At 34.2% G+C, this 115,343-nt stretch carries 100 protein-coding genes and 3 tRNA genes (2 of these 103 only partly in view); 42 read left to right on the forward strand and 61 right to left on the reverse strand.

Annotated features, from left to right (window positions below):
- Positions 1 to 764: the beginning of an ATP-dependent endonuclease gene (locus tag LC457_RS10675; RefSeq protein ID WP_223599826.1), read on the reverse strand. It extends 985 nt beyond the left edge of the window; 764 of the gene's 1,749 nt are visible here — the first part of the coding sequence; it begins with the start codon at positions 762 to 764; its stop codon lies off the left edge, out of view.
- A gap of 401 nt (positions 765 to 1,165) precedes the next feature.
- On the opposite strand from LC457_RS10675, the gene LC457_RS10680 reads away from it, so the two are divergent.
- Together LC457_RS10680 and LC457_RS10685 are read left to right on the forward strand one after the other, a co-directional pair.
- Complete coding sequence (locus LC457_RS10680) at positions 1,166 to 1,525, forward strand: hypothetical protein (RefSeq protein WP_223599827.1); 360 nt, start codon at positions 1,166 to 1,168, stop codon at positions 1,523 to 1,525.
- A gap of 18 nt (positions 1,526 to 1,543) precedes the next feature.
- Positions 1,544 to 2,362, forward strand: coding sequence for a hypothetical protein (locus tag LC457_RS10685; protein WP_223599828.1), 819 nt, complete (start codon positions 1,544 to 1,546; stop codon positions 2,360 to 2,362).
- Between the two features lie 60 nt (positions 2,363 to 2,422).
- Here the strand turns inward: LC457_RS10685 and LC457_RS10690 are convergent, their stop codons facing one another.
- The 4 genes from LC457_RS10690 to LC457_RS10705 all read right to left on the reverse strand — a co-directional run bounded on the left by LC457_RS10690 (position 2,423) and on the right by LC457_RS10705 (position 9,967).
- Entirely contained in the window at positions 2,423 to 6,259 is a 3,837-nt protein-coding gene (locus LC457_RS10690) for a hypothetical protein (RefSeq protein ID WP_223599829.1), read from the reverse strand.
- A 78-nt stretch (positions 6,260 to 6,337) separates the two neighbouring features.
- Positions 6,338 to 9,019, reverse strand: a complete 2,682-nt coding sequence (locus LC457_RS10695) for a COR domain-containing protein (RefSeq protein ID WP_223599830.1) — start codon at positions 9,017 to 9,019, stop codon at positions 6,338 to 6,340.
- A gap of 575 nt (positions 9,020 to 9,594) precedes the next feature.
- Positions 9,595 to 9,665 (reverse strand) — tRNA-Gln (locus LC457_RS10700).
- Positions 9,666 to 9,896: 231 nt separating this feature from the next.
- Positions 9,897 to 9,967 (reverse strand) — tRNA-Gln (locus tag LC457_RS10705).
- 99 nt (positions 9,968 to 10,066) lie between these two features.
- Here LC457_RS10705 and LC457_RS10710 point away from each other — a divergent pair.
- The 5 genes from LC457_RS10710 to LC457_RS10730 all read left to right on the forward strand — a co-directional run bounded on the left by LC457_RS10710 (position 10,067) and on the right by LC457_RS10730 (position 14,219).
- Positions 10,067 to 11,080 carry an AMP-binding protein gene (locus LC457_RS10710; protein ID WP_223599831.1) on the forward strand — a complete coding sequence of 338 codons (1,014 nt, stop codon included), beginning with the start codon at positions 10,067 to 10,069 and terminating at the stop codon, positions 11,078 to 11,080.
- A 15-nt stretch (positions 11,081 to 11,095) separates the two neighbouring features.
- Positions 11,096 to 11,488 (forward strand): alternative ribosome rescue aminoacyl-tRNA hydrolase ArfB, encoded by a 393-nt coding sequence (gene arfB / locus LC457_RS10715; RefSeq protein ID WP_223599832.1) that lies wholly within the window; start codon positions 11,096 to 11,098, stop codon positions 11,486 to 11,488.
- Between the two features lie 48 nt (positions 11,489 to 11,536).
- The gene (locus tag LC457_RS10720) at positions 11,537 to 12,181 is read left to right on the forward strand and encodes a hypothetical protein (protein WP_223599833.1); all 645 of its coding nucleotides are present in this window, start codon (positions 11,537 to 11,539) and stop codon (positions 12,179 to 12,181) included.
- 300 nt (positions 12,182 to 12,481) lie between these two features.
- Complete coding sequence (locus LC457_RS10725; protein WP_223599834.1) at positions 12,482 to 12,862, forward strand: GreA/GreB family elongation factor; 381 nt, start codon at positions 12,482 to 12,484, stop codon at positions 12,860 to 12,862.
- A 382-nt stretch (positions 12,863 to 13,244) separates the two neighbouring features.
- Positions 13,245 to 14,219, forward strand: a complete 975-nt coding sequence (locus tag LC457_RS10730; RefSeq protein WP_045500886.1) for a deoxyhypusine synthase family protein — start codon at positions 13,245 to 13,247, stop codon at positions 14,217 to 14,219.
- Positions 14,220 to 14,545: 326 nt separating this feature from the next.
- Here LC457_RS10730 and LC457_RS10735 read toward each other — a convergent pair whose 3' ends face one another.
- On the reverse strand, positions 14,546 to 14,692 hold the full coding sequence (locus LC457_RS10735) for a hypothetical protein (RefSeq protein WP_223599835.1): 147 nt from the start codon (positions 14,690 to 14,692) through the stop codon (positions 14,546 to 14,548).
- 88 nt (positions 14,693 to 14,780) lie between these two features.
- On the opposite strand from LC457_RS10735, the gene LC457_RS10740 reads away from it, so the two are divergent.
- A complete protein-coding gene (locus LC457_RS10740; protein ID WP_213277048.1) occupies positions 14,781 to 15,077 on the forward strand; it encodes an MGMT family protein in 297 nt (98 codons plus the stop codon).
- 293 nt (positions 15,078 to 15,370) lie between these two features.
- On the opposite strand, the gene LC457_RS10745 is transcribed toward LC457_RS10740, so the two are convergent.
- Together LC457_RS10745 and htpG are read right to left on the reverse strand one after the other, a co-directional pair.
- A complete protein-coding gene (locus LC457_RS10745; protein WP_223599836.1) occupies positions 15,371 to 15,763 on the reverse strand; it encodes a helix-turn-helix transcriptional regulator in 393 nt (130 codons plus the stop codon).
- A 392-nt stretch (positions 15,764 to 16,155) separates the two neighbouring features.
- Positions 16,156 to 18,048: a molecular chaperone HtpG gene (gene htpG, locus LC457_RS10750; RefSeq protein WP_223600107.1), complete on the reverse strand. Its 1,893-nt coding sequence runs from the start codon at positions 18,046 to 18,048 to the stop codon at positions 16,156 to 16,158.
- Between the two features lie 152 nt (positions 18,049 to 18,200).
- Here htpG and LC457_RS10755 point away from each other — a divergent pair, with 152 nt between their 5' ends.
- Both LC457_RS10755 and LC457_RS10760 read left to right on the forward strand, forming a co-directional pair.
- The gene (locus LC457_RS10755) at positions 18,201 to 21,101 is read left to right on the forward strand and encodes a S9 family peptidase (RefSeq protein WP_223599837.1); all 2,901 of its coding nucleotides are present in this window, start codon (positions 18,201 to 18,203) and stop codon (positions 21,099 to 21,101) included.
- A gap of 150 nt (positions 21,102 to 21,251) precedes the next feature.
- Positions 21,252 to 22,691, forward strand: coding sequence for a hypothetical protein (locus tag LC457_RS10760; protein ID WP_223599838.1), 1,440 nt, complete (start codon positions 21,252 to 21,254; stop codon positions 22,689 to 22,691).
- A 318-nt stretch (positions 22,692 to 23,009) separates the two neighbouring features.
- Here LC457_RS10760 and recA read toward each other — a convergent pair whose 3' ends face one another.
- The 3 genes from recA to LC457_RS10775 form a co-directional block, all read right to left on the reverse strand.
- Positions 23,010 to 24,011: a recombinase RecA gene (recA, locus tag LC457_RS10765; protein ID WP_223599839.1), complete on the reverse strand. Its 1,002-nt coding sequence runs from the start codon at positions 24,009 to 24,011 to the stop codon at positions 23,010 to 23,012.
- A gap of 493 nt (positions 24,012 to 24,504) precedes the next feature.
- Positions 24,505 to 25,695: an oxygenase MpaB family protein gene (locus LC457_RS10770; RefSeq protein WP_223599840.1), complete on the reverse strand. Its 1,191-nt coding sequence runs from the start codon at positions 25,693 to 25,695 to the stop codon at positions 24,505 to 24,507.
- Positions 25,696 to 25,768: 73 nt separating this feature from the next.
- Positions 25,769 to 26,566, reverse strand: a complete 798-nt coding sequence (locus tag LC457_RS10775; protein ID WP_223599841.1) for a response regulator transcription factor — start codon at positions 26,564 to 26,566, stop codon at positions 25,769 to 25,771.
- Between the two features lie 142 nt (positions 26,567 to 26,708).
- Here LC457_RS10775 and LC457_RS10780 point away from each other — a divergent pair, with 142 nt between their 5' ends.
- Complete coding sequence (locus LC457_RS10780) at positions 26,709 to 28,451, forward strand: hypothetical protein (RefSeq protein ID WP_223599842.1); 1,743 nt, start codon at positions 26,709 to 26,711, stop codon at positions 28,449 to 28,451.
- 69 nt (positions 28,452 to 28,520) lie between these two features.
- On the opposite strand, the gene gap is transcribed toward LC457_RS10780, so the two are convergent.
- The 4 genes from gap to LC457_RS10800 all read right to left on the reverse strand — a co-directional run bounded on the left by gap (position 28,521) and on the right by LC457_RS10800 (position 31,931).
- Positions 28,521 to 29,525: a type I glyceraldehyde-3-phosphate dehydrogenase gene (gene gap, locus LC457_RS10785; protein WP_047379077.1), complete on the reverse strand. Its 1,005-nt coding sequence runs from the start codon at positions 29,523 to 29,525 to the stop codon at positions 28,521 to 28,523.
- Positions 29,526 to 29,557: 32 nt separating this feature from the next.
- Complete coding sequence (pfkA, locus tag LC457_RS10790; RefSeq protein ID WP_047419982.1) at positions 29,558 to 30,544, reverse strand: 6-phosphofructokinase; 987 nt, start codon at positions 30,542 to 30,544, stop codon at positions 29,558 to 29,560.
- A gap of 83 nt (positions 30,545 to 30,627) precedes the next feature.
- Complete coding sequence (locus tag LC457_RS10795) at positions 30,628 to 31,506, reverse strand: DUF4846 domain-containing protein (protein ID WP_223599843.1); 879 nt, start codon at positions 31,504 to 31,506, stop codon at positions 30,628 to 30,630.
- An 83-nt stretch (positions 31,507 to 31,589) separates the two neighbouring features.
- On the reverse strand, positions 31,590 to 31,931 hold the full coding sequence (locus tag LC457_RS10800; RefSeq protein WP_223599844.1) for a helix-turn-helix domain-containing protein: 342 nt from the start codon (positions 31,929 to 31,931) through the stop codon (positions 31,590 to 31,592).
- 95 nt (positions 31,932 to 32,026) lie between these two features.
- On the opposite strand from LC457_RS10800, the gene LC457_RS10805 reads away from it, so the two are divergent.
- Entirely contained in the window at positions 32,027 to 32,827 is an 801-nt protein-coding gene (locus LC457_RS10805; protein WP_223599845.1) for a DNA alkylation repair protein, read from the forward strand.
- Positions 32,828 to 33,150: 323 nt separating this feature from the next.
- Here the strand turns inward: LC457_RS10805 and LC457_RS10810 are convergent, their stop codons facing one another.
- Both LC457_RS10810 and LC457_RS10815 read right to left on the reverse strand, forming a co-directional pair.
- Positions 33,151 to 33,909, reverse strand: coding sequence for a TIGR03915 family putative DNA repair protein (locus tag LC457_RS10810; protein WP_223599846.1), 759 nt, complete (start codon positions 33,907 to 33,909; stop codon positions 33,151 to 33,153).
- A gap of 128 nt (positions 33,910 to 34,037) precedes the next feature.
- Positions 34,038 to 35,297, reverse strand: a complete 1,260-nt coding sequence (locus LC457_RS10815) for a putative DNA modification/repair radical SAM protein (protein WP_223599847.1) — start codon at positions 35,295 to 35,297, stop codon at positions 34,038 to 34,040.
- Between the two features lie 156 nt (positions 35,298 to 35,453).
- On the opposite strand from LC457_RS10815, the gene LC457_RS10820 reads away from it, so the two are divergent.
- The 5 genes from LC457_RS10820 to sucC all read left to right on the forward strand — a co-directional run bounded on the left by LC457_RS10820 (position 35,454) and on the right by sucC (position 41,009).
- Entirely contained in the window at positions 35,454 to 36,782 is a 1,329-nt protein-coding gene (locus LC457_RS10820; protein ID WP_223599848.1) for a hydroxymethylglutaryl-CoA reductase, degradative, read from the forward strand.
- Positions 36,783 to 36,948: 166 nt separating this feature from the next.
- Positions 36,949 to 38,019 carry a hypothetical protein gene (locus tag LC457_RS10825; protein WP_223599849.1) on the forward strand — a complete coding sequence of 357 codons (1,071 nt, stop codon included), beginning with the start codon at positions 36,949 to 36,951 and terminating at the stop codon, positions 38,017 to 38,019.
- Between the two features lies 1 nt (position 38,020).
- Positions 38,021 to 38,407 (forward strand): DUF423 domain-containing protein, encoded by a 387-nt coding sequence (locus LC457_RS10830; protein WP_034694871.1) that lies wholly within the window; start codon positions 38,021 to 38,023, stop codon positions 38,405 to 38,407.
- A 2-nt stretch (positions 38,408 to 38,409) separates the two neighbouring features.
- Positions 38,410 to 39,687 (forward strand): chloride channel protein, encoded by a 1,278-nt coding sequence (locus tag LC457_RS10835; RefSeq protein WP_223599850.1) that lies wholly within the window; start codon positions 38,410 to 38,412, stop codon positions 39,685 to 39,687.
- A 131-nt stretch (positions 39,688 to 39,818) separates the two neighbouring features.
- On the forward strand, positions 39,819 to 41,009 hold the full coding sequence (gene sucC, locus LC457_RS10840; protein ID WP_034694875.1) for an ADP-forming succinate--CoA ligase subunit beta: 1,191 nt from the start codon (positions 39,819 to 39,821) through the stop codon (positions 41,007 to 41,009).
- 93 nt (positions 41,010 to 41,102) lie between these two features.
- Here the strand turns inward: sucC and LC457_RS10845 are convergent, their stop codons facing one another.
- Positions 41,103 to 41,693 carry a hypothetical protein gene (locus tag LC457_RS10845; RefSeq protein ID WP_223599851.1) on the reverse strand — a complete coding sequence of 197 codons (591 nt, stop codon included), beginning with the start codon at positions 41,691 to 41,693 and terminating at the stop codon, positions 41,103 to 41,105.
- Positions 41,694 to 41,887: 194 nt separating this feature from the next.
- The gene (locus LC457_RS10850) at positions 41,888 to 42,775 is read right to left on the reverse strand and encodes a mechanosensitive ion channel family protein (RefSeq protein WP_223599852.1); all 888 of its coding nucleotides are present in this window, start codon (positions 42,773 to 42,775) and stop codon (positions 41,888 to 41,890) included.
- A gap of 95 nt (positions 42,776 to 42,870) precedes the next feature.
- Between LC457_RS10850 and LC457_RS10855 the strand changes: the two genes are divergently transcribed.
- On the forward strand, positions 42,871 to 43,506 hold the full coding sequence (locus LC457_RS10855) for a peroxiredoxin (RefSeq protein WP_223599853.1): 636 nt from the start codon (positions 42,871 to 42,873) through the stop codon (positions 43,504 to 43,506).
- 96 nt (positions 43,507 to 43,602) lie between these two features.
- On the opposite strand, the gene LC457_RS10860 is transcribed toward LC457_RS10855, so the two are convergent.
- The 3 genes from LC457_RS10860 to LC457_RS10870 all read right to left on the reverse strand — a co-directional run bounded on the left by LC457_RS10860 (position 43,603) and on the right by LC457_RS10870 (position 47,345).
- Positions 43,603 to 44,193: a porin family protein gene (locus LC457_RS10860; protein ID WP_223599854.1), complete on the reverse strand. Its 591-nt coding sequence runs from the start codon at positions 44,191 to 44,193 to the stop codon at positions 43,603 to 43,605.
- Positions 44,194 to 44,448: 255 nt separating this feature from the next.
- A complete protein-coding gene (locus tag LC457_RS10865; protein ID WP_223599855.1) occupies positions 44,449 to 44,964 on the reverse strand; it encodes a hypothetical protein in 516 nt (171 codons plus the stop codon).
- A 95-nt stretch (positions 44,965 to 45,059) separates the two neighbouring features.
- On the reverse strand, positions 45,060 to 47,345 hold the full coding sequence (locus LC457_RS10870; RefSeq protein ID WP_223599856.1) for a TonB-dependent siderophore receptor: 2,286 nt from the start codon (positions 47,343 to 47,345) through the stop codon (positions 45,060 to 45,062).
- Positions 47,346 to 47,527: 182 nt separating this feature from the next.
- Here LC457_RS10870 and LC457_RS10875 point away from each other — a divergent pair, with 182 nt between their 5' ends.
- Positions 47,528 to 48,583 (forward strand): Gfo/Idh/MocA family oxidoreductase, encoded by a 1,056-nt coding sequence (locus tag LC457_RS10875; protein WP_223599857.1) that lies wholly within the window; start codon positions 47,528 to 47,530, stop codon positions 48,581 to 48,583.
- A 179-nt stretch (positions 48,584 to 48,762) separates the two neighbouring features.
- Here the strand turns inward: LC457_RS10875 and LC457_RS10880 are convergent, their stop codons facing one another.
- On the reverse strand, positions 48,763 to 50,658 hold the full coding sequence (locus LC457_RS10880) for an ABC-F family ATP-binding cassette domain-containing protein (RefSeq protein WP_223599858.1): 1,896 nt from the start codon (positions 50,656 to 50,658) through the stop codon (positions 48,763 to 48,765).
- 214 nt (positions 50,659 to 50,872) lie between these two features.
- Between LC457_RS10880 and LC457_RS10885 the strand changes: the two genes are divergently transcribed.
- Positions 50,873 to 51,385: a 5'(3')-deoxyribonucleotidase gene (locus LC457_RS10885; RefSeq protein ID WP_223599859.1), complete on the forward strand. Its 513-nt coding sequence runs from the start codon at positions 50,873 to 50,875 to the stop codon at positions 51,383 to 51,385.
- Positions 51,386 to 51,528: 143 nt separating this feature from the next.
- Positions 51,529 to 52,386, forward strand: coding sequence for a carboxypeptidase-like regulatory domain-containing protein (locus LC457_RS10890; protein WP_223599860.1), 858 nt, complete (start codon positions 51,529 to 51,531; stop codon positions 52,384 to 52,386).
- A gap of 58 nt (positions 52,387 to 52,444) precedes the next feature.
- Here the strand turns inward: LC457_RS10890 and LC457_RS10895 are convergent, their stop codons facing one another.
- Positions 52,445 to 53,308: a glycoside hydrolase family 25 protein gene (locus LC457_RS10895; RefSeq protein WP_223599861.1), complete on the reverse strand. Its 864-nt coding sequence runs from the start codon at positions 53,306 to 53,308 to the stop codon at positions 52,445 to 52,447.
- A 66-nt stretch (positions 53,309 to 53,374) separates the two neighbouring features.
- On the opposite strand from LC457_RS10895, the gene LC457_RS10900 reads away from it, so the two are divergent.
- The 5 genes from LC457_RS10900 to deoC all read left to right on the forward strand — a co-directional run bounded on the left by LC457_RS10900 (position 53,375) and on the right by deoC (position 57,877).
- Positions 53,375 to 54,637, forward strand: a complete 1,263-nt coding sequence (locus LC457_RS10900; protein WP_223599862.1) for an NAD(P)/FAD-dependent oxidoreductase — start codon at positions 53,375 to 53,377, stop codon at positions 54,635 to 54,637.
- Entirely contained in the window at positions 54,634 to 55,305 is a 672-nt protein-coding gene (gene trmD, locus LC457_RS10905) for a tRNA (guanosine(37)-N1)-methyltransferase TrmD (protein WP_223599863.1), read from the forward strand. The genes LC457_RS10900 and trmD overlap by 4 nt, the downstream gene beginning before the upstream one ends.
- 389 nt (positions 55,306 to 55,694) lie before the next feature.
- A complete protein-coding gene (locus LC457_RS10910; RefSeq protein ID WP_223599864.1) occupies positions 55,695 to 56,630 on the forward strand; it encodes an endonuclease/exonuclease/phosphatase family protein in 936 nt (311 codons plus the stop codon).
- A gap of 28 nt (positions 56,631 to 56,658) precedes the next feature.
- Positions 56,659 to 57,129 (forward strand): Lrp/AsnC ligand binding domain-containing protein, encoded by a 471-nt coding sequence (locus LC457_RS10915; protein WP_047379047.1) that lies wholly within the window; start codon positions 56,659 to 56,661, stop codon positions 57,127 to 57,129.
- Positions 57,130 to 57,133: 4 nt separating this feature from the next.
- Complete coding sequence (gene deoC / locus LC457_RS10920; RefSeq protein WP_223599865.1) at positions 57,134 to 57,877, forward strand: deoxyribose-phosphate aldolase; 744 nt, start codon at positions 57,134 to 57,136, stop codon at positions 57,875 to 57,877.
- A 52-nt stretch (positions 57,878 to 57,929) separates the two neighbouring features.
- Here the strand turns inward: deoC and dusB are convergent, their stop codons facing one another.
- A complete protein-coding gene (dusB, locus tag LC457_RS10925) occupies positions 57,930 to 58,925 on the reverse strand; it encodes a tRNA dihydrouridine synthase DusB (RefSeq protein ID WP_223599866.1) in 996 nt (331 codons plus the stop codon).
- Positions 58,926 to 59,122: 197 nt separating this feature from the next.
- Between dusB and LC457_RS10930 the strand changes: the two genes are divergently transcribed.
- A complete protein-coding gene (locus LC457_RS10930; RefSeq protein ID WP_223599867.1) occupies positions 59,123 to 61,093 on the forward strand; it encodes a T9SS type A sorting domain-containing protein in 1,971 nt (656 codons plus the stop codon).
- Positions 61,094 to 61,169: 76 nt separating this feature from the next.
- On the opposite strand, the gene LC457_RS10935 is transcribed toward LC457_RS10930, so the two are convergent.
- Entirely contained in the window at positions 61,170 to 64,397 is a 3,228-nt protein-coding gene (locus tag LC457_RS10935) for a hypothetical protein (RefSeq protein ID WP_223599868.1), read from the reverse strand.
- A 156-nt stretch (positions 64,398 to 64,553) separates the two neighbouring features.
- Here LC457_RS10935 and LC457_RS10940 point away from each other — a divergent pair, with 156 nt between their 5' ends.
- Both LC457_RS10940 and LC457_RS10945 read left to right on the forward strand, forming a co-directional pair.
- Positions 64,554 to 65,423, forward strand: coding sequence for a T9SS type A sorting domain-containing protein (locus tag LC457_RS10940; RefSeq protein WP_223599869.1), 870 nt, complete (start codon positions 64,554 to 64,556; stop codon positions 65,421 to 65,423).
- 159 nt (positions 65,424 to 65,582) lie between these two features.
- The gene (locus tag LC457_RS10945) at positions 65,583 to 66,392 is read left to right on the forward strand and encodes a T9SS type A sorting domain-containing protein (protein WP_223599870.1); all 810 of its coding nucleotides are present in this window, start codon (positions 65,583 to 65,585) and stop codon (positions 66,390 to 66,392) included.
- Between the two features lie 165 nt (positions 66,393 to 66,557).
- On the opposite strand, the gene LC457_RS10950 is transcribed toward LC457_RS10945, so the two are convergent.
- The 8 genes from LC457_RS10950 to LC457_RS10985 all read right to left on the reverse strand — a co-directional run bounded on the left by LC457_RS10950 (position 66,558) and on the right by LC457_RS10985 (position 75,853).
- Positions 66,558 to 69,380 (reverse strand): aminopeptidase, encoded by a 2,823-nt coding sequence (locus LC457_RS10950; protein ID WP_223599871.1) that lies wholly within the window; start codon positions 69,378 to 69,380, stop codon positions 66,558 to 66,560.
- 53 nt (positions 69,381 to 69,433) lie between these two features.
- Entirely contained in the window at positions 69,434 to 70,813 is a 1,380-nt protein-coding gene (gene pyrF, locus LC457_RS10955) for an orotidine-5'-phosphate decarboxylase (RefSeq protein WP_223599872.1), read from the reverse strand.
- Positions 70,814 to 70,934: 121 nt separating this feature from the next.
- A complete protein-coding gene (locus tag LC457_RS10960; protein WP_223599873.1) occupies positions 70,935 to 71,276 on the reverse strand; it encodes a YkvA family protein in 342 nt (113 codons plus the stop codon).
- An 84-nt stretch (positions 71,277 to 71,360) separates the two neighbouring features.
- The gene (locus LC457_RS10965; protein WP_223599874.1) at positions 71,361 to 71,900 is read right to left on the reverse strand and encodes a TlpA disulfide reductase family protein; all 540 of its coding nucleotides are present in this window, start codon (positions 71,898 to 71,900) and stop codon (positions 71,361 to 71,363) included.
- Between the two features lie 9 nt (positions 71,901 to 71,909).
- Positions 71,910 to 72,473 carry a thioredoxin family protein gene (locus tag LC457_RS10970; protein ID WP_223599875.1) on the reverse strand — a complete coding sequence of 188 codons (564 nt, stop codon included), beginning with the start codon at positions 72,471 to 72,473 and terminating at the stop codon, positions 71,910 to 71,912.
- Between the two features lie 18 nt (positions 72,474 to 72,491).
- The gene (aroC, locus tag LC457_RS10975) at positions 72,492 to 73,562 is read right to left on the reverse strand and encodes a chorismate synthase (protein ID WP_142717824.1); all 1,071 of its coding nucleotides are present in this window, start codon (positions 73,560 to 73,562) and stop codon (positions 72,492 to 72,494) included.
- Between the two features lie 50 nt (positions 73,563 to 73,612).
- Positions 73,613 to 75,247 carry a hypothetical protein gene (locus LC457_RS10980; protein ID WP_223599876.1) on the reverse strand — a complete coding sequence of 545 codons (1,635 nt, stop codon included), beginning with the start codon at positions 75,245 to 75,247 and terminating at the stop codon, positions 73,613 to 73,615.
- A gap of 54 nt (positions 75,248 to 75,301) precedes the next feature.
- A complete protein-coding gene (locus tag LC457_RS10985) occupies positions 75,302 to 75,853 on the reverse strand; it encodes a YMGG-like glycine zipper-containing protein (RefSeq protein WP_223599877.1) in 552 nt (183 codons plus the stop codon).
- A 242-nt stretch (positions 75,854 to 76,095) separates the two neighbouring features.
- Between LC457_RS10985 and LC457_RS10990 the strand changes: the two genes are divergently transcribed.
- Positions 76,096 to 76,536 (forward strand): hypothetical protein, encoded by a 441-nt coding sequence (locus LC457_RS10990; protein WP_223599878.1) that lies wholly within the window; start codon positions 76,096 to 76,098, stop codon positions 76,534 to 76,536.
- A 468-nt stretch (positions 76,537 to 77,004) separates the two neighbouring features.
- Here the strand turns inward: LC457_RS10990 and LC457_RS10995 are convergent, their stop codons facing one another.
- The 11 genes from LC457_RS10995 to LC457_RS11045 form a co-directional block, all read right to left on the reverse strand.
- Positions 77,005 to 77,838, reverse strand: a complete 834-nt coding sequence (locus LC457_RS10995) for a glycosyltransferase (RefSeq protein WP_223599879.1) — start codon at positions 77,836 to 77,838, stop codon at positions 77,005 to 77,007.
- Positions 77,839 to 78,265: 427 nt separating this feature from the next.
- Entirely contained in the window at positions 78,266 to 78,493 is a 228-nt protein-coding gene (locus LC457_RS11000) for a glutathione synthase (RefSeq protein ID WP_223599880.1), read from the reverse strand.
- A gap of 550 nt (positions 78,494 to 79,043) precedes the next feature.
- Positions 79,044 to 79,487 (reverse strand): CPBP family intramembrane glutamic endopeptidase, encoded by a 444-nt coding sequence (locus LC457_RS23500; protein WP_223599881.1) that lies wholly within the window; start codon positions 79,485 to 79,487, stop codon positions 79,044 to 79,046.
- A gap of 103 nt (positions 79,488 to 79,590) precedes the next feature.
- Entirely contained in the window at positions 79,591 to 79,953 is a 363-nt protein-coding gene (locus LC457_RS11010; protein WP_223599882.1) for a DCC1-like thiol-disulfide oxidoreductase family protein, read from the reverse strand.
- Positions 79,950 to 81,308 carry a hypothetical protein gene (locus LC457_RS11015; protein WP_223599883.1) on the reverse strand — a complete coding sequence of 453 codons (1,359 nt, stop codon included), beginning with the start codon at positions 81,306 to 81,308 and terminating at the stop codon, positions 79,950 to 79,952. Before LC457_RS11015 ends, LC457_RS11010 begins: the two co-directional genes overlap by 4 nt.
- A gap of 4 nt (positions 81,309 to 81,312) precedes the next feature.
- Positions 81,313 to 81,975, reverse strand: coding sequence for an ATP-binding cassette domain-containing protein (locus LC457_RS11020; RefSeq protein WP_223599884.1), 663 nt, complete (start codon positions 81,973 to 81,975; stop codon positions 81,313 to 81,315).
- A complete protein-coding gene (locus LC457_RS11025; RefSeq protein ID WP_223599885.1) occupies positions 81,959 to 82,891 on the reverse strand; it encodes an HTTM domain-containing protein in 933 nt (310 codons plus the stop codon). Before LC457_RS11025 ends, LC457_RS11020 begins: the two co-directional genes overlap by 17 nt.
- On the reverse strand, positions 82,884 to 83,444 hold the full coding sequence (locus LC457_RS11030) for a hypothetical protein (protein ID WP_223599886.1): 561 nt from the start codon (positions 83,442 to 83,444) through the stop codon (positions 82,884 to 82,886). Before LC457_RS11030 ends, LC457_RS11025 begins: the two co-directional genes overlap by 8 nt.
- A gap of 74 nt (positions 83,445 to 83,518) precedes the next feature.
- Positions 83,519 to 83,737 carry a hypothetical protein gene (locus LC457_RS11035; RefSeq protein WP_213276998.1) on the reverse strand — a complete coding sequence of 73 codons (219 nt, stop codon included), beginning with the start codon at positions 83,735 to 83,737 and terminating at the stop codon, positions 83,519 to 83,521.
- 79 nt (positions 83,738 to 83,816) lie between these two features.
- Positions 83,817 to 84,671 carry a GLPGLI family protein gene (locus LC457_RS11040; protein WP_223599887.1) on the reverse strand — a complete coding sequence of 285 codons (855 nt, stop codon included), beginning with the start codon at positions 84,669 to 84,671 and terminating at the stop codon, positions 83,817 to 83,819.
- Positions 84,672 to 84,865: 194 nt separating this feature from the next.
- Positions 84,866 to 86,623, reverse strand: a complete 1,758-nt coding sequence (locus LC457_RS11045) for a helix-turn-helix domain-containing protein (protein WP_223599888.1) — start codon at positions 86,621 to 86,623, stop codon at positions 84,866 to 84,868.
- 198 nt (positions 86,624 to 86,821) lie between these two features.
- Between LC457_RS11045 and LC457_RS11050 the strand changes: the two genes are divergently transcribed.
- Genes LC457_RS11050 through LC457_RS11065 form a run of 4 tightly spaced genes read left to right on the forward strand, consistent with a single transcriptional unit; the run spans position 86,822 to position 92,215 of the window.
- Positions 86,822 to 86,989, forward strand: coding sequence for a hypothetical protein (locus LC457_RS11050; RefSeq protein ID WP_223599889.1), 168 nt, complete (start codon positions 86,822 to 86,824; stop codon positions 86,987 to 86,989).
- Between the two features lie 2 nt (positions 86,990 to 86,991).
- Positions 86,992 to 89,163, forward strand: coding sequence for a prolyl oligopeptidase family serine peptidase (locus LC457_RS11055; protein WP_223599890.1), 2,172 nt, complete (start codon positions 86,992 to 86,994; stop codon positions 89,161 to 89,163).
- Positions 89,164 to 91,377, forward strand: coding sequence for a lantibiotic dehydratase family protein (locus tag LC457_RS11060; RefSeq protein ID WP_223599891.1), 2,214 nt, complete (start codon positions 89,164 to 89,166; stop codon positions 91,375 to 91,377).
- Complete coding sequence (locus LC457_RS11065) at positions 91,370 to 92,215, forward strand: thiopeptide-type bacteriocin biosynthesis protein (RefSeq protein ID WP_223599892.1); 846 nt, start codon at positions 91,370 to 91,372, stop codon at positions 92,213 to 92,215. The genes LC457_RS11060 and LC457_RS11065 overlap by 8 nt, the downstream gene beginning before the upstream one ends.
- Positions 92,216 to 92,342: 127 nt before the next feature.
- On the opposite strand, the gene LC457_RS11070 is transcribed toward LC457_RS11065, so the two are convergent.
- The 7 genes from LC457_RS11070 to thrA all read right to left on the reverse strand — a co-directional run bounded on the left by LC457_RS11070 (position 92,343) and on the right by thrA (position 99,503).
- Positions 92,343 to 92,413 (reverse strand) — tRNA-Cys (locus LC457_RS11070).
- Between the two features lie 58 nt (positions 92,414 to 92,471).
- Entirely contained in the window at positions 92,472 to 92,981 is a 510-nt protein-coding gene (locus LC457_RS11075) for an RDD family protein (protein ID WP_223599893.1), read from the reverse strand.
- Between the two features lie 43 nt (positions 92,982 to 93,024).
- On the reverse strand, positions 93,025 to 94,389 hold the full coding sequence (locus tag LC457_RS11080; protein WP_223599894.1) for a DUF4403 family protein: 1,365 nt from the start codon (positions 94,387 to 94,389) through the stop codon (positions 93,025 to 93,027).
- A 36-nt stretch (positions 94,390 to 94,425) separates the two neighbouring features.
- The gene (folB, locus tag LC457_RS11085) at positions 94,426 to 94,794 is read right to left on the reverse strand and encodes a dihydroneopterin aldolase (RefSeq protein ID WP_047379018.1); all 369 of its coding nucleotides are present in this window, start codon (positions 94,792 to 94,794) and stop codon (positions 94,426 to 94,428) included.
- A gap of 4 nt (positions 94,795 to 94,798) precedes the next feature.
- Positions 94,799 to 96,103, reverse strand: a complete 1,305-nt coding sequence (thrC, locus tag LC457_RS11090) for a threonine synthase (RefSeq protein ID WP_223599895.1) — start codon at positions 96,101 to 96,103, stop codon at positions 94,799 to 94,801.
- Between the two features lie 15 nt (positions 96,104 to 96,118).
- Positions 96,119 to 97,045, reverse strand: a complete 927-nt coding sequence (locus LC457_RS11095) for a homoserine kinase (protein WP_223599896.1) — start codon at positions 97,043 to 97,045, stop codon at positions 96,119 to 96,121.
- 10 nt (positions 97,046 to 97,055) lie between these two features.
- A complete protein-coding gene (thrA, locus tag LC457_RS11100; RefSeq protein WP_223599897.1) occupies positions 97,056 to 99,503 on the reverse strand; it encodes a bifunctional aspartate kinase/homoserine dehydrogenase I in 2,448 nt (815 codons plus the stop codon).
- Positions 99,504 to 99,837: 334 nt separating this feature from the next.
- Here thrA and LC457_RS11105 point away from each other — a divergent pair, with 334 nt between their 5' ends.
- From LC457_RS11105 to LC457_RS11125, 5 genes are all read left to right on the forward strand, one after another.
- Complete coding sequence (locus LC457_RS11105) at positions 99,838 to 100,029, forward strand: hypothetical protein (protein ID WP_223599898.1); 192 nt, start codon at positions 99,838 to 99,840, stop codon at positions 100,027 to 100,029.
- Positions 100,030 to 100,085: 56 nt separating this feature from the next.
- Positions 100,086 to 100,256: a hypothetical protein gene (locus LC457_RS11110; RefSeq protein WP_167498842.1), complete on the forward strand. Its 171-nt coding sequence runs from the start codon at positions 100,086 to 100,088 to the stop codon at positions 100,254 to 100,256.
- Positions 100,257 to 100,317: 61 nt separating this feature from the next.
- A complete protein-coding gene (locus LC457_RS11115) occupies positions 100,318 to 100,515 on the forward strand; it encodes a hypothetical protein (RefSeq protein ID WP_223599899.1) in 198 nt (65 codons plus the stop codon).
- 66 nt (positions 100,516 to 100,581) lie between these two features.
- On the forward strand, positions 100,582 to 100,791 hold the full coding sequence (locus LC457_RS11120; RefSeq protein WP_105701922.1) for a hypothetical protein: 210 nt from the start codon (positions 100,582 to 100,584) through the stop codon (positions 100,789 to 100,791).
- 16 nt (positions 100,792 to 100,807) lie between these two features.
- Positions 100,808 to 101,017, forward strand: coding sequence for a hypothetical protein (locus tag LC457_RS11125; protein WP_223599900.1), 210 nt, complete (start codon positions 100,808 to 100,810; stop codon positions 101,015 to 101,017).
- A 36-nt stretch (positions 101,018 to 101,053) separates the two neighbouring features.
- Here the strand turns inward: LC457_RS11125 and nadA are convergent, their stop codons facing one another.
- The 4 genes from nadA to LC457_RS23385 form a co-directional block, all read right to left on the reverse strand.
- On the reverse strand, positions 101,054 to 102,073 hold the full coding sequence (nadA, locus tag LC457_RS11130; RefSeq protein ID WP_089689786.1) for a quinolinate synthase NadA: 1,020 nt from the start codon (positions 102,071 to 102,073) through the stop codon (positions 101,054 to 101,056).
- Between the two features lie 104 nt (positions 102,074 to 102,177).
- Positions 102,178 to 102,741: a guanylate kinase gene (gmk, locus tag LC457_RS11135; protein ID WP_223599901.1), complete on the reverse strand. Its 564-nt coding sequence runs from the start codon at positions 102,739 to 102,741 to the stop codon at positions 102,178 to 102,180.
- Positions 102,742 to 102,827: 86 nt separating this feature from the next.
- The gene (locus tag LC457_RS11140; protein WP_081983652.1) at positions 102,828 to 103,685 is read right to left on the reverse strand and encodes a YicC family protein; all 858 of its coding nucleotides are present in this window, start codon (positions 103,683 to 103,685) and stop codon (positions 102,828 to 102,830) included.
- Between the two features lie 30 nt (positions 103,686 to 103,715).
- Positions 103,716 to 103,850: a hypothetical protein gene (locus tag LC457_RS23385; protein WP_262904064.1), complete on the reverse strand. Its 135-nt coding sequence runs from the start codon at positions 103,848 to 103,850 to the stop codon at positions 103,716 to 103,718.
- Positions 103,851 to 103,867: 17 nt separating this feature from the next.
- Between LC457_RS23385 and miaA the strand changes: the two genes are divergently transcribed.
- Entirely contained in the window at positions 103,868 to 104,788 is a 921-nt protein-coding gene (miaA, locus tag LC457_RS11145; protein ID WP_223599902.1) for a tRNA (adenosine(37)-N6)-dimethylallyltransferase MiaA, read from the forward strand.
- Positions 104,789 to 105,047: 259 nt separating this feature from the next.
- Here the strand turns inward: miaA and LC457_RS11150 are convergent, their stop codons facing one another.
- From LC457_RS11150 to LC457_RS11165, 4 genes are all read right to left on the reverse strand, one after another.
- Positions 105,048 to 106,460 (reverse strand): efflux transporter outer membrane subunit, encoded by a 1,413-nt coding sequence (locus tag LC457_RS11150; protein ID WP_223599903.1) that lies wholly within the window; start codon positions 106,458 to 106,460, stop codon positions 105,048 to 105,050.
- Positions 106,461 to 106,626: 166 nt separating this feature from the next.
- Complete coding sequence (locus tag LC457_RS11155; protein WP_223599904.1) at positions 106,627 to 109,809, reverse strand: efflux RND transporter permease subunit; 3,183 nt, start codon at positions 109,807 to 109,809, stop codon at positions 106,627 to 106,629.
- Between the two features lie 40 nt (positions 109,810 to 109,849).
- Positions 109,850 to 111,010 (reverse strand): efflux RND transporter periplasmic adaptor subunit, encoded by a 1,161-nt coding sequence (locus tag LC457_RS11160; RefSeq protein ID WP_223599905.1) that lies wholly within the window; start codon positions 111,008 to 111,010, stop codon positions 109,850 to 109,852.
- A 365-nt stretch (positions 111,011 to 111,375) separates the two neighbouring features.
- A complete protein-coding gene (locus LC457_RS11165) occupies positions 111,376 to 111,972 on the reverse strand; it encodes a TetR/AcrR family transcriptional regulator (RefSeq protein WP_034694942.1) in 597 nt (198 codons plus the stop codon).
- Positions 111,973 to 112,271: 299 nt separating this feature from the next.
- Between LC457_RS11165 and LC457_RS11170 the strand changes: the two genes are divergently transcribed.
- Positions 112,272 to 112,826, forward strand: coding sequence for a thioredoxin family protein (locus LC457_RS11170; RefSeq protein WP_149833491.1), 555 nt, complete (start codon positions 112,272 to 112,274; stop codon positions 112,824 to 112,826).
- A gap of 526 nt (positions 112,827 to 113,352) precedes the next feature.
- Here LC457_RS11170 and LC457_RS11175 read toward each other — a convergent pair.
- Positions 113,353 to 114,258, reverse strand: coding sequence for an AraC family transcriptional regulator (locus LC457_RS11175; protein ID WP_223599906.1), 906 nt, complete (start codon positions 114,256 to 114,258; stop codon positions 113,353 to 113,355).
- A 123-nt stretch (positions 114,259 to 114,381) separates the two neighbouring features.
- Between LC457_RS11175 and LC457_RS11180 the strand changes: the two genes are divergently transcribed.
- On the forward strand, positions 114,382 to 115,343 hold the 5' portion of the coding sequence (locus LC457_RS11180) for a sugar MFS transporter (protein ID WP_223599907.1). Its footprint extends 268 nt past the window's final position; the window shows 962 of its 1,230 coding nt (coding positions 1-962); it begins with the start codon at positions 114,382 to 114,384; its stop codon lies off the right edge, out of view.

A 115,343-nucleotide genomic window follows, 5' to 3' on the forward strand; every position in this document is an offset into this window, starting at 1 on the left:
TTATTTAAATCTCTTAGTTTTTTTGTGAAGGGAGTTATGTCAACAGAATTGTTGGGATTATCCATTGCTGTATCTAATTCACCAAGTGTTTGTGATAGATTTACTAAAACATCACTTTTTTCAATAGTAATTTTATTTAGTTCCTCTATTAGACCTTCTATTTCGGCTTTATCAGTAGGATCATATTCTATTGTAGAAAGTAGTTTACCCAAATATGATGTCTTAGATTTTAAATCATCTAAAATATCTCTATTGGCATCAATATAATAAAATGGTAATTCATCAAAATAAAAACTAAAGTCAGTATCATATTGTCTTTCATACCAAAAACCTGAAGAATCTTCAAATTCTCCCCATTCATTTATCAAATATTGTTTCTTTCTAAATATTTTTTTATTTTGATCTTCTTCAATTAATGTTCTAAAAGATAGAGTTTGTCCACCTTCTTCGTCAATAACAATTCTATTTTCTGTCAATACTGAAAACCAATCATCGTTAAATTCAGTAATTGCTTCTAATTTTTCATTTGTAGGTATAAATAATAAATCAATTATAATTTTATCACATTCTCTATCAGCACAGTAAAAAAAATCATCTGCTGAAACGGTAATAGTATTACTTAAAGCTAATTGTAAAGCTTTAAGAAATGTGGTTTTTCCTGAATTGTTTGCTCCAACTAATATCGTTGTGGGTTCTAAATTCATTTCAATATTTTCTAACCCTCTAAAACCATGGATTCTAATTTGTTTTAATAATATACTCATTTTCTGGTTATTTCTAGTCTGTGAATGTAAAAGTAAATTATTTATTATTTTAAATTCTTTCAAATATATTGAAATCTATTTTGGGGCTTGCTAAAAAGGTATGCTTTTTGTTTGCTACACACAAATTACAAAAAATCATATATTTGTAGTTCAAATTTTATCGGAAAATAAAAGTGTAAAAACTTTTGCTTTTGTCTTGTGAATCGGCAAAATTCAATATTATCACAAAATGCAGAAAGTTTAGCACACTTGTCATACGGCAAGTGGCTATCCCTGCTATATGTGATAAGGCTTTGCCGAGCCAACAAGACTAGAGCAAGTGATATAACCACTTGCTTTTCTAATTTTTCAGAAAAGCTGTTTACCGTAAAAGCTAATCATAAATTCAAAAATTTAATTATATGAAAAAGTTTTTAACAGCATTAGTAATTATTGTTTCAACAATGGCTTTTGCGCAACAAACAGAAAATCAAAAACAAACTGTCAAAGAATGTGATTTGCCTTCTAATTATCAGGAACCAAAACCAGACAAAAAAATCCAGTCTTGGTTAAAACGTGCTGATGCTACTATTGAAGATTTAAGAAAACACATTGCAGTAGAAAATGAGTGTAATGAGAAAGATGTAATCTTTTTAAGAATTTCTGAACAGAAAGGAAATGGAATGTATTCCGTTTGCGTTGTAGGAAAGCCAATGAAATATAAACGCATGGGAACAGTTTTTATGGGAGCAAATGAAAATCCTTTTGATACAGCAAAATAACATACTAATCTTAACTGTATGAAAAAGGTTTTATCATTATTCTTGTTTGGAAGTTTTACTATTGTTTATTCACAATCGGGTACAGTTACCTTAGATGAACAGTTTAAGTCAGAGGCTTACAATCCCAATGCTTATCAATATACGCCACCACCCGAAGCCTCTAAACAAAAAGATCAAAGTTTGTATCCTGATTGGACAAACAAGATTAAAGAACCTGCCATATCAGAGGATATTAGACCTGAAATAAAAGAAACTGTCAAACAGATAAAAAAAATCCCAAAAGAAAAAGAGTCCGACAAAGTTCAGGAAGTTATTGACGAAATGTTTCCTAATAAAATTCCTATTGCTTATGAAGCTCCTGCTTCCCAAACTGTAAAGCCAATAAAACAAAAGCCTACCGTTTCAGTATATCAAAACTCAAAAAATCAGCACAGTTTTGATATTGACAAATTAATAAATGTTTTGACAATGCTGTTTCTAATACTCGTTGTAATACTATTTTTCATATGGCTTACTTCAAAAAACAAGGCTAATATTAAAGTCATGCCAATAACAAATGAAAATCCGCTTTCATACATTCAAAGGGAAGAAATGCTGAAAGAAACTCTTATCGAAACAGCAAAACAAACACTTGTTTCAGATTTAAGAGAAATGGAAATTAAAGGAATTTTGGACGATCGAGAGATAGCCATACAAACTCTTTTGAGAACTTATCAAGAACTCTCGTTGAATCGAGCTAATGAATATTCCAAATCTTCTGATATTCCAAAGATTGAAATTGAAAAAATTATTAAAAGTGTTTATCAAAGTTTAAAAATTCAATATTATAAATTATAAGTCGATGATAATTAGAAAGATAAATTGTATATAAAATAAGCCACATTTAGTGGCTTTATTTTACAAATACATTTCTTCATTTCTTTTTCTTTCAATATCAATTTCTTTATCAATAAGCTCTAATCTACTCATTGCCCATTCTCTTACTTTTGATATTTTGTGATCCGAAAGCGTCATGAATATTTGTTTTTTCCCTTCCAGAAGAGGAACTGTTGATCCAACCCATGAGTACGTTCCCATGTTTGCACTAAAGCTGCTAATCACATTTTTATTTGCTCCAAACGTGTCTAATAATCTAATTGCAATAGGATTTAATTCATTGTATTTAGTGTTTTCTTCTGCATAAATAGGAACTAATTGAGCCAGTCTTTCAGGGGCTGTATCAGGTAGTTCTTCTGCCCATTTAAATATTTTTTCTATATCTCCTTTAAACAATAGTCCTTCACCTCTTCTGTAACTACTGCCAATATGAGACCCAAGAACATTTTTTAGTCCAAAAAACCTTATATATTCTTCATCATTACTTACAAGATAAGTACTTAGATCATTCCATATTTGGTCAAAATATTTTAAAATTAGTATCTCATATATTTTTTCGATTTCATTATCTATTCGGTGAGAATTTTGCCAAGTAATATTTTTAACAATTGTATTATTTATAAATTTTGCAAATTCATCTTCTTTCTCATCATTTAATATACTTATGATTAAGTGTGATATTTTATATTCACTAAAATCCAACATGTTGGGAAATCTACTAAATAATGTTTTAGCATATGTTTTTATTTCATAAATAATCAAATTGTTATAAGTTAAATTAAAGATGTTTTCAAATATGAAAACTAAACCTTTTTCTTGATCTCTTTTTAAAATCTCCTCAAAAAAATCTTCAATTTGTTTATAATTAGCTTTTGAAAGGGACTGGAAAAAATTATTATTATAAAGTTTTTGAATACTTTCTCCGTTATCAATTAAGTTGAATAAATAGCTAAAATATTCTATTCCACTATTATCAACACTTAATAGATAAAATAAAGAGTCTTGAAGTTTTACATTCTCAAAAAGTTTCTTATATGTAATTTTTTTATTTTCATTATCTATTTGATCAAGAAAACCTGCTAGAAGGACATAATTACGATTCTCAGATGATATCTTTTCTAGATTTAAAATGGCTAAATTTAAAAATAACTCAATACAATTATCTTCACCTTTTAAAACTTCAAATAACTTTTTACCAAAAGCAAATGTGAAATTAGGTCTCGAGCTAAATAGTATTGGAAAATATTCATCCCATGGATATTTATTTTCAATAAATTCTTCAGCTAAATTATTAAAATATTCGATTTCTTTATCATATGAAAAATCTTCTAAATCTAAGTGTAGATACTCTATTCCTTTAGTGAATCTAAATTTAAAATCATCCTTAGATAGGTTGGTAATATATTTATTTATTAATTCAAGCTCTGTTTCTGATAGAAAATCTTTGTCATATTTTTTAACTTGCTTTAAGGCTTTTAAACCAATATCATAATCCCAATTTTTTAATTCAAAAATTATTTTGAGATAATCTTTAATAAGTTCAAATTTTCCATATCTAGCAAATGATCTCGCTGCTCCTAAAATTATTTCAATTGATTTCTCTGAAAATTCAGTATCAGTTATTTGTGTTGTTAATAATTCTAATATATTTTTCCAATACTTATCTATTTCTTCATAGGTAGGATGATAATCTTGTAATTTTTTAAATCCTTGAGATTCTGCCCCCATAAATCTTGAAAAATGAGAAGTGTCAAGAGCGGCCTTGATGGATTTAAATGTTAAATCTTTTGAGTATTGATCTTTTCTATCAAGACACCACTTCAGAATTGAAAATCTTTGATCTAAATCAGCTTCTGTACCAGGCAATAATATTTTAAATAAGTGAATGAATTCTCCAGTTGCATTATTTGACCAACTTTCATTTTCAGCTAAAGCAAATAAGAATAAGGTTTTTGCGCTTTTGTCAAAAGTTCTTTTATCAAAACAAAGTTTTTCTAATGACCAAATTATATTCCGTCTTCCTTCTTCTATATTCTGAAGCTCAACTATACTCATTTGTCCAAAAATAGCCCATAAAGTATTTGATGTAGTTATAGGATTCACTTCAACAAATGAGCGAAAGAGGCGTGAACCCAATTCTGAATTTAAAACTTTCGCATCATGAAAAGGGCCACCTACAGATGTTAGTCCGCTAACTATTTCGGCTGCCTTAGGGTTAAAGTTTAAATATTTCATTTGCTTAGCAAATGACTCCACTATATTTGTTTTATGTTCAGGTTCTTGAATGTTCGTTAAATAGTCGATTATATTAGTCATTTTTGGTGTTGTACAGGTTTCTAACCATTCGCCAGCCAAATACATTGCTAATGGTAGAGGTCTCATGCTTATATAATGTCCTGTTTTTTGAAAAATCTGTCTGTTCAAATAATGATTACAAGTTTCTGTAAATCGATTTATTAGAACATCGTCATTTTGAATATCAACACTTGTTATATTTTTATTCACTGCAATATACTCAAGTTGCTTTCTATGATCATCTTCAAATCCAATATAATTAAACAATGAACAAGATCTTAATATATTTCTATCAATATCATTATTTCCTTTTTCACCAAGTAATTTGTCTATTAACTCTTTGTTTTCAATTTTACCAAACTTTGAATTATCTGCTTTTACTCCTTCTGATAATAAGGTTGCCATTAGGGGTATTCCCTGTGAAAATTCACTAATTCTTTTTTTTACATCTTCATTAAAATGAGAAAAGTCCTCTTCAATAATTTCATTAACTATATCATTTAATTTTTTTTGATCCATTAATAACACTGGGATATCAGGACGTTTATACAATTCTAACTCTTCGGGATTTGAATTAATGGAAATTAAAAATATCTTGTTATTTTCTTTGTTTAAATAATTTAATAGATTAATATGCTTGTCTATTCGACAGTTGTCTAAGATTAGAATCTTATCCTCATTATTGTCTTGTAGTTCTAAAATATACTTCGTTAAATCTAGTTCAGGTTTTTCTTGGAAATCGTAATATAATATTCTACTTGTTAGCTTAATACTATCATTATCCCCATCGATAGGCCTAAAGGTCTCTAATAGAATTCTACTTTTGCCCATTCCAGATAGACCTATTAATCTAAGATTATTTTCAATAGTAATTGAGTTTTGAATTGTAGATATTAAATTGCTTATTAATTCATTTTTGTGGTATTTGTTAAATGGTCTCCAAACTTCCGCCCATTCATACCATGATATAAATGGGCGATATTTGTTTTTTCTAGTTTTAAGAGTGAAAATTGTCGTTGTTGTTATTGCTTCAATTAATGATTTTACAAGCTTTTCTAGGATTATATTTTTATTAGTATCCAAAGCATTGTATGAGTATGAAATAGGAAATCTTAGATGTTTAATATCAAAAGGAAGTTCTATGCCAACCTCTTTTAGTGAGCCATACTCTTCATTAATAACCGCAATAATATTTTCAACACCAATTTCATTATAAGCGATTCCATACTCTAATAACACATTTGGATTTGGTGAAAGCTTTAAATATTTTAAAAATTCGGCAAAATTGGGTTCTTTTCTGACATCCGATGGGGGAGTATTAGTCAATGTTAAATCAGAAATAAAAATATCGCAGTTTGGTATTCTTTTATCTAAGATCTCATGAGCTGGTGAAACAGAGCCAGAACTTCCTGACGTGCCTTCAAGTAACTCATACTCAATATCCATAAAGTCAGGTAGTTTATAGATTGATTTTATAGCCTCTTCAATTGCCTTTTTGATAAAAAACCTATTATACTTTCCTTCTGTGGTGGCTTGCCATGAATAAAAAATCTTTATTTTCATATAATATCTGAATGTTTAATATTATTTGGTTTTTAAATTATTAGTTTAACAAATATATAAAGATTGTTTGTCCTAAAGCTATATCATATTTATTAGAATGTGGGTCAGTGAAATTTCTGAATCTGTTTTTGAATAATATGATTTAAAAACTTTTATTTCAGTATATGGAGTTAATTGTTTAGTTTCATCATAAACATTATTAAACTTAATGTTTTCCTTATCAAATTCTTGTATATATTTTAGATATTTTACACTAAAATTTTTAAAATTCTTTCCTGTATAATATATTCCTAAATATTTTTCGGGCAATCCATTTACATCATATTTATTAATAATTTTGATTATATGAGAATCTATATCGCTTGTTTTTAGAGATGATAGGTTCATACCTTCAAAAATAGACATTACTCCATCTTGTTCAATTTTTATGTCTAATTCTCCTTGCTTTATGCCCCTTGCTGATTTACCCCATCTTGCTTGGTCTTTGCTTATAATACCTTGATATGATAATTGATTTGAAATAAAGACATTTCTTGAATCTTCATCATTATTTATTGCAGCAGAAAGTCCTTGTAATTGAGAAATTGAAGTAAGTAGTTTGTATATAAGTTTTTCTTCTGGTTTTGTACTTCTATATAGATTAAGAATCTTACTTATCTCCACCGAAATTGCTGATTTATGACAATCAATAAAAAATTTATCCTTTTCTATGAATTTTCTTAATACATTATATCTAAAAAAATACGGTTCAGATTTTTGGCAATGTTCACAATTACAAGGTATTTCTTCATAAATATCTTGATTTTCAACCAAATTGAAGTCGGAATAAATTTTTGATAATTCTGTACGTATCAATGTAAGTAAATCTCTTTTTTGGACACCTATTACCGTAATATCTAAAACTTTTAAAATATTGTTAGTTATAACAAGTGCTTTTGACATTTCATAGTTTAATACAGCACCGTTTTTCCAATAATTATTTGATCCTCCTAGTAAATAAAATAATTTGCAGATTAATCTACTCATTAAACCTTTAGGCATAAAATTAAATTTAACCCTATAGTTTAAAGCTCCATCAATCTTAAATTCTCTTATTTCTAACTCATTTGTAATATTGCTTTTTAAAAGTTCTGGAACAATATATAGATTTTGTGCTCCTACTGCTTTAAAACAAATCGCAAACTTTTCCATTAGCTGTAATAATTGATGATGCGTTTCAGTTGGATAAATATCAGTATTAAGATAGCTTTCCAAATCAGAATAATTAAAGACACCATTGTTTTTTTGAATGGGAATGCAATCAATTAATGAATAAACAGCCTTTGTTGCCCATTGGGGATTAATTATTATAATGTTTTTTAAGATCGTATCTGCCTTAAAGTGAATAATATCTCCTATATCATGTAAATATTCACTAACTAAATCTAATTGATTTTTATTGATTTGTAAATTACTCTTCTTACAAATATTTTTAAATTCTGTATAGTTTACATAATCCTTTTTAATTTTGTTTAGTCTTTTTCTTATTTCAATCCATTGTAAAGGTAAGGTGTCCCCTAAATGATTCATATTTTTAATGCAATCTTCAATTGCATTATTTAATTTTTTTATACCGATTTTCTTTAGACATGAAACTTGATGGAAGCTATGAATGTTGGAGTATAATTGTCTATATGTTTTTTCGTTAATATCTCCATGACGTATATCACATTTATTCATAACCACAAGTATAGGACTGCTCTGTCCTAATAGTTTTATTGTATTTAACCAGTATTCAAAGTCTGTTTCTGAATCGTCTTTTCGAGGTTCCCATACAAAAACATAAATTGATCTTTTAGTTAAAAAGAATTGATGTGTAGAGTAATAGATTTCTTGACCTCCAAAATCCCACAGGTTTATTTTTACATCCTTATGTATAAATAGATCCTGAACAAATGTTTGTTGTGATAAATAATAAACTCTTTCAGATTCATCAAAATCGTATAAAAGATCATCAATGCCTACATAGTCATCAAAATAATTAATGGTTTCTTTAACTTTTCCATGTTTATCTTCATCCTCTATTATTTCTATGGCAAGTTTTTTTTGATAGAGATTATCAGCTTCTGAATGATGTGTATAATGAGGTTTATTTGCAGGAAAATAAACGTCAATATTCATTTTATCAATGTTAATTCCATGAGTTGTATCTTCTTTACCTTTTATAACTCTTGTTTTATTGTTTTTTAAAACTTTCATAAGAGTTGTTTTCCCAACTTCACCTTTTCCTACAAAAATAAGTTTTGTTTCATATAGCTTTTCCCTATTGTCATAATTTTTGATAAGATCAAAATAGTCTTTAATTCTTTGAATACTGCTATCAACCAATGCTTCTGGTAACTTGCTAATAAAAGGATTGGATTGAAAATCTATCTCGGTTTTATAGTTTAAATAAGTTAAACTCTCTGGAACATCGTATAACAAGTTATTTGAAATATTTATATACGTATGAGCATAATATACCCCATATATAAAATCAATATTGGTTAAATAATTATTTTTAAGGTTTAATATTTTTAAATATCTCATTTTTGCTACCATTTCGGGTAATGTTGGTAGAAAATTATAGCTTAGATCAAGCTCAATAAGATAATCCATATTAGAGATATCTTCAGGAATATCTAATAGTCTAAGACCACTTAAATTTAAATAATTATTTTTCTTTTGCTTTGCAAGTCTAATACGTTCAATAGCGATCTCAATATTCTTTGTGTTGTTCATGGTGAAAAAAAAATGACTATAAATATAGTTAAACTGATTCAGGTAAAATATTTTTTATTTGGAAGGACAGTAGGGTGAATGTATGGATAGAATTTTTGTTGAGGAATAATTTAAATAAAAATGAAGCAAGCGTATATAGTAGAATTTACTACAATTTAACACCAAAAATATTTTGAGTGTACAGATGAAACATACTATCTCTCACTGATACCCTCTCAAAGTCTTCTTTTTTGGTAGCCCCCTCCAAATTGTCAATTTTTTTTCAAAAGTAAATTTTGTTTTATTTGATTTTGTGGATCTGTTTTTATTTTCCACTTGCTGTTTTGTATGATTATTGGCCCTCAGTTTGTAGATTGATAGTAGGCTTTTTACAGTTGTTTTTGTTTGTGTGATTTCTACTTAAAATATTTTAAACTTTAATTTTATAATTAAATATTTTTGTAATGATGAATAGAAATAATACGAATTATAAGTATTTAGAATTGACCTTGACCTTAGCCTTAACCTTTTGTATGAAAATAGCTAAAATAAAAAAGCAACCAACTGATTTACAATTGATTGCTCTTTTTATTATGTAGACCCACAGGGATTCGAACCCCGACTGACGGTACCAAAAACCGGAGTGCTACCGTTACACTATAGGTCTGCTTTATTTTGGTGTTGCAAATTTATATATTTTTTTCTTATTTACAAATATCTTCTTTCAATTTTCTGCTGTTTATAAGAAAAAATAGGATTTGATTTTTTGAAATCCCAGGCTCATTGGAATACAAGAAGAATCTTTTTGCTAAAAAATCAAACCAGGATGATGAAATTTTTAATGAAAAATATTTGAATAATAATAAAAACAAAAACCATCCTCAAAAAGGATGGTTTGTAGACCCACAGGGATTCGAACCCCGAATGACGGTACCAAAAACCGGAGTGTTACCGTTACACTATAGGTCTGTTTTATTTTGGTGGTGCAAATTTACAGCTTTTTTCTTTACATACAAGAACTTTTTGATTTTTTTTTTAAATTTACTGTAGATTTTATTTACGGAAAATATGCTGATAGACTTCAATAATCTCAATATTAATCAATTATCGTTCAATACGGAATTTGAAAAGAAAGTGAAAATTTTTCTGGGAGAATGGTTTTCAGAAAAAACAGGCGTAAATGTGCAAACATCGGGCTCTACAGGAGTTCCAAAAATTTTTGAAATTGAGAAAAAGAAAATGGTCAATTCTGCAGTGATGACCTGCAAGTTTTTGGGATTAAAAAAAGGAGATACTGCATTACTATGCCTGCCTGTAGAATATATCTCCGGAAAAATGATGATTGTACGTTCTATAGAAAGAGTATTAAAGTTAAAAGTTGCTGAGCCTTCTCTGAAACCTGTAGAAAACCTGGAAGAAGAAATAGATTTTTGCGCTATGACTCCGCTTCAGGTAGAAAATTCACTGGAGAAACTTCATCTGATCAAAAATCTGATTATTGGGGGTGCAGCAGTTTCAGAAAGTCTGAAAAATAAAATTCTGCAGATGAACCTTAATTCTTCAAACCGTATTTTTGAAACTTATGGAATGTCAGAAACGCTTTCTCATATTGGCTTAAAACAATTGATGCCGGAACAGGAAGATTATTTCACCGTTTTTGAAAATGTATCCATTTCACTGGATGAAAGAGGATGTCTGAAAATTTATGCACCTAATGTAAATGCTGAAGAATTACAAACTAATGATTTAGTTGACATTAGAAACGAAAAAAACTTTAAATTCCTGGGGAGAATTGATAATGTTATCAACTCTGGAGGAGCGAAAATTTTCCCTGAAGCTCTTGAAGCCTTGGTGAAAAAGGAAATACCAAATGAAGCCGTATTTATAGGTTTGCCGGATGAAAGTTTGGGTCAGAAATTGATACTGATTATAGAAGGAAATCAATCAGATGAGATCATAAAGAAAATTTCAGAAATACCATTTGAGAAAAATTTCCATAAACCCAAAGAAATTATTTTCATCAGTGAAATTCCGCGCACACCCAATGGAAAAGTAAATAGAATGGAATTGTATAAAATATAAATATTTAGTAAAAAAATGAAAGACTTTTCAAAAGAACTCAGTTTCAAAACTTCCCGCAGTAGTGGTGCAGGAGGACAGAACGTTAACAAAGTAGAAACTGCTGTTACTGTACTTTGGAAAGTAGATGCATCAGAGTTTTTCAATGAGGATCAAAAAGTATTGATTCAGGATAAACTGAAAAACAGAATCAATGCAGAAGGTTTTTTATTCCTTACAGTTTCAGAAAGCAGAACCCAGCTGATGAATAAAAATAAAGCCACTGAAAAAATAATAGACATTGTAAACAAAGCCCTTATTGTTCCGAAGAAAAGAACCGCAACAAAACCTTCAAGAGCTCAGAAACAGAAGAGGCTTGATGGCAAGAAAAAACTATCTGATAAAAAAGAGAACAGGCGTTTCAAATTTTAGCTTGTTTCTCCCGGAGAAAATTTTAATTTTGCCGGAAACTTTAAAACCATGATAAAAAAACTAATTCTATTGGGAACTATTTCGAGTTCTTTATTTTCTTTTGCACAGGAAAAAATAACCATCATACCTGCTGTAGGATATGCATGGAGAGTAGCTAAAACAGCACCAGGTCTTTCCATGGCAGAAAAAAATTACGTTAAAGGATTGAAAAACGGAATTCATTTTGAAATTGCTGCTTATTATAATTTGAAAAACATTGGGATTGGTGCTAAATTTTCCAACTATAATGCTTCCAGCAGCGGAGTATTGAGCGGATACAATATGAATGGACAGGCGGTCACAGCTTCTATAAGCACTAAAGATAATATTACATTCTTTGGACCTTCCGTTATGTTCTCCAATTATACCAAACCAACAAACCATAAACTTGTTGCTGATGTATCTCTTGGAGTAATTACCTATACTACAAAAACAGCAGCTGTAAAAGGTACAGGTTCCAACCTTGGTCTGGAACTGGGGGCAGCCTATCAATATGCAGTTTCGAAAAACTTTATGATAGGTCCTAAGTTGGGAATTACGGCAGGAACATTGAGCAAAATAAAAGTGAATGGACAGACCGCTGATCTTGATGATGACCAGAAAGAAGGTCTGACAAGAGTTTCTTTGAGCGCAGCAGCTACATTTCGTTTTTAAATGCTATCTTTGTAAGGATTACATATAATCTCATAATAATGGCAGCAACAATCTCTTTCTCGGCAGAACGCAGGCAATCAGGATTGTTGCTGTCATTACTTTATTTACACACAGATTCTTTTCTGAAAAGTTCTAAGGACTTTATCAATTAAGCCCTGTCAGGATCCAAGACAGGGAATTATTCCGGATTTTATTTATTGCTTTTTTTGCAGTTTTCTATAGAGGAAGGCTGTTGTATGCCTGGATTCTACATTGGGTCGTCAGCGAATAACTGCATTTTAATTTAAAAAAAATTGAAAAATGTCCAATCATATTATTGTAACCACCGGAATTTATGATGCTATAAAAGATACAATCAGAAGAAAAAAAGTGAGCATCGGAGAAGAAAAAAGACTTACGGAAGAACTTAGAAATGCAAAACAGGTATTGAGAAGAGATTTGCCTGCTGATATCGTAACAGTTGAAAGGAAAGTAACTTTAAAAGACCATACCTTAGATTTTGAACACGAATATATTTTTGTACCGTCTACCAAAGCAAAACTTAAAAAGAATAAACATTCCATACTATCCGATATTGCTCTTGCAGTAGTAGGATATAAAGTGGGGGATGTTATCAACTGGCCGTTCAGAGACGGAGAAAGAAAAATTGAGATTCTGAAAGTGGAAGCCTGGGAGGGATAACCCTTTTTGAATAACATTAAGTTGAATTACAATGAAAGCGTGGCTATTTGAGCTGCGCTTTTTATTTCATTGGCTCAACTGTTTTGGAAAACGGAAAGGCACAAGCTTTTTATATACTATGTGCTTTAAGGCGCAAGGATTTTATCTCCGATAAAATTTTGTCCTGTTGAATCTAGCTGAAAATCTTACATCGAGCGAAGTCGAAATGTTCTTGCGCCTTAAAAATATACCTAACTCATGAAAAACTTTTGCGCCTTTGCGTTTTCCAATAAAACAACTTTGTTATTTAACAAATGATAAAAAAAGACTCCTCTGTTATACTTTCTTCAAGTGCTTTGGCTGCATTCCGTTTTTAAGTTTTATCTTTGCAAAAATTAAAAAAATGAGCAAACCGATAACTGAATTCATAGAAAAGTATTACCTGCACTTCAACGCAGCTGCATTGGTGGATGCTTCTAAAGGATATGTTGCACATCTTAAAGATGGCGGAAAAATGATGATTACTTTGGCTGGAGCAATGTCTACTGCTGAATTAGGGAAGATTCTTGCTGAAATGATTCGTCAGGGGAAAGTAGATTTTATCTCTTGTACAGGGGCTAACCTTGAAGAAGATTTAATGAACCTTGTAGCACACTCTCACTATGAAAGAGTTCCTCATTATAGAGATTTGACTGCTCAGGACGAGTGGGATCTTTTAGAAAGAGGTCTGAACAGAGTTACAGATACTTGTATCCCTGAAGAAGAAGCTTTCAGAAGATTACAAAAACATATCGTTGAGATCTGGAAAGATGCTGAAGCTAAAGGAGAAAGATATTTCCCTCACGAATTCATGTACAAAATGATCCTTTCAGGAGTATTGGAGCAATATTATGAGATTCCTAGAGAAAACTCTTGGATGATTGCTGCTGCAGAAGCTAATTTGCCAATCGTAGTACCAGGATGGGAAGATTCTACAATGGGTAACATTTTTGCTTCTTACTGTATCAAAGGAGAGCTTAAAGCTACTACAATGAAATCAGGAATTGAATATATGACTTACCTTGCTGACTGGTATACTAAAAATTCAGCAGGAAAAGGAGTTGGATTCTTCCAGATTGGTGGAGGTATCGCAGGAGATTTCCCTATTTGTGTAGTACCAATGTTATATCAGGATATGGAAATGCATGACATTCCTTTCTGGTCTTATTTCTGTCAGATTTCTGATTCTACAACATCTTACGGATCTTATTCAGGTGCTGTTCCAAATGAAAAAATCACTTGGGGTAAACTGGATATCACTACACCGAAATTTATCGTTGAAAGTGATGCAACTATCTGTGCACCATTGATGTTCTCTTACATTTTAGAAAACGCTTAAGCACAAAATTCTCATCAGAGATTATCATACAGCGCTCCAATTTATTTGGAGCGCTTTTTATTTTAGCATTTGGAAATAGATTTGTTTTAAAAACTCAAACTATTTAAACCATTAAGAAAAATGAAGAGAGAGCTAAAAAAATAGCTTTAGCTATTAATACTCTAAAAACTTAAATGGTCTTAGGTTCAAATAAAATATGATAACAATTTTATCGGAGATAAAATCCTTGCGCCTTAAAGCGCATAGTATATAAAAAGCTTGCACCTTTGCGTTTTCCAAAATTCTCCACAGACATCTGTGGCAAAAGACATTCATATTCAGAAAAATCAATCCAAAGAATTTACCAGCACAAAATAACGATATGCCAGAATTCCCTTTTCAATCTTAGTCAGATGATTAGGATCCTTCTTGCTCAACTTTGGAAGTACCTTTTTATTAATGGCATTCAACAGCCTGAAAAATGATTTTTTCATATCTTTATCTTTTAATCAAACATCATTGAGGCTGAAAGAGTTCAAAAATGATGCAAAAAAGAAAGTACGCTTAAAATAATCATTTGATATGGACGAAATTTTTAAACAGCAGGTATACGAAGTTGCAAGACTTATCCCTAAAGGACGTGTTTCTACGTATGGAGCCATCGCAAAAGCAGTTGGTTATCCCAACCATTCCAGACACGTAGGAAAAGCGATGGGAGGATGTCCGAAAGATGTTCCTGCTCACCGCGTCATATCAAGCTCAGGAATTTTATCTGTTCCGGAATTTCAACCTAAGCTTGAAGCAGAGGGAATCACTGTAGAAAATCTTAGAATAAAAAATTTCAAAAAACTGTTCTGGGATCCGTTGGCTGAATTGTAAATTTTAAGTTTCGGAAACGATGATTTTTTTAACGCAAAGCTTTTATCTATAGGCTGTACTATTTTTAAGGGAGCAAAGAAGGGAATCAATTTCATTGATTTTTTTAAGCGAACGTATTGCCCCAAAGCTTCATCAGCGAAAGAGTCGCAACTCTTTGCCACCTGAAGTAAAACATTCGAATCATTAAGTACTTTGCGTCAAAAAACTCATACATCAATATTACATATCACAAAAAAATGTCACTTCATAGTTGAATATGAGTGACACCAATATTTTTAAAGTTTCAAACCGTATTATTTTTTTCCGCTTGGGAGACCTTTCAGTTCTTCTTTAAGTCTTTCATTTTCTTCTTTTAATAAAGCAATATAGTTTTGTAGGTTTTCAATAATATCTCCCGGAATATTATCATAGTTATTCAGACTATTAATAACTCCTGCAGAAGAAGATCTGTCATTAAATACAGGATGGTTATTATTAATTACTACTGTAGCTTCCTCTTCTTCATAAATGTCCTCAATGGGTACATCCAGAAAACGGGCAAGTTTGTCCCATTCATCTTTTACGATCCTCACATCACCGCTTTCTTTTCTGCTGTAATTAGATACATCTGTTGCGATAAAGTCAGCTACCTGCTGTTGAGTGTAGCCTTTTTGCTTTCTGATGACGCGTAATTTTTCTTTTTGCATGACCTACATTTTATACAAAAATGGCAAAAAAGCATAAGCTATACAATAGAAAACGAATAAAATGTAGAGTAAAGCAATGAAGATTAAGAGAAAAGAAGGAACAGGTTTATAATATTCAGATTATTTATATTAGCTGTTGATGATTTTTAGATTGTTAGAAAACGCAAAGACGCAAAGATTTTTTCATGCGTTAGGTATATTTTTAAGGCGCAAGAACATTTCGACTTCGCTCAATGTAAGATTTTCAGCTAGATTCAACAGGACAAAATTTTATCGGAGATAAAATCCTTGCGCCCTAAAGCGCATAGTATATAAAAATCTTGCGCCTTTGCGTTTTCCCAACCTCTGTAGACAAAAAAAGACTGCTTCAAAATGAAACAGTCTCTTGTAAATTATTTTTCAAGTTGCTTATAGCTTCTCTGTATAAAATCTGTCAGGTCTTTTCCTTTCAGTAAGTTTTGTGAAAGCTTGGCAAGATCCAAAGCATATTTGATTAAGCTTTCCTTCTCTTCAGCATTTTCAGTTTTTAAAATCTGATTGGAAAGCTCACTATTGGAGTTTACCACAAGATTGTACATCTCCGGGAAACCTCCCATTCCAAACATACCACCACCGCCTGTAGCCTGCATTTCTTTCATTCTTCTCATGAATTCAGGTTGGGTAATAGTGAATGGAGCATCATTGCTGTCAAGATCTTCAAGCTGAACTGTAAACTTAGAATCCTGTATAGCTTCTTCAACATTCTTTTTCAAAGATTCTTTTTCAGTTTCATTCAGTTTTGAAATTACCGGCTCATCTTTTTTAATCAGGTTGTTCACGTGATCTGCATCTACTCTTGCAAAAGAGATATTTTCTTTTGAAGTTTCCAGCTTTTGGATAACGTGTGGAGTGATAGGAGAGTCTAATAACAGAACCTCATATCCTTTATCCTTTGCAGACTGGATATAGCTGTGCTGTTCATCAGCATTGGTAGCATAAAGTACAACCAGTTTATTATCTTTATCCGTTTGGATAGGTTTGATTTTCTCAACCAGTTCATCCCAAAGGAAATATTTTCCGTCTGTAGTAGGATATAACGTGAATTTGTCTGCTTTTTCAGCAAATTTTTCTTCCGTAATAATTCCGTACTCGATTACGATTTTAATATCATTCCACTTTTTCTCGTAGTCTTCACGGTTTTCGTTGATTAAAGAGGCCATTTTGTCGGCTACTTTTTTCGTGATGTAAGATGAAATCTTCTTTACAGCGCCATCAGCCTGAAGATAAGAACGGGAAACGTTCAATGGAATATCCGGAGAATCAATAACTCCTCTCAGTAGCATCAGAAAGTCCGGAACAATTCCTTTTACTTCGTCCGTTACGAATACCTGGTTTTGATATAATTGAATTTTATCCTTGTCGATATTTAAATTATTGCTCAGTTTCGGGAAGAAAAGAACTCCCGTAAGGTTGAAAGGATAATCAACGTTCAGGTGAATATTGAATAAAGGCTCCTCAAACTGCATTGGATACAGCTCGTGGTAGAATTTCATATAATCTTCGTTGGTCAGTTCGCTTGGAGCGATCGTCCATGCCGGTACCGGATTATTGATGATATTGTCTACCTCTTCCGTTTCTGCTACTGAATCTTCAGGAGCGTCATCCGGTAAAGGAAGTGTATGGGTCTTAGTCCCGAATTTGATCGGAACAGGCATGAATTTATTATACTTTAATAACAGTTCACGGATTTTTCCTTCTTCTAAAAATTCTACAGAATCTTCAGCAATATGAAGGATGATTTCAGTTCCTCTATCAGTTTTGTCAGTAGTTTCTTCAAGAGTGAATTCCGGGCTTCCATCGCAGATCCAACGTACAGCTGGTTCATCTTTATAAGACTTTGTAAGAATTTCTACCTTTTCAGCCACCATAAATGCAGAGTAGAATCCAAGACCGAAATGTCCGATAATCCCTGAATCTTTCGCAGAATCTTTATATTTTTCCAAAAACTCCTCAGCTCCTGAGAAAGCAACCTGGTTGATGTATTTTTCAACTTCTTCACCTGTCATCCCAATACCCTGGTCGATAATACGTAAAGTTTTCTGGTCTTTATCAATTTTAACTTCAAGTTTCGGATTTCCGTATTCCACTTTTGCTTCTCCGATGCTTGTTAAATGTTTTAATTTTAAAGTAGCATCCGTTGCATTGGAGATCAATTCTCTTAAGAATATTTCGTGGTCACTGTAAAGAAATTTTTTAATAAGCGGGAAAATATTTTCCACAGATACATTAATATTTCCTTTAGTCATCATATTTTATATTTTAATTGTTCAACATACTTCTCAAAAAAAATACCATGAAGATGAAAGTGACAGAATGTCATTTTTTCAAACTGAAACGGCCTTGTTATATAGATTTGTCAAAGAAATACCTTACTTTTAATTCTTAAAATATTTTAAAAATGAAGTTGAAATGTACAGTTTTTATGCTGCTCATCATGACCTTCTGGGTATATGGGCAGAAGAAGCCTTTAGACCATTCTGTCTATGACAGTTGGCAGAATATTGGCTCGAGAAAAATCTCCAATGATGGAAAATGGGTTGCCTATTCTGTAGATGCTCAGGAAGGAAATTCTAACCTTTCTTTATATTCCATTAAAAATAAAACGTCAAAGAAGTTTGCAAGAGGAACAAAAGTAGATTTTACGAATGATTCCAGGTTTGCTGTCTTTCAAATCCGTCCGCAGTATAAAGATATAAAAGCAGTAAAAGATAAAAAACTTAAGAAGAATAAATTAACAAAAGACAGCCTTGCGATTGTTGATTTTTTACATGATAAAACAGAGAAAATCCCGAATGTGAAATCATTTAAAATTCCTGAAAAAGCAGGTTCTAATGTTGCTTATCTTCTGGAGAATACAAAAGATAAATCTTCGGATGATGCCTCCGATAAAGAAGATGGAGACGAAAATAAAGATGAAGATAAAAATGTAAAGCCTTTGCAGCTGATTGTTCGAAATCTTTTGGATGGAAAAACTACGGAATATTATAATGTAATCCGTTATGAGTTTAGTAAAAATGGAAAGCAACTTGTTTTCGTGACTAAAAAACCGGAAGAAAAACCTAAAAAGGATAAAAAAGAAGTAAAGGATTCCGCAGATGAGAAATCTGAGGACAAAAAAGATACAGATAAATCAAAACCTAAGAAATATGCACTTCAGACCGTACAGGTTGTAGATCTGCAAAAAGGAACTGTAAATAAGATTTCAGAAATGGAAGGCGATTTTTCACAATTGTCTTTTGATGAAGAAGGAAATCAACTGGCATATGTGGGAACTTCTTCCGCACAAAATGATTTGGTGAAATTGTATCAGTTGTATTATTTTAATTTTAAAGGAAATAAAAAAGAAACTGTTACCAATAAAAATGCGCAGATGAAGAAGAACTGGGTAATTTCTGAAAACCGTTTACCGTTATTCAGTAAAAATGGGAAACAGTTGTATTTCGGTGTTGCTCCAAAGCCTATCGCGAAAGATACTGCAATGATTGCGAATGACCATGCCATTGTAGACATCTGGAATTATAAAGATGATTATCTGCAAACAGTGCAGCTAAAGGAATTGAAAAATGATCTGAAAAAATCTTATGCCGCGGTAATGCAGACGGAAAAACCGGATGTCTTCAGAAAAATAGATGGTGAAGATTTGGATACTTTAAGACTGGTAAATGAGGGGAATGCTGAATTTGCGCTTGGTATTACAAGTTTAAACAACCGTATTTCTTCACAATGGGAAGGGGCAACAAAGAAAACGTATTTCCTGATTGATAATAAAACAGGGGAAAGAACGGAAATTATTCAGAATCTGAACGGTTCGGCGGCTGTATCTCCACTAGGAAAATTTGTTGTGATTTTTGACAGAGAAAAAGGGAAATGGCTGAGTTATAATGTGAAAACCAAACAAACTCTTCCATTGAGTAGCGGATTACCTGTTTCATTTGTGGACGAGGAATTTGATATGCCGGATTTTCCAAATTCTTATGGTATTGCATCCTGGACAGATAATGATGAATCTGTGATTATCAGAGACCGCTATGATCTTTGGGAGTTTTTCCTGAATGGTTCAAAAAAACCTAGGAATATCACTAACGGATTTGGACGTAAAAATAAAATAACATTTGATACCTACGATTTAGATAAAGATATTAAAAGCTTAAACCGAAAATCCGCCATTTATTTATCAGCATTTGATAATACATCCAAAGCGAATGGAATTTTTAAGATCTCTATTCAGTCGAATTCTGATCCGGTAAAAATCCAGATGGAAAATGTATGGGGATACAGAAGTCTTCAAAAAGCAAAAAATGCAGAAAAATATATTATGGTAAAGGAATCATACACTGATTCTCCCAATATTTTTGCAACATCTGATTTCTCAAAACAACAAAAGCTGAGTGATACGAATCCGCAACAAAACCAGTATAACTGGGGTACAGATGAACTGGTAAACTGGACAACACCAAAAGGGAATACTTCTACAGGAGTTTTATACAAACCGGAAAATTTCGATCCGAATAAAAAATATCCTATGATTGTCTATTTCTATGAAAAACTTTCTGATAATCTGAACCGCTATGTTGCGCCCGCTCCTACACCTTCAAGATTGAATATTTCTTATTTTGTGAGCAACGGATATCTGGTTTTCACACCTGATATTTCTTATACAGATGGTTTCCCTGGAGAATCTGCAATGGAATACATTAATTCCGGAGTTGAAAAGCTAAAGCAAAATTCCTGGGTAGATGGTACTAAAATCGGAATTCAGGGACAAAGCTGGGGTGGTTATCAGGTAGCCTATCTTATTGCTCATACCAATATGTATGCAGCCGCGTGGAGTGGAGCTCCTGTTGTTAACATGACTTCTGCATATGGTGGAATCCGATGGACATCGGGGATGAACAGACAGTTTCAGTATGAGAAATCACAAAGCAGATTAGGAAAAAATCTATGGGAAGCACCGGATCTTTATATTAAAAATTCACCGCTTTTTACTATTGATAAAGTACAGACTCCGGTAGTAATTATGAGTAATGATAAAGATGGTGCAGTGCCATGGTATCAGGGAATTGAAATGTTTACTGCATTACGCCGTCTCGGAAAGCCGGTATGGCTTCTGAACTATAACGGTGATGATCATAATCTGGTAAAACGCCAGAACAGAAAGGATATTCAAATCCGTGAACAGCAGTTTTTTGATTACTATCTTAAAGGTGCTAAAGCTCCGGTCTGGATGACGAAAGGTATTCCAGCTACCCAAAAAGGAAAAGATTGGGGATTTGAGCTGACAGATGATAAGCCTAATTAATATGAACCCGGCGGAGCCAAAGGCTCCGCCGGGTTTTTTTATACTTCTCAGAAAATATATCACAAAACATAAACTGACACAATGGCATTTTTTTTATGATGGGTCTGTTGGGCACTTTTATTATATTTACCGCCAATTATAAATAACAGTATGGGAATCTTTGATTTTTTTAAGAAGAAAAATAACAATCAGGAAAATGTAAGTACTTTGGTTCAGGAAATGGAAATGCCGGAGGAAAAATTAGTAGTACAGGAAGTAGCGGAAGAAGTGGTGGAAACAATACCGGAAATCCCTTCATCACAATTGGAAGAGCCGAAGACAGTAAATAAGGAATATGAAAAAATCAAAATTTACAACGATTATATAGTCTATTCTATAGCGCTTCAGCTAAGAGGGGAGTATACACCTATTTCTGCTTTTGAAAAAGAAAATGGTGAGGTAGAAGGCTTTGCTTATATGGTAACAGAAGATGCTTATGCACTTGCTCCACAACAGGCGATCGCACAAATGGAAGAAAAATTTGAAAACGAACTTCAGGAGGGTAAGATCAAATCTTATATGATTTTGTATCACTCTCAGTTTGATAATAATGCTAATCATAATCCGGCAACAAAAGAAGAAGAATTTAAAGCAATTTCACTTTCTTATCATTTTGAAGGATCTGATAAGGCAAAAACAGGGCTTCCTTATATTTTTGAAAATCAAAATGTCACTTATAAAGGTTTTGCAGAGTTTTCTCACGAAGAAAATAATGAGATCATGAATCATCAGTTAGTGGATGGTAAGGATTATTTCCCGAATACAGAAGGAATTGCTGCTCCTGAAACAACTAATGAAGCAGGAATTATCATAAGAAAATCAAATGTTCATAATCTTGTGAATACCTGGAGCGGTATTTTTGGTCATGAAAATTTCCAGACTAAAGATTACGGTCAATATCTTACCACTGTTTTAATGCAGTCTACGGTTACAGATTCATCCGGTGAAGATAAAAACAAAACAGAATTTGAAGATGTAAGATTTAAAACTATTGTTACAGATGAATTGAGTACCATAATTCCGGAGGTAAAGACTAATTACACTTTAGATTTTGAAACAAGATCAATCAGGGAATGGGAAAATGCGCTGAATTTGCAGGCGATTGTAGCAGGGCCGGCCAGAGAAACTTTTGGAGTTTGGTTCTTTGCTACAGATTATGCTGAAAATAGAAACACTTACATGACTCAGCCTCATCTGAAGGTAAATATCAGCGGAATTGTTTTCATTCTTGACGTTCACACAAACACTGATTTACCTGATGGAACTAAAATGAGTGAAGACTTCACAACCTATGCACCAAGCCAGGATCTTCCTAATTATGCATGTTTTGATTTTATTGCACAGGTTGTAGACTTTAAAGAAACAGAATTACTTGAAGATGGCAGCGTTAAAGGATATATTCTGAAACTGAAATTGATTACCAACGAAGAGAATGAAGACTTCTTCACCATTGATGCTTTTGTGAATAAAGAAAATATGCGATTTGAAACTCCTGTAAAAGGGATGAAAGTTACCGGAGCAATTCAGCTGCAAGGTAAAATTGCTGAATAATTTAAAAGAATATAAAGGCTAAAGAGGTTGTTCCATGGAATGACCTCTTTTTTTATTTTCTGATCCTTCCTTTATTTATTTAAACGTAAAGAATTATGTGATTTGATAGCTGATGGTAAGGGTCCAAAAGGTTATGACTTTGTCGTTGATGGACTTTGTGGTAAATGAGGCGTTTGCTTAGTACGAATCAATGAAAATTGATTCCGCCCTTTGCTCTCTTAAAAATATTACAGCACACAGATGAAACCTTTGCGTGGTAAGTTTGCAAAAAATAAAAAAGGCAATCCTAAGACTGCCTTTCTATATTTTTCTGAAAAATTATTTGTTTTTCATTTCTTCCTTGATCTTGTTTTCCAATTCCTCAGAAAGATCCGGATTGTCTTTTAAAACTTCTTTTACAGCATCACGTCCCTGACCAAGTTTAGTCTCTTCGTAGCTGAACCAAGATCCGCTTTTCTTCACAATTCCCATATCTACTGCGGTATCAAGAATCTCACCTACTTTAGAAACTCCTTCACCATACATGATATCGAATTCTGCCTGTTTGAAAGGAGGTGCTACTTTGTTTTTCACAATCTTCACTTTCACACGGCTACCGATAGCTTCATCACCTTGTTTGATAGGTGCGCTGGCTTTTCTGATATCAATTCTTACAGAAGCATAGAACTTAAGAGCGTTACCTCCGGTAGTGGTTTCAGGATTTCCGAACATTACCCCGATCTTTTCTCTCAACTGGTTAATGAAAATCACTGTACATTTTGTTCTTGAAATAGTAGCTGTAAGCTTTCTTAATGCCTGAGACATTAATCTTGCATGAAGACCCATTTTAGAATCTCCCATTTCACCTTCAATCTCCGCTTTTGGCGTAAGAGCAGCAACAGAGTCAATCACAACGATATCAATAGCTCCTGAACGGATAAGGTTATCTGCAATTTCTAAAGCCTGTTCTCCGTTATCCGGCTGAGAAATGATAAGGTTTTCCAGATCAATTCCTAATTTCGCAGCATATGTTCTGTCGAAAGCGTGCTCTGCATCAATAAATGCTGCAATACCACCTGCTTTTTGAGCTTCAGCAATAGCATGAAGGGTTAATGTTGTTTTACCTGAAGATTCAGGACCGTATATTTCAATGATTCTTCCTTTTGGATATCCGCCGATACCTAATGCGATATCTAATCCTAAAGAACCGGAAGGAATTACTTCTATTGTATTGTCTATAGATTCATCACCTAAAGTCATTACTGTTCCCTTTCCGTATGTTTTATCTAATTTGTCAAGCACTAAAGCAAGTGCTTTTTTCTTATCATCAATGTTACTCATCGCTATTAAAATAATTTCTCAAAAATACATAATTTAAATATCAAAAACTAATATTATTTGTCCCTGAAAACTGTTTTTAGAGTTAAAAAATGATAAAATTTTGCTGCTGATTTTATTCATAACGAAAGAATGGAGGATGAGCTGTATAGGAATATTTAAAGATTTTTTTTTGTAACTAAAAAACTGCTGATTTATTAATGTAAGGTTTGTTGGAGCCTCGCAAAGACGCAAGCTTTTTTAATGATTCTATGCTTTAAGGCGCAAAAATTTTATCGAAGATAAAATTGAATACTGTAAAATTATTTTATCTCTCGCTAATTTTGCTGATTATGCAGATGTTAATAAAAATCTGCGTAAATAGCTTGATCTTCGAGAAAAATTTATTTAAGATTTATAATTTCTCTAGCTGAAAATCTTTCATTTTCTTGCGCCTTAAAAGTTTTTGTAACGCATGGGAATTTTTTGCGCCTTTGCGATTTTTAAAAGAGGTATTTTAATGAAAATTTGAATTCTTGGTGATATTCAGATAATCTTCCAATACTTTCATCTGATCCTTATTTCCTCTTTTTATTCTGGCATCGCGGCTTACGATTCTGTCATAAATTTTGTTGAAAAGGATCTTTGATTTGGGAAACAGATTTTTGTTGGGAACTTCCGGGATCTGCAGCCTTTTGCAGACTTCATCATCCAGCAGAAACCAGGTACAGCAGACATGCAGATATTTTAAATTTTTCCTTTGGAATTCAAATTTTAAAATTGGATTTTCCAGAGACTCATTCAGCAGAGAATGGGCAAGAAGAACAGAATCTTTATCGGACGGAGGTTGAACAGAGGTCCATAAATAAAAATATTCAGTAGCTTGTTTTTTATTGTCAGGAAGAAGCTGTTCCGGAATTCCCAGAAGATAACCTACGTATTTCCAAAGGTGAAAAATTCCCTGTTCTTCCTCAAGGGAAAAACTATTACCCAATTTTTGAAGGCTGTGAAGAAAGACAAGACTGAAACCGATATACGTTGCCATCATATCCCATGAATTGATGGGCTCACCCCAGTTTTCTGTATCCCAGCCTTTATAATGCTTTTTGATAGAAAGTCTTGCGTAAGAATGGATCAGCCGGGTTTTTATAGCAAACTCATAGCCTTTTGCGTGAACTTCCAGTGCATTGTAACGGGTAGCATTTACCCAGAAATCCAATGTTTCCGAAAGACGTTTTACCGCACCCTTTTTTAATGCCTCTGTAACGATAAGCGGTTTGTTGAGGTAGGCGTAGTCATAACCACCAATCAGACAATAATCCCTCAATGAGATTAACGAGTCCAGGTTGCTTCTCATGCAGAGTTCAGCACCGCTTTTGAGTAAATTGTAATCAAGCCATTCTGGAACTCTTTGAGTTTGGGTGAAAAGCTTTTTTACACTTTCAGGAACTGAATCTGTTTCCGAAACTCCATTTCTGATGTACTGCTCAATTTCCCTGGATGCCTCATGAAATTTTTTAGTAAAATAAATATCTCTTACCACCTCATCACCAATCTCGTCCACATGATGAAAAAAAGGAGCGAATTTTTCAAATTTTTCAAAACTCACTTTTGCTCCGGAAAATTCAATAAGCAGTTTTCCGTTTCCACTTTCCCAGAAATCTCTGAAATGGGGAGCATCTTTAAATCGTGGTTGTATCATTTTCATTCCTTTACCCATAAAAGTACAAGTTTTATGCTGAAATTCTTTGGTGAGATTTGTCAGGCTTAGGATAAAGGTTTTATAGGTATCCCCATTCAAAAGTTTTTTTAATGAGTTCGGAGCTGTTTCTGCAATCGGATTTCCTTAAAATATTTTTCCTGTGGGTACGTACCGTTTCCTCTGAAATATTCAACAGATCAGATATTTCTCCAGTGGAATAGCCTTTTGCAATACAGTTGATAATCTCGACCTCTCTTTTGGTGAAAATGACAGGAGTAGATTCATGAGGTTTATCATGTTCCATCCACTGCATCTGGTGAAAATCTTCCCGACCATTGATTCCGGATAGCAATACAACATAAGAATTTTGGTGCGTGATGTGTTCAATATTGGTGTGTATATTAACAGACTGCAAAAGCCTGCCGTTTTCATCTTTATAAGTGTGTAAGGCCTGATGATGGAAGAGTTCATAATTACCTTTTGAAGTTCTCATTCTGAAACAGTAGCTGGTTTTCAGTTCTTGCTGGTAATCAAAGCCGTTAATTTCTTTTATTTTTTCTATTGACATTCTTTCTGCTTCCATGACAAACTCAATGTCATCGGGATGGATGAGGTCTATAATTTCTTTCAGGTGTACTGGATATTTAATAAGACCATGTATTTTCAAAATGTCTTCATGATGATTGCAAATGGTGCTGTCTGCAAAATTAATAACATAATAATAAAATTTTCCCGGCGCAAAGATTTCTCCTATAAGATGTTCTATGGCGGGAACGGGTAGGACTCTGTTATTATTCTGTAAAATTTCAGGATAGTCATTCCAGACTTTGGTGAGGGGATGCGGTTTTTTTGCATGAGTCAAGTGCTTTTTCTCCATTGGTTAATGTTTTCTTAAAAATAATAAAATTATGTTAAAAAAATCACCCTTTTGTGGTATTTCATGTGGTAGGTAAGTATTGTAGCTTTAAATAAAACTAATGACCATTTCAAAAAAACTTTAATCTGAAAAATAAATAACCATGAAAACAAAAATTTTATTGCTGTTTCTGCTCGGATGGGTGGGGATGGTTTTTAGCCAAGTGAGATTGTTGTCTGACTATAAATCCAGATATCCAAATGTATCAAATGCAAAAACATTTAATGATTTTATCAAGAAAATAAATGAGAATGATAAAAGAGAAGAAATTATAAAACTAATAGAGAAAAATACAGGATTAAATATAAACAAAATAGATGGAAAAACAGTTGCAAATGGGATACTAAAATATCAGCAAATTTATTTGGTAAACGAGAAACCAGTATTCATTAATCTCAATAATCAATCAATTTTTATTATTGAGCGAACAAATGGTGAAAAATTTTTTTTTTACCCTAAAGCATTTATTTTTTTAACAGAGACTAACCAAAACCCAGAAGATATTATTCGTAGTAAACTTGATAGTACATTTTTTAGTATTGGTTATAAATGTATTGCAGAAAAAAATAAACATAATGCAAAAGTTATTCATGATAGTGTTTTTATAGATGATTTTAAAATATTAAAAAGAGCTGTTGTACTAAATTCTGCTGATAATGTGACAGATAATAATGCTATTGCATTTACAAGTGGAAATGATACCAAATTAAGTATTGGAGCTAATTTTAATTACCGTGATTATTTTTTTATGAATATTAGTGCATATACTTCAAGCATTAATAGTGGATTATTTTATTCGGATAAATCATGGAGAAATGATATTGGAGCATCATTTACTTTTAATGTAATAATTCCTTCTCAAACGAGATTTTTTAATCCTAAAAAATGCACAGAATTGTGCCAAAAAAGAGATAAATATTATAATGATACTGTTATTAATAATTATGATTCGTTAAAATCAAAGTACGATCAGAAGTTATTAACATTATTTTCAAATGGTATTGAAAAAATAAAAAAAGAATTGAATAATGATATAAATGAGAACGAAAAGCTAGAAAAATATGAAAAACTAGAGAGATATGAAAAGATAGTCAGTAATCTTAAAGAGAAAAATGAAAGCTACGAAAAAATAATAGCTGAACCATCAAAATATATTAATGATAGTATTATTGCTTTTGATAAGAAAAATATTGGAGTTCTTAATGGGAGTAGGTTAGAGTGGATTAAAACAACTATTGATATTTATAACCAGAACATAGATTTAGACACAGCTATTATTAAAAAAAATATAGCAGTAGAAAATCAGATTAAAAATTATCCAAGGATAAATGTTAATTTTTCTTATAATTTAAACAGACAGTATAATGTAAAGCTTATGAAATTAATAAATCTTCAAATATTTTCAAATTTTATAATGGGTAATCTTTTAAATGCAAATACAGGAAGTGAGAAACCTGTTTTGGAGCAAAGAGATGATAAAACTTTTATAGTTGATAAATATGGAAGAACATTGGGTGAGTATTCCTATCTTAAAAGAGCCTTTTGGACCCTACAATCAGGTGTACAAGCATCAGCTTTTATAACAAATAATTTCGGTGTGATGGTTTATGCATATCATACTTTTGCCTTACAAAACATGGATTATATGGATTACAGAAACAGGTATGCTCTTCAGGGAGGTTTGATTTTCAGAATAAATGATGAAGAAGATGTAAACAAGGCAACTTTTAGGATTATGGCTGGTATAGATAATGAGCCCTATCATACAAGGGCCTTAAAAAATAGTTTTATGGTCAAAGTAAGTATAGGTATTCCCTTCGGGTTATTTATCAAAAGTAAGAAATAAAAACAAAAACAAAAAAACCTTCCCATCGGGAAGGTTTTATATTACTTATTGCTTATCGCTCATTTCTTATTATAAAGAAGCAGCGTGTACAAGCATATCAACTAACTTGTTAGAGTAACCCATTTCGTTGTCATACCAAGAAACAAGTTTCACGAAGTTTGGAGAAAGCATGATACCGGCATCTTTGTCGAAGATAGAAGTTCTCTTATCTCCTACGAAGTCTTGAGATACTACTGCATCTTCAGTATATCCAAGGATACCTTTCAATTCACCTTCAGAAGCAGCTTTGATTACTGAACAGATTTCTTCATAAGAAGCAGCTTTATCGATTCTTACTGTTAAGTCTACTACAGAAACGTCAACAGTTGGTACTCTGAAAGACATACCTGTTAATTTTCCGTTCAAAGAAGGGATTACTTTTCCTACTGCTTTAGCAGCACCTGTAGAAGAAGGGATGATGTTGTTTAGAGCAGCTCTACCACCTCTCCAGTCTTTTACTGAAGGACCGTCAACAGTCTTTTGAGTAGCTGTTGTAGCGTGTACAGTTGTCATTAAACCTTCTACGATTCCGAAGTTATCGTGGATCACTTTAGCTAAAGGAGCTAAACAGTTTGTAGTACAAGAAGCGTTTGATAAGATTTTGATATCATCAGTAAGTTCCTTGTGGTTTACACCCATTACGAACATTGGAGTATCATCTTTAGAAGGAGCAGAAAGGATTACTTTCTTAGCACCAGCGTTGATGTGAGCCTGAGCAGTATCTTTAGATAAGAAAAGACCTGTAGATTCTACGATATAGTCAGCACCAATTTCATTCCACTTTAGGTTGTTAGGATCTCTTTCAGCAGTTACTCTGATTCTTTTCCCGTTTACTACAAGATCATTTCCTTCTACAGAAACTTCACCTGGGAAAATACCGTGTACAGAGTCATATTTTAACATGTAAGCCATGTATTCTGCATTAATAAGGTCATTGATTCCTACAACTTCAATGTTGTCTCTTTCAGTCATTGCTCTGAAAACAAGACGTCCAATTCTACCAAAACCGTTGATACCTACTTTAATTGTTGACATAATAGTTTGTTTTTATTAGATTATAAAAATAATTAGATTGCTAAAATTTCTGAAATCAGTAAAAGATCTTTATTGATTTCGTTATGTTTTTTAATGGCTTCTTCAATCGGCGTATACGTAAGATCGTTAGAACGCATTCCTGCCATTACATTGGTTTGTCCTTCCATTAATCCTGTTACGGCACCGTAGCCTAATCTGCTTGCCAAAACCCTGTCTGCACAGCTTGGAGAACCTCCTCTCTGCATGTGTCCCAAAATGGCTACACGAATGTCATAATCAGGGAATGTCTGCTTTGTTTTTTCGGCAAGTTCATACACATTGGCAAGTTTTTCACCCTCTGCAACCACCACAATGCTTGATGCCTTTCCGGTTTTTTCAGCATCTCTGAATTTCGTGAAAAGCTCATCAATACTGTCTTTTTTCTCAGGAATTAAAATATCCAAAGCTCCAGTTGCCAATCCACTGTTTAATGCAATAAAACCGGCATCACGCCCCATCACCTCTACAAAGAAAACTCTGTTGTGGGAAGTTGCCGTGTCACGGATTTTATCAATGGCATCCATTGCGGTATTCAAAGCAGTGTCGTATCCGATGGTATTATCAGTTCCGAAAATATCATTGTCGATTGTTCCCGGAACACCGATTACTCTGATTCCGAATTCTTCGTTAAAGATTTTCGCACCGGTGAAAGTTCCGTCTCCACCAATACAAACCAATCCGTCTATTCCAAGCTTTACGCAATTGTCATAAGCTTTCTGACGGCCTTCTTTTGTTCTGAATTCAGCGGATCTGGCAGACTTTAGAATTGTTCCACCCTGGTTGATTATATTTTTTACGGAACGGGCTCCCATTTTCAGGAAATCATTGTTGATAAGACCGTTGTAGCCTTCTCTCACCCCGTAGCATTCGATATTATAGTAATTGGCGGTTCTTACTACCGCTCTTAACGCCGCATTCATACCCGGAGAGTCACCTCCTGAAGTAAGAACTGCAATTTTTTTTACAGCACTCTCTTTCATCAAGAAAAAAATTTCGAACACAAATTTACAAAAACAAGTTCAGATTATCGTAGTAACTTTCCAATAGTTTTGAATATAAATTATTAAAAGCTTCTGAAGTTTGTAGGTTTAAAAAAATATCGTGCGGTTTTAGTTTCCTGAGCATCGATATCCAGATCATACCATGGTGTAAAATAAGGATTAAAAGGATTGGAGAGTACATGAATAGATTGTGCCGGTGTAAATCCTTCACTCAATAAAAACAAGCTTTTCCCTTCTTTATTCTTACAGACACCTGAAATAAAAACAATATGTCCCGGACTTCCCGGTGTGATCAGAATATCTCCGGTTTTCAGGTCAGAATTTTTTGCAACGGGTTTTGTTTCTTTATTTAATGAAATCGTTCCCGCATAATTAAAAATTAGATCCAGATAATTTCTGAAACTCTGATAAGAATCATCAAAAACAGTAGTCTTTCTAAAGCTCACCGAATTTCCATTGACAAAAGCTCTTGTTCCGTTTTTGTAGTCATTCCAGCTGAGGAGGTCACCACTGGTAAAATGAAATTTGATTTCGTCAAACTTTTTCGCCTTATAAAGATACTCTGCTCTCATACGGATGGCAGCATCAGCGCATTGCTGCAAGTCTTTATTTCCGGTATCAATATCAAAAACAGCTTCATGAAGATGCTGGGTAGAAATAGGAGTACCATCATATTTCAGAATTTGACTGTTGTAAGGTTTCAGCTTGAAATTTTCAATGAAATATCCAAAAGAACCAGATTTTTCTTCAATCCATTCATATCCCTCGGGAGGAGAAAATCTTTCCCGAATGGTATTTTTATCCTTATGAATCTTTGCAGAGCTTTTTGCCGTTAAATTTTCATTATGATCAGGCTCAGCCAGTAAGCGGTCTGATAATTTTTCTTTCGTACAGTTTGTAAGAATAAGAAGCGCTGTGATTCCCGTGATGATTTTTTTCATGCGTTTTTAGTTAACACAAATATCTTTTTTTTCCACGTACCAACAAATAAAGTTCTGAAAATCTGCAATATTTAACTTTTGTTTTAGGCTTTTTCTTTTTCAGGAATCAGTAATTTACCCCAATCATTCAGCTGCCAAAGAATTTTTACCAGCTGATCACCTAGTGGTGTTAAAGTATATTCAACTCTTGGAGGAAGTTCATTAAAAGACTGTTTCGTTAAAATGCCGTCATCTACCATTTCCGTCAACTGCTGATTCAAAACTCTACGATCCACTTTAGCGATACCACGCAGGAATTCACTCGGACGTTTTTTTCCTTCATTGATTTGCCAAACGATAGGGATTTTCCATTTTCCGCTGATGGTATTCACTGCGACTTCCAACGGGCAAATTTTATTTTCTTCAGCTCTCTCCTTTGTTTCCATAAAATTGACTTTTTTATCCCTATGGGTGAAAAATATGCGGTATTGCTTTTGTCCGCCTGATTTCAGACTTTTGTAAAGATAATCATTAAAATAGTATGGCTGAAAAACGAAAAGGCGCACGTTCCATCAAAGATATTCCACCGGATATTTTAGAACAGCTGAACCGCGGAGAAATTGAAACCGCCAATCTTACAGAATGGCTGGCAGTAGATCAAAAACTCTTGTTGGAGAATTTACTTCAACAGAATAACAGGATTGATTATTTAAAACCCGTCTTAGAAAATGTAGATCAACTCAAAAAACAAACGGTCAATACTCTCAACGAAGCTATTGGAGTTGGACTTTTGATTTTAGCCAGAAAAAATAATGATGATGAATTTCTATCGAAGCTTGCAACCCATCCGGCAGATCTCGTGCGTTGCTGGTCAGCTTATACCATTGGAAGGAATAATGAGTTGAAGCTTAAAGAAAAATTAAAAAGTATCCAGTCTTTCGCTACCGATTCTCATTTCGGAGTGAGGGAAATCTGCTGGATGACGGTACGTCCGGATATTTCAAAAAATCTTGATGAAAGTTTATCTATTTTATCAGAATGGACGAAGCATGACAATGAAAATGTAAGACGTTTTGCCAGTGAATCTACCCGGCCGAGAGGAGTCTGGTGTGAACATATTGATGCTTTGAAACAAAATCCTGGACTAGGACTGGAAATTTTAGAACCTTTACGATCAGATTCATCCCGGTATGTACAGGACAGTGTCGGTAATTGGTTGAATGATGCTAGCAAATCTCAACCTGAATTTGTGGTAGAAATTTGTGATGAATGGCTTCGTGAAAGTCTAACAAAAGAAACCCAATATATCGTAAAGAAAGCCTTGCGGACTATCAAAAAGTAAGAGTTATCCACAAAATAAAAATGTTGATTTAGTTTTTGGTTACATAGGTCGCAGATTTACATAGTTTTACATCATATTTTCATATTCCTTTTTTTCTTGGAACTGCCTTTGTTTGCTTAATTTTTACATGAAAAAGAACATTGAGATATTCTCAATATTAACTATATGTTAATGAGAAAAAGTTATCCACAATATGAGTTTTCAGTTAATGTGGATTCTATCTGTCACTAAATTAATAGTTTAAATGAGAATTAAAAAAAAGGTTTCAAAATACAGTATTTTCTTCACTGAAAAAAAAGTTATCCACAATATGGGATTTTGCCTTACCATTTTTCTGTCAAATACTTCCAGTATCTTTTCGGGACATGCTGAATATGAAGTTTCATATTCTTTCGTTCTACAATATTGGTTTTAGTAAAATATCGCTGCCAAAGCACCTGATAATTCATCTCTTCATCATGAAACTTTTGCTGGTACTTATTGAAATCCGGTTTTTCATCAGGGTAGAAGAATTCGCAGTTTTCCAGATCGTAAAAAATGCCGTAATTTCTCCTCAGATCATAGATCATCCATTTCTGATCCTGATAACGGTCATTAAAATGTTTTCGGATCAACGGAAGAACGTTGAAATCGGGATCTATTTTGGAAAAGAAAACACCATCTTTCATTTTTTCAAAGCGGACAAAAGCAGTCATTCTGTGCCTTTCCCTATCAACCGATTTACAGATTTTTGAAATTTGTAGAATATTGTTGTCTGCAAAGTTTTCAAGAATATTTTCTCCGGGATGTTTGATGGATTGTCTGACGGCAGACAGGATAAGGTTTTCAAGATCCGGATCTTCTGATAAAAAAACTTTTAAAAGCTTATGAATACCCACTTTCCCAATATTCTGCTCCAGTTTGTTGAGAACCCGCTCAGACTTTTCTGTTTGCGTAATGACTTCGTGGATTTCAGCAAAAATATTTTCCTGATGAAATCTTTCTCTGCTGGCAATTTCCACATCTTTATAACGATATTCAAAAACTTCAAATACCGCAGTAAAAAGACCGTCAAAACTTCCATCGTAGAGTAGGGTTGTCATTATTAATTTTAAAATTTAGTTGTGCTGCCTGTCATTCTGAGATTCTTCCTTCGTCAGAATGACAAAAGTGCTGTTTTATCGAAGCAATAAATTAGTGATCATTTATGAGAAAATCGTGTAGTTTGTGTTTAAAACAATGTCAGTTGTTGTGAGAATTGATTGTGAAACTTTGAAGAACTCCCACCAATCAACAGCTTTCTAAAATTTTTATCCGTTAAATATTTCAGGTAGGAATTCCCTGCATTGAAATCAATAAAATATTTTGCCCGGTTGACAGCTGCTCCCAGTTTTTTTAAATGATCCATCGTTAAAACCTGAAAACGTCTTGCACTGATAATTTTTTGAGCCGTTTTTACCCCAATTCCCGGAATTCTTAAAATTGTTCGATATTCTGCAGTCTGAAGATTTACCGGAAACTGATCAAGATTTCGTAATGCCCAGCTTAATTTCGGATCCATTTCCAGATCAAGGAAAGGAACATTCGGATCTAAAATTTCCTCAGCTTTAAAGCCATAAAATCTCATCAGCCAATCCGACTGATACAATCGGTTTTCACGAAGCATTGGAACCTCAGTTGTTAAAGAAGGTAATCTCTGATCTTCCAGAACCGGAACATATCCGGAATAATAAACTCTTTTGAGATTAAAATTTTTATAAAAATGATCGGCAACTTTAATGATCTGCAGGTCGTTTTCATTGGTTGCTCCTACAATCATCTGTGTAGACTGTCCTGCCGGAGCAAACTTTGGTACTTTTTTCAGAACTTTCTTTTCATCCTTATATTGAATGATCCCTTTTTGAATATACCGCATAGGACTGATCATATCTTGCCTATTCTTTTCAGGAGCCAGCAATTTTAATCCGCTTTCTGTAGGAATTTCAATGTTTACGGACAAACGGTCTGCATACAAAGCCGCTTCCTGCATCAGATCATCACTTGCCCCGGGAATAGATTTCAGATGAATATACCCATTAAAATTTTCTTCCAGACGCAGCTTTTTGGCAACTCTCACCAGCCGTTCCATTGTTGTATCTGCATTTTTGAAAATTCCTGAGCTTAGAAATAATCCTTCAATATAATTTCTCCGGTAAAAATTAATTGTAAGATCCACGACTTCTTCTACCGTAAAAGCAGCTCTTTTAATATCATTTGAACTTCTGGAAACACAGTATGCACAATCGTAGATACAGTGATTGGTTAATAAAATTTTAAGCAAAGAAACACATCGTCCATCTTCCGTATAAGTATGACAAATGCCACTTGCGGAACTGTCTCCTAAAGCTCCTTTTTTATTCTTTCTTGAGCCTCCGCTTGATGAGCAGGAAACATCATATTTCGCTGCATCAGCAAGGATTTCAAGCTTTTCTTTAAGGCGGTCAAAATTCATATGTTTAAGTGATTGATCTGTTTTGTATCAATATTATAATTTTATATTGTTCAAATTTAGTTCCAAAATTGATAAAAGTCAATCTTTTTTCATAGAAGTTATCAACAAAAAAGAGTCTCAAAATCATTATATTTACGGCTCATTAAAGTTTATATCATGAATCATAAACCAATCGAAGGTTTTTCCAAGCTTCCAAAGCAGGGGAAAATCGACTGGCTCGTAAACGAATATCTTGAAGGAAACCAGGAATATCAAAATATATTAAAACAATACTGGAACGATGATGCAGAGCTTCAGAAACTTCACGATGAGTTTTCTGAAAATACGATCTCCAATTTTTATATGCCCTACGGAATTGCCCCGAACTTTTTGATCGATGGAAAGCTGCTGGCACTTCCAATGGCCGTTGAAGAAAGCTCTGTAGTTGCTGCCGCTTCCAAAGCTGCAAAATTCTGGATCGATAAAGGAGGTTTTAAAACAACGATTATCAACACTGAAAAACTGGGGCACACCCATTTTATTTTTAATGTTGAATCTCATAAATTATTACATTTCTTTAATTTCAGTTTAAAGAAAAAATTACTTGAAGCGACAGAAGATATCACATCGAACATGAGAAAACGCGGCGGTGGTATTTTAAATATCAATCTGGTGGATAAAACTGCAGAAATGCCGAATTATTACCAGCTGAAAGCAAGCTTTGATACGGTAGATTCTATGGGAGCGAACTTTATCAACTCATGTCTTGAGCAGTTTGGAAAAACTTTGAGACAGGAAGTGGCAACCAGCGAAGATTTTACCCAGGAAGAAAAGAATTCATTGCAGATCGTGATGAATATCCTTTCCAATTTTACACCTGATTGTATCGTGAGGGCTGAGGTTTCCTGTAAAATGGAAGACTTAAAAGACGACAGCGGAATTTCTCCTGAAGAATTTGCTTCTAAATTCAAACAGGCAGTTGCTATTGCTGAAATTGAACCTTACCGCGCAACTACTCATAATAAAGGAGTGATGAATGGCGTAGATGCTGTTGTAATTGCTACCGGGAATGACTTCAGAGCAACAGAAGCCTGTGCACATGCTTATGCTGCAAGAGACGGACAATACAGATCTTTGACACACTGTACAACAGACAATGGCATTTTCAGATTCTGGATTGATCTACCTATTTCTGTAGGAGTTGTAGGAGGGCTTACGAATCTTCACCCATTGGTAAAATTTTCTTTGGCTCTTCTTGGAAAACCTTCTGCTCAGGAGCTTATGAGTATTCTTGCCGTTTCAGGTCTTGCACAGAACTTTGGTGCATTGCGTTCATTGGTGACCACAGGAATCCAGAAAGGTCATATGAAAATGCACTTATTGAATATTCTGAACCAATTGGGTGCTACAGAAGAGGAAAAGCAGCACTTTGTAACGTATTTCAAAGATAAGACAGTGAGCCATCACGAGGTGATCAATGAATTTAACAGAATGAGAGGAAACTAATGTTACAGATCATTTTGCCCATTGGATTCCTTCTTTTTGGATTCTTTTTAAAGAAAACCAACAATGAAGGGTTCAGAAGCTCCAAGAGATTTGCTAATATGTTTATTATACTGGGAATCTCTACCTTGGTAGCCAAGTTCATTTTAATGTACTTAAAATCAAAATAGTGAAAAAGAGTATTGTATTCTTCTTATTGATTTCCGGTTTAAGTTTTTCTCAGCAGAAAGATTTAAAAATACAGGATTTACAGCCCAAATCAGAAAACTTTGTGTTTCCTGTAGTTACTTATTCTGCAAATCCTTCCGTGGCCAATAAGATCAATACATTTCTTCAGGTAAACGAACTGGAATATATCCCGAATTCCGGTGGAAATCCTTTTAAGCTGGCTTCTACAGCTACGAATTCGTATTCCAACTATCTTTACTTTTATGATTGGGAGAAACTGGAAACGCCTAAAAATATCTTAACAATGGGTATTCATGGTGAAGCTTCTGGAGCCTATCCGGAAGAATTTGAAGATTGGAAGAATTTTGATCTAAGGACTGGAAATTTTATCAATGCTGAAGATTTATTTCGGGCAGAGAGCAGGAAAGCAGTCAATGGTTTGATTCAAAGTAGAGTAAAAAAGAGAGTGAATGACTTTCTCGTGAAATTAAAATCTGAAAAAAATCCATCAGAGGAAGTTCAGGATCAAATTGCAATGTATGAAGATTGTTTCATAGAACATACTTTGAATGGTATCCGGTATTTTTTTGGTAAGGATAAAATTACTTTTGTGGCAGGCAGATGTTCTAATCATGCCATGCGGGCATTGGACGATCTGGGAAGTCATGAGATTGAATTTACCTATAAAGAACTTGAAAAATACCTGAGCATTTATGGTAAGAATCTGATTTCGGGTTCTGAAAAGATAGGGCAGACTGGGCCCGGAAATAAATTATATAAAGGGAAAATTGACGGAAAATATCCTGTTATGGTTTTGTTTAACGAAATCAATGAAGACGATTCTTTTTCCGCCACTTATTGGTATGATAAGAATAAAAAACCGATTAACTGGAGAGGAGAATTTGTCCATGAACATTTTTCTATCACTGAAGATGATTATCATAGCGAAGAACTTAAGGAATGGATACCAAGAGCTTTAATAGAAGCGGATTTGAAAGGAAGTAAAATCATTGGAACCTGGCAGGATTATAAAACAAAAAAATATTTAACCCTAGAATTAGAAGAGTTATAAAATGAAAACAATTACTTTAGTTTTTGGAGCGGTTTACGGAATGGTGTCTGTGATCCTGGGTGCATTCGGAGCGCATGCTTTAAAGAAAATATTAGCTGTGGAGAGGCTAGAAAGCTTTGAAACAGGAGTAAGATATCAGATGTATGCAGCATTTTTCCTGCTGATCATCGGATATATCTTAAAATTTGAAACTTCTGCAGAAAAATGGACTTCCATTTTAATGATTGCAGGAACATTGTTGTTCTCTGTAAGCATCTATTTTCTGAGTATGCAGGATTATCTAGGGATGAACCTTAAATTCTTAGGACCTATCACTCCGCTTGGAGGGCTGATGATGATCTTAAGCTGGGGAATGCTGATCTTATATTTTGCTAAAAACAGAATTTAAGAATGAAGATTAACAGGAGAAGACGCTTAATAAGAACATTCAATCTCTTAGATCAACCTATCAGATTCAATCCGTTCGTATTCAGCCGTACTTTTTTCATGTGGGCTGTTACAGGTCTTGTAGGCGGTATTATTGCCGGAGGATATTGGATCGTACTGGAGCATTTCACTGAATTCCTGTCCGGGTTTCAAGGATGGCAGGTGATTCCGACCATGGCAATATGTGGATTGCTGGCTGGATTGGTGATTCATTTTATTGGTGATCCGGGAGAAATTCATTTGATTGTTAATAATATCAGATTCAATAAAGGAAAGCTGGAACCGAAGAACAATCCTTCGATGATTCTTTCATCCCTGTTTTGTGTAGCTTCAGGAGGAAGCTTGGGGCCGGAAGCTCCTTTGGTACAGGTAACCGGTTCTACGGGAACCTGGCTTGGGAAAATCTTCAGATTAAAAGGAGAAGAGCTGCGTTCTTTAAGTATTGCCGGGATGGCTTCAGGTTTTACTGCATTATTTGGTGCACCGCTGGGAGGAAGTCTTTTTTCTCTGGAAATCCTGCATCATAAACACGCTGTAGAATATTATAAAGCCATTATTCCTGCGTTGGTAGCGAGCTGTTTCAGTTATCTGATGTTTGCTTTGATCATCCACTTAGGAATCGGGGCAACCTGGGATTTGAAAGCCTATCATTATACCGGAGTATATGATTTTCTATATGCTACGCTGTTCGGAATTGTAGGAACATTTTTTGGATGGATTTTCATTTTTGTTGTTAAGTTTTTCAAGAAAGTTTTTGAATACAGACAATTTCCGATTTACATTAAAACATTGGTAGGAGGAATTGTTTTAGGAATCATTGCCTATAATTTCCCTATTACAAGATACTTTGGACATAACGAGATCAACCAGCTGATCGGTGGTAATTTCGGACTCAATTTCTTAATCCTGATTCTGGTTTTTAAAATACTGGCGATTGCCATTACAGTAACTTCAGGATGGAGGGGAGGATTTATCATTCCGCTGTTCTTTGTAGGCACCACATTAGGATTGATTATCCATAATTTATTTCCAGGTGTAGATACTACATTAGCTATTGTAAGCTGCATGGCGGCGATTAATGCCTGTGTGACAAGAACGCCGATGAGTACTACCATTATCTTAGGAACACTTACCGGGTTTACCTATTTTGTACCGATATTATTTGCGAGTCTCACAGGATATTTTCTGGCTCCAAGAATTCCGTTCATCGGATCACAATCTGAGAAATTAGTGGAAGAATAAAGGAAATTTGAGTGATATGTTAAAAATCAAGTCAATCAGACTTTAATTTTTGAGTCAATAAACTTGAACTTCCATGTCTTTTTAGTAAATTTGTCAACCTTTAAATATTAAAATAAAATAATAAAAATAATATGAATCTTCACGAGTATCAATCAAAAGAGATTTTATCAAAGTATGGAGTAGCTATCCAACGTGGTTTCGTTGCAAACAACGTAGATGAAGCTGTAGCAGCTGCTGAAAAATTGACTGCTGAAACCGGAGCTCAGGCTTGGGTTGTAAAAGCGCAGATTCACGCAGGTGGTCGTGGTAAAGGTGGGGGTGTTAAGTTTTCTCCAAACATGGATAAACTTAAAGAGAACGCTCAGAATATCATCGGAATGCAGTTGGTAACTCCTCAAACTTCTGCTGAAGGTAAAAAAGTACACTCTGTTTTGGTTGCAGAAGATGTTTATTATCCAGGAGAATCTGAAACTAAAGAATTTTATGTTTCTATTCTTTTAGATAGAGCTGAAGGAAAAAATACAATCGTATATTCTACTGAAGGTGGTATGGATATTGAGCACGTTGCTGAAGTAACTCCTCATTTGATCCACAACGAACTTATTGATCCTGCTATTGGTCTTCAAGGGTTCCAGGCTAGAAAAATTGCTTTCAACCTAGGTCTTGAAGGAAACGCATTCAAAGAATTTGTGAAATTTATTTCATCTCTTTACAATGCATATACAGGAATTGATGCTTCTCTTTTTGAAATCAACCCGGTATTAAAAACTTCTGATAACAAGATTATCGCTGTAGATGCTAAAGTAACTTTAGATGATAACTCATTGTTCCGTCACAAAGACTTAGCTGAACTTAGAGATACAAGAGAAGAAGATCCAATGGATGTAGAAGCTGGTGAAGCTGGTCTTAACTTCGTAAAACTAGATGGTAACGTTGCTTGTATGGTAAACGGGGCTGGTCTTGCAATGGCAACTATGGATATCATCAAATTATCAGGTGGTAACCCGGCTAACTTCCTTGACGTAGGTGGTACTGCTGATGCTCAGAGAGTACAGACTGCTTTCGGAATCATCTTAAGAGATCCAAACGTAAAAGCTATTTTGATCAACATCTTCGGAGGTATCGTAAGATGTGACAGAGTTGCTCAGGGAGTTGTAGATGCTTACAAAGCGATGGGTAGCCTTCCGGTTCCATTGATCGTAAGATTACAGGGAACTAATGCTGTAGAAGCTAAAAAATTAATTGACGAGTCTGGTCTTCCGGTACACTCTGCAATTACTTTAGAAGAAGCTGCAAACAAAGTAAAAGAAGTTTTAGCGTAATCTAAAATTTTCAAATAAATAGAAAACCGTTCCATTTTTGGAACGGTTTTTTTGTTATTATTTTGGAAGGCTAACCGTTGAAATGATGTGATTTTATTTATTGAATTCTTCCAGTCTGAAAAGATCCAGAACATTGGGTGCAATTTTTAAATCCGGCCTGAAAATCAATATTCCTTTTACAAAATTTTTAAGTAATAAATTACCATTTGTAATAACCAGATCAATATCTAAATTGACAGATTTACTGATAATTTTTTTTAATACCGGCTCAAAGAAATAAATACATAAACTAGGAGCAGATTCATGATACTCAGTCAGAAATACATCATATTTGCCATTTTCAGGGTTTGGAAGAAGATCAGCATACGGTATAGAATGTAAAATGTCCTGGTTGCGATAATGATGAAGTCCCTTTTCATCAACAATAATGTGGGTGGTTGTATTTTTTTTGATTTTCTGAGTGACTAGCCAGGCAAACAAACTCACAATTGCTGTAAAAAGGCCAATTAAAACAATCTTTATTTCTACAGAGATTTCTTTTGCATTCAATACCAATATAGCCATTATTATAACGGATAAAGGGGTGATAATTAAAAATGATCTGCCAACAGTCTTTATCAATAACGTAAGTCCTTTTGAAGTTTTTGATTCAATAGGGAGGAATGAATTTGATTGTGATGACATATTTTGTTGGTTAGATCTTTTCATAAATGTAGGAAATTATGTAATAACTATTTTAATCTAAAACGGATATAGCAGAAAACCTAATTAAACCGATATATCAATATAAAAGCCTTTATGATACTCAACCTTTATTAATAGTATAAAATAAAGACCACCTCATTTTTGAAGTGGTCTTTATCTTCATATGTTATTTTTTACTTATCCTGATAATTTTCCGGCAAATTAGTCTCTCCACTCGTAATACTGATACTCGTTGGCGTTACCAACTGCACTTTATCCACATCAAAACGCTCTTTAATCCCTAAATAAGCCTTACTTCTTACCTGAGCCAGATTAGAACCTACTTTTATCCAGAACTTCACCTGAAGATTAAATGCACCTTGTTTCAGATCTGTAAAGATCACCTCAATGGTGTCTAACTTATCCACATTGTCAAGATTTTTAATCACATCCAGAATCCCTTTCTGCGCTATACTGATATCTTCATCAGCAGGAATTTCAAAATTTAAAATAATCCTGCGTTGTGGGGAAGCTGTAATATTATAAAACGGAGCATTGAAGACGACCTGATTAGGAATATAAGCCTTCTTCCCGTCATCAGTAAGAATTTTGGTTGTTAAAAAACCGATCTCCTGTACCGTCCCTGAATGTGCTCCAATCGTAATATAATCTCCTACTTTGTATGCTTTGTCAATTCCAATCAGCATTCCGGAGAAAATACTGGATACAAGATCTTTCAGGGCAACCCCTGCAATAACCCCTGCAACCCCCAAACTTCCGATAAACTTCCAGAGAAAACCGCTGAATCCCATTATTTCCAGTGCAATAAAAGTTCCCATCAGCATGATCAGGAATCTGAATATACTGATTAAAGTCACTAGTGAACTTTCTTTTTTGCTCTTCGGGAAAAATTTATGGAACAGTTTTACGGCTGCCTGACTTAAATATTTACTGGTAATCAGGAAAAATGTAAATACTAAAATTCCGACAATAAGTTTTGGGGTAAGCTCTGCAAATGTCACATACCAGTTTTCCAATACTTTATAAACAAGATCTACATACCTGAGTCCGGTCTTCTCCATGAATAAAAATTTTAATTAAAGATATAAATTTTCATCAAAAAATTTGCCAGTTCCAAAAAGTCTACTAAATTTGTAGACTATAAAGAAAAAGCATTATGTCAATTAAACTAGGAGATACAGCACCCAACTTTCAGACAGAGTCATCTGTAGGTGATATTAATTTCTATAATTATCTGGGAGATTCCTGGGGGATTCTGTTTTCGCATCCTGCAGATTATACGCCGGTATGCACTACAGAGTTGGGATACACCGCAAAATTGCAATCTGAATTTGATGCCAGAGGAACGAAAGTGATTGCTTTAAGTGTAGATGGAGTAGAGGATCACCAAAACTGGGTAAAAGATATTAATGAAACCCAGAATACCAATGTACAGTTTCCTATTATTGCTGATAAAGACAGAAAAGTTTCTGAGCTGTATGATTTTATTCATCCTAATGCTTCGGTGACGGCTACTGTACGTTCTCTTTTGATTATTGATCCTTCCAAAAAAGTTAGACTGATTATTACCTATCCGGCCTCTACAGGAAGAAATTTTGATGAAATCCTTAGAGTGCTGGATTCTTTACAGCTTGTGGATAATTATCGCGTGGCTACTCCTGTTAACTGGGAAAATGGAGAAGATGTGATTGTTCCGCCAACGATTTCTACAGAAGAAGCACGAAAGATTTTTCCAAAAGGAGTGACAGAAATAAAACCTTATTTACGATACACGCCACAACCCAATACATGATTTATTTGATTTTTTATAGTTTAGTTTTAATTTGTACGAAAAGCGCCCCGAAATAAATTTTCGGGGCGCTTTCATTTTTTATAAGTATTTCAGTGATTACTTAACGTCGTTGATGATTTGTTTACCTTTAGAAGTTGGTAAATAAATACTGAATCCAACATTGAAAGTTAAAGTAGAAGTTAATCCCTCACTACCAAATCCTGCAACACCATTATATTTTACTAGGCCTTCAACACCAATGTTTGGTGTAATGAAGTATGAATAACCAGGACCTGCTCCAAAATCTAAACCTGTTGTAGAGTTAGATCCTTCAGTAGAAGTACCTCCAATACCTACATTACCTTCAAAGAACCATCTTCCGTGGTGTAATAGATTATCGACTCCTTTTTCTCCTGGAGAAACGTAATATCTGCCTAAAGCCCCAACTTTATAAACAAAATTGGTAGGCGATCCATTTGTTACTTTATTAAATCCTAAATCTATATATCCCCCAACAGCTACATTGTCTTGAATAAAGTAAGCCGCTTTTGGCTGTAATGAAATATTATATCCACCACCCGTATTTAAACCAAAATTACTGGCTACGATGCTACTTCCTACCATCCAATTACCTTTTTGAATCTGAGCGTTTGCGGTTGCTGTTAAACCTGCTACGGCTAATATCCCTGTTAAAATAAGTTTTTTCATAATTTATTATTTTAATAATTAAATGTTTATTATTCACGAGTTATAGAAAAAACAATAAATGTGCCATACTCTTAATTTTAGGTAATTTTTCTAAATAAACGTTAATATTCTCAGGGAGATATAATTCATTTTTTTAACATATTAACTGAGGATTTCATAATGATAAAGAAAATAAAAAGCGGGTTTTAAAAAGGAAATGATAAAAATGAGTAATAATCCCAAGTGCTTTTCTCTCTTTGTTCAGTGTGCTGAGTATTAAACAAATAAAAGAATGATAGATATGATCAGCCCTGCAATCGTAAACTTGATTCCGCGTTTGAAAGCCTTTGTTTTAGGATTAAACATCCAGAAACTTGAAATCACAAAAAAGAAAAGAGAAACTCCGAAGAATACACTTAGAGGCGATATAGCATCCTTAGACTGTGATTTGTGAAGAGAAACCATTTTGTCTAATACGAAAGGCAGCTCTTTCTTTGTATACTTTGCTTTTCCGGTTGCACTGTCATAAGTTCCCTGTTTAAAATAAAGAACACTTCCTTCTGTTTTTTCCACTTCAAGACCTTTCATCTTCAGCTCTTTTTTCAGTTCTTTCTCTGAAAGATTGGCTGCGATATTTTTTTCATACTTCTTTTCGCTTTTCAGAAAATCAGTGTCTCTGTACACGAGAAGGATTCCACTTAAAGAATATACTGCCATAATTCCGGCAAGGAAATATCCCAGATAACGGTGTGTAATTCTCATGAAACTTCTTGTGTCTTTAATCTTATCCATATCTTATTGTTTTGTTTTTGTTTTAAAATTTCAAAAGTGGAAACTGCAAAAATGCAATTTCCACTTTTAATGAAAGAATTATTATATAAAGAATTCTAAAGTCTGTATGTCAGTGTGAAATAGTAATTTCTCGGCGTGATAGGATTCACTGAATAATTTTCATGAACATTGTAATTTACGACATCAAACAGGTTCCCCACTTTCCCCTGGATAGAGAATTTATTCCATTCATAGCCTACAGATACAGAAACGGTTGTATAGTCTTTCAGATCAAACATTCTGCTCACATTATTTCTGCTTGTGTTTGTAGATTTTGAATCATTCCATCCGGCGATTCTGTCTCCGATGTAATAAACTCCAGCTCCAATTTTTAAACCTTTTACGTAGTTTGTAAATTTATAGAAAACAGAAGCATTCGCTGTTGTAGCTGGTGTTCTTACCAGTCTTTGGTTTTCAACGTATCCTTTTTCAGGAGTGTCGGTATAAACAGAATTGTTATAAGAAAAACCTCCGATTATAGATAAGTTTTCTGTAGGATTTCCTGTAATGTCTAATTCAACACCACGGCTTCTCATATTTCCTGCAAATTCTTTAAGATTGGTATCTGTTGAATTTACCGGAGCTCCGTTTTGAGCAGAAGCGAACCAATATGTTTGATAATAATTATTGTACATAATCTGGTAAGCTGTTAAGTTAACCGCTAAAGCATTGTTCCAGAAATTCTTTTTAATACCGATTTCGTATTGATCTACTGTTGACGGCTTTATACTTTGTCTTGATAAAGTATTTAACTGATTTTGAACATCTGAAACAGGCTGATTGGTGTTTACTGTACCAAATTGATCTGAAGTATATCCAGCATTTGAAGCAAACGAATTAGTATATGTTGCAAACACCGAAAGATTTTCATTTGGAGCATACACCAAACCTACTTTTGGAGAGAATGCATTGTCAGATGTCGAAGAATTGGCAACTTCAATTTTATCATTTAATGTAAAACGAGTTGTCAGCGTAGGCATATTTTCTATATAAGACCATCTTAACCCTGCAATTACTTTTAGTTGTTTGGTTAAGCTGATAAAATCCTGTGCATAGATCCCGATTCTTCTTGTATTGATTCTGTTTCTTGTATTAAGAGTAGAATTTGGCATATCAATACTTCCCCATGTTGATGGATCATCTAAATACAGAAGATTTTTTGGAGCTGCAATATTATATGCATACGCATCTGCCTGGCTGTAATCAGCATCTGAACCAATTAAAACTTTGTGGTTGATTCTTCCTGTATTGAATTCACCATTAATGTTTACCTGTGCAGAAGTATAATTTTGTTCGTTGTAAGTTCTGCCAAAAGGTCTTTTCCATGATAATCTGTTAGGATCTACAGTAGCATCTTTAGTGTCATATATCCATTGTACTCTTTCAGAAGAAAAATAATCTTTAGTGTAGTTTTGGTAAGAAGCTGTAGCGTTCAAAGACCATCTTTCGTTAAATTGATGATTAAAAGTTACGTTCGTAGAAGCTTGCTGTACATTTTGATATTGCCAGTCAGTACCGAAGAATGTGTTTCTGGAAACAGCATCATTCAATCTGTAGCTTTGGTCTTTTTCAGTAATAGATCCGATTCCGAAATCCGGAGTAAAATTATTTTTAAGATAATCTGCCTCAACAATTAACTGAGATTTATCGCTTAAATTAAATAAAAATGAAGGATTGAAGTAGTATTTCTCTGATTCTACAACATCTCTGAAACTTTCAGCATGCTCATAGGCACCATTTATTCTGAATGCAACATGTTTGGATAGAGGCCCATAAATATCAACTGTTGGCTTATAGGAATTCCAGCTTCCTCCGTTTAATCCTACGCTTCCCCCAAAATTGAATTTAGGTTTTTTGGTAATCATATTGATAACACCACCAGCTGCTGTATTACCAAAAAGCATAGCATTCGCTCCCTTTAAAACTTCTACTCTTTCCAGACCACTTACTTCAGGGAAAACACCACTGTTTATTCTTGAACCATTCTTGAAGATGTTATCATTTCCTAAAATGAAACCACGTCCACCAAAACTATCCTGAGAATTTCCTCTGGATGAAGTGATATACAGACCGTTTACATTCTGAAGAACATCGCTAAGCTGTTTTGCCTGCTGCTGCTCAATGATTTCGTGAGTAACAATAGCAATAGGCTGTGGATTTTCCATTACCGTCAGGTTTGATTTTGTCGATAATGGTCTAGCCTGGTTCGGATTTCCTGTTTTGTGAAGATTAATATCCTCAATGGTCTGAGTTCTGATGGTGTCTACTTCAGCATTTTTCATCTGTGAACTTGCTGAAACAGCGATCAATAGAAGACCCAAAGAAAGTAGTTGTCTTTTCATTTTATTTTTATGTAGAACAGTTTTAAATAAGGCGCAAATGTAAGTATTTGTTTAGAATAGATAAAAATAATTTTATGATTTAAATCATATTTTTCAGCGTTAGTGAGATGGATTATTTCTATACCTCCTTTAGATTAAGGAATAGAGCGTTTTTTATGAATATATTTGTTAAAAATTATAATATGCAATTGGTAAAAGCAGGGCTTTGTGCCTTTGGAATGAGCGGAAAAGTGTTCCATGCTCCCTTTTTAAAGGAACATCCGGGATTTTTTATATCTGCTGTAGTGGAAAGAAGTAAAGAAGAGTCTAAGGAAAAATATCCTGAAGCAACCATTTATCGTTCTGTAGAAGAAATGCTTCAGCATGCGGATGTAGAATTGGTCATCATCAACACTCCTGTTCAGACGCATTATGAATATGCAAAAAAAGCATTAGAGGCGGGAAAAAATATTATCGTAGAAAAACCTTTTACGGTAAATGTTGCTGAAGCGGAAGAGCTGGTACAGTTGGCTGAAGAAAAAGGATTGTTTTTAAGTGTATATCAAAACAGAAGATTCGACCGTGACTTCTTGCAGGTTCAGAAGATTTTAAATGATAAAAAAATAGGAAATATTAAAGAGGCGGAAATCCGCTTTGACAGATTCCGTACAACACCCAGCGGAAAACAGCATAAAGAAAGTCCGGATCAGGTAGGTGCAGGAACACTTCATGATCTGGGAGCACATCTTGTAGATCAGGCTGTACAGTATTTTGGATATCCTGAAAAACTTTTTGCAGATGTATTTTCTATGAAAGGAAGTGAGTTTGCTAACGATTACTTTGAAATTCTCTTATTCTATAAAGATAACTTGAGAGTAAGGCTGAAATCGTCTGTTTTCAGTAAAGAAGGTCATTACGCTTATACTATTCATGGAGACAGAGGAACTTTTTTACAGGAACGAACAGATAATCAGGAAAATGAATTGGTAGCAGGTGCTATTCCTGAATATGGTAAAGAATGGACCCAGCGATTGAAAGAATCGGATGGAATTTTAAACTTCCTGAATGATCATTCCGAGACTGAAAGAATTCTAACCTCCAGTGAAGCCGGAAATTACATGGATTATTACCAGCAGATCTATGAGCACATTGTCTTTGGATATGCATTACCATCTCCGGGAAGAGAAGTTATTCAGAATATGAAAATTATTGATGCTTCTCTGGAAAGTGCAAAAGAAGAAAGAGTAATTCAATTATAAAAAGGGGTATTCAATTATAAATGATGAGTTATGAATTATGAATGAGTCAGAGTGTTTGAGCGTTTTAGGGTTTGAGTGTAAATGAGTTGGAAACTTCTAATCACGACTGCTATCAACCTTGAACTTTAAACTTTGAACCTTAAATCCATTCATAATTCATAATTTTTAACTCATAATTATTAAAGGATTTCCTGAAGTTCCAGCCATCTCATCTCATGGTTCTCCAGCTTTTCTGAAACTGTTTCAAGTTCGGAAGAGAGTTTGGCGATCTTTTCATAATCCGCTTCATTGTTGAGCTGATCCAGAATTTTGGAACGCTGGTCTTCAAGTTCCGGCATTTCCTTTTCTATCGTTTCCAGCTCTTTTTGTTCTTTAAAAGTTAATTTCCTTTTTTTAGAAGCAGCCACTGGAGCGGTTTCTGTTACAGCAGCAATTTCTTTAGCGGGCTCAGGTTTTGCAGTGGTATTTTTTTCTAAAGCTTCTTCACGGCTTCTTGCCTCTCTGTATTCTGAGAAATTTCCTACAAAATTTCTGATTTTTCCGTCTCCTTCAAAAGCCAGGACATGATCTACAATTCTGTCCATGAAATATCTGTCGTGGGAAACAATAATCAAAGATCCCTGAAATTGCTGAAGGAAATTTTCAAGAACCGTTAGCGTAGGAAGATCAAGGTCATTCGTAGGTTCATCAAAAATCAGGAAATTAGGATTCTGATACAAAATATACATCAGGTGAAGTCTTCTCTTTTCCCCACCTGAAAGTTTGGAGATAGGAGAGTACTGAGTCTGATCGTCAAATAAGAACAATCTTAAGAATTGCGATGCTGACAGGCTTCTTCCATTGGCCAATGGATAAAATTCTGCAATCTCCTTGATGAAATCAATCACACGCTCATCCTCTTTATATGTAAGCCCTTTCTGAGCGAAATAACCGAAAGATATCGTTTCTCCGGTTTCAATTTCTCCCTTGTCAGCTTTTTCCAAACCTTGGATAATATTAAGCAGGGTAGATTTTCCAGCACCGTTTTTTCCGATAATTCCAACCTTTTCACCACGTTGAAACTGGTAGCTGAAATCTTTTAGAAGAACTTTTGCTCCAAAACTTTTATCAATATGTTTAAGTTCGAGAATTTTATTCCCCAAACGCTTCATTTCAAAATCCAGTTCCAAGCCATCTTTTCTGGTATCGGTTTTGGCAACCTTTTCAGTTTCGTAAAAAGCATCAATTCTGCTCTTTGATTTTGTAGTTCTGGCTTTCGGTTGTCTGCGCATCCACTCCAGTTCCTTTCTGTAAAGGTTATTGGCTTTATCAATAGTCGCATTAAGATTCTCCTCACGAATCATTTTGTTTTCAAGATAAGTAGCATATGAACCATTATGCACGTACAGATTTCTATCTTCCATTTCCCAGATAATATCACAAACACTGTCAAGGAAATATCGGTCGTGGGTAACGAGTAATAATGTGATTTTTGCTTTATTCAAATAATTTTCAAGCCATTCTACCATATCCACATCAAGGTGGTTGGTAGGTTCATCCATGATAAGAAGCGTATGTCTGTGTTCGGCTCTTGTTTCCGTCAAAAGTTTAGCCAGCGCTACACGTTTGATCTGACCTCCGGAAAGCGTTCCCATTTTGGCATCCAGATCAGTAATCTTAAGCTGGGAAAGAATCTGCTTCATTTCATTTTCAAGATCCCACGCTTTGTGAGCTTCCATATCGGCCAATGCCTTCTCAATAAAATCATTATCTGTAGAATGAAGTGATAGATGATAATTTTTAAGAGCAAGAATAGGTTCTGAATCCAGCGCCATCATAAATTCCTCAATGCTGAGTTTAGGATCATAATCAATTTCCTGGTCAAATAATACCACCTGGATATCTTTGTTGATGATCGCAGTTCCACTGTCTGCAATTTCTTTACCCATTAATATTTTCAGAAGGGTAGATTTTCCACTTCCGTTTTTGGCAACAATAGCAATTTTATCCCCTTCATTGATATGAAAAGTAATGTTTTCAAATAAAACTTTGATGCCGTAAGATTTGGTAAGATTTTCTGCAGAAACGTAATTCATTGGAAATTAATGGTTTGATTTTAATTTTGAATTGAACCGCAAAAATACGAAAATGTAACCTAAAATTTTCCGGAACCTCTTTTATAAAAATGAATATTTATAATTTTTTAATAGACTGTGCCCATTATCTGGAAAAACTATTCAGTAAATTTGATAAGACACAATGAATACATTTTTTTAATAATATAAATAATACAAAAATCTGATTGAAGTAATGAAAAAAGTAATTGTCGACATGGATGGGGTAATGGCGGATGTATATCATCAGCTGGTACAATTTGAAAAAAGAGATACGGGGAGAGAAATTGAAATCAGTGATTTAGCAGGTAAACCTGAAATAGAATCATTTCCGAACGGAAAAAAACACGTTAATGAAGTAGGGTTTTTCAGAACGCTGCCTGTAATGAAAGGAAGCCGTGAAGCAATGGAATATCTGAATAATAAATATGATCTGTATATTGTCTCTGCAGGCATGGAATTTCCCAACAGCTTAAGAGAAAAATACGATTGGCTGGCAGAACATTTCCCATTCATTACCTGGGAGCAGATTGTTCTTTGCGGAAGCAAAAAAGTAGTTTCAGGAGATGTAATGATTGATGATTATCCAAAAAATTTAGACCATTTTTCAGGACAAAGATTGATCTTTACCCAGCCTCATAATGAGCTGATAGAAAACGAGACTTACGAAAGAGTTCATTCCTGGGAAGAAGTTATGAATATCCTTTAATAGCACGAAATGTAAATATTTTTAGAGTTCTTTTGAAAACAATGGGGTTTTTAAAAGAACTTTAACTATAAGGAGGATAAATTTAATAAAGAATTGTGACAGCTGATGGTTTAAAATAAATAAGTTTGCGTCAAACTTTTAACATGAAAATATATCATACTTTATTCTTCCTTTTGGCGGCTTCAGCCTTCCATGCACAGGTTATTTCCGGAACTATTATTTCTAAAAACGAAAATCAGCCGATTCCTTACGTGAAAATCGGGATTGAAAAGAAATCAACCGGGGCGATTTCAGATGAAAAAGGACAATTTTCAATTGATCTTTCCAATGCTGAACCACAGCAGAAAATAAAAATAGAAGTCCCGGGATACGATCTTTATCAGGAAACAATAGAGAGTTTTAAAAAGAATGACCAGCAAAAAGTATTTTTAACAGAGAAAATTAAAAATATTAAAGAGATTGCAATAAAACCTAAAAAACTTGTTGATAAAAACTGGGGAGTCAATACAAAAACAAAAAGTGTTATTTATTCTGTTAATCCGGAATTTGACAAAAAAAGTTTTCTTGGAGAAACTGCTTTAGAATTCAATGCTAAGAAAAGATCCAAAATTAAAAATATCAATCTGAATATAGCCAGCTATGTTTCTACTCAGCCGGTTTTGATGAGATATAGCATTTACAGTGAAAAAAATGGCTTCCCGGATAAAAATATTCTTGAAGAAGAGATTACCGTGGAACTTACTGAAAATATGATTAAAGACGGAACCTATACGCTGGATGTCAATGATCGTAATATTTGGGTTCAGGGAAAATTTTTTATCGGAATCCAGTTTTTAAAAGATTTTGATGGCAGAATTAAAATAAGTGCCGCTTTATTCAGAACCGGATTTATAAGAGAATTTTATGGAGACTGGCAGAAAATGACTATTGCTGCACCAGCGATTAATATTGATGTGAAAATGGATAAAAACGGAAGCGATAATCAGAGTGAAAATGATTAATACTGATGTCTCTGAGTAACTGAAGAATCAATCACTTGTTCATATAATTCTATCTTCACTAATCCAGTGTCAGTCTTTTTAACGACCATGAATTGCCATTGTAGATATCAAGATCTACTTTGGTGTTGATGCCATGAACAATTCCGTTTTCCGTAAACTGCCAGAAATCCCACTGGTCATCGGGAGATGGAGAAGGAACGTCATTGTAATTGGCCAGCCATAGCGGATAATCTTCAAATTCTCCTTTCAGGAAATCCTTATAATAATGATAATAGGTATAAATGATAGGCTTTTCACCATAAGCATCCTCTACAATTTTGCACCAGACTTTAAGATCTTCAATCAGTTTTTTGTTCGTTTTACGCTTTGGAATTTTTTCAATATCAAGAATAGGAGGAAGATCGCCACTTTCAAGTTTTACATTTGCTAAAAAATTATTGGCCTGAATGACAGGATCTTCATCAGCTCTGTAAAAGTGATAGGCACCACGGATAAGATCATGTTTTTTAGCTATTTCCCAGAATTCCTCAAAATGCTTGTCGGCACTTCGGTTTCCCATTGTAGCACGCATAACGACAAACTCCAGCGGAATCGTTTTATTTCCAATACTGAGACTGTCCCATTTGATATCTTCCCTGTTCTGATAATGAGAAACATCAAAACCATAAGTTTTATCAAGGTTGTTCGCTAAAATTCTCTGAATTCTTGCGGCTTCTCTTTCGCTGTTGTGGAGTTTCTTGTGGGTAAATTTGTTAAAGTACAGTGCGTAATAATAGCTGACGGATTGCTTCAAATAAAAGCCGGTTCCAATAAGAGCTACAATTAAAATAGCCAATATCATCCATCTTCGGAAAAAATACTTCTTCCGTCTTGTTTTATGGAGCTGTTTGGCAGTTTTTTTGGTGTACTTTTTTGGTGTCATAAAGTTTTGCAAAACTAACTTTTTTCACTGCTAAATGCTAAAATAAAATCAGTAAATTTGTGTATTATGGAAACACGCGAAAAAATCATCATTATAGGAGGAGGATTTGCGGGGCTGCAGCTTGCAAAAACATTGAATAACAAGAACAAAAAGGTCATTGTTCTGGATCGGATGAATCATCATATGTTTCAGCCGCTTTTTTATCAGGTAGCCTCGGGAAGGATTGAACCTTCCAATATCTCTTTCCCTTTCAGAAAGATTTTTCAGCAGTCCAGAAACACACAGTTCCGTATGACAGAGGTGAAAGAAATAGACCCTGCCAGCAATAAAGTAATTACTGATGAGGCAGAATTTACTTATGATAAACTCATCATTGCAACGGGGTGTAAAACTAATTTTTTCGGGAACAAAGATCTGGAAGGAAAAGCTTTCGGAATGAAAAATACTCAGGAAGCCATCAGCATCAGAAATCATGTGTTGACGACCTTTGAAAAACTGATTATTGAAAAAAGCCGAAGCGATGACGGAAACTGGAATATCGTTATCGTAGGAAGCGGACCTACCGGAGTAGAACTGGCAGGTGCTTTTGCCGAAATGAAAAAAGACATCCTTCCAAGAGATTATCCTTACATGAACTTTGACCATCTGAAGATTATCCTGGTAAGTTCAACTGAGAAACCACTCGCTGTAATGAGCAGTGAAGCCCAGGAGAAGTCTGAAAAATATCTCAAAGACCTGGGGGTGACTTTTATGAGTGGAGAAGTGGTGACAGATTATGACGGAGATAAAGTACATCTTAGAAGCGGGAAAGAAATACCGTCCAATAATGTAATCTGGGCAGCAGGAGTTACCGGAAATGTGGTAGGAGGCTTCCCTGAAGAAAAATTAGTAAGAAACAGATATATTGTAGATCGATATAATACAATAAAAGGATACGATAATATTTATGCCATCGGGGATATTGCCTATATGGAAACTCCAAAATATCCACAGGGACACCCGCAGGTAGCAAACGTAGCCATTAATCAGGCAAAAAATTTAGGTAAAAATTTATTAAAGAAAAGTCAGAACGAGTGGGCAGAATATGAATATGATGATAAAGGTTCATTGGCGACCATAGGGAAGCATAGAGCCGTTGTTGATCTGCCATTTATAAAATTTCAGGGATTTCTGGCGTGGTATTTCTGGATGTTTCTCCATTTAATGCTAATTTTGAGCGTTCGAAATAAGCTGGCCATATTCTTCAACTGGATGTGGAGCTATATCAACAAAGATTCTTCTTTAAGATTAATTATTATACCTACTAAGAAAAACGGAACATTACAATGAGAATTGACATAATAAGCGTACTTCCGGAATTGATGGAAAGTCCGTTCAAAACTTCTATTTTGAAACGAGCAATGGATAAAGGGCTGGCAGAAGTACATTTTCACCAACTGAGAGACTGGGCTGTCAATAAGCACAGACAGATTGATGATGAACCTTACGGAGGCGGAGCAGGAATGGTGATGATGATTGAGCCGCTGGATAAGTGTATCTCAGAGCTTAAATCTCAAAGAAATTATGATGAGGTAATCTATCTGACACCGGATGGCGTTACTTTAAGTCAGAAAATTGCCAATTCACTTTCCATAAAAGAAAATCTGATCTTTCTTTGTGGCCACTATAAAGGAATAGACCAAAGGGTAAGAGATCTTCATATTACAAAAGAAATCTCCATCGGAGATTATGTTCTTACCGGAGGAGAACTGGCAGCCTGCGTGCTTGCGGACTCTGTCATCAGACTGCTTCCTGGAGTTTTAAATGATGAGCAGAGTGCCTTAACGGATAGTTTTCAGGATGATCTTCTTTCACCACCAATTTATACCAGACCTGAAAGTTATAAAGGATTGGATGTGCCTAAAATTTTACTAAGTGGGAATTCCGGGAAAATTGAAGAATGGCGTCATGAGGAAGCGGTAAGGATTACCAAAGAAAAACGCCCTGATTTGCTATAGTCAAATATTGTCGAAACTTGTCGAAACTTGTCAATTCTTATCCACGTTGAATTCCATTTGTTTTGAAGATAAATGGAATAATATTTGTTGTAAATTCAATAAGTGCGAAAAATATTAATATTTCTAATTTTAAATTAAAAATTTATTTCTATTATTCTGATTTTTACGTATTGTCTCAATTTTGATTAATGTGTTAAAACTCCCGAATGATTGAAAAATTAATTTAAAATAGCTGATTTCATTGATATTTTTTATTATATTTGAATCGTTTTTTATTGGAAATTGATTCGTCTTTCTTGAGTTGAATCAAAGGAATTTGAAAAAAAATAATAAATTTACATCTTAGGAAAAAAGAACATAATAAATTAAAAGTATAGAAATTAGTGTAGATGGAGCTGTTCTCTTTTTATAATGTTGAAAATTTATTTTTACCCGATCCGAAACCTGTCCACAAATTAGATCCTACGCGGTCAGGATTAAGGAACTGGGATGAAAAAAGATATAATAATAAGCTTTTCAAAATCTCCCATGTATTTCAGTTGATGAAGGAGGATAATGGTGTACTGCCATTTGTAATAGGATTGTCTGAAGTTTCCGGAAGGAAAGTATTGGAAGATCTTGTGGAGATGGAGCCCTTTCATTCGCAATATGGAATTGTACATTACAACTCTATGGACGAAAGAAAAGTGGATGTAGCCATGTTGTATGATAAAAATAAAGTAGAGGTAATAGATTCTGAAACCATTACTTTCTTTTTTGAAATAGTAAATAAAAACACAGGAAATTACGACACAACCAGGGACGTACTTTTTTCAAAAATTAAATATAAAGGGGAAATTATTAATGTCTTTATCGCCCATCTTCCCTCTAAGCGAGAAAAAGATATCAATAAACCTAAAAGAGCCTTTATACTGAATGAAGTCCGGGAACGGATTATGAAAATCGTAGATGCTGATAAGGAGCATGTCATACTGTGTGGTGATTTTAACGAAAACCCGGATGATGAAAATTTAGTGCAGATTCTCTATAACAATGACCGCGAGAAGGTTTTAATGAACCCTTTTCAACAATTGTTTTCTACAAGAAATTATTCTACTTTTCATTATAAATCTGGATTGCTGTATGATCAGATTATTATGTCAAGATCTTTGCTTGATAATAAGACGCTGGCTTTTCAGGATGCCCATATATTCAATTCTGAAAAAATCCGCAGCAGAACCAGAAATTTTGAAGGACGACCTTTCCGAACTTATGCTGGTACAAGGTATTTGGGAGGATATAGTGATCACTTTCCGGTTTTTGTAAAATTTAAAAGTTTACAGTAAAAAACATAAATAATAAAAAAAGTAGAAAATGAAAAATTCGAGCAACACAAGCTATCATTTAGATTCTATTGACAAGGAAATTATCTACATGTTGATGGATAATGCTAAAACTTCTTTAGCCCACATTTCAAAAAATGTTGGAATTTCAACAACTGCAGTGCACCAAAGAATCAAAAAACTCGAACATGCAGGAGTTATTGAAAATTCAATATCATTTCTTAATCCTAAAAAAATAGGGTATAAAGTAATTTCCTACATTGGTGTGTTTCTGGATCAGCCAAGTCATTATCCAGAAGTGGTAAAATCTTTGCATGATATTAACGAAGTGGTGGAAGCCCATTACACAACAGGGAATTATACCATATTCCTGAAAGTTCTTTGTAAAGATAATGATCACTTAATGCAGATCCTTAACAAGCTTCAGAAGCTGAAAGGAGTAACAAGAACAGAGACTTTTATATCTTTGGAACAAGGTATTTACAGACAATTGAAAGTATAACGATATGAACATAGCCCAATATTTGGATTCAACCTACCTGAAAACACCGGAACAATCAGGTATTTCCCATGAAGAAACACTTCAAAAAGATAAAGAACTTGCGCAGGAAGCTATTGAGAATGGTATTTTTGCAGTAATGATTCGACCGGATTATGTAGCTGAGATAAGGAAATATATTCAGGAAAGAAATTCAAATGTTGCAGTAGGAACTGTAATAGGTTTTCACGAAGGAACGTATTCTGTTGAAGAGAAGCTTTCCGAAGCCTCAAAAGCAATAGAAGACGGTGCTGATGAATTGGATTTCGTTATTAATTATACAGCTTATCTGCAAGGAAATACAGAGCTGGTAAAAGATGAATTTGTAAAATGTACAAGATTATCTCTTGAACATCATAAAATAGCAAAATGGATTATTGAAATTGCCGCTTTGACAGATGAACAGATTGCAGATCTTACCAGAAATATTTCTACCTGGGCAGAAGAGAATTTCTCTGAAAATGATTGGTCAAAAATTTTTGTTAAATCTTCAACAGGATTCTACAAAACTCCTGAAGGAAAACCTAACGGAGCAACTTTTGAAGGAATAACAATTATGCTCAACAACGCAGGAAAGCTTCCTGTAAAAGCAGCAGGTGGTGTAAGAACCCCTGAGGATGCTGAGAAAATGATTAAGATGGGAGTGAAAAGAATAGGAACTTCTTCAGCTTTAGCACTGATTAAAAATGAATCTCCGTCAGAAGGATATTAATCTAAGGTTCAAAATAATAAAAAACCATCAGTTTTGCTGATGGTTTTTACATTTATATCTGTGCCTGATATTCTTCGTAGAACTGTTGGGTTTCTTTGATTAAGCTGTTCATTTCTTCCAATGTGAAAACTTCCAGGAATTTTCTTCTGAAGTCCTTGAAGTGAGGGATTCCTCTGAAATAATTACTGTAGTGCTGTCTCATTTCCACCAGACCTAATCTCTCTCCTTTCCATTCAACGCTCCATTCCGCATGCTGGCGAACGGCCAATAAACGGTCTGATATTGTAGGGGCAGGTAAATGCTCTCCTGTTGTAAAGAAATGCTTGATTTCATTAAATATCCACGGATAGCCAATAGCAGCACGTCCGATCATAATACCGTCACATGCATACTTTTGTTTATATTCTAATGCTTTTTCAGCAGAATCAATATCTCCGTTTCCAAAGATTGGGATCTCAATATTAGGGTTTTGTTTAATTCTGGAAATATGTTCCCAGTCTGCTTCACCCTTGTACATCTGGGCACGGGTTCTGGCATGTATAGTAAGAGCTTTGATTCCTGTTTCCTGCAGACGTTCTGCAACTTCATCAATATTAATGCACGTACTGTCCCATCCTAAACGGGTTTTTACCGTTACAGGCAGATGAGTGGAACTTACAACAGCTTTTGTAAGACGAACCATCAGGTCAATATCTTTCAAAACGCCTGCTCCCGCTCCCTTGCAGACAACTTTTTTTACAGGGCATCCAAAATTGATATCTACCAGATCCGGATTTACTGTTTCAACAATTCTTGCGGACATGGCCATAGCTTCTTCGTCTCCACCAAAGATCTGTATGCCCACTGGTCTTTCATAATCGAAGATATCAAGCTTTTTACGGCTTTTGATAGCGTCACGAATCAACCCTTCAGAAGAAATAAATTCTGAATACATTAAGTCTGCACCATGCATCTTACACAAACGTCTGAACGGAGGATCACTTACGTCTTCCATCGGAGCCAGCAAAAGTGGAAATTCCGGCAGTTCTATGTTGCCTATTTTTATCATAGTGCAAATTTACGAAATTCTGAAAAAACAATATTTTACTATTTATAATGTGTTTTTGTTTTGCGTATTTTTGTTTATTTAAGGGATTTTATGATATTTTGTTTAATTTTTATTTAATTTATATGTTTGATTTTCAGTGTTTTTAATATTATGTTGAAAAATATTTCTTATATTTAATACTAATAAAAATTAATAATATGAGAAAAATTCTATTTTGCTTGATGGCAGTTTTTTCTGCATCAAATTTTTATTCACAAGTGAATGTGTCTGCTACGGCAGGTACAGCTACAGGAACCTATACTACGTTAAAGGGAGCATTTGACGCTATTAATGCGGGAACACATCAGGGAGCAATTGCAATCAGTATCACAGCTAATACCACCGAAACGGCAACTGCCAGTCTGAACGCCAGTGGTGGTGCAACAAGTTACACTTCGGTTGCGATAAAACCCGCAGTGGGAGTTACGGCTACTATTTCAGGAGATGTTGCCAGTGCACCTTTAGTGAGAATACAGGGAAGTAATATTACTTTAGATGGAAGTAATGCTGCTTCTGGAACTACAAGAGATCTTACCCTTACCAATACTTCTGTTACAGCACCTCAGGTACTTACATTTATTGCGGCTTCTGCTGCTGCTGCCAATACGAATATTACGGTTAAAAACCTGAATATAGTAAACGGTATCAATACCTCTTCTGCTTTTATAATGTATGATGGAGCTACAACTCCTACAGGGGGCTTCTTTAATAATGTGACGATCCAGAATAATTCTGTGAAGAAAGCCTACATAGGAATTTATTTATTTGCTGCAACAGCTGCAGGTAACGGAGGTAACACTCTGGTGACAGGAAATGATGTGAGTGCCTCCGGAACAGATGCTGTTCGTCTTTGTGGAATTTATGCACAGGGAGCAGACGGAGTAACAGTAAGTAATAATACAATTGGCAATTTTGAAACTACCAATGCTGAGATCAAGAGAGGAGTCTGGTTTGCAACTGCAACTGTAAATTCTTCCATTACTTCAAATACCATTACCAATCTGGGGTATACCGGAACAGGTGCCGGAGGTGCTTCCGGAATAACAGTAACTTCTGGTAATACGGGAGCTTCCGCAGCAGCCAATATTATTGTAAAAGGAAATACAATTTCTAATTTTAATTCCAGTGGAACGGGAACTCTGTTTGCCGGAATTTATGCTGGAGGCACATTAACGAATGGAATGACTATAACCAATAATAAAATCACGGGAATCAAAAATACCAATGTATCCGGATATGGAGCGCAGGGGATATATCTGTCAACAACAAGTCTTACCTCCAATACTTTAGTGGCCAACAATATTGTAAGTGGTGTAGCAGGTTATGGCTATGCAACAACAGGCGGAGTAAATGACAACGGAAACGGAATAGTCATTGCCGCAGGAGGAGGGTATAAAGTATATTATAATACTGTTGTGATGGATGTAAGCCAGACTGTTGCAGGAAGGCCATCTGCCTTAAACATTACGAGCGGAGTAACTGGCGCGGGAGGTATTGATGTGAGAAACAATCTTTTTGTCAATACCCAAACCCAGGCAGGAGATAGATATGCTATTTACGCCGGCGCAGCCAGCACGGTTTTTTCTACTATTAATTATAATAATTTTTATTCTTCAGGAACGAATCTCGGGTATATCGGAGGAGCTGCAAAAGCTACCCTTGCTGATATCCAGGCAGGATTTGGAGGTAATGTAAATTCTTTGAATGTTCTGCCGGTATTTGTATCAGCAACAGACTTCCATGTGTCTGGTACCGGAAATGCCGCTCTTGATAATAAAGGAACTCCGGTTGTTGAAGTGACATTGGATGCTGATGGTAATACAAGAAATGCTGTAACACCGGATCTCGGAAGTTTTGAATTTACAGCAACTGTATTGGCCGTAAATGAAGCAGCGAAAAAGAATACAGTCAATTTCTATCCAAACCCGGTTGTAGATTACCTTTATATCAATAATGACAGCAGAATCAAAGATGTTGAAGTATATAATGTTTCAGGACAAAGAATCCTTAGTGAAACAATCAACGCAGAAAAAGGCTCTGTAGATATGAAACGTGCTCCAGCAGGAATTTACATCTTAAAAGTAAATACCGAAAGAGGCTCACAATCACTTAAAGTTATTAAAAAATAAAAATTAACTAATAACCAATATAAATCCCCAATAGTGATATTGGGGATTTTTTATTGTAAATAAGGAACTGTCCAGCTTAGAAACTTGCCTTTACCTGCATACTTCCGATATGAATGGTCCGGTCACCCGAATTTCTTCCTTCATAATTAAGATTCAGCTGGATAAATGAGTTGATTGCCTGCTGAATAAATACACTCCATACCTGGTTTTTCCCCGGCTTCAAACCATCCAGCATCTGGTTTCCTACAATACTGAAATTGTTTCCGGTAAAATTGTTGCTGATGAATGAGAAATTTCCACGGATCGATGTTTTTCTGCGCTCCCATTGGATAGTTCCTGTAACATCAAAAGCTTTTAGAAGTTCTTCACCATCCAATCTTTGTTTCTGACGGAAAGCAGAGGATAATTCAGCCTGTATAGCGTCTGTGAATTTATAAGTGGCCTTAGGCTTTGTTTCAAAATTATTAAGACGGTAATCCCTTGTTGCAAATAACTGTGAGGAGTTTTGAATGTCATGAACAGAATTTTCCCAATCGACTCTGAATTCTTTATTGAACCAGTATCCGATATTCAGGAAATGAGAGGTTTGCTCACGCTCTTCATTACTGAAATTGGCATTGATGAGGTTATCGTTTGTGATGAATCTGTAGTTACCATTCCAGCCTGATTTATCGGTAGGATTGAATTGTACAGAAGCCAGTATATTTTGATTTTTAAGAATCTGATCGCTGTTTTTTTCAAAAGGATTCAGCACAAGAACTTTATCCTTTTTATAGAATGAGTTTTGGGAATTCAATGAAATATTGAAATTCCAGCGCTTTAAAAATCCGTTTTCTGAGTTGAAAACGATTGCCGGATTGACAAATAATGCCAGCTGTAATTTATTTTTATTGGAAGGAATATACCTTACGGAATTGGTGTACACACGAATGTATTGGGCAAGATCGGAATATTCTGCAATTTCAAATTCGTCAAGCTGCTGTATGCCATCGCCGTTATAATCTGTCCATTTATATACACCCTGTCCATCCGTTACTTTAATGTACTGGAACTCTCGCTGTGCTTCCTGTCCGTTTCCAAGTTCGTAGAAAGCCTGAAGACGCATCCCGTTTCTGAAAAGCTGTTGATTGTATAGAATATTTCCAACGACGAAGTCATTATTTCGGGTAACGTCACCTTCCGCACCTGAGTAGAAAAATTTTCTGTAGTGGATTAAAGCATTTAACGTAGTTCTTTCCGTTTTGATGATCTGACTTTCTGCCATGAAACCTAAAATATTGTTCATGTTCTGAAGCCTGTTGTCACGTACAGAGTCATTATCTCTCATGTATACTTTTGCCAATAGCTTGGTTCTTGTACTGTCACCGATCTTTTTTTGCAAAAAGATTTCTTTCCAGCTGAAACTTGTGACATCCATAAGCTGGGTGTCATTGTATTTTTTCTCATTGTGTTCCATGCTTCCACCAATGGCCCAGCTTCCTTTTTTACCGGTAAATTCAGTTGAAATTCCTCCACGGATAAATTTAGTATCCTGAAGAGTGGCATTAGTACTCAAATAAGATAAGTTCCCTTTGGTAAAGAGCTTTCCGGTGATCCATCCGAAATCAAGGTCGTTTTTAAGTCCTTTATAAGAATCCTGTTCATTCAGATAATTGACACGGTAGTTTAAGGTAGACTTATTATTCCATTTGTTCAGGAAGCTGAAAATAAACCTGTTTTGGGTCTTCTTGTTAAATTCTTGCGTAAGGTTAAAATCTCTGGAGAATTCCACATCATTGATACGGTCAAGAATATGAAATTGTCTGTCTATGTACTGGTATTCAAAGCTTGGAGTTCCCTTCCATGTGTTCTTCGTAAAGCTTTTATTTCCGAAAATACGCCACGCATAGCCCATATTCTGATCAGAATCCTTTGATGAAAATAAATTGACATCATAATTACTCAGGGAAATATCAGCTCCTATTTTTCCTTCATTCAATAAATATTCAGAATTCAGGGAATATACCTGTGATTTCTGAGGTGAAGGAAGCTTTCTTACCGCTCTGTAATCTCCGGCATTAGGACCAACATATTCAAAAACACGTCCGTTGTTGGTGGTCTGTGCTATTTTATAATCTCCCAGATTAGCCCCGAAATAAGTAAAAGAAACCTGGTAAAGTGTTAAGTTAGGATCAGTGGAAAACTCGTAGAAATTCCCGGCAGAGTTTAACTTGTATAAAATTTTATTCACATCATATTCGGTAACAACTCCTGATGGTGCATACATCAGATTAGGATCATTACCTGCTTCAGCAAGGATTTGTTCATCCTCTTTAGAGAGATTTAAAGAAAGAGGTGCGTTTTTATTGTCATTTTCCATGAACCAGTTGAGGCCCACTTTGAATTTTTCTCTCTGATGCTCAAGTTTTCCGGTAAATAAATATCTGGAATAATTTCTGTTGGCGTAGTTATAAGAAATCGTAATGAAATTCTGCTGGAAAATAGGGCGGAAACTGGTAAAAGTAACCTCACCTGTATTGTAATTAATGATATAATCCTGGTTTTCTCCTCGTTTCATTAAGATACCGTCAATGAAAACCTGCTCAGAACCTGAAATCAATGTGATAAACTGTTCACCGTTTTTACCTGTCAGACGGTAAGGTCCCTGGTTACCTTCAACCCCCTGAAAACGAATTCTATGGAACTCACTTCGTGCAACACCGGCAGAAATATCAATCAATGTTTTGTTTTCCTTTCCAATTTCTGTCTGGAACTGAAGTCCCATACTTCTTCGCTGGTATTTCGCAAAATAATTTTTAGATTCTACAAGATCAAGGTGTCCGGCTCTGAGAATAGACTTTTCCTTGATGTTAAGCTGCATATAAATTTTATCAAATTCCTCCAAAGTCTGGGTATAACCATCAGCCTGAATAGGAAGGTTATGATCTGAAATACTGGCTAAAATCGTCACATCTTTTGAAAGTCGTCCCGAAATCTGAAGATCCATAGAACTTTGTACAGATTGTCCCTGGTTGTTACCAAAAGTAATCCCACGGATGATAGAACCCTTTGAATTAAGCTCACCTAAGAATCTTTTTTTATCATTTTTTGCCAGGACAGCTTCATCAATAATGATCTTATTGTGTGTTCTTATGAAATCCAGAGTATCTTTTGCAAAGATGTCCTGTTCCAGTCGTGCAGCAAGAATACTATCCCTTTTAATGCTGTCTTCAGGCACGTTGGGGTTTTTCCATGAAAATACCTGAGCATTTCCTGAAAATATGCCTAAGAAGAATAAAACGAATAGGATAATGAAATTCCGCAACTTTTAAAAATAATTCGTAAAAATAATTAAAAAATGTTAACATTAAGGGGTCAACTATAATTAACAAAAACTTAACCTCTTTATTGTCCCCCCAAAAGAAATAGAATGTAGTTTTGTTATCGAAAAGAAATTATTAACAACAAAAAAATTTAAATCATGAAAAAATTTTATTCTCTTTTTGCAACAGTGATGATGGGTGCAGTTGCCTTTGCACAAACAACTTACCTTTGGGATGGTAGTTCTGTAAATCCTATTTCAGGTACAAATGCAAATATTTCAAGTGTAGCATTTGCAGCAACTCAGGGAAATAATAATGGTACTACTAACTTAATTACTACTACATCAGTATCTAGTGGTTATACAGGAGCAAGCGGGTCCAGTAATTTTGGTGCTGCGGCTTTTAAAGATGCTCTTTCTACTGCTGCAAGTACTTATTTTAGTGTAACTGTTACTCCGGTTGCTGGTAATAAGGTAACTTTAAATTCTTTAAATTTAGGATCAAGAGGAACATCTACAGGACCTGGAAAGATTACAGTATATTCCAGCATTGATAATTATGCTACTGCAATAGGAACTGTAAATGTGAATAACAATAGTACATGGACGTTGAATAGCATCACTTTTGCAGGTGCAAATTTAGTAGGAGCAGAATCAGCTCCGGTTACCTTAAGAATCTATGGAAGTGACAGTCCTGGTACAGGAACTCCTTCTCTTGGTACTGCTAACTGGAGAATAGATGATATTTCTTTAGTTGTTACTTCGTCTACTGCTTCTCTGGCTGTTATTGATGCTAAAAATACAAAATCAGGGAACTTCGTAAAGAATTCTTTTGTTAAAAGCGATGAGATTGTTTTCGGATCTGATGTAAAAGACGTGAAAGTTTTCAACATGTCCGGACAGCTTGTAAAAGAAGGTTCTGTGAAACAAAACGGAACTGTTAATATTGCTGAACTGGCAAAAGGAAACTATATCATAACAGGTACAGTAAACAACCAACCGGTTTCTCAAAAAGTTCTTAAAGACTAATCTCCTGAGATAAAAATACAAACAGCCGTTTCATTGAAGCGGCTGTTTTTTTATGCAACTATTTACTGATGTTTAGATTTTTGTATACTGTTTATTTCTTAATTTGGTGGTATTGTTTTTGATGTTTTTATTACAAATCCATTTCTAAAAATTATGACGATGAAAAAAATCTTTACTCTTGTCGGGCTTGTATCATTAACTGCCTTTGCAAATGCTCAGATTGTAATTAATGAGATTTATGGCGGAAATGCAAATTCAGGTGCCGTATTGAAAAATAATTATATTGTGCTCAAAAACATCGGAACGAATTTGGTTTCTTTGACTGGCGCCAGTATACAATATGCTCCAGCGATAGGAGCTTTTACTGAATATCATACGCTGCCGGATTTTACTTTAGGCCCTGAAGAAACCTATTTGATTCAGGAATCAGCCATTGATGGTGGTGTTGAGAATTTACCGACCCCTGATTTTATTGCAACTACTATTGTCAGTTTTGATGGAACACTCAACAAATCTTCCGGATTGAGAATTTCCAGTGTGTCTGGAAAAGTTGCTTTAGCTGGAAATATAGTTCAGGTTACCGGACCATCGGCATCTAATGTCCTGGATTTTGTAGGATATGGGTCAAATGCAGATCAGTTTAAAGGAGATGGGCCAGCTCCTTCTCCCACTACAACCACAGCTATAAAAAGAACATTAGTAGACAGTAATGATAATGGGGCTGACTTTTCCCTGGAAGGCAGTGTGAAGTCCGGTTTTGTGCAGAATCCTTTTATAAAGGATAGTAAAATTGTCTTCGGAACTGAAGTGAAAGATGTAAAAATCTACGATACCTACAGACAGATTGTAAAAAAATCACCTACAAAATTAGCATCAACTCTTGATATTGCCGAGCTTCCCAAAGGAACTTATATTGTGACAGGAACCATTAACAATATTCCGATCTCACAGAAAATTATAAAAGATTAGTTTTAATAAAAAGAGTTTATTTTCAAAGTTAGGTAATTGGACTTTGTCATTCTGAACGGAATGCAATGTAGTGAAGAATCTCATATGCTTGGCTATTCATAAGATTCTTCCTTCGTCAGAATGACACTTTTGAGGTCTTTTTTTCTTTTTTTGTTATCCGAAGGCTTAATACCAGCCTCTTCTTGCTGCATTGATGATGGAACCAAGATTAAGAATCAATGTATATCGGATACGCTTTCCATAATCTTTAAATGAAGGTTCAAAGCCTAAGGAAGATTGTATTGGGAAATAAACTTCCAGAAAATCCGGGATGATTCTTACTTTAACTCCGGTATCCCATATGAATTTGGCGGGAAGGTCTTTATTTTTATAAACTCCGGCATCTGCATACACATGGAAAATTTTCCATACACTTGAATCTACATTGGCAGAAGTGATCCATTGGTTTACCATTCCCGGAAGGAATGATTTGAAACCACCATCAGCTAATATAAACTGTTGTGAAAGCAGACCACTGCTGGCACTTTCTCCCAAAAGATTATAAGAGAAAGAGTAGTTGGAAACCCTCGAAATTCCATAATCGAAAAGGTTGTTTCTTGTATTATTTCTTAAGAAGTATCCGGCAAATAAACGTAAACTTAGCTTTTGTTTAGGAGCAAATTCCCATCTATAGAAACCTTCAGCTGTTATTTTGTTAAAATCCTCCATTCCCTGCGTACTCAGACTAAAACTTTTTTCATGGATCATCTGGCTGTCACTATATCCATATCCGACTGTCCAGACATTGTATTTGCTGTAGTCGTTATTGGCAATCATTTTAGGGCTCAGATCTCTTTCAAAATAATTATAGGAAACCCCGATGCTTCTGCTCACGGTACTTCTGGGATTTTTTCTAAAATTGATAGAAGTAGCTATTGAACTCTTTCTGTAGGCTAATCCATAATCGTAATGGAAATAAGAACCGGAAACTCCAAAGGTTAAACTTCGGATAATACTTTCGGCAGGCAGAATAGAGTAGGAAACAGCTCCTGAACCTGTCAGTTTTCCTGTTCCAGTACTGTAGGTTGGTGTGACTGAATACAGGAATTTCTGATCAAATAAAGATTGGTTTTTTAAGTTAATTCCCAAAAGAAATTTATCATACGTATTGTTGAAACGTACTCTTGGCGTGATATAAATTTCGTTGTATTCGGGATTTGGTATGTCTTTTATTAATTTAAGTTTAATTTTTTTTGCATTGGAAAATATTCCTTTTGCATATAGGAAATTATCTCTGTAATTTGACTCAGGGAAGGTATATCCGCTGTTTAATGTAACTTTATAGATGTTATCAGAAGCCGGAAGTGACAGATTGGTAATGCGTTCATTTTCTTCAGTATCTATCCAATATACCTTTTTTTCTCCTTCTCTGGTCTCGGTTTCAAGCTTTACAGGAATGGAAATATCTGTATTTTTTGTAATCTTTATTTCTAAGGAATCGTTGCTTTTTCTAATGTTTTTTAACTTGAAATCAACCCTGTTTTTCTGTTTTAAAAAGTTTGAAAGATAGGCAGATGATTTATTTTTCTCAGAAAGAGAAGTCAGGAAATTTTCAGGATTAATTTTTTTTCCGCTATTCTGAGAAATATAATCTTTTAGAATATCATTGAAGTTGTCATATCCCATTTTATCCGCCGAAAAATTAAAAAGACTTCCGGTTTCAAAACTACTGACAGCCATGTCATTAAAATTACTTAAAACAGGAAAATGCTCATCAATCTTCTGATCAAGATTTTGCAGCATGATATATTGATAAGAAAGTCCGTAACGATCCAGAAGTTTTACTTTAGAGGCATGGAAAAATTTTAAAGGCTTAATTCCAAATACTCTGGTTTCAGGAAGTGTTCCTAAAAGTTTTGTGTCAGCATAGAATTTTTTCAGATACTGAATTTCCAGGTAAGATTTTAAACCGTTTTTGAACCAATGGTCTTTTTCTTTATCGGCAATAACGTTTTCATCAAGAATTTTCTTGGCGATGATTCCAAAATAATCCAGATCTGTTTTTTCAGCATTCGTAAATAGCTGAAATCTGAATTTCCAGAAAGTAATATCATTATTTCCGAAAAAGTCTTCTTTAGCTCTGAATTTATCAGAAATAAAAATGCTTTTCGGAAGAATACCGATTCTTTCTTTCAGGAATTTTAATTGTAAAGGAAGATAAAACTCCAGATTCTGTTTTTCTTCGGGTTTCAGATTATAACCAAACTTAATTTCTGTTTCAGCGCCGTCAACATTAGTTTTTATTGAAGGATATCCGGTTGTCGAAATCAAAAACTCAGGGTCTGAATCCAGATATCCTTTGAATGAGTTCATTTGAACCTGAGGAAGATTACCTTCCACAAAATTATTTACGGGAATATCAAAGTTTACAGTCCAGAAAGTATTGAAACTTACGGGTTCTTCAATATCGTGATAGTTTCTTTTGGAAATATTGTCCGGATCAAAATGATCCGGAACAATAAAGAAATATTTTAATACCGTATTCTGAGCGGATGTTCCGTATCCCGTAAAGGTTTTATCGGGAAGCTGCATCCGGTATTGCAGTTGTAAAGTGACGCTTTCGCCAGGTTTTAATACATTTTTCAGAGGAATAAAAAGATTTTCATCTGAGATTGTATTGACGGGAATGACTTCATTGTCAGAATTCTTAACATTCAGTTCAAGAAGTTTTCCCAATTGATTGCTTTTCGCAAAATGCAAATCAGTATTTCTGTCTTCCAGTTTTCTGTAGACTAAAGACGTTCCGCGTCTGTTGTAAGCGGAAACCCAATTCAGGAGTTTTACAGTCTGCAGGTCTTTTTCAGAATGATTGTAATAAACAATTTCCTGACTGATCTCAAGGTTCTTTTTGTCAGGAGACAGTTTTGCTTCAATATAGATGCTGTCTTTCTGTGCAGAAACCTGTGCGGCTCCCCAGAACAAAATAAGGCAAATGCTGATCTTTTTCAAATATTCGTGATAAAGCCCAAATATAACTTATTTTGTAAATACTTTATAGGATTTTAACCCTGAATTGCTTTTTTTTCCAAAGAATTAATATACGCGTTCCAACCCTCTGTCTTATAAGTGATCGCAGCTGCTTCAGGATTATCAGATTTGTAGATTCCTCTTCCTACGATGATAAAATCTGTATGCAGCGTTTTGAAAACATGTTCCGGTGTATTATACTGCTGTCCTTTACCATCACCAGAATCTGCAAGATTAACTCCCGGAGTGAATAATAAAAGGTCTTCCGGAATTTTGTTCTGAGATACTCCACCAATTACATTAGGATGAGATAAAGCTACTTTTAAAGCCTCTTCACGATAGCTTGCAGTAGTCAGAGCTCCTTTTGAAGACATTCCTACAATAGCAACTACTCCTACATTGTGGAAGCAGTCTAATGATTCAAAACCTCCGATAACCTGAGACGTTACGAAATCTGCCCAATTTGTAATTTTGAAAACCCCGCTTGTGAACTGAAGTTCCTGAGTATTTCCAATGTCAGCAAATTTTCTGTCCTCCATCAGTAAGAACTGGTGTTTTGTTGCAATAGCTTTTAAAGGAGTGATTGTTTTTTCGTAATCAAAATCAGAAATAATATCGATGTGTGTTTTTAAAGCAATGATGTGAGGTCCTACTTTTTCAGCAAACTCAAGTAACTCCTGAGTGGTAGTAACATCTGCAGAAGCAATAAGATTTGATTTTTTTGCTAAAGCTGTTTCCAGTAATTTTTTTGAAACTGAGTGTTGCGTAGTCTGAAGTTTCTGTTCGTAAGAAGATCTGGTTTCCTCTTCAAACTGAATATGGTTCCCCTGAAGGAAGTCCTGGATTCTTTTTACCTCTTCATCAGACAGTTCACCGGTTTCCTGAAGAATATTGCATACTTCCGAAATATTGAAAAGAGTGTGTACTCTGTATCCTTTGCTTTCCAATAGCTGTTTCCCGCCTTGTTCTCTGTCCAATACCACTACAATATCAGAAACTTTAAGGTCTTCCTGTTCTATTTCAGGAATGGTTTCTAACAAAGATTTTCCTGAAGTGATTACATCTTCTACCAAAAGACAGTTTTGTCCTTTCTGATAAATTCCTTCAATCAGTTTTTTTGTCCCGTAGCTTTTAGCTTCTTTTCTTTTAATAATTAATGGAATATAGCTTTCCAGAGACATTGCAGTCGCCATAGGAAGAGCAGCATAAGGAACTCCACAGATTAAATCAAAATTATCCAATGGAAGCATTTCCAATAAATAATTAGCAAGATTTTTTAAAATTTTAGGATCTGAAGCCAAAGGTCTTAAGTCTACATAAAAAGGACTTTCAATACCACTTTTCAGGGTAAACCTTCCGAATTTAATGATTCCTAGTTTGTAGCACTCTAAGAAGAATTCTTTTTTACTTTCCATTATTTTTTATTAGATATTGCAAATTTAAGGAATTGAAATAAGGCTTAAAAATTTATCGTTCATTTGTAAATAAAAAACCACCCCGGATTTACCAGGATGGTGTGAAAAATATAATAAACTATTATTTTACGATTTCAGCATCAATGACTTGGGCTCCGCTGTATTTTTGCTGGGCTTCCCATAATAAAAACTTGTCGACCTCTTTGATGAGCTTAGGAATGGTAAGTGACAATACTGCCAGGTCATCCATGACTCCAAGTACCGGTATAACAAATTCAGGAAGCAGGTCAATAGGAGAGAGCACATATAAAATTCCCAGTAAAGGAAGAATAATGTCTATGGATTTCATAGGATAGGCTCCTTTTCTCCACATTTTGACCATTCTGAAAATATCAGGGATCTTTTTTATAAAGCCCTTGTGACTGATGGCTTCTTTTGCAAGATTTAATTTTGAATATTTCATTTTTGTGTTAGGATTTAATAAATTTTTCAACATTGTAAATTTCACAAATCCTGTACCAACAAATTATAAAATTTAGTTAAAAATTTATTTGATAATATTGTCAATGAACTGATGCACAGTCTCTGTGTCCCAATCTTTTGTAGCATCTTCCTTGATAAGGATTCTTCCATGCTTATCCAGAAGGAAAGTCGTAGGAAAAACTTTAGGAAGAATTTTCTCAGAAATAGGGCTTTGAGCAATATATACAGGAACAGTGTAATTATTTTCCTTTAAAAATTTTCTTATATCATCCTCTTTGTCATTCATTGCAATCAATACGAAATCTACATGATCTTTTCTGGTATTATACAGTTTCTGAATAGATGGCCATTCTTTTCTGCACGGTGGGCACCAGGTTCCCCAGAAGTTCAGGAAAATCCCTTTATCTTTAAAGTTTTTAAGATTCGTACTCGGAGCATTGATTCCCTTAAGTTCTATATCGTAATCCTCTTCACTGATATGTACAGCATTTTCAATAGTTGCAACAGGTAAGAACGTATCTTTTAGAAAATTCCTTATTCCCGGTACAAAAGCAACAACACCGATGATGACGATTAATACAAGATAAATGACGTTTTTTTTCATATCTGGTGTTTATAGGAGATCTAAAATTTCCTGAACAGCATCTTTTCCTCTGTTCTTGGCATAATATATCTGCAGATCATTATAGAACATATCTTTTGTGTATGCTTCAGGATTAGCTTTATATTTCATTAACAGTTCATACCCGTATTTCGGACGAGGGCCCCATGAATTTTTTACATTCAGGTCTTTATCAAGAATAAGAACCTTAGGAATAGATTCCGTGCCATTGGTCAGAAACTGGTTGATTAAACTTTTATCACTGTCTCTTAGAAAAACTCTTACTTCATTATGACCTTCAAAAAATCTGAATAATGCAGGTACTGTTGCACTTGCATCACCACACCAGGCCTCAGAAATGATTAAAATCTTTCCGTCAAAGTTTTTGGCAGCAAGTTCTTTCAGCTGATCTTCATCCGGAACGTATTTTTTTACCGTTCGGTCCATTCTCTGAAGACCCAGCTCATAATATTGTTTATATTCAGCTTCCTGTTGGTTAGCAGGATTCTCTAATCTTTCTTTTGCAATCTGAAGGTATTCCTCAAAAGAAATTCCTTTATCCCAGTAATTTTTCATTACCAAAAATATTTTATGTTAAAAATTATTGATATTTCTTGTTTTGTTGATCAGAAAAAGGTCTGCCAATACAAATGCAGCAAGGCTTTCCACTACCGGAACTGCTCTCGGAACTACACAAGGATCGTGGCGCCCTTTTCCTTCTACGATTACAGGATTTCCATCTTTATCAATACTATCCTGAGGTCTCAGAATAGTTGCCACAGGTTTGAATGCCACACGGAAATAAATATCCATTCCGTTGGAAATTCCGCCCTGGATACCTCCTGAAAGGTTAGACTTTGTAGTAAAATCTGTATTGAAAGCATCATTATGCTCTTTTCCTGTCATTTTGGCTCCGCAGAAACCGCTTCCATATTCAAAACCTTTGCAGGCATTGATATTCAGCATAGCTTTTGCAAGTTCAGCCTGAAGTTTTGAAAATATAGGTTCACCAATTCCTACGGGAACATTTTTAATCACACATGTAATTGTTCCACCAATTGTATTCCCTTCTTTTTTGATCTCTTTGATTCTTGAAATCATCTTTTCAGCTGTTTCAGCATCAGGACAACGAACATCATTGCTTTCCGTTTGGGAAAAATCTAAGGCCTGATAAGGTTTTTCACAGAAAATATCACCTACGGAAGACACGTAAGCGTTGATTTCAATGTCTGATAAAAGCTGCTTGGCAAGAGCTCCGGCAACTACCCAGTTCATGGTTTCCCTTGCAGAAGATTTTCCGCCGCCACGATGATCTCTGAAACCAAATTTCTGGTCATAAGTAAAATCCGCATGGCTTGGACGATACGCGCCTGCTATATGATCATAATCTTTTGATTTCTGATTTTCGTTTTCAATGATAAAACCAATTGGGGTACCTGTTGTTTTGCCATCAAAGATTCCTGAAAGAAACTTTACTGTGTCACTTTCTTTTCTTTGAGTAACAATTGCTGACTGGCCAGGTTTTCTTCGGTTCAGTTCGTATTGAACCTTATCGAGATCTACCGTTAAACCTGCCGGGAAATTATTGATGATACCGCCATAAGCCACTCCGTGACTTTCTCCAAATGTTGTAAGACTAAGAAGATTACCTAATGTGTTGAACATAGTACAAAATTACCTTTTTTTCTTCAGATAATAAAGTTTCTGGATTTGTTCTATTTATCGGTGTTTTTGATATTATTGATAACCTTTTGGGCTTCCTTTTTTTCTTCCGGAGTCATTTTTTTCCAGATAAACCCTTTTTTCAGATCATTTTTGTCTGATAGCTGAGGGAAAATACCTGCTTTTACATCATCAAAAATATAGAATGGGGTAACCGCTGGAACTGGAGTATCAAAACTGTAAGGATAGTTGTGGGAAACATTGAATTTAAAATTCCCGATTTTAAATGTATTAAACTGACGATATTCGTAGGTTGAAGGCTTGTAAAGCTGTTTCTTTTCAAATCCTGTCATAAAACTTCCTACTCTGAAGCTCGGAATATATTTTTGTATTAATGCCGGAAAAGATAGCATGGAAACGAAAAATAAACTGAGAACAGAAAAAACAATAATAGATTTCTTCTGGTTGAAATATTCATAAAACAGAACAAAAAATACCACAAAGAAAACATCGATGAAAAATCTGTATTGGGCAGAAAATGTAAGGACCAATATACTTTTTATCAATAATGAAATACAGATCAGCGTGATGAGTTTTCTTTTTTTGATCCAGGCAAATACAAAAAAAACAGCTAAACTCAGGACAAAAAGAATATTAATTTTTGATTTGATTCCTTCCAGAAAAAGCCAGTTTTTAATATAATCTGCTGTAGAAAATTTTTGAATTTCTTCATAGGTGTACTGCATGTCATAGGTTTTCATGATTGCAAATTGTGACGAAATTTTTAAAACCTCGGGATTGGGTTTCCATGATACTCCCAGATCACCTATTGCTACAGGAAAAACTGGAAAACCGAATGTCCATATGTTTTTAATAAAGAAAAGAAAGAGAATCAGAATCCCTAAAAGTAATGGCTTACAATTGTTTTTAAAAATAAAAACCGAATGTAAGAATACCAATATAGGCAGCCATATCATCGTAGGTTTTATAGAGAAAACAAAAACAGAAAAGGCAAAAAGAAGAGTCGTATTTTTGTTTCCGGCTATGAGCTCATTTAAAATAATCAGTGAAAAAATAATGACAGGAAGATCCGGGCTTGGAGACTGCGAAAACAGTAATAAGACAGGTAGGAAACAAAGATGTATCCAGTTTTTTCTTTCGATGATATAAATGGTGTAGATGATGAGTAATACAGCATTGATTCTTAAAAACGGATCAGAAAAATTGGAAAATCCGGCCTGAAAAATATGCCAGACAGACATTTGCCCCAACGTAAGATCTACGTTTGAAATACCCTTTACCAGTCCATATTCTGCAAGCCATTGAAGGGTAGGGATGTAATAGCCAAAATGATCCAATATATAAGGATAATAAGAACCCGCGAGCATAATAACAAGAGTGGTAACACTAAAGAGTATAAAATCTTTCTTTGAAAATTGATAAAACTCCTTATAGAGCTGATGTCTAAAGAAAAAGAATAATCCCAATAGTATTGAAGCTGTTTCTGCATAGATATTCAAAGGGATGAAAAAAGAAATAAATGTCCATATCAGGCTTATTCCCAGGATTCCGGATAGAATTTTTCCTGAGATTCCCTGAAATAGAATCCCGGATACATTTTCCATGATTTTCCCCCAGCCTATTAAGACAGGAATGATAAAAATTGAAGAAAGCAGGATCAATAGCATAAAAAAAGATTGCCTAAAAATAAGCAATCTTTATATTTATTGTGAAAATATTTATTAACGGGGTTGTACCCTTCCGTCTTTTCTATCTTGTGATCTACCAATGGTATATCCTGTTGCACCTCCTACAACACCGCCAATTACAGCTCCTAGTCCTCTGTTTTTCTTAGCGATTAAGGCTCCTGCAGCAGCTCCACCTACAGTACCAATAACGGTTCCCTTGGCTGCTTTACTCCATCCTTTTTTCTGGGTCGTTCCCTGTGAGGTACCACTTCCATTATTGGCATAACTTCCGTTGCTACCTGATGAGCCGGAATTTGAGTTTCTGTCTCTATATACTGTTCTTGTTTCTCTGATTACCTGTGGTCTTGAATTATTTTCAGCAGCAGCTCTTGCTTTTTTGGTTTCAGATATGCTGTCTGCTTTTTTCTGAGCTTCATAGACCATCTTTTCTTTTTCAATAGCCAGTTTTTGTTTTTCTATTTCAAGTTGTCTGGCCTGAAATTCAAGTTTCTGTGCTTCCAGTGATTTCTCAGCAACGCTGTCATCTTTCTTGCAGGCCGTCATTAAAAAGACGGATAAAAAACCTGCTAATACTATCTTTCTCATAATTCAAATTTTAATAAGATAAAGCCAAAACGACTTTGATTTTAATTTTATTTTCAATTATGAAGCCAAATTTTAGTTAATGAATGTTAAAATTGATGCTAAAAAGTGGAGATAATTTTTAATAATGACAAATTTTATACTGTTAATGCGGAGTTGCAGGGTATTTGTAAATTTTAGTTCACGGATAGTTTTTATTGAATTCATATAAGTTGACTATTTTTGAATACCAAATTACTTTTAATATGAAAAAATCAATTTTTACAGTATCAGCATGTATTGGATTGCTGGCTGTTGTCACATCATTTTCCTCTACGGAAATAATAGAGAATAATAAAAGCTGTTCAGAAATAGCTGATACTGTACCAAAGTCTCAGACTTATAAGATCCGTTATGGTCTTCTTTCAAAAAGCGGAGCAAAAATTCTTTCGGGAAATTATGATGTAGGAAGTTTTCTTGCTGAAAATATGGTTACCGGAGAAGTGTATGATACTTATTATAGCGGAGGATTTCAGCCGGTACCACAATATTACGACGGACTTCCGGCAGGAACTTATACTTTTTCTGCTATGCAGGGGCAAGGTGGATGGGTAGGTTATGGAACGGTAATTGCTACAGTTTCGGACGCACAAGTAGATTCTGATGGATATATTACAGTGTATATTCCGATTATTTGGGAGGAGTAGGCCTTGTGAACCAAAAAATATTTAACTAAATTTACCTTCCCTGAAATGAATTTTTTTAATCGTTGAATCGTTGATTATATTTTTTTTATTTGTTTTTTATCAATTTTACATTGAATAAATTCTAATAAATTACTATAATTGTGTAAATTATTATTGATTCATTCATCAGGATGTTTTTGATTCTATAGAAGTATTCATTCTCTGGTTCTGTATTGTATTATGCTCTTTTGAAGAACGTATTAATATTAGTTGTATTGAATGATTCTACAATATTCTGTTTAGGTTTTCTAAATAGATTTTTTTCATCATTTGTGTTTTTTAGGCCTCCATCAGGAGGCCGTTTCTATTTATTCAGTTTTATGATTCTGCTCATATAATAATTGGAAAGGAGATGGTATCTTTGAGTATAAGAACATTTTCATTCCATATTTTATCAAAAAGACTCCTCTGCATGAGGAGCCTTTTGTTTTATATATTATCTAAGGTGACTTTTATTTTACTGATTAATCGATGCATTTTTCTAGTCTGATACCTGATAAGGTTGTAAATTTCCTGCGAATTGGTAAAAACTTCGGGAACTGTCTGGTTATTGATAGTTTTTATCCCCCGTCTTTTCATTGTATCATGGATCACTCTGGCAAAGGATTCTTTTGCGCTTTGTTTTGCCTTGTCCTGGGAAATCCCATCGGAATGCAGTCTGTATAAATATAAAGGTTCTTTGATGAATTTAGCTTCTCCCTGTTCCAGTATTTTTAAATACAAATCCTGATCTACTGCATTTTTTAAATTAAGATTAATCCCAGTAGTTCTTAAGTAAGTTTCTTTTTTAAAAGCAAAGAAGTGAGCAAATTGAATGGGGCAGTTGAAAAAATGGCGGTTATTGTAAATCTGTTTGGTACCGGCATATATTCTTTCAGGAGTTAGGTTTTCATCACACAGCATCATTTGAGAATATACCGCCGCAAGATCATCTCTGTCAACAAATTCCTGGGTTGTTTTTTCCAACGCTTCCGGATAAAGTGCGTCATCTGGGTCCAGGTAGGCACACAAATCTCCATTGGCATATTTCATGCAGGCAGCTTTTGTAAAACCACAACCTTTATTGATTGGGTTATGATAAAGTTTGAAGCGGAAATCACCTTGAATCAGGGACTGTATAATCTCTACAGAATTATCTGTGGAGGCATCATCAACAATTATAACTTCCCAGTTTTTATAGGTTTGACTGATTAATGAATCATAGCATTCCTTGAAATACTTTCCATTGTTATAGTTGGCTATAAGTATAGAAAAAATTGTCACTTTGTTTTGAATTAATTATACAAAAGTATAGAATAATATATGTGTAAAACATTACTATAATCATAGGATATCTGATATTTTTTATTATATTTTAAAATCCGTGAGGGTGAATTATGTCTTAAATACTGTTTTTCAGTGAACAATTTTTGGAATATTAGAAAATAACCGGAAGAATAGGAATTAAAACAGCATTGTTTATTGTCTTTTTTTGAGAAATACTTTCTACTGGCTGGATAGCTTATTATTTAAAAGAAATAATAATTTTATGACTGTACGCATAAAATAAAAAAAAAGAGTGGTATATCTTTGGTTAAGAATTAATAGATAAAATAATTTTTATCTCTGATATAAAATTTTTTTTCATCATTTGTGTTTTTTGAGGCCTCCAATTTTTTGGGGGCTTTTTCCATATAATAATCTTAAATCTTTAAAGATCAAAAAGTATTCTACCGTTAAAAGGGGAATCCCAAATGATAAATACTTTGTCATTTGATCTTCGCAGAGGAGCTTGAATGGTTTCATAGTCTCCTTTTTCGGTTAGTCTTTCCACAATAAGATCAGAACCTTCACCTATTTCATTTACATTGTACTCCAACTGATATTCTTTTTCATTGTTTTTCGTGAAATCTTCTTTACTAAAAATTATTTGTGCCATGATAATTTAAATTTATTGGATTGATTTATATGAAGAATAAATTATGCCAATTTGATGTTGATTTAGTTTTTTTTGATACCTGACTAAATATTTGAAAATTTTTATTTCCTAATATGAATTTTATTTTACCAAATTGTAAATTATTTTATTTTTAATATTTTTGCTGGGGTATTAGATTTATTTTAATTAATTATAAATAATTATGAAGTGGTTTTTAAAGCATCAATAAAATTGGTCTAAAATGCTGAAACTGAAAAATGGATAAGCCCCAGTGTAATTCACTTTTTTTTCTCAAAGTTGGCATTCTTGGCACGATTTTTCGATATAGAAATGTAACTCATGTTTAATTTGAGTTTTCATGGTTATTAGTTTTTATCCTCGGAATTTCCGGGGATTTTTTTTTGCTCTTATATGACGCTGCTCATAAACGTAAATTAATTAATCTTCTATTTTTGAATAAGATAATTTTCAATCCATCCTCTTTTTGCATTATTTATCAAGCTCTTCTTTGATCAGGAGGAGCTTGTTTTATATTATTTAATACAAAAAGTCACATTATAAACAAAAATCCAAAAAGATTGAATAGTGCGTGGAAGAGTACTGTTAGGATGAAACTATAGGTATGGATGTGCTTGTTATAATAAATATAAAGGTTATTTAAAATAAGACCTCCAAAAAATGTCATCACAATATATAGCCAATTATAATAATGCATTGATGCGAAAATGATACTCATAATGATGATGCAGAAGTATTTATTTTTTATGCTTATCCATTTAGTCAAAACCAGATAAGGGAAATATTGAAATACTAAAGTCTCAATAAAAGGAGCAACAAAGATTGCAATAAAACGTAGTTCGTTTTTTGAGATATTTTGACGCTTATAATAATTTACATTAAAATGCAAATAGGTATCATTAATGTAATTGAAGAAATATCCATTTAAAAGAGCTAAAGTAAATGAAAGAATAAAGAAAATAAATATCTTTTTCATATATTAAGAAGAATATTTATTGAAATAGATCAAAAAAAGGTTGTATTTTAAAATTTATCATTCTTTACTTTCTTAGATAACTTGATATCGGCTATCAGCCTATTTATGGTATTTTGCAGCTTTTCTCATCACAATGTATAGGAATTATTTTTCTTTTTACTGCTAATTCCTTATAAATTAATTGTCCGAGACCAGTGATCTTAAACAGAAAAAGAATTGGAAAAAATATCCAAAATAACGGTAGCCTTAAAAGTATCATATAAATTGTAACAAAACCATATCTCCATTTTTTATTATATGAAGCCATCTGCTGTTCTGCCAATGTTTTATTTATACCAACAGCTTCGCTAATATGATTGGGATTTCTCAATTCCTTAATTTCCATCATATTCATCCAATCTAATCTTTTTATATTTCTGACAAACAAAGTACAGTTTGGGCAATAATTATCATAATAAATTTTCATAACTGGAAAATATTTAGAATAGGTTTACCTGTCAAATAGGTAGCAAATAAAATAATTAATAGAATATCAATAAATGTGTTATTTTTAAAAACACGTGACATGAAAACTTGAAAACCTGTAAGTATTAAAAAGCTTAATAATACGTACATATTTTGCGTAAATGAATGTTTTATTAATAATGGTATCAACAATATTACATAGAAAGCAAAGATGATCACATTTTTTGACAGAACAATTTCAAAGTTTTTATAAGGTGAAATTTTCTCCGCATAATCGATGTTATATAAGGATAATCTTGTAAGAAATTTATTAATAAAAAGAGTAAAGAAAAAGAGTAAGGGTAGCAAGAATTTTAAAAAATCTTCTTTTACGGGGAATAATAAAATCCAAATGATAAGAATAGCATAAATTGCAGTTTTGTCTATGGAGCGTGAGAAAAGATAGAAATCTTTTTGAAGTATATTAAAAAATGACAGATCTTTTTTTATTTGGCTAAAAGAAAATTTAATAGATTTCATTTCTGAGCCTTTTTGTGAAAAATCGGTAAACATTTTAATTGTAATAAGTTTCCTGTTTATAGGAATTTTAGACAATAAATACACAGTTGGAACAAATAATACCAATGCACCTAATTTATTCAGCCAGAATAGGGGTAGGATAGGTTCTTGCAGAGAGATAATATGTAGTCTGGATTTTGGAAGATATCCAATGGCAAATACATTTGTTTCAGAAATATTCTTATTGATTATAAAATTTAATTCATGAATTCCTAAAATTCCTAAAAAAAATCTATCATTAAACATGATAAAAAATACCAATATATAATAGACAGCATATTTGAGAAAGTTATTTTTTATATAATATTCTATAAAATAACTCAGGCCAGCAACGATCAGTATGTATGGCACCGAAAAATATAAGAGAGGAAAGATGAAATATGGTCCTGTAAGCTCGATGTTCTGTATGAAAATTGTAATATTCAAAATAAATAGAAATGTCATTCCTATAAAGAAAAGCCCCAGAATTTTATATAATGCTTTAAAGAATGAACTTAAAAAAGAAAGATCTTCCTGTACATAAGTATAATTTAAAATTTCCTTTTCTCTTTCTCCTGCTAAAATATGAATCAATAGCCATGAAATGATCACATTAGAAAAAATTGCAGATACATTTCCAATCCAAAATTTATTTGGAGCAGGACTTATGTTACCCATATAGAATGTTACATAATCAGCATCTTTACCAGGTATAAGAAAAAGCCCCAACACGATTAAAATCAGGGTGCAGAAAATAAAGGATTTTTTTTTGATTAAATACGTATAGTATAAAGATGATAGAGGAAGCAATCTTGACATTTAACTATTTATTTTGAAAATTAATATTGTTTTCCAGAGAGGCTGATCCGCTGCTAATAGTTATTTTCTTATCACAAAATCTGGAAATTTCATCTATTAAATGTGTTGATAGAATGACGATACTCGTTTTTGAAATATCTTTTAGAAGTAAATACATTTTTTCACGTTCCAGATAATCTAGATTATTTACAGGTTCATCAAGTATCAATACATTAGGGCTGTTAATGATGGATAAAGCAAATGAAATTTTTTGCTTAATTCCTCCCGATAGGTTTTTTACTTTTTGTTTTTTATAACTTTCTAAGTCAAAATCTTTTATAATCTTTAAAATGTTATTATGGAGGCTTTTTTTCTCACATCCTTTCAAAAGGCCGAAATAAGTTAAATTTTGGATAATATCGAAATCTTGGATAAGGCCAAGATTCTGAGACATAAACCCCAAATCTTTTCTTAGAGATTGTGGCTTATTTAATACTGAAATGTCATTATAAAAAAAATCTCCTGTTGATGGTTGTTTTAATGTTGAGATAATATTAATTAGTGAAGTTTTTCCTGTGCCATTTAATCCTAATAAGGCATAAAGCCCATTTTCAAATTCTAGATTAATTTTATTTAAAATTATTTTATCTCCAATTTTATAGGAAATATCTTTAAGTTGTAACTTCATTATTCTTGTTTTTTTGTTTAAATATAACCGATCGTTTTTCATCCAAATATTTCATTAGTATAGAGAACTTGCCCGGATAGAAAGCAATTATATTAAAAAGTAACATTGCGATAGAAAAGGTATATATTTTTATGACCAGAGCGATTACAATATGCATAATGATTATATTGATAACCGTCCATTTTCTTATATTTTTACTTAGAAAAACAAAAATAGGAAATAAAAGTTCCAATATCGTTACATGTAATGAGGCTAGTTGATAAATAAACTTTGGAATGTGAGCAAAAAATGAGTTAATTACTTTTTCATCTAAATAATGATTAATACAAAGCCAAATTGCATTACCATCCAGCCAGTCAAACCCTAAAACTTTACCAAATCCTCCAAAAAAATAAATAATACAAAGCTGGATCTGCATTAGCCTTACAGCAAACGAGAATATAATACCTTTATATGATTCAACTTTTATCTGATCTTCAATACAAAAAAAAAGATTGATGTAAAGCAGAAAAGCTATCATAAAATCAGCACCATAGGATAATAAGTAAGCAGAATTAAGAAATACCGTATGCAGGAAAATGACTATAATAGCAAACAGAATTTTCCAATAATTTAGCAATATCATTATCAGAGAAATAAGATATAAGTAAAAGGGAATAATGAATGCATACTTATACTCAATACTAGTTAAGGAAATTATGTTTTCAGTAAGTGTAGATACTTTTATTTTATCTGCAGAAACAAAATTACTATTCAGAGATTCGCTTATTATTCCGTTTTTAGAGTATATACTGTATAAATCCGGAAATATTGATAGTATATTAATTAATGCTAAAATACTTATCAAATAAATAAAAATTTTTGTGTTTTGGGAATCATCTTTATAAGAAGTCATAAATGAAACTATCTTATTCATGGGTGTTTAACTTTTTAATGTTATATGCATTTATACTTTTTTTATTTCCTTGATATTTTTCATCTAATAACCTAATCCTTCTGACAGAAACAATAAAATTCATATCTTTTATTTCCTTATTTTGATTAAGCATGAAAATGGATATATCCTTTACCAGCTTATTTCTTTTTTTTCTATTATCAAACATATTGGTCAGGTTTATTGACATAGACATGTATTTGACATTAGATTCTTTAGTGTTGAAAGATATTGGTATGGGAATATTTGTACTGTTTGTAGTGAAACTGTATTCAATCTTATTTCTATTAAGATTAGGTGAATAGAATGCATATCCCCTGTCAATTCCGGCATAATTTGAATAGTACATTATGATGTCAGGATAGTATGATGTATCAGTTGGAACTATGTGTGCATAAATTTTTCCAACGGGATTTAATGCTATTTTTTTTATATCTTTAAAATATCCCAGCGAATAGATATTATTTGTTATTGATACTATTGCATGAAATATTAAAATAAAAAAAATAAAGAATATCCAAGTATTTTTTTTCATTGAAAACTTTAATATAAAAGTGATAATAAATGAGCTGTCCGAATGATGGACAGCTCAATAAAGCTTTGGTAAAATTATTCCCAGCCTCCTAATCCAGCAATGTCCTTGCTCCAAAGAAGTACGAAACCTGCTGCTGCTTCAGTTTCAAGCTGCTCTGCATTTTTTTCTGTAACAGCAGTGTTATTTTTGTTAGCTTCAACTGTACTATCGTTTGCTTTTGCAAAAGTAAATAGTGATGTAGAAACTAAAGCTACTGCTACTAAAGCTACGATTGACTTAGTTTTCTTATACATATTTTTAAGAATAATTATTAACGATTTGACTCCATTTTATTTCGGCTGAGCCCTCTTCCTTCTGTTTTATGAAAAATGTCTAAAGTTTGTTATTAGTTTCTATATTGTAAATATTGTTTTTAAGAATATTCATTACTTTTTTATTTTCAGCTTTAATAACTTCTGATACAGTTCTACCGTCAGGCATTTTCTTATTCATATCGTCTGAAGTCATTTTATTTATAAGTTTTCCCATTGGATTTTCTTGATAATCCTTAAACATGGTTAAAAATTTTCTTTTATCTACTTCAATGATATTTTTACTGCCCAATTTATCTGAGAATGAGTTCTCTTCGTAATTTGTTATCTTTTTATTGCCGGCTAAAACCCATGAAAATTCTTTTTTCTCATCCTCAATCTTCACGATTAAACCAGGCAATCCGAAAAATTTATATGGACCATCTTGAAATGGAATTGTTTTACTGAACCAAGCTGTCCATTTTCTTCCATTAAATTCAACAGTCGCTTTTTGAACAGGATATTCGTTAATTGTAGAGGTTTCTGTTTTTATTTTCCAATTTAACTTAGCCTCTTCAGAGTAATTAAACTTATCATTTAAAATTTTATCATAGAAATAAATTTCTTTACTTGGATTTTTCTTTATAACCTTATAAGAAAAAACAGGAATTTTAAGCATTTTACTTAGATCAGGGGTATTACCTGATTGTTTAGATTTTTGTAAAATATCATTAATGAGTGAATCCTGGGAAACAGATAAGTAATCTCTATAGATTGATTTATCACCCGTAATATCAAGGATTGTTAAAATTTTTTCATAAGTCAAAGAATCCTTATTCTTTTTATAGGTAAGTTCATAGAAAAATCTATTAGCTTCAGTTTGACTATATGTCTTGCTAAAAAATAATACAATGATAATAAAGAATGCTTTCTGCATGTTAAATATTTTATTGATTTGAGTCGATTGAAAATCTTCTAATCTGTTTTAACTGATGCAAACTTAGGGATGAATGGAAGGCAAAAAAAGCAATAACACTCAGGATTTATAAATTTATCATATAAATTTATAAATCCTGAGTGTTATTTAAGTAGTTGTACTGTAGGTTTTTAGGTGTTTTTTTTGATGTAAAATTATGATGTAATTGATTTCTCAATTTCTTTAATGTAAATAGAAGTGGTAGTCCCTGTTTTTTTCTTAAATGCGACAGAAAAAGCCTGCACATTGTTGTAACCAAGCTCTTCTGCGATAGCTGGAAGCTTATAAGATCTGAATTTTTTGTCTTCTATTAATCGTTTTAATACATAATCAATACGTAAATCGTTAAGATAAGAATTGAAGTTTTTACCTTTACTGTTGTTGATAGTTTCAGATAAATATGCAGTGTTGGTTTTTATTTTTTTAGCCAAATTAACTAAAGTGATACCTTTTTTTAGGTATAACTCTTTAGCTTCAAAAGTTTTCAGTTCTTTAAGAATAGATATCTTGACATCCTCAGGGATAATTTTAGCAGTTTTTTCTTCTGCTTCTACTGTTTCAGTTTCCTCAATTTCTAATTCTTCTACTTCAACCTGCTTCAATATTTGGGGTATCGAAGTTTCGTTATTAATGTCAGTAGGAGTAATATCCTTTTTTTCAAATTGCTGAATTAATTCCTGAGCAATTTTCCGGTGTTTTTTTTCAGTCTTTTTTGCTTTATAATAGAGATATAGAATTAATAATAGTATTATCAATAAAATTACAATAGAAACATGTAAAATTGTTTTTCTGTTATTTAAGTCATTAATTATATTTTCCTTTTCCTGTAAAAGGTTAGGTGTATCATATTTTTTAGGCAATTCTGTGGATAAATATTGGAACTGCTCATCAAGTTTTTTGTCTACTTTTAAAAATCGTTCAATATAGTACAGTTGCTTTTCTTTATCATTTTTTTCTTTGTAATAATCGATGAGATAAGTATATATTTCCCGGAGCTTAGGAAAAGTAATTTCTGTTTTTTGAACATTACTATCTAGTAATATAAAATACTGTGCAGCTTTTTCTTTGTTTTTTAAACCATCATAAGCTTTACCCAGATCATAAAGTGCATAATTAGCATTGTTTTCATTGATTTTTATTAAATCATTATAAACAGTGGTTAGCTTTGTAATTGCTGTACCGTATTTTTTCTGCTTTAAGTCATACTTTCCGGATAAAAAAGAGTATAAAGTAAGATCATAACTATTTTTATTGGTATTAGCGAATGCTTGCCCTTCCTGAATGAGAATATTTGCAGAATCCAGCTTATTGATCTCAAGATAACAACTTATAAGTGCTATGCGTATTTGATTTTGCTGATATTCGTCTGTTATATTATTCCTGTTATACAAATAACCTCTGAATATCTTCGCAGCCTCAACGTTTTTACCTATATAGCTATTAATATAAGCAATGTTCATATTAGCATAAGCTGTCTGTTTTTCATCATTCTGCTCTTTAGCATATTTTAACCCAAGAACATAATTGTCTAATGCTGCTTTTAAATTATCGTACTTATAATATAGATTTCCTTTTATCAAGTAAGTTCTGGCAGGATATAAGTTTCCCTTTATATCTTTTGTAATTAAAGCTAAACTATCAATGTACTTTAAGGCAGTGGGGAAATTTTCATTAAAATGTATAAGATTATAGCCTTCAGCTATTTCTAAAGTATTTTTTTCTTTTTTAGCTTTTTGTAGATAATATTTACCAATTCGTTCAGACTGAAGAGTTTGGTTATGATCGTAATAATCATAAAACTTATTCTTTAGCTGAGAGTAATTAAATTCATATAAGCTATCAATTTTATTCTTCTGAGCGCTTATCAAATTATTAAATAAAAATATTATAATTAGAAATATATACTTCATCATTTTGTAATACAATGCAAATTTACATTTTTATTCATCAAATAGAAATTCTTGAAAAAAATAAAGAAAATATGTAACTTAATAATAGTGTGATTATTAGACTGTTTTTAGTATTATTGATTTATAAATCCAGAATGTGTTTTTATTGCAGTTTTGAAAAATATTCTTTTATTTGCTGCTAGTTTTTAAATATTATCATTAATGAAAAAGGCAATCAAATCTGAAAAAAAATTATCGCTAAAGAAATTACAAATAATGAAAATTAGCGAAATGAAAACAATTATTGGAGGCAATAATCAGCTGGAAAAAGACGATAGTGATGAACCAGGGACATTATTACCTAATAATACTATATCAGTGAGAGGTTAAAAATGAAACAATTAATATTTATCATTATTAGCATTTTCTATTCTTTCTTTCTATATGCTCAAAAAAGTAATCCAGCTCCCTCTATTTCGGCAACAGACGAATATTTTGGGAACAAGATTGTAGATGAATACAGAAATTTAGAAAACTTAGATAATCCTTCAACAAAAAAATGGATGAAGGAACAAACAGATTATACCAACTCTATTCTTGGTAAGATTCCCAAAAGGAAGTTTTATTTAAATCAAAGACTGGAATTTGATCAAAGACAAGGTTACTCCATTTCGAATTTAAATATAACTAATAATGATAAATATTTCTATTTAAAGAAAAATGGCAATGAGAAAGTTGCCAAATTATATTACCGGGAGAGCTTTTCTGGAGAAGAAATACTTCTTTATGATCCGGCAAATTATAAAAGTAATGAACAAAATCATCAATTTGTTATTAATTATATTATCCCCGATTTAATTGGAAATAGGATAGCTGTTTCGATGGCTGAAAAAGGGAAAGAACTTTCAGAGGTTATTATTATAGATGTAAAAAGCAAATACATCTATCCCGAAGTTATTGTTAATACAGCACCTGCAAATATAGGAGGAATAAATTGGTTGGATGATAATTCTGGCTTTTTCTATACATATTTTCCAATAAAGGACTCTAAGTCTTCTGATTTCTATAAAAATGCACAAGTTGTTTTATACAAAATAGGAACAGACCCAAAGAAAGTAGTAGATGTTTTTTCCGCCAGTAATAATCCAGAACTAAAAATAGATGAAAAGAAAGCTCCTATTATTTTAGACTCTAACGACAGATTTTATATTGGAATGCTACTTGATAATGAGTATTACAGACAAACATTTATCATTGCAAAGCAAGATTTGTTAGAAGGTAAAAAAACATGGAAGCCTCTTTATAATAAAGAAGATAAAGTGAGATCTCTACAACTCTCAGACAATGATTTATTTTTCTTATCCCAATACAATTCTCAAAACAATACACTTTGTAAGACAAATCTTGTAAAACCTGATTTTAGAAATCCTGAAATACTTATTCCTGAAAAAACAGATGAAGTTATTGGGCAATACAGAATAACTAAAGATGGTATCTATTATACTACAACTAAAAATGGAGTAGAAGCAAAGCTATATCAATATAAAGAAGGTAAAGATCGTTCGATTGGGCTTCCCTATCCATCTGGTAATATTAGTTTAAAGGCGAAAGGAAAAGATTTTTCAGAAATCTGGGTTAGCTGCTCAGGATGGGCAAATGAAGAACAACGTTTTAGATATGATTTGAAAACTGGTTTATTTTCTCCTGAAAGTTTAACTCCAATTACAGATTATCCAGAATTTAGAGATATTATAGTTAAAGAAATCACTGTAAAAGCAAGAGACGGAGAAGAAATACCATTATCTCTTATATATAATAAAAATATTAAGATGAATGGTAAAAATCCTGTATTAATAGATTCTTATGGAGCATATGGATATTCTAGAGCCCCATTTTTTTCTAGAATTTATTTATTATGGGCCAATCAGGGAGGAATTTTTGCAATCGCCCATGTGAGAGGAGGAGGTGAAAAAGGAAAAAAGTGGCGTTTAGGGGGATATAAAGAAACGAAGCCTAATACGTGGAGGGATTTAGTAGACTGTACAGAATATTTAATTAATAAAAAATATACCTCAAAAGATAAAGTTGCAATTTGGGGAGCCAGCGCAGGAGGAATTACGGTGGGAAGAGCAATAACAGAAAGACCAGACCTTTTTAAAGCTGCAATTTTGGAAGCTCCATCTATTAATACATTGAGGAATGTGATTAGTATGGATATTAACTCAGAGGAATATGGAAATATAAAAGATCCAAAAGAATTTAAAGCTTTGCAGGAGATGGATGCATATTACCACATAAAAAAAGGAGTAAAATATCCTGCAACATTTATAACAGCAGGAATAAATGATCCAAGAGTAATTGCGTGGGAGCCTGTAAAATTCGCGGCTAAGTTGATGGCTGATAATAGTTCTAAAAATCCAGTATTACTTCAAGTAGATTATGAAGGAGGTCACGGAAATAATACAACTGCTGCTCATGGGCATGCTAATCTATCAGATATTTTTGCTTTTGCCTTCTGGCAATTAGGACATCCTGACTACCAGCCTCAAAATCAAAAAAAATAAATGTCTCGTTTTCCATATCTTTTTTTTGAGGAGTATGTTGTACGTACTCCTATGTTATCATATAAAAACTTCCATAGAAACTTCCATAAAGAAGAAGTTTTGGATGAAGAAGTAAAAGAAGTATATAGTGATCCTGCCTTTCAGGAATCCATCTATCTTGCGTCACCTGATTTATATGTGGCATTAAGAAAATGGATTGACTCAGAAAAAGAATTTTCGCCCAAAGAATACCAAAGACTAAATTATACCTTTTTGAAATACTATAGCCGAATGAGTACACGCAGTACACCATTCGGCTTATTTTCTGGAGTTAAATTGGGGAAATTCACGGATGAAACTGTTGCGGCTAAAAATCACAAATTAATGATAACTGACCAAATTAGAGATACTAAACTTGATATGCATTTTTTGGTTGGTTTGGTCAATCATTTTGTAAAAACGCCGAAAATAGCAGATCAGCTTTTATTTTATCCTAATAATAGTATTTACAAATTAGGTAATAAAATAAGGTATATCGAATATCAACAGTTAGATGGGAAAAGAGAACACATTATTTCATCTGCTTTAATTTCTGACGAACTAAAGAGTATACTGGATTTTTCCAAACCAGGAAAAACCATTCATCAAATTTCAAAAATCCTTATTAATGCTGAAATTACAATTGAAGATGCTGCAGAATTTGTAGAAGAGCTCATCAATAATCAAATACTTGTAAGTGAATTAGAACCTAATGTTTCAGGAAAAGACTTCTTAGATACTATTATCTCTGTTTTAAACAGAATAAAAGCTGAAAAAGAAGTTGAAATTTTAATTTTGATAAAAAAGAAACTAGAAGAATTAGATCAGGAAATTACGAATCCAATTTGTAAATATGCTGAAGTTGAAGGATTAATTAAATCTTTTGAAATTGAATACGAACAAAAATATTTATTTCAAACAGATTTGTATTTCAAGGATACTTTTGAATTATCAACTAGTTGGAAAAAGAAACTTAAACAAGGAATTAGCTTTTTAAATAAAATTAATTTTAAGGAAAGGGAAAATGAATTTTCAATGTTTAAAAAAGCTTTTTCCGAAAGATTTGAATCACAGGAAATACCTTTATTGTATGTTCTTGATGCTGAAGTTGGAATTGGTTATAAACAAAATGTTTCAATTAAAGGTATGCATCCTTATTTAGATGATTTGAAAATTTCAAATTCTAAACAGCAGAATTTACATATTAAGTTTAACCCGGTTCATAAAATTCTTAACGAAAAGTTGCAAGATGCGTTGTTGGAAGATTTGTATAAGATTGAGTTAACGGATGAGGACTTTAAAGACTTTAATGAAAGCTGGAATGATCTGCCTGATACAATTTCTTTTTTTGCAGAAATTATTACGGATCATAATCAAGAAAAATTATGTTTAAATAATAGTACAGGAAACAGTGCAGGGAATCTGCTGGGAAGATTTTGTTCAGAAAAAGCGGAAGTACAACATTTGACAAAAACTATTGCGGACAAAGAGGAAGAAATAAACCCAGAATTTATTCTAGCAGAACTTATTCATTTGCCGGAATCCAGAATAGGAAATATAATAAGAAGGCCAACCTTAAGGCAGTATGAGATCCCTTATTTAGCTCAATCTCTGTTACCGTCAGAAAATCAAATACAAGTAGAAGATTTATATATTTCTTTGAAAAATGATAGGATCGTATTACGCTCAAAAAAATTGGATAAAGAAATTAAACCTTATCTTACAAACGCCCATAATTATCATGCAAATACTCTACCTGTTTATCATTTTTTATCTGATCTGTATTCCCAAGATGTAAAATCAGGTCTTTATTTCAGTTGGGGAGGATTGGAACATATTTATACATTTTTACCAAGGGTAGAATATAATGATATCATTCTTTCAAAAGCTCGGTGGAAGATAACAGAAAAAGCTATTTCATTTTTGGAATCATCAATTTTAGATAAGAAAAATTTTTTACTAAAAGTAAAAGAGTGGAGACAGAAGAGAAAAATTCCAGTATGGATTCAATGGGTAAAGTTTGATAACACTCTAACAATAAACCTTGAAAATTATGATATGGCAATGCTTTTTATACAAACTGTAAAAAAAGAAAAGACAATCATTATTGAAGAATTTTTATGGAATGAAAATGATGATTTTAAGCGTGAATTTGTATTTCCTATGTATAAAGATAAAAAAGTGAAGAATGACTGAAAGAAAGTTTATTCCGGGAAGTGAATGGTTGTATCTGAAGATTTACACAGGAATTAAAACATCAGACAGTATTCTGGAGGAAGTTATACAACCTTTGCTCGATTATTTTATGGAGAGTAATTATATTATGAAATGGTTTTTTATCCGCTATAATGACCCTAAACCACATTTGAGGTTAAGACTGAAATTGAATACTATAGAAAATTATAACACAATTCTAGAAAAAATTAATTATAGTTTTCAACCTTATGTAGATAGTGGAGAAATTTCGCTTGTAGCGATTGAAACTTATATCAGGGAAATTGAAAGATATGGACAAAATACAATAGAAGACGCAGAGACATTATTCCATCGAAATAGTGAATTTACTTTGCAATGTTTGCATTATGATGATGAAGAAAAAATCATAGTTAGTTTCTTTTATATTGATCAACTTTTAAACAAGTTAAACCTTTCATTTCAGAAAAAGTTAGACTGGATTAAGGATTCCAATGATGCTTTTAAAAAAGAATTCAATGCTGACAAAAAACTCAACAGTCAATTGGATAAAAAATATAGGGGATTTAAACCAAAATTTCTTGATTTTCTTACTTCTGAAGATTTTTTAGAGGAAAGAAGTGCCGTTCTTTTCAATATTGAAAAATGTAGTTCAATATTGAAAAATATTCTTAATTATAATGAAGATCAAGTCTTAGAGATGTCTTTGCGAACTTTCTTTCAAAGCATATTCCATATGAATATAAACAGGATGTTTGTATCTAATCAAAGGCTGTTTGAAATGGTGATTTATGATTATTTGTTGAGGTATTATAAAATGGAAGCTTTTAAAAATTTGTAGAAATATTCGCCAAACGATTTAATTTGGGAGATAAGGAATAATAAGTTTAGCTGTTTTTAAACTGAAAGTTATGAAGACTATAAATGAAAAAACAAAAAAACCTCTAAATAATTAGAGGTTTTTTCTGAGGTACCTAGCGGATTCGAACCGCTGTAGATGGTGTTGCAGACCACTGCCTAGCCGCTCGGCCAAAGTACCATTTTTACCATTTTTGAGGTGTGCAAATATAGCAAAATTTCTTTATGAACAAAAGTTTTTAAGCAATTTCTTTCTTTCCAAGAGCCTCGATTTCGCTTTTTGCTTGAATTTCAGCCTGATAATTTTTGATGTTAATTACTCTTGTTTCACTCCATTTGTCATGCCAGCCGTTTTCTCCCAAAAAAGAAAGGCCATCAAAAGGAACAATTCTGGAAATATTGCGGATCAGATAATCATTGAAAGTAGGCTCAGTACCATCTATACAAATGACTTTACATCCGGTAATATACTTGCCAACAGATCTTCCTTTTGTAAAATATTCTATAAGAAATGTGTACATAAAATAGATTAAAGAGGTTATCAGTATGTCCAGAAATCTATTTATTTCGGACATTTTATAAGCAAGATTAATGAAAAAATCATTATTGGTAAGATTGAATATTAAGGCAGCCACAAATCCAAAAGTAAGAAAGGTAAGAGTAATTACAAGTCTGTCAATAATAAAATTAGCAAGTCTTATCCCCTTTTGGGCTCTGTTTCTGTCTACAACGACTAAATATTTTCTCATGGTTGGTTATTAGTTTTTTTATGGTTAGTTTTTATTTGACATTTTAAAATCCGTTGACCAGTAATTTTAAAGAGGCATTGGTATCAATAACAGCGGTAATTCCTGTACTGCTGAGTAGAATTTTACTAGGTTTCAGATTGAAAACTTTCCCGTTCATCTTTAAACCTTTATAGTATTCTTTATTAAAAGCTTCTTCAATACTTTTCCTTGATGTTTCTTCCAGTTCCTGGGTTGGAATACCATATTCCTCCTCAATCATTTTTACAATTTTCCCCTGAAACAGGAGAGAAGCTGTTTTCTGAAGAATATTGGTCGTTTTCAGCTTAAATTTGGTCTCTGATAAAACAATTTTTCTTTTTGTATCATCATACACCGGAATCCCGGAAATAATTGCAGTACCTTTTATATAACCATCGGTCTGAGCTTCAATAACGACTCTGTTATCAACTCCATATACCCTGATGTCAGTTACTTTCACCTTAGAGTCACGGATATCAAACTCCTTATTTAGAAATGTCTTTCTTGCCATGTTGCTTGCCTCCGTAAAAGGGATATTGGCTGTAGTCTGTAAAATAAACTTATCCGCAACAGTAGGAGTGGAGTTAAAGTTGGCAACAGTGGTTACAGGTGAAGAAGCTTCAGGTTTATTTCCTGTGAAAGTTTCGGAATAAATATCAACACCAAGCGTAGCATTGATCTGGTTTCCATAAAATTTCAGAGGAGTAATATTGACTCCCACCGGGCTTACCTTCAGCCAGGTATTATATTCTTCAGAGATATTGAAAGGCTGCAGAAATGTGTTCCAGGCCATTAAGGCATATTGCTGGAAATTCAGCTGTGTAGCCATTTGTTGATCTATCGTCTTACAGAATTTCTCCTGTTGTTCCTTTAAGCTTTTTTCAACAATGGAGGTAATAGGAATCTGGATTCTTCCATAATCAAGTACCGGTTTACTTACCCATCTGAAACCGTTCGGGCGGGTATTGGTGGTAATGGTCCAGTTATTTTTAAAAGTAACGGTTGTATTGAATGACATTACCGTTTCAAAAGTGGTATTCTGATAAGTATATACTCCCAGAGTTCCGATTCCTTTTTCTGCCCATATTTTTAATGGAACTTCAATCAGTAAATTCTGGCTGGTTCCACCTACAAGACGAATAGGTCTGGTTTTCCATACTTTCACTTTAAACTGATCATTATTATTGTCAGTATAAGAGTCATCCTGGTAAACAAGGTCTTTCACAGAAGCATTGATCATATTGCTCAGTTCGGAAAGAGGAATCGTCACAGGCATTGTAATACTGGACTTTATCTTTGGAAAATTATAAGCGGCCAGTTGATTATCAACACCGGTCTGACCAAAAATGCTGATACCTGCTAATAAAAATAATATTTTAACGAATTTCAATGTGTATGTTTTTTTTAATGAACGAAAATAAGAATTTTAATTTTCCGGCTTAAAGCTTTTTTCAAGCTCAATGCTGGCACCTGTCATTTCTCCCTGCATAGGCGGAGCTGTTTTTGTGATTTTTAATTTAATATAATCAATCTGTGGAAAGCTGTTGTGAATAGTTGAGATTATTCTTCCGGCTACATGTTCCAGTAATTTGGATTTTATTTTCATTTCCTTGTGAAGAATATCGTTGATATCTGCATAGCTTATGGTGTCATGCAAATCGTCGGATTCTGCTGCTTTCCACAGATCGGTATGAAGTTCTACATTCAGAATATAATACGTCCCGATAATATTTTCCTCAGGAAGTACGCCATGGTACGCATATATTCTTACATCTTCAAGATATATTTTGCTCATTGCCTCATATTTTATGAAGCAAAAATCGTCTTAATTCTTCAAAGTCTGAATTTATTTCTACAGTTTTTTTCTCCTTTTTCATCAGTTCGTTCAATGAATCCGGAATTTCAATCTGGGTATGGATCGCTATTTCTACCGCATCAGGGAATTTTACTGGATGTGCAGTACCCAGAATAAATCCTTTTTGCTCAGGATTTTCCTGCAGATACTCTTCCATTGCAGCAAAGGCTACGGCACTGTGAGGTTCCAGAATATAGCGGTATTTCTCATAAACTTTTGTGATCATATTCATTGTTTTATCATCATCAATAGAATATGAAGATATTTTATTTTTTAAAGCACCAAACTGATGCCCGAAAAGCTCTAAAATCCTTACGAAATTACTCGGATCTCCAACATCCATGGCATTGGATAGGGTAGCAACTGCGCTTTGTGGCTTATAATTCTGAGTTTTAAAATAATCAGGAACTACCTGATTAGCATTACAGGCTGCAATAAAATGACTGGCGGGCAAACCTCTGAAATGAGTCAGAAGTCCGGCGCAGATATTTCCGAAATTTCCACTCGGAACACAGATTATGGGTTCTTCTTTATGATGTTCAATCCATTGTTTTAAGGCTATTAAATAGTAAATCTGCTGGGGAAGCCATCTCGCAACATTAATAGAATTGGCTGAGGTCAAAAATAACTGACTGTTGATTTCTTCATCAGAAAAAGCCTGTTTTACGAGATTCTGGCAGTCATCAAAACTACCATTTACTTCTAATGCTGAGATATTTTCACCTAATGCTGTCAACTGTTTCTCCTGAACCGGACTTACTCTGTTTTTAGGGTATAGAATTACTACATTAATTTGTGGGATTTTATAGAATCCATGGGCAACAGCACCTCCGGTATCCCCGGAAGTAGCTACAAGAACAGTGACTTTTTTCTGCTGATCTTTCAAAAAATAAGACAGGCAGCGGCTCATAAATCTCGCACCGATATCTTTAAAGGCAAGAGTAGGACCATGAAACAATTCCAAAATAGAGATCTGCTCAGTGATCTTTACCAGAGGAATTTCAAAACTAACGGTTTCGGTTACAATTTCTTTTAGAATTTCTGAGGGGATTTCATCTCCCACAAAATCTTTCATGCATCTGTACGCAATTTCTTCATTAGAATACTGATGAAGGGTTTGGATAAATTCTTTATCAAACTGTGGAATATCTTCAGGGAAAAACAATCCTTTTTCTTTCCCTTGACCTTTTATTGTTGCTTCTCTGAAATCAATTTTTTCAAGATGATCTTTTAAGTTATAATATTTCATTTCTGTTTTTTAGGGTTAATTTTCTTCAACAATTTGGATACCTGCCGGATTTATTTTTGAGACATATACAGGACTTTCAATTTCAATCTCATCATAGACTGATTTCATCATCTGAGCAATTTTTTCTGCCGTTTCTTTTTGTTCGGAAAGCATAAAAATAGAAGGTCCTGATCCGGAAATTCCTCCTCCCAGAGCTCCCAACTGCAAACTTTTGGTTTTAATTTCGTCAAATTTTGGAATCAGAATACTGCGTATTGGTTCTATAATGACATCATTAAGACTTCTGCCAATCAACGGGAAATCATTTTTCTGAATTCCTGCTACCAGACCTGCTATATTTCCCCATTGCTCTACTGCACTTTTCAATGTGATATTTTTCTTTAAAATCTGTCTTGCATCTGAAGTTTTCACTTCCACCTGCGGATGTACAGCAGTTACAAATAAATCAGGACTGTTCAGCGGAATGATATCAATGGGATTGGTGGATTTTACCAGGGTAATTCCTCCATAGATACAAGGAGCAATATTATCTGCATGTCGTACTCCTGAAGCCAGTTCTTCTCCGAACATGGCAAAATAAACCATTTCCTCTTTTGATAATTTATTTCCCAATAATATATTGGCTCCAAAGGCGGCTCCGGCGGCACTTGCCGCACTGGAGCCGAGCCCGCTTCCAGGTTTTATATGTTTATGAATAATCACTTCAAAACCGTTTTTCAGATTAAAATATTCCTGAATTTTTAATAAGACTATTCCGGCAACATTTTCGGAAGGTTCTTCAGGGAGCCCAAAAGAATCAGTATGTTTAATACTTATTTCAGAGGTTTCCAGTAATCTGAATTCCATTTCATCATAAGGATCATGCACTGCCATGCCCAGAATATCAAATCCGCAAACCAGATTGGCAACAGTAGCGGGGACTTTTAATTTTACTTTTTTCATAACTGTATTTTTAAATAGAACGGATAATATCTGCAAAAACTCCGCTTGCTGTTACATCAGCTCCAGCCCCGGCTCCTTTTACAACCAAAGGCTGTTCGGAATATCTGAGGGTTTTGAAGATGACAATATTGTCTTTGCCATAAAGATGAAAAAGATCACTGTCCGGAGCGATATGCTGTAAACCTACTTTTGCTTTTCCATCTTCAAATTCTGCGACGTATTTTAATATTTTGCCCTCATTTTTTGCTTTATTTAATAAGTTTTTAAAGTGGTCTTCATATGCTGTAAGCTTTTCATAAAAGTCGTCAACGTTTCCATGCATACATTCTTCAGGAAGGAAACCTATATTCTCAATTTCTTCAAACTGAAGCGGATATCCGGCTTCTCTTGCCAGAATTAAAATTTTTCTTGCCACATCAGTTCCCGACAAATCGAGTCTTGGATCCGGTTCTGTATAACCTTCCTGCTGAGCCTGAGCCACTACTTCAGAAAAAGTTCTGCTTCCGTCATACTCATTAAATACAAAATTCAACGTTCCACTCAATACTGCCTGAATAGACTGAATTTGGTCTCCACTTTTGATGAGGTCATTAATGGTTCCTATTACCGGAAGTCCTGCTCCAACGTTGGTTTCAAAATAAAAATTACAGCTATGGTTTCGTGCTGTATTTTTTAATGTTTTATACTTTTTGAAATCCGAAGAAGCCGCAATTTTATTACAGGCCACGATGTTCACGCTTCTTTTTAATAAGCTTTCATACACTTCGGGAATGTCAGCACTTGCCGTTACATCAACGAAAACCGAGTTTCTAAGGTTTCTGCGGATAATTTCATCGGCAAATTCCCGGGCGGAAGCTTTTTCTCCCTGCTGATCCCAGATAAGATAGTCTTCCTTTGCTATTCCTTTGTCTGAAAATAACATATATCGGCTGTTGGAAATTCCTGCAATTCTCAGGTTGATCAAAAAGTTTTCTCTTAAATAAGCATTCTGGTCATAGATCTGCTGAATCAATTTTGAACCTACATTTCCTGTTCCGCAGATATAAAGATGGATTTGCTTAATTTCAGTTTCAAAAAATTCTTCATGAAGTACATTTACTGCTTTTTTGCTGTCTTTTTCTGAAATTACGATACTGATATTTCTTTCTGAAGATCCCTGAGCAATAGCTCTTATATTGATCCCGTTGTTTCCCAGACATCCGAACATTTTTGCGCTTACGCCGCTTCTGCTTTTCATACTTTCTCCAACCAAGGCTACAATGGAAAGTCCGGTTTCAATGTTTACGGCGTACACTCTCTTCAGATTGATATCATCTGCAAAAGAAGAATTGATTGCATACTCGGCACGTAACGCTTCTTTTTCTTCAATTGCAATCGTGATAGAATGTTCCGAAGACCCTTGTGTAATAAGGATTACATTGATTTTTTCATGACTTAAACACTGGAATAGTTTTGCTGAAATACCAGGAATTCCTACCATCCCGCTGCCTTCCAGCGTGAGTAATGCAATATTGTTCATGTTTGAAATTCCTACGGCAATTTGCTTTTCATTGTTTAAAGATTTCAATTGGTGAGAAATCAAAGTTCCTTGTGCATCCGGATCAAAAGTATTCTTGATGATTAAGTTTATGTTTTTTTCCATGACAGGCTGGATGGAAGGCGGGTAAAGCACTTTTGCCCCGAAATGGGATAGTTCCATCGCTTCATGATAAGATATTTCTGAAATAGGTTTTGCATTGGAAGCCAAACGGGGGTCAGCGGTCATCATTCCGCTTACATCGGTCCAGATCTGAAGTTCTTCTGCATGAATAGAAGCAGCCATAATGGAAGCTGTGTAATCAGAACCACCTCTTCCTAATGTTGTAGCATTGTTTTTTTCATCATGGGCTATAAAACCAGGACCTACGATAATACGATTGTTATTTTCATTCAGAAAACTGATAATATTATTTTCTGTGCATTGAAAATCTACTTTTGCATTGGTGAAATTACTGTCTGTTCTGATGAGGTCCGCAGAATTCATCCATAGGCAGTCTAATCCTTCATGCTGAAGTCTTGCTGCTATAATTTTTGAGGACAGAAATTCTCCATAAGAGGCAATTTTATCTTTGATTCTGTTGGTAAGTTCACCAAGAACTGCAATTCCGTTGTAAAGGTCTTCAAGATCATTAAAATGTTTCTTAACAAAACTCAGCCATGAACTTTGTTCTGTGATAGGGAAAAGATCTTTGACCAGACTGATATGTTTTTCTTCAAGATTCTGAACTATTTGAATATAATTTTCATCTTTTACAGAAGCCAGTTCTGCTGCTCTGATCAGTTGGTCAGTAACGCCATGAAGTGCTGATACAATAACAACTATTTTGTTTTTTAAAGATTCATCTTTTATTATTTTTTCCACCAGAAGGATATTCTGAGAATGGGCGACCGAAGTTCCGCCGAATTTTAAAACTTTCATCAATTATTTATTTGAGGTTGGATATAACGAAGTGACTACTCTTTAGAAAAAAGAGTACGGGTACCGGAAATAATATGTGAAAATTTACCCCGTTATGGGGTAGTTGTTGTAGTTGTGAATGTAGAAACAGAAGATATGCCTGAAATAAGTGATTTCAGGGCAGAAATATCAGATATGTTTCTTAATAAATTCATTATAACAGGACAAATGTACAACTTATTTTGAAATAGCCAAGTTTTTAACATAATAAAATATATTTCCTTTTTTGGAGATATACTTGGTGTAATTAATTAAAAATGTTACATTTATAACATTAACTAATAACAAGATACACATGAAAAATCTAAAGAAAATCAATCGAAATGATTTAAAATCAGTCAACGGTGGAATAGGCCCTTGTACTGCAAACTGTCCTGTCGGACCTTACGGACCAGGTGAACCGAGATCATGTGCTGATTATTACGCTTTACCGGAATGCTGTAAAGGAAGAGTACTGGTAAGCTTTGAATGCTTTGGTCCTTTTTAATCTTCAATAACAAAATGTTTGTTGTTTTTTATTACTAAATACTAAATTATTACAATATGAAAACAATTAAAAAATTATCACGCGAAGAAAAGAGAAATATCAGCGGAGGATTCACTGATATTCAGATTGAAGCATGTGGTGGAGAGCAATTTGTATGTTTCCGCGGAGGTGGAAAATGGGGATGTTGGTTAAAGCCTGGAGGTACTTGCTATGCACCGATGCTATAGGTGTTGACTGATTTTATCTAATCAAAAACGATCAAAAATTTAATTTAAAATAAAAACTACCATGAAAAATTCAAAAAAATTAAACAGAGAAAGCTTAAGGGCTATTATTGGAGGTGGAGGAGATACCTGTGCTGTTGATCTTGACTGCGGACCAAAAGGTTGTGCAGTGTGTACCGACTTTAAAGGACGTAAAGTTTGTCTTTATCTTTTCCCTTATGATCCATCCATTCCAGGCAGCTGTATGGTTCTGGAAGGCTAGAAAAATATTATTAAAAAAATCAATTCGTTATAAAAACATACAATCAAAATTTAATTTAAAACTACTATGAAAAATCTAAAGAAATTAAACAGAAAAGAACTTGAACAATTAAATGGAGCAGCAGGTCCTTCAAGATGTGCAGGATGTCCACAACATGCTACATTCGGAGATGGTCCGGAATATCAGTATCCATGTTCTGCTTATCAGGGACTTCCTGACCACTGCAAGATGTGTGTTCTGGTAAGTATGGAATGTGTGGACGGAGGAGTTTCTTAAAAGATCATTTGACTTTATGAAAAATATAAAGAAACTGAACAGAAGAGATTTGGAACAGATGAAGGGTGCCGGCGTATCAAGATGTGATAGTTGTCCTACCCATCTGGTTTTTGGACCAGGTTCTTCCAGTGATCCTTCGTGCGAGGCATATTGGACATTGTCCGAGAATTGCAGAATGTGTGTTGTTGTGAGCGCAGATTGTTTTGTTGCAATCACTGCAGACTAAAAATAAAAAGCACTGTGTAAAAACAGTGCTTTTCAATTATTTTATGCTTTTAGAGAGATCAAGCATTGCCTCAATAGGCTTTAATGCTTTTAATCTTAATTCTTCGTCGATAAGAATTTCCGGAAGTTCATACTTCATACATAAATACAGCTTTTCCATTGTATTACGTTTCATATAGAAACATTCCGAGCAGTTACAGCTTTCATCAAAAACCAATGCAGGAATAAGTTCCTTGTGAGGAGCACGCTTTCTCATTTCGTGAAGAATTCCTTCTTCTGTTGCAATGATGAATTTCTGACAGTCATCTTTTTCTACATAATTCAATAGAGCAGAAGTAGAACCAATAAAGTGAGCCAGTTTCAAAACAGCTTCTTCACTTTCAGGGTGAGCAATCAGCTTGGCATCAGGATTGTCTGCCAGCTGCTGGGCAATTCTTTCCATTGAAAAAGCTTCGTGTACGATACAGCTTCCATCCCAGAGGATCATGTCACGGCCTGTTTTTTTAGATAAATATCTTCCAAGGTTTTTATCAGGTGCGAAGATGATCGGTCTGTCTTTCGGAAGTGCTTCTATTACAGTTTCAGCATTTGAACTGGTTACGATGATATCACTTTCTGCCTTAGTTTCTGCGTTACAGTTAATGTAAGTTGCAATTAAAGCATTCGGGTGCTGTTCACGCATTTTTCTTAATCCTTCTCCTGAACAACCGTCAGCCAGAGAGCATCCGGCCATCGTATCAGGAAGAACTACTTTTTTAGTTGGGTTCAGAATTTTAGCCGCTTCCGCCATGAAATGTACACCACAGAATACAATCATGTCAGCATTCGTTTCTTTTGCCTGTCTTGCCAGCTGTAAAGAATCTCCAAGGAAATCAGCGATATCCTGAATCTCTCCCGGCTGGTAGTAATGGGCAAGAATAACAGCATTTTTTTCCTCTTTAAGTTTAAGAATGGCTTTTACCAACTCTTCTCCCTGAGGAATAGCTATATCTTTTATATCCAGAAATCCTCTGACAGGAATTGCAGATTTAGCTTTTTCTAATGTTTCGGTACTCATATCAACCTCAATTTTTTATGATCAGAAGCTAGAGGTTAGAAATTAGAAGTTAGATTTTGAGAGTATTTGATTACTTCCATCTTCTGACTTCTATCTTCCAACCATTAATTACTGATAAAACTTTTTATTAAACTTTCTATTTCTTTTTTAGCTACATCAAGATCGGTATTAATCACGATCTTATCAAACTCGCCGGCGTAGGACATTTCTTCTTCTGCCTTCGCTACACGGGTTTTTATGGTTTCTGCATCATCTGTATTTCTGGAAATCAATCTTCGTTCCAATTCTTCAATGGAAGGCGGTTCTATAAAAATAGAAAGGGCTTTTTCACCGAAATATTTTTTTAACGAAATACCTCCTTTTACATCTACATCAAAAATAACAACTTTTCCCTGATTCCAGATTTTTTCTACTTCAGATTTTAAAGTACCGTAATATTTATCAGTATATACTTCTTCATATTCTACAAAAGCATCTTCAGAAATTTTCTGCCTGAATTCATCCGGCGTCAGAAAATGATAATCTACCTGATGAACTTCACTTCCTCTCGGCTGTCTCGTGGTACATGAGACTGAGAAGCTCAGTTCCGGAAATGTTTCCAGTGAATGCTTTACTAATGTAGTTTTTCCGCTCCCTGATGGCGCTGAAAATATAATTACTTTATCCATTTTTTACAATTTCGGGTTTCGGGTTTCGAGTTACGGAGTCCATTGTTGGGAATGATAATCACGTATCTCGTAACCCGTACCTATCATTACAATACGTTTAACGTCTGTTCTTTAATTTTTTCCAGGTCATCCTTCATCATTACTACCAGTTTCTGGATTTCTGCATGATTGGCTTTAGAACCTAATGTATTGATCTCTCTTCCGATTTCCTGAGAAATAAAGCCCAGTTTTTTTCCGTTGAAAGATTCATTATCCATTACTTCTTTATAATATTTCAGATGCTGGGTAAGCCTTACCTTTTCTTCAGAGATATCAAGCTTTTCAGTGAAATAGGCCATTTCCTGGTAGAAACGTGTTTCATCAACATTTTCAAATTCTTTCAAAGATTTCTGATAACGCTCTTTCACGCTTACAATTCTTTCTTCCTCAAAAGGAATTACTTCTCCAAGATATTTGTCAATATTCTGGATATTCCTGTTTAATTCTTCATGCAGGATGCTGCCTTCTGTTCTTCTGAATTCTTCAAATCTGTCTACAGCATTATTGACAATTTTTGCCAGTGATTCCCATTCACCTTCTGTAAGCTCATCAGGTCTTGATGAGATGGCATCAGGAAGTCTTACCGCCATTTTAAGATATTCAAAATCAGGGCCGTCAGAAGCTATGTTTTTAAGCTCATTGATGTAAGATTCAATTAAATTTTTATTAATTTTTACATCATTGGACTCTTCGAGGTTCTCAATATTAACGTAGCAGTCTACTTTTCCACGGATAATTCTATCGTTAAGAATTTTTCTGATTTCAAATTCTTTTTCTTTATAACGTAAAGGAATTTTAATATTCAAATCAAAGCTCTTGCTGTTCAATGATTTAATATCTATTGTAATTTTTTTTCCTTCAAAAACATCTTCGGCTCTACCGAATCCGGTCATTGATAAAATCATAGTTTTTTATTGTTCTACAAAGATAAACATTTAAGTGTATAGTTTAGCTAAGTTGAATGGCTGGAAGATGGAGGCAGGAAGTGGGAAGATTGTGTAATATAAATTATATCTGATTTTAACTTCCAGCCTCAGGCTTCCATCTTCCAGCAAATTAAATAAACTCATTTTCGTAAATTAGCGCTGTGAAAAAGAAAAATTTGATTTCTGTAGTAGGACCCACCGGAATTGGTAAAACGAGACTGGCAATTGATTTGGCTCAACATTTCAATACGGAGATTATTTCCTGTGATTCCCGCCAGTTTTTTAAAGAAATGAAAATAGGAACCGCTGCACCTTCTGAAGAGGAACTTGCCGGTGCACCTCATCATTTTATCGGAAATCTTTCAGTTGAAGAATATTATTCTATCGGCCAGTACGAAGAAGATGCGCTTCAAAAACTCAATGAACTTTTTGCAACTCATGACACCGTTATTCTTGTTGGTGGAAGTATGATGTATGAAAAAGCAGTGATAGAAGGTCTGCATGATCTGCCTGAAGCCAATACTGAAAATCAGGAAAAACTTCAGACCATCATGGAGCAGGAGGGAATAGAAAAACTTCAGGAAATTTTACAGGAACTTGATCCCGAATATTTCAGTGTAGTGGATATTCACAATCACAGAAGACTTTTGCGTGCTATTGATGTGATCTGGCAGACTGATACAAAATATTCTGAACTAATCGCTGTTTCTCAGGATTCCAGAGATTTTAATGTGATTAGAATAGGAATAGAAGCTCCCAGAGAAGAACTGTATGACAGAATCAACCGAAGAGTAGATATAATGATGGAAAATGGCTTGCTGGATGAGGTGAAAGGTCTTGAACAATTCAAGGATCTGACCGCTTTGAATACTGTGGGCTATGCAGAATTATTCAAATATTTTGATGGAGAATGGGATCTTGATTTCGCGGTTTCGGAAATTAAAAAGAATAGTCGCAGATATGCGAAACGCCAGCTGACGTGGTATAGGAAAGCGGATGATATTCATTATTTGCAGTTGGGGTATTCTGAAAAAGAGTATGAAGATTTGCTTCAATGGATTGCGGAGGAGTTTGAAAAGTAAATACTTTTACATTATTAAACGACTTTAGAAGCTTTGAAAATATAGATTCCTACGGAATGACATCGTGCGTGGGAAAACTAAGCGCTTAGTTTGTCATTCTGACGAAGGAAGAATCTCATCGATTGTTTTTAAAGATTCTTCATTCCACTTTGTTCCATTCAGAATGACAGTACAGATGGTAATTAATTAGGGCGTTTTTATACTAAAAAAATGCGGCTCTGAAAAGAACCGCATCTTAAAACAAATATAATTTAATTTACTACTTCCAACCGCCGCCCAGCGCTCTGTATAGATCTACAATGCTGCTTAATCTCTGTCTTTTAATGGAAGCCAGATTCAACTCTGCCTGTAGGGAATTCCCTTGTGCTGTAATCACTTCCAGGTAATTGGCTGAACCTCCTTTGTAAAGAAGCTGTGCGCTTTTAATTCCATCTTTCAACGTGTTAGATTGTTCTGTGGCTTTCTGTTCCTGAACTTTTAAATTTTCATTGGAAACCAAAGCATCAGAAATTTCTCCCACGGCATTCAATACCGATTGACGGAATGCCAGAACATTTCTTTCTCTTTGAATTTTTGCTACTGCAAGATCTGTCTTCAATTGTCTTTTCTGGAAAATAGGCTGAGTAATTCCTCCTAAAACCGATCCGAATAACGAAGCCGGAATCTGAAACCAGTTGTCAATTTTAAATGAATTGACTCCTCCGTTAGCTGTAATCTTCAATGCTGGATACATATTGGCCTGAGCAATTCCTACCATTGCATTGGATTCTAATAAAACCAATTCCTGCTGACGTACATCCGGTCTGCGGCTTACCATAGCTGCCGGAAGACCTGCGGAAATATTCTGAGGTAAAGAAGTATCAGACATTTCAATCGTTCTGTTTACTTTATTAGGCAGTTCTCCTGTAAGAATACTCAATGCATTTTCCTGAATGGCGATATTTTGTTCAAGTTGCGCAATCAGAAGTTCTGTAGCCTGTTTCTGTGCGGCAGCCTGTTGTACTCCTAAGGAAGTGTTATCACCACTTTCCCACATTTTTTGGGTAATCATCAGGGTATTGCTGCTCAGTTCCAGATTAGATTTTGCAATAGCCAATTGTCTGTCCAGCATCAACAGGTTATAATATCCCTGTGCAATGGCTGCAACCACCTGAGTCTGAACTGCTTTTGAACCTTCATAGGTCTGAAGATACTGCATTCTAGAAACTTCCTGTTGGTTTTTGATTTTCCCCCAGATATCAGCTTCCCACGAAAGGTTGAAGGCTGCATTATAATCTTCAACATGGCTTGAACCTAAAAATAAATTTAAGCTTTGCCCGTTCATGCTGTTTTTGGAAGGTCTTGAGATTTGCCCGCTTACTCCGAAACCAACATCCGGATATTGCATATATTTTGCCTGTTTCAGTTTTTCCTGTGAAGCAGCAACCTGCTTTAGGGCAATCTGAAGGTCATAATTATTTTTGATTCCTTTTTCAATCAATCCCTGTAAAATAGGATCGCTGAAGAACTGCTTCCACTCCAGATTCGCTATGCTGGCAGTATCGGCAGTTGCAGTATACTGAAACTTTTCCGGAAGTGGCAGTTCAGGCTCCGTGTATGCCAGTTTGGACACACATGATACAGAGCCTATAGCCAGCGCAAAAGTTAGAATAATATTTTTTACTCGTTTCATAGTTTTTAAACTTTTAATTGAATACAAAACTTAGAGAGGTTTTGATTTATGCAAAATTGTCTTTAGTAGGAGAAAATAGCTGACTTTTTTAAACCATTAAGAACAGCAGGAAAATAGTGAATCCCTTGTCTTAAAATTTTCTCTAAGTTTTTGTAATTCATTTTTATTAATGAGCTGAAGCTAAAAGTTCTTCCTCCATTTGTTTTTTCTTCAGTCTTTTCTGTTTTCTGCTTGGCATTTTTTCATGCAGATACTGGAAGATCACATACATCACCGGAATAATAAAAATCCCGAATATTACTCCTGTAAGCATTCCTCCTACAGTACTGTATCCGATAGAGTGATTTCCTTTTGAAGAAGCGCCTTGCGTCCATACCAATGGAAGCATCCCCACGATAAAGGCAAAAGAGGTCATTAAGATCGGTCTTAAACGTAATCTTGATGCCTGAAGAGCAGACTCAATCAAAGTTTTCCCTGCTTTTCTTCTCTGTACGGCAAACTCTACAATAAGGATGGCATTTTTCGCCAATAGCCCGACAAGCATAATCAATCCTACTTGAACGTAAATGTTATTATCGATTCCGGCTAACCCTGTGAAGGCAAATACTCCAAAAATCCCTGTTGGAATCGTAAGAATAATAGCAAAAGGAAGGATATAACTTTCATACTGAGCTGCCAGTAAGAAGTACACAAACAGAATACTTAAGAAGAAAATGAATGCAGTCTGTCCGCTTGTTTTGATCTCCTCACGGGTAATCCCTGTCCATTCATACCCATATCCTCTTGGAAGTGATTGCTGAGCCACTTCTTCTACCGCTTTGATGGCATCTCCGGTACTGTATCCAGGTTTTGGTGTTCCGTTAATTGTTACAGCGTTGAAAAGGTTATTTCTTGTTACCGTTTCAGGTCCGAAAGATCTTTTTAACGTTACTAATGTTTTCGCAGGAACCATTTCGCCTGATTTATTTTTAACATAAATTCCTTCCAGAGAGTTAATATCAGTACGGTAAGGAATATCTGCCTGCGCCATTACTCTGTAGTATTTCCCGAATCTGTTAAAATCAGATACAAAGCTACTTCCGAAATAAATCTGCATCGTCTGCATCAATTCCGTTACGGAAACTCCCAGCTGGTTGGCTTTGTCAGTATCTACATCAATGGTGTACTGAGGGTTTCCTGCTGCATAAGTAGTGAATGCGAAAGCAATTTCAGGACGTTTCATCAATTCACCAATGAACTGCTGAGTGGTTGTTCCCAATTGTTCAAAAGAACCATTCGTTTTATCCTGAAGCATGAATTCAAATCCGGAAACGTTACCGAAACCTTGTACAGTAGGGAAGTTGAAGAAGAAAGCATTCGCGTCTTTCACCTGGCTTACCTTTCCTGTTAAAGTTCCTGCAATTAGATCAGGATCTTTCATTTCACCACGTTTGTCATAATCTTTAAGTTTAATAAAACCTGCAGAATATGGAGAAGCATTGGCATTACTGATAAAGTTCATTCCATCGGCTACCCAAAGGTGATTGGTTGCTTTCTCGCTGTTGATAATTTTATCAATTTGTGCTGTCGCTCTGTGTGTTCTTTCCAATGAACTTCCCGGAGGAGTATTCACAGCATATAATACGAATCCCTGGTCTTCAGTAGGAATAAATCCTGACGGAGCTTTTTTGATCAGAAAGACACTTGCTGCTGTAATAAGAACAAGACCTCCTATAGCCACCCATTTATTTTTAATTAAAAACTTAAGACTGTAGATATATTTTCTGGTCATGCTGTTGAAGCTTGCATTAAATGCATTGAAGAATCTTGCTCCAAAACCTGTTTTATGGCCGTGCTCTCCATGTTCTCCCTGAGGGTCATTTAAGAACATTGCACACAATGCCGGACTTAATGTCAATGCATTCACTGCTGAAATTAAAATCGCAATTGCTAATGTAAATGCAAACTGTCTGTAGAAAACCCCTGCAGGTCCCTGCATGAAACCAACCGGAATAAATACCGCACACATTACCAATGTAATGGAAATAATGGCTCCTGAGATTTCACTCATCGAGTTCATGGTAGCATGTTCTACAGGCATTCCTGTCTGTTCCATTTTGGAATGGACGGCTTCTACCACTACAATGGCATCATCCACCACAATACCGATGGCCAGAACTAATGCAAACAACGTAAGCATGTTGATACTGAAACCAAATAGCTGAAGGAAGAAGAATGTTCCGATGATCGCAACCGGTACTGCAATAGCAGGAATTAATGTAGATCTGAAATCCTGAAGGAAAATATATACTACAATAAATACCAGAATGAAGGCAATAACTAACGTTTCAACAACCTGATGGATAGAGGCATCCAGGAAGTCTTTAGAGTTATACATGATAATCGGCTTTACTCCTTTTGGAAGAGTAGTTTCCATTACTTTCACCTGACTTTCAATTTCAGTCAGGATTTCATTCGCATTGGAACCTGCAGTCTGTAGAATGGCAAATCCGGCAACCGGTTTCCCGTCAACTCTGTTAGTCGCAGTATAAGTATAAGACCCGAATTCTACTCTTGCTACATCTTTTAATCGTAAGAAAGAGCCGTCACTATTGGCTTTAATAGCGATGTTTTCGTAGTCTTCATTCTTATTCAGTTTTCCTTTATATTTAAGGATATACTCGTAAGTTTCCTTACTTCCCTGTCCCAAACGGCCCGGGGCTGCTTCAAGGTTGTGGTCTTTAATGGCTCCCAGAACTTCCTGAGGAGAAAGGTTGTTAGCTGCCAGTCTGTCCGGTTTCAGCCAGATTCTCATAGAGTAATCCCTTGTTCCGAATACCTGAGCCTGTGCTACTCCCGGAATACGCTGAATCTGTGGAATAACATTAATTTTCAGGTAGTTTTGAAGGAATAATTCGTCATATTGTTTTTCATTTTCACTGGTCAATCCCATGAACATGATCATACTGTTCTGTACTTTCTGGGTAGAAATCCCGGCCTGTACTACCTCCTGAGGTAATTGGCTCATCGCTTTCGATACACGGTTTTGTACGTTTACAGCTGCATTATCAGCGTCAGCACCTTGTTTGAAGAACACACTCAGTGTCATTGTACCGTCGTTACTGGAGTTTGAGGTCATATAGGTCATGTTCTCAACTCCGTTTACGGCTTCCTCAATAGGGGTGGCAACTGAACGTGCTACAACCTCCGCGTTGGCTCCCGGATAGAATGCAGTAACCTGTACACTCGGTGGAGCGATGTCCGGGAAGAGGGCAATCGGTAAATTAAAGAGAGACAGGGCTCCCAATAATAAGAGTATTATGGAGATGACCGTTGAAAGGACCGGCCTTTCTATAAATTGTTTTAACATAAGAAGTTTATTTTTTTAAGTCTTCTGTATTCGGGATGGACTATAATGGTTTTGCTTTTAGCAAGCTGTCAGAAGAAATATTTTTTGGATTGATGGAAGCTCCGTCTTTTAGGTTTCCAATTCCTGTGTAAACTATTTTTTCTCCAGGTGCAAGTCCTTCAGAAATGAAATAATAGCTATCCGTTTTTCCTGATATTTTGATTGGTCTTCCGGTTACCTTTTTGTCTTTACCCATTACATATACATAGGTTTTATCCTGAATTTCGAAAGTAGATTCCTGTGGAATCACTACGGCATTTGAGATCAGTTGCGGCATACGCACTCTTCCTGTATTTCCGGTTCTTAAAGCTCCGTTGGCATTAGGGAAAACAGCACGTACACTGATGGCTCCGGTAGTTTTATCAAACTGTCCGTCTACGATGCTCAGTTTTCCTTTTTCAGGATAAGTACTGTTGTCAGCGATCACCAATTCTACCATTGGCATATTTTTCAGCTTTTCTTCCAAAGTAGCGCCCGGATATTTATTCTGAAAAGCAATAAAGTCCAGTTCACTTAAAGAGAAATAAGCATAAATTTCACTGATATCAGATAATAATGTCAATGGATTTACATCTGTTCTTGAGATCAGACTTCCTTTTTTGTAAGGAATTCTTCCGATATAACCACTTACAGGAGCGGTAATGGTTGTAAATCCTACATTGATTCTTGCGCTTCCTACAGAAGCTTTGGCTTGTGATGCAGCAGCAACAGCAGCTTCATAATTGGCTTTAGCTGTTTTAAGTTGTACATCAGATACTACTTTTGCAGCAACCAATGGCTGAAGTCTGTCTACCTCTACTCTTGCTTTTTGGATATTGGCATTAGCAGCCTGTAGATTAGCTTGTGCCATATTCATTTGTTCTCCGTAGCTTCTGGAGTCTATTTTAAATAATGGCTGTCCGGCTCTTACGTAAGATCCTTCCTCTACATAGATTCTATCAAGATAGCCATCTACCTGAGATCTTATTTCAACATTGTTTTTCCCTTCTAAGGCAGTAGGGAATTCCTGATATGTAGTAGCGGGTGATGTAAGAACGGTATAAACCGGAAGTTCTGGAGCTGGCGGCGCGGCATTGGATCCTTCTGCAGCCTTGGTACAGCTCTGTAAAAGAATTATACTTGCAATAAGTACAATAAACCTTGTTTTTCCAGGTATTTTCATTGTGGTTTAATTTTTTTAATGAAGTGTTAGATTTAAGTAAAAGTCTTTTTAATAAATGCTGTTTTTTTTCCTAACAGTGTTAATAGTTAGTTCAAAAAAAATTACAGAATTTTTAATGTCCGATAAAGTCGATTGTTTCCATAATTGAAAATTGTTTTTAAGGTATTTAAGTGTATAATGATGGTGTAAGGTGTGTTAATTTTACTAACAGTGTTAATTGATAAGCAAAAAATGATTATTTTTAACAACTGAATGATATGAATTGCTCCATAAATGATTTCATTTTTAATCAGGAAAAACTGAATAATTTAACTTAATTCGGTGTTAAATTTCCTAACGGTGTTAATTTTAAATTCAAAAAAAATTTACAAAGACTTAATAAAAGCCGAAACAGTTTCGTCCAATGTTGTCTTGTTCATTGTGGAAGGAATATCAGCAGTACGCATCATCATGATAGAGATCATTCCGTGAACGGCAGAAAACAGAGCGTGAGACATATGACAGGCATTGTCCGGATTGGATCCGTTTTTCTTGATAATCTCATAGGTACATTCATAGATCAGTTCCTGGAATGATGAGAATTCTTTTTTCATCTGCCCTTTTCCACAGCATTGCATTCCAAGACCAAACATAAGCTGGTAATATTCCTTGTTTTTAAAAGCAAAGTTCCAGTAGGCATCCACAATCGCAACAAGCTGCTCTTCAGGAGTGTCATGTTTCTGCTGAGCTTTTAATAATTCTATGTGTAGCTTATGAAAGCCATCTAAAGAAATTTCAAATAGAATAGCTTCTTTATTTTCAAAATAATCATATACTACAGGTGCACTATACTCAATAGCATCAGCTATCTTACGCATAGACAATGAACCCCAGCCTTCAGTTTTAGCCAAAGTAAAAGCAGCCTGCAAAATATTTGCACGGATGGATTCTTTTTCTCGTTGACGGCGTTCATGTAGACCCATGATATTTATTTACTAACAGCGTTAGCAAAACTACAAACTTTTTAATATAACTTCCAAAGGATATTATGAATTTTATAGATTTGCCGGCTATTTAAAGAAAAATATATCAAAGGCTGGAAGCTTGAAGAATGGGAGCTGGAAGTTGTTTCGCGTTAAAAAAACACTACTAATAGAATTTGACTATAACTATTTTTTAGAGGCAAATATCTTCCTTCCTCTACAAAAATAAAATGTCTGTTTCAGAACTCAGCTCAATTAATAAAAGAAATATCTATCTTTGCCGGTAAAGAAAAAAGGATATGAATACTCCATCAAATATGCTGGCATTAGGAACAAAGGCACCGTTTTTTGAACTTCCTAACCCGTCAAAAACGAATGAACTTCAGTCTTTGGAAGAGCTGAAAGGAGAAAATGGTACTTTGGTGATCTTTATGTGCAACCACTGTCCGTTTGTTCTTCACGTGATTGATAAGATCAACGAATTATATGAAGATTATAATGAGCGAGGAATAGAATTTATCGCTATCAATGCTAATGATATTGAGAAATATCCGGCAGATTCTCCTGAGAAAATGATCGAATTTCAGATTGAAAGAAATTTTGATTTCCCTTATTTATTCGATGAAAGCCAGGCAGTAGCTAAAGCTTACGATGCGGCTTGTACACCGGATTTTTATTTCTTTGATGATAAGCTGGATCTTGTGTACAGAGGTCAGATGGATGATTCAAGGCCTGGAAATAATAAAGATGTAACAGGTGAAGATCTTATTATTGCTTTTGAAAATCTTTTGGCTGGTGAAGCTCAGGAAGAAATTCAAAGACCAAGCATGGGATGTAATATTAAATGGAAATAATTGCTGGTTGCTGGTTATTTAGTTACTAGTTTTTACTCATTATAATATAGAGCTGCTCTTTTTAGAGTGGCTTTTTTATTGATCACAATATAGCTCATTTATTATTCACACAGTTTGTCACTCCGTAGGAGTCTCAGCATAGCATGTCTTGTCTTTTTTGATTGTAAACCTTTCAAAATTTATGTAAATCGGTCTGGATTGCTACGGAATGGACAAACACAGCGTTTATTGTAACCACGCGAATTGTCACTCCGTAGGAGTCTCAGCATAGCATGTCTTGTCTTTTTTGATTGTCAACCTTTTCAAAATTTACGTAAATCAGTCTGGATTCCTACGGAATGAACAAACATAGCGTTTATTGTAACCACGCGAATTGTCACTCCGTAGGAGTGACAGCATAGCATGTCTTGTCTTTTTTGATTGTAAACCTTTTCAAAATTTATGTAAATCGGTCTGGATTCCTACGGAATGACAAATACAAAAGCATTGTCTATTCATTCACTTGTCACTCGGCATAGTTTCTCTATTAAAAGCTTGCCATGGTTTTAGTCTCATTCTCAACTTTCAAATCTACATTAACGTTACTGTGAGAATAATTTCTGATAAACTCTGAAGGTGTTTTCCCTGTATATTTTTTAAACATTCTATTAAAGTACGTTACATTATTAAAACCGCATTGGTAGCTGCATTCCGAAATAGATCTGTCCTGCGCCATTAGTAAGCATGCCTTATTAATTCTGTATCTATTGACAAACTCTGTAAACGTAATCTGGGTCGCTTTTTTAAAGAAATTACAGAAAGCCGGCAAAGTGAGATTGGCCAGTTTTGCTACTTCTTCAATTTCGATTTCCTTGTCATAATGATGTTCTACATACGTGAAGATATTTTCAAGGCGGGTTTTATTTTTAGAAATAATGGTGTAGGGCATGATTTCTTTGTTCAGAAGATCGTAATCTTCACATTTTGAAAGTTCAAAAAGAATTTCAAGCAGCAGCAAATACCTTTTGTAACCTTCCGATTCCAGCATAAGCTTCAACTTGGGAAGCATCACTTTTTTAACTTTATGGTGAAAATGAATTCCATATTTTGACAGCTCCAGAAGGTTTTTAATAGATCTGGCTTCTACCTCCTGTTGGGGAAACTGCAGAATTTCTTCCTTGAACTGAAGTACAATTTCTTCATGCGGATCAATCGAGTTTAATCCAAATCCGGAATGGGGAATATTAGACCCGATTAATACCAGATCGCCATTTGTATAATTACTTTTATGATATCCAACGTGACGGGTTCCGTTCCCGGAAATGACACATACCAGCTCAATTTCGGGATGGTAATGATACTCCCATTTGAATTCTGAAATAGGAGAGTTGTTATGAATCGTGCGGAATGAGCTCTTTTCATTAGGAATTACCCTTTCAAAAGTAACTTTCATTTAATTAATCATATTTAATTGCTAAAAATACTAATTATATTAATATAGTTCAAATATTGATTTACTGTGTTAAATTATCGTTAACACAAATGCTTCTATCTTAGCCGACAAGAAATAACCTGAATGAAAAATATTAACATCAAGGCCGTTTTATTTTTAAATTATTTTGTCTTTGCCATTCTTCTGAATTCTGTAGGTACAGTGATCCTGCAGGTACAGCAGAATTTTGGGATTTCAAAATCTTCGGCCAGTGTTTTGGAAGGCTTTAAAGATCTTCCCATTGCCATATGTTCATTCATTCTGGCCTCATTTCTTCCCAAAATCGGAATCAAAAAATCAATGTTAATTGCTTTATTGCTGGTAAGCTGTATGTGTTTTGTAATGCCGTTTACCAATAGCTTTTGGGTTTTTAAATTATTATTTGCTACGGTAGGAGTTTCCTTTGCTTTAATTAAAATTTCGGTTTTTACTTCTATTGGATTGGTAACGGAAACAGACAAGGAACATTCCAGCTTTATGGGATTTCTTGAAGGTTTTTTCATGATTGGAGTTCTTGCAGGAAATGTATTGTTCAGTTTATATATTGATGATCATAATCCGGAATCTACGCGTTGGTTGAATGTATACTGGGTTTTGGGTGGGCTTTCCACTTTATCTTTTTTATTCCTGTTCTTCTCAAAATTAAATGAGCAGGAAGCGAAAAGTGAGAAAACAGATTTATTGGGAGATTTAAGAAATAGTGCAAGCTTATTCAGCTATAAAAAAGTGCTGTTCTTTTTATTATGTGCTTTCCTTTTTGTACTGGTAGAGCAGAGCTTTCAAACATGGACGCCTACTTTTTATAAAGAAATTTTAAAAGTGCCTACTTCAATGAGTATTCAGGCGGGAGCTGTTTTAGCAGGAGCTTTTGCTTTAGGAAGATTTTTGTCGGGATTCTTCTCTAAGAAATTCAACTGGATCTATGTAGTTTCTTTTTGTGTGATAGGTTTTGCTATCAGCTTACTGTTGGTTTTACCATTGACCCATAACATTCATATTGATACAAATACAAACTGGCTGAATGCACCTTTGGTAGTTTATTTATT

Source organism: Chryseobacterium sp. GVT01B (assembly GCF_019970045.1).
Lineage (GTDB): Bacteria > Bacteroidota > Bacteroidia > Flavobacteriales > Weeksellaceae > Chryseobacterium.

What these genes read in the sequence shown, in the direction of transcription:
- LC457_RS10680 (WP_223599827.1), top strand. Translation starts at nt 1,166, where the DNA reads ATGAAAAAGTTTTTAACAGCATTAGTAATTATTGTTTCAACAATGGCT.
- LC457_RS10685 (WP_223599828.1), top strand. Translation starts at nt 1,544, where the DNA reads ATGAAAAAGGTTTTATCATTATTCTTGTTTGGAAGTTTTACTATTGTT.
- LC457_RS10690 (WP_223599829.1), bottom strand. Translation starts at nt 6,259, where the DNA reads ATGAAAATAAAGATTTTTTATTCATGGCAAGCCACCACAGAAGGAAAG.
- LC457_RS10695 (WP_223599830.1), bottom strand. Translation starts at nt 9,019, where the DNA reads ATGAACAACACAAAGAATATTGAGATCGCTATTGAACGTATTAGACTT.
- LC457_RS10710 (WP_223599831.1), top strand. Translation starts at nt 10,067, where the DNA reads ATGCTGATAGACTTCAATAATCTCAATATTAATCAATTATCGTTCAAT.
- arfB (WP_223599832.1), top strand. Translation starts at nt 11,096, where the DNA reads ATGAAAGACTTTTCAAAAGAACTCAGTTTCAAAACTTCCCGCAGTAGT.
- LC457_RS10720 (WP_223599833.1), top strand. Translation starts at nt 11,537, where the DNA reads ATGATAAAAAAACTAATTCTATTGGGAACTATTTCGAGTTCTTTATTT.
- LC457_RS10725 (WP_223599834.1), top strand. Translation starts at nt 12,482, where the DNA reads ATGTCCAATCATATTATTGTAACCACCGGAATTTATGATGCTATAAAA.
- LC457_RS10730 (WP_045500886.1), top strand. Translation starts at nt 13,245, where the DNA reads ATGAGCAAACCGATAACTGAATTCATAGAAAAGTATTACCTGCACTTC.
- LC457_RS10735 (WP_223599835.1), bottom strand. Translation starts at nt 14,692, where the DNA reads ATGAAAAAATCATTTTTCAGGCTGTTGAATGCCATTAATAAAAAGGTA.
- LC457_RS10740 (WP_213277048.1), top strand. Translation starts at nt 14,781, where the DNA reads ATGGACGAAATTTTTAAACAGCAGGTATACGAAGTTGCAAGACTTATC.
- LC457_RS10745 (WP_223599836.1), bottom strand. Translation starts at nt 15,763, where the DNA reads ATGCAAAAAGAAAAATTACGCGTCATCAGAAAGCAAAAAGGCTACACT.
- htpG (WP_223600107.1), bottom strand. Translation starts at nt 18,048, where the DNA reads ATGACTAAAGGAAATATTAATGTATCTGTGGAAAATATTTTCCCGCTT.
- LC457_RS10755 (WP_223599837.1), top strand. Translation starts at nt 18,201, where the DNA reads ATGAAGTTGAAATGTACAGTTTTTATGCTGCTCATCATGACCTTCTGG.
- LC457_RS10760 (WP_223599838.1), top strand. Translation starts at nt 21,252, where the DNA reads ATGGGAATCTTTGATTTTTTTAAGAAGAAAAATAACAATCAGGAAAAT.
- recA (WP_223599839.1), bottom strand. Translation starts at nt 24,011, where the DNA reads ATGAGTAACATTGATGATAAGAAAAAAGCACTTGCTTTAGTGCTTGAC.
- LC457_RS10770 (WP_223599840.1), bottom strand. Translation starts at nt 25,695, where the DNA reads ATGAAAATGATACAACCACGATTTAAAGATGCTCCCCATTTCAGAGAT.
- LC457_RS10775 (WP_223599841.1), bottom strand. Translation starts at nt 26,566, where the DNA reads ATGGAGAAAAAGCACTTGACTCATGCAAAAAAACCGCATCCCCTCACC.
- LC457_RS10780 (WP_223599842.1), top strand. Translation starts at nt 26,709, where the DNA reads ATGAAAACAAAAATTTTATTGCTGTTTCTGCTCGGATGGGTGGGGATG.
- gap (WP_047379077.1), bottom strand. Translation starts at nt 29,525, where the DNA reads ATGTCAACAATTAAAGTAGGTATCAACGGTTTTGGTAGAATTGGACGT.
- pfkA (WP_047419982.1), bottom strand. Translation starts at nt 30,544, where the DNA reads ATGAAAGAGAGTGCTGTAAAAAAAATTGCAGTTCTTACTTCAGGAGGT.
- LC457_RS10795 (WP_223599843.1), bottom strand. Translation starts at nt 31,506, where the DNA reads ATGAAAAAAATCATCACGGGAATCACAGCGCTTCTTATTCTTACAAAC.
- LC457_RS10800 (WP_223599844.1), bottom strand. Translation starts at nt 31,931, where the DNA reads ATGGAAACAAAGGAGAGAGCTGAAGAAAATAAAATTTGCCCGTTGGAA.
- LC457_RS10805 (WP_223599845.1), top strand. Translation starts at nt 32,027, where the DNA reads ATGGCTGAAAAACGAAAAGGCGCACGTTCCATCAAAGATATTCCACCG.
- LC457_RS10810 (WP_223599846.1), bottom strand. Translation starts at nt 33,909, where the DNA reads ATGACAACCCTACTCTACGATGGAAGTTTTGACGGTCTTTTTACTGCG.
- LC457_RS10815 (WP_223599847.1), bottom strand. Translation starts at nt 35,297, where the DNA reads ATGAATTTTGACCGCCTTAAAGAAAAGCTTGAAATCCTTGCTGATGCA.
- LC457_RS10820 (WP_223599848.1), top strand. Translation starts at nt 35,454, where the DNA reads ATGAATCATAAACCAATCGAAGGTTTTTCCAAGCTTCCAAAGCAGGGG.
- LC457_RS10830 (WP_034694871.1), top strand. Translation starts at nt 38,021, where the DNA reads ATGAAAACAATTACTTTAGTTTTTGGAGCGGTTTACGGAATGGTGTCT.
- LC457_RS10835 (WP_223599850.1), top strand. Translation starts at nt 38,410, where the DNA reads ATGAAGATTAACAGGAGAAGACGCTTAATAAGAACATTCAATCTCTTA.
- sucC (WP_034694875.1), top strand. Translation starts at nt 39,819, where the DNA reads ATGAATCTTCACGAGTATCAATCAAAAGAGATTTTATCAAAGTATGGA.
- LC457_RS10845 (WP_223599851.1), bottom strand. Translation starts at nt 41,693, where the DNA reads ATGTCATCACAATCAAATTCATTCCTCCCTATTGAATCAAAAACTTCA.
- LC457_RS10850 (WP_223599852.1), bottom strand. Translation starts at nt 42,775, where the DNA reads ATGGAGAAGACCGGACTCAGGTATGTAGATCTTGTTTATAAAGTATTG.
- LC457_RS10855 (WP_223599853.1), top strand. Translation starts at nt 42,871, where the DNA reads ATGTCAATTAAACTAGGAGATACAGCACCCAACTTTCAGACAGAGTCA.
- LC457_RS10860 (WP_223599854.1), bottom strand. Translation starts at nt 44,193, where the DNA reads ATGAAAAAACTTATTTTAACAGGGATATTAGCCGTAGCAGGTTTAACA.
- LC457_RS10865 (WP_223599855.1), bottom strand. Translation starts at nt 44,964, where the DNA reads ATGGATAAGATTAAAGACACAAGAAGTTTCATGAGAATTACACACCGT.
- LC457_RS10870 (WP_223599856.1), bottom strand. Translation starts at nt 47,345, where the DNA reads ATGAAAAGACAACTACTTTCTTTGGGTCTTCTATTGATCGCTGTTTCA.
- LC457_RS10875 (WP_223599857.1), top strand. Translation starts at nt 47,528, where the DNA reads ATGCAATTGGTAAAAGCAGGGCTTTGTGCCTTTGGAATGAGCGGAAAA.
- LC457_RS10880 (WP_223599858.1), bottom strand. Translation starts at nt 50,658, where the DNA reads ATGAATTACGTTTCTGCAGAAAATCTTACCAAATCTTACGGCATCAAA.
- LC457_RS10885 (WP_223599859.1), top strand. Translation starts at nt 50,873, where the DNA reads ATGAAAAAAGTAATTGTCGACATGGATGGGGTAATGGCGGATGTATAT.
- LC457_RS10890 (WP_223599860.1), top strand. Translation starts at nt 51,529, where the DNA reads ATGAAAATATATCATACTTTATTCTTCCTTTTGGCGGCTTCAGCCTTC.
- LC457_RS10895 (WP_223599861.1), bottom strand. Translation starts at nt 53,308, where the DNA reads ATGACACCAAAAAAGTACACCAAAAAAACTGCCAAACAGCTCCATAAA.
- LC457_RS10900 (WP_223599862.1), top strand. Translation starts at nt 53,375, where the DNA reads ATGGAAACACGCGAAAAAATCATCATTATAGGAGGAGGATTTGCGGGG.
- trmD (WP_223599863.1), top strand. Translation starts at nt 54,634, where the DNA reads ATGAGAATTGACATAATAAGCGTACTTCCGGAATTGATGGAAAGTCCG.
- LC457_RS10910 (WP_223599864.1), top strand. Translation starts at nt 55,695, where the DNA reads ATGGAGCTGTTCTCTTTTTATAATGTTGAAAATTTATTTTTACCCGAT.
- LC457_RS10915 (WP_047379047.1), top strand. Translation starts at nt 56,659, where the DNA reads ATGAAAAATTCGAGCAACACAAGCTATCATTTAGATTCTATTGACAAG.
- deoC (WP_223599865.1), top strand. Translation starts at nt 57,134, where the DNA reads ATGAACATAGCCCAATATTTGGATTCAACCTACCTGAAAACACCGGAA.
- dusB (WP_223599866.1), bottom strand. Translation starts at nt 58,925, where the DNA reads ATGATAAAAATAGGCAACATAGAACTGCCGGAATTTCCACTTTTGCTG.
- LC457_RS10930 (WP_223599867.1), top strand. Translation starts at nt 59,123, where the DNA reads ATGAGAAAAATTCTATTTTGCTTGATGGCAGTTTTTTCTGCATCAAAT.
- LC457_RS10940 (WP_223599869.1), top strand. Translation starts at nt 64,554, where the DNA reads ATGAAAAAATTTTATTCTCTTTTTGCAACAGTGATGATGGGTGCAGTT.
- LC457_RS10945 (WP_223599870.1), top strand. Translation starts at nt 65,583, where the DNA reads ATGAAAAAAATCTTTACTCTTGTCGGGCTTGTATCATTAACTGCCTTT.
- pyrF (WP_223599872.1), bottom strand. Translation starts at nt 70,813, where the DNA reads ATGGAAAGTAAAAAAGAATTCTTCTTAGAGTGCTACAAACTAGGAATC.
- LC457_RS10960 (WP_223599873.1), bottom strand. Translation starts at nt 71,276, where the DNA reads ATGAAATATTCAAAATTAAATCTTGCAAAAGAAGCCATCAGTCACAAG.
- LC457_RS10965 (WP_223599874.1), bottom strand. Translation starts at nt 71,900, where the DNA reads ATGAAAAAAAACGTCATTTATCTTGTATTAATCGTCATCATCGGTGTT.
- LC457_RS10970 (WP_223599875.1), bottom strand. Translation starts at nt 72,473, where the DNA reads ATGAAAAATTACTGGGATAAAGGAATTTCTTTTGAGGAATACCTTCAG.
- aroC (WP_142717824.1), bottom strand. Translation starts at nt 73,562, where the DNA reads ATGTTCAACACATTAGGTAATCTTCTTAGTCTTACAACATTTGGAGAA.
- LC457_RS10980 (WP_223599876.1), bottom strand. Translation starts at nt 75,247, where the DNA reads ATGCTATTGATCCTGCTTTCTTCAATTTTTATCATTCCTGTCTTAATA.
- LC457_RS10985 (WP_223599877.1), bottom strand. Translation starts at nt 75,853, where the DNA reads ATGAGAAAGATAGTATTAGCAGGTTTTTTATCCGTCTTTTTAATGACG.
- LC457_RS10990 (WP_223599878.1), top strand. Translation starts at nt 76,096, where the DNA reads ATGAAAAAATCAATTTTTACAGTATCAGCATGTATTGGATTGCTGGCT.
- LC457_RS11000 (WP_223599880.1), bottom strand. Translation starts at nt 78,493, where the DNA reads ATGGCACAAATAATTTTTAGTAAAGAAGATTTCACGAAAAACAATGAA.
- LC457_RS23500 (WP_223599881.1), bottom strand. Translation starts at nt 79,487, where the DNA reads ATGAAAAAGATATTTATTTTCTTTATTCTTTCATTTACTTTAGCTCTT.
- LC457_RS11010 (WP_223599882.1), bottom strand. Translation starts at nt 79,953, where the DNA reads ATGAAAATTTATTATGATAATTATTGCCCAAACTGTACTTTGTTTGTC.
- LC457_RS11015 (WP_223599883.1), bottom strand. Translation starts at nt 81,308, where the DNA reads ATGTCAAGATTGCTTCCTCTATCATCTTTATACTATACGTATTTAATC.
- LC457_RS11020 (WP_223599884.1), bottom strand. Translation starts at nt 81,975, where the DNA reads ATGAAGTTACAACTTAAAGATATTTCCTATAAAATTGGAGATAAAATA.
- LC457_RS11025 (WP_223599885.1), bottom strand. Translation starts at nt 82,891, where the DNA reads ATGAATAAGATAGTTTCATTTATGACTTCTTATAAAGATGATTCCCAA.
- LC457_RS11030 (WP_223599886.1), bottom strand. Translation starts at nt 83,444, where the DNA reads ATGAAAAAAAATACTTGGATATTCTTTATTTTTTTTATTTTAATATTT.
- LC457_RS11035 (WP_213276998.1), bottom strand. Translation starts at nt 83,737, where the DNA reads ATGTATAAGAAAACTAAGTCAATCGTAGCTTTAGTAGCAGTAGCTTTA.
- LC457_RS11040 (WP_223599887.1), bottom strand. Translation starts at nt 84,671, where the DNA reads ATGCAGAAAGCATTCTTTATTATCATTGTATTATTTTTTAGCAAGACA.
- LC457_RS11045 (WP_223599888.1), bottom strand. Translation starts at nt 86,623, where the DNA reads ATGATGAAGTATATATTTCTAATTATAATATTTTTATTTAATAATTTG.
- LC457_RS11050 (WP_223599889.1), top strand. Translation starts at nt 86,822, where the DNA reads ATGAAAAAGGCAATCAAATCTGAAAAAAAATTATCGCTAAAGAAATTA.
- LC457_RS11055 (WP_223599890.1), top strand. Translation starts at nt 86,992, where the DNA reads ATGAAACAATTAATATTTATCATTATTAGCATTTTCTATTCTTTCTTT.
- LC457_RS11060 (WP_223599891.1), top strand. Translation starts at nt 89,164, where the DNA reads ATGTCTCGTTTTCCATATCTTTTTTTTGAGGAGTATGTTGTACGTACT.
- LC457_RS11065 (WP_223599892.1), top strand. Translation starts at nt 91,370, where the DNA reads ATGACTGAAAGAAAGTTTATTCCGGGAAGTGAATGGTTGTATCTGAAG.
- LC457_RS11075 (WP_223599893.1), bottom strand. Translation starts at nt 92,981, where the DNA reads ATGAGAAAATATTTAGTCGTTGTAGACAGAAACAGAGCCCAAAAGGGG.
- folB (WP_047379018.1), bottom strand. Translation starts at nt 94,794, where the DNA reads ATGAGCAAAATATATCTTGAAGATGTAAGAATATATGCGTACCATGGC.
- thrC (WP_223599895.1), bottom strand. Translation starts at nt 96,103, where the DNA reads ATGAAATATTATAACTTAAAAGATCATCTTGAAAAAATTGATTTCAGA.
- LC457_RS11095 (WP_223599896.1), bottom strand. Translation starts at nt 97,045, where the DNA reads ATGAAAAAAGTAAAATTAAAAGTCCCCGCTACTGTTGCCAATCTGGTT.
- thrA (WP_223599897.1), bottom strand. Translation starts at nt 99,503, where the DNA reads ATGAAAGTTTTAAAATTCGGCGGAACTTCGGTCGCCCATTCTCAGAAT.
- LC457_RS11105 (WP_223599898.1), top strand. Translation starts at nt 99,838, where the DNA reads ATGAAAAATCTAAAGAAAATCAATCGAAATGATTTAAAATCAGTCAAC.
- LC457_RS11110 (WP_167498842.1), top strand. Translation starts at nt 100,086, where the DNA reads ATGAAAACAATTAAAAAATTATCACGCGAAGAAAAGAGAAATATCAGC.
- LC457_RS11115 (WP_223599899.1), top strand. Translation starts at nt 100,318, where the DNA reads ATGAAAAATTCAAAAAAATTAAACAGAGAAAGCTTAAGGGCTATTATT.
- LC457_RS11120 (WP_105701922.1), top strand. Translation starts at nt 100,582, where the DNA reads ATGAAAAATCTAAAGAAATTAAACAGAAAAGAACTTGAACAATTAAAT.
- LC457_RS11125 (WP_223599900.1), top strand. Translation starts at nt 100,808, where the DNA reads ATGAAAAATATAAAGAAACTGAACAGAAGAGATTTGGAACAGATGAAG.
- nadA (WP_089689786.1), bottom strand. Translation starts at nt 102,073, where the DNA reads ATGAGTACCGAAACATTAGAAAAAGCTAAATCTGCAATTCCTGTCAGA.
- gmk (WP_223599901.1), bottom strand. Translation starts at nt 102,741, where the DNA reads ATGGATAAAGTAATTATATTTTCAGCGCCATCAGGGAGCGGAAAAACT.
- LC457_RS11140 (WP_081983652.1), bottom strand. Translation starts at nt 103,685, where the DNA reads ATGATTTTATCAATGACCGGATTCGGTAGAGCCGAAGATGTTTTTGAA.
- LC457_RS23385 (WP_262904064.1), bottom strand. Translation starts at nt 103,850, where the DNA reads ATGAGTTTATTTAATTTGCTGGAAGATGGAAGCCTGAGGCTGGAAGTT.
- LC457_RS11150 (WP_223599903.1), bottom strand. Translation starts at nt 106,460, where the DNA reads ATGAAACGAGTAAAAAATATTATTCTAACTTTTGCGCTGGCTATAGGC.
- LC457_RS11155 (WP_223599904.1), bottom strand. Translation starts at nt 109,809, where the DNA reads ATGTTAAAACAATTTATAGAAAGGCCGGTCCTTTCAACGGTCATCTCC.
- LC457_RS11160 (WP_223599905.1), bottom strand. Translation starts at nt 111,010, where the DNA reads ATGAAAATACCTGGAAAAACAAGGTTTATTGTACTTATTGCAAGTATA.
- LC457_RS11165 (WP_034694942.1), bottom strand. Translation starts at nt 111,972, where the DNA reads ATGGGTCTACATGAACGCCGTCAACGAGAAAAAGAATCCATCCGTGCA.
- LC457_RS11170 (WP_149833491.1), top strand. Translation starts at nt 112,272, where the DNA reads ATGAATACTCCATCAAATATGCTGGCATTAGGAACAAAGGCACCGTTT.
- LC457_RS11175 (WP_223599906.1), bottom strand. Translation starts at nt 114,258, where the DNA reads ATGAAAGTTACTTTTGAAAGGGTAATTCCTAATGAAAAGAGCTCATTC.